The sequence below is a fragment of the Kitasatospora sp. Root107 genome (assembly GCF_001424875.1).
GTDB lineage: Bacteria > Actinomycetota > Actinomycetes > Streptomycetales > Streptomycetaceae > Kitasatospora.
The window spans coordinates 609,513-697,857 of record NZ_LMCT01000012.1 but is presented as its reverse complement, the minus strand read 5'-3'; the positions used below and the strand labels follow the sequence as shown (position 1 = coordinate 697,857).

Here is an 88,345-nt window from a genome sequence, read left to right as displayed (position 1 = left end):
GGCGCTGCTCAGCGGTCAGCTGCGCTGCGAGGTCACCGTGGAGGCGGGCCGGGTGGGCAGCGCCAGCAGGCCGACCTCGGCGAGGGCGTTCTCGTAGGCACCCATCGCCTCCTGGGCGTTGCCCATCTCCTTCCAGAGGTCCCCGACGTGCCGCCACACCGTCGCGTGGTCCCGGCTGACCGGGACCTGGCTCAGCTGCCGTTCCACAGCCCGCAGGGTGGCCTCGGCGTCCCCCTGCTCCCCGTTCATGTACTGCGCGTGCGCGAGGATCACCCGGGCCTCGGCCGCCTCCCAGTGGGCTTCGTTGCGCAGCAGGCCCAAGGCGCGGCTGGCGTGCGCCAGCGCGTCCGTCGGCCGCCCGAGGCGGACCGCGAGCCGGGCCAGGCTGACCTCGTTCCGGGCCTGTTCCATGGCGCTGCCGACGTCCAGCAGAGCCTCCTGCGACTCCTCCAGCAGCTCCTTGGTCCGATCCAGGTCGGCGTCGGGCATGCTGAGCAGGAGGTAGCCGTACGAGCCCTTCAAGAGCGCCTGGTGGCGTACGTTGTCGCTCTCGGCCATCATCGCCAGCGCGCGTTCGGTGAGGGTGAGGGCCTCCCTGATCCGGCCCTGGGAGGTCGCGACCACGGCCGCGTTCCAGTAGACCGATCCCCGGGCGATCCGCGAACCCGTCTGTTCGGCGGCCGGGATGAGCCGGCTGGCGATCAGTTTGGCCTGGGTGAGGTCGCCCCGGCTCCGGTAACAGCTGATCAGGGTGGCGCCGAGCTGGATGTGGTCGTCGGTGACGCTCAGGCCGAGACCGTCCAGCGTCCGCATGGCGCGTTCGCCGATCTCCACGCTCAGCATCTGGTCGCCGGAGTCCCGGTAGCAGCGGCACAGCGCCACTGCCAGCTGTGTCCACTCCGCCGAGCCCGGCACCACGTCGGAGCTCTCGAACAGGGACGTGAGTAGTTGGATGGCGGCTTCGAGCTGGCCCAGCTTCTCGAAGGCCATGGCCTGGCCGAGCCGGGCCCGGTGGATCATCTCCTCGCTGAGGAACGGCGCGGCGGCGAGCGCCTCGCTGTACGACTGCAGCGCCTCGCCGTTGGCACCGTTCCGCATCGCCATGTCACCGAAGGCGATCTTGAGTTCCAGCTCGTGGACCCGCGCGTCGTCACGCCCTGTGCGCAGGTACTCGACGGAGCAGCCCACTCGTTCTGCCAGTGCCTTCAGCACGGCATCGGAGGGCGCCCTCTTCCCGGTCTCGATCAGGGACACGTAGCTGACCGAGATGTCGGCGGAGGCAAGGTCCTGTTGGTTCAGCCCCTTCTTCTGGCGCAGCTCACGGAGTCTCTGCCCGATCCCACCAGTACTGCTCTGCGGTTGCTCCATGTCTCTCCGGTCAACGGTTCCGTTTGACTATCTGTTTTACAGGAAGTGCCCCGGTTGGCCAAGGTGTCGTCGCGTGAGTCTTACGACATCCCCACTTGGCGATTGACAGAGTCAGTCAATTTCGATTGACTCTCACTGTCAACCACCCCACCTCCTGGAGAAGGCATCACCATGCCCAAGTCCCTGGCCCTCCTCTTCACCGGTGCAGTCCTGGCTCTGAGCGCCATGCTGGTCACCTCGTTCTCCGTCTCGGCGGCCTCGGGGGGCAACGGCGTCGAGAACGTCGTCGTCTCTCCGTCGCCGACCGTCACCCCGGGTCCGCCCGAGTGCTGCTGAGCCCGCCCAACCGCAGGAGAGGAATCAGATGCGCGTCGACCTTGTGACCAGGGAGTACCCGCCGGACGTCTACGGCGGGGCCGGCGTCCACGCGGCCGAGTTGACCCGGGCCCTGCGCCGACTGATCGATGTCCGGGTGCGTTGCTTCGGCGAGCAGCGCACGGAGGCCGGTACGAAGGCGTACCCGCTCCCGGCGGACCTCGCCGACGGCAACGCCGCCCTGGGGTTCCTCGGCGCCGGGCTGCGGATCGCAGACGACTGCGCCGACACGGACCTGGTGCACAGTCACACCTGGTACGCCAACACCGCCGGGCACGTGGCTGGACGACTGCACGGCGTCCCGCACGTGATGACCATGCACAGCCTTGAGCCGCTCCGCCCCTGGAAGGCGGAGCAGCTCGGCGGCGGGTACGCGCTCTCCAGCTGGATGGAGCGGTCCGCCGCCTCGGCCGCGGACGCGCTGATCGCGGTGTCGGGTGCGATGCGCGACGACATCCTCGAGGTCTACCCCGAGATCCCGCCGGAGCGGGTGCACGTGATCCACAACGGCATCGACACCGGCGTCTACCAGCCTGATCACGGCACGGCGGTGCTCGAGCGCTTCGGCATCGACCCGAACCGCCCGATCGTCCTCTTCGTCGGCCGGGTGACCCGCCAGAAGGGGCTGTCGCACCTGCTCCGGGCGGCCTTCGAGCTCCGTCCCGAGGCGCAGCTGGTGCTCTGCTGCGGCCGGCCTGACACCCCGGAGATCGCCGCCGAGGTGGCCGCTCTGGTGGACGAGCTGAGTCGCAGCCGCAGTGGAGTGTTCCGGATCGACGGGATGCTGGATGCGGTGAGCGTGCGTCAGCTGCTCACCCGGGCCGCCGTGTTCGTCTGTCCGTCGCTCTACGAGCCGATGGGCATCGTCAACCTGGAGGCGATGGCCTGCGGCACCGCCGTGGTGGCGACCGAGGTCGGCGGTATCCCCGAGGTCGTGGAGCACGGGCGGACCGGCCTCCTGGTCGGCTACGAGCCGCGTCCCGACGGCACCGGCGAGCCGGTGGATCCGGAGCAGCTGGCCATCGGACTCGCGCTCGCGGTCAACATGCTGCTCGACGATCCGGAGCTGGCGGCGAAGTACGGCCGGGCCGGCCGGGAGCTGGCCGAGCAGGAGTTCTCCTGGGACCAGGTGGCGCGGCGGACGGTCGACGTCTACCGGTCGCTGGCCCGGACCCCCTGAAACCCCCGTGGGTGGCCCGGCGGCGCCGGCCGCGGGCCACCCCCCGTAGCGCCTGCGGCCGACACCCCCGTAGCGCCCTCGGCCACCCACGGGATCACCGCACCGCCACCGGCTGCCGGCGCCCACTCCGCTCGGACCGGTCGAGCAGGGACAGGGCGGGGCCGGCCAGCAGTGTGGTGAGCAGCGCGGCCAGCAGCAGGCACTCGAACAGCTCCTGCCCGATGATCCCCGCCTGGTGCCCGGCAGCGAGCACCACGATCTCGGTCAGGCCCTTGGTGTTCATCAGGACGCCCAGCCGCAGGCAGTCGTGCCGTCCGAAGCCGTACCACCGACCGGCCAGGGCGCACACCAGCAGCTTCGACGCCGTCATCACGGCCAGCACGACCAGCAGTCGGCCGAGGAAGCCCGGCGCGGTGACGCTCGCGCCCAGGTCCACCTGCTGGCCGGTGCCGAGGAAGAAGCAGGGCAGCAGGGCGGCGGCCACCACGGCGAGCCCCGCGCCGCCCTGAGCCGCCGACGGCCGGTCGGGCTGCGGTCCGGCCGCGGGCAGCAGCAGGCCCAGCACCAGTCCGCCGAACAGGGCGTGCAGCCCGAGCGCCGAGGAGACCGCGGCCGCCAGGCAGATCGCGCCGAGCAGCGGGACGACCCCCCACTCCCGGGCGGGCCGGGGACGCTGCCGCTCGCGCACCGAACGGCGCCAGGCTGCCACCGCGGCCCCGCCCACCGCGAGGAGTCCCAGCACCAGGTTGCCGAGCTCGATCCGCCCGGACAGCCACAGGGCCAGTGCCAGCAGGCACCAGCAGGCCCCGTCGCCGATCGAGGCCGAGGTCAGACTCAGTCGGCCGACCGGGGTCGCGTCCAGGCGCTTGTCCTGCAGGATCCGGGCCAGTACGGGGACCGCGGTCACGCCGAAGGCGCAGGCGACGAAGACCGCGAAGGCGGCCGGTGAACCGTTCGATCCGGCGCCGTGCAGCCAGGGGACGAGCAGGAGTCCGGCGGCTGCGGGCACCAGCAGCGAGACCAGGGTGAGCGGCAGCGGGGACCGCGTCGGCGGCGTCCGAGGATCGCCGAGGTGGGGTCGGGCGAGGGTGGTTCCGATCTCGAACGCGTAGACGGCTATGCCGAGTTGGGCCAAGCCGTTGAACACGGTCAGCGCGTCGGCGCCGAACAGCCGGTGGTGCCAGTCCGGCAGCAGGCGCCCGAGCAGGGTCGGCCCCAGCGCGATCCCGGCCGCCATCTCCGCCAGCACGGGTGGCTGGCCGAGTCGGACGGCGATGCGGCCGGCCCCCCTGCTCAGTCCCAGGATGAGGGCCAGGCCCAGGAGTAGACGGGTCGTCAGATCCAAGGTGGGGGTCAAGGCAGTCCAAACCTTCCTGGCGGATTCAAGGCATGGCAAAGCAGGCGCAAGGCGCTGTGAATGACAACGAGATTTACCATTTGAAATCTAGCTAGTCACATCGCGAGGTGTCGATGCGGTCGCAGGGGTCCGCCCGTACTCTCGGAGGTCAAAATGGGGAGCGACAGCGGGGCACAGCTGCGAGGATTCGGGCATGACTACGCTCAAGCAGCAACTGCAGGAGGACCTCACCGCCGCGATCAGGTCTCGGGACGAGCTCAGCTCCTCCACCATCCGGCTCACCCTGTCCGCCGTCACGGCCGAGGAGAAGTCCGGCAAGACGGAGCGGACGCTCTCGGACGACGAGGTGCTGAAGGTGATCGCCCGGGAGGCGAAGAAGCGCCGGGAGGCGGCGGAGGCTTTCGACGCGGCCGGCCGTACCGACTCGGCCGCGCAGGAGCGGGCCGAGGGCGAGTTGCTGGCACGGTACCTGCCGAAGCAGCTCAGCGACGAGGAGCTGACCGCGATCGTGGCCGAGGCGGTGGCGGCCAGCGGGGCGACCGGTCCGCAGGGCATGGGTGCGGTGATGAAGCTGGTGAAGCCGAAGGTCGACGGCCTGGCCGAGGGGGGCAGGGTGGCCGCCGCGGTGAAGGCCGCGCTGCAGCCGTAACGGCGGACACGAGAGAGGGCCCGCCCCGGTTCGACCGGGGCGGGCCCTCTCTGCTTGCTATGGCCGGGTCAGTGCCGGCCGCCGCCGTTACCGTTGCCGCCGCCGTTGTTGCCGCCGATGATGCCGGGCGGCAGGGTGAAGTTGCCGCCGATCAGCCCGCCGTTGGCGGCCGCGCCGTCGCCGGACGGCGGGGAGGCGGAGGCGTTGGGGTCGGGCTTGGGCTGCGGGTCGGGGATGTTGACGGTCTGGAAGGTGCCCTTGGGGGCGCCGGCCAGAGCGCCCTGCATCGCCATCTGCCAGATCGGGCCGGGGCCGGTGGCGCCGTAGACCGACTCGAAGTACTTGCCGCCGATCCGGATGTCCTTCATCGAGGTGTTGACCGTCGGGCCGCCGAGCCAGACCGAGGTGGCCAGCTCGGGCGTGTAACCGGTGAACCAGGCCGCGTTCCGGAAGTCGGTGGTACCGGTCTTACCGGCGATCTGGCGGCCGTCGGACAGCTGGAGCGAGGAGCCGGTGCCCTTCTCGGTCACGCCGAGCAGCAGGCTGTTGATCCCGTCCGCAGTGGTCTCGGACATCACCTGGGTGCAGTTGGCCTGCGGCACGGGCAGCTGGGTGCCGGCCGAGTTGACCACCGACTTCACCGCGATCGGGGAGCAGTACTTGCCGCGCGCGGCGAAGGTCGCGTAGACGTTCGCCATGGTCATCGGCGAGACCTCCTGGGTGCCGAGCACCATGGAGGCGACCTCCAGTAGCGGCTCGCCGCTGGCCAGGTTCTTGATACCGAGCTTGTTGGCCATCTGCTTGACCGGGCAGAGGCCGATCGCCTGCTCCATCTGCACGAAGTAGGTGTTGACCGACTTCGCCATCGCCTCCTTGAGCTGGTACGGGCCGACCTCGCTCTTGCTCTCGTTCGCGACCGTCTCGCCCTTGATGTTCTTCTCGGTGCCGGTGCAGGTGGACATCGTCGGGTACGGGATCTTGTACTCCGAGGGGTACTCCTGCGTGAGCGGCGTGCCGGCCTCCAGTGCCGCTGCCGCCACGATCGGCTTGAAGGTCGACCCGGGGGAGAAGCCGTTGCCGCCGCCCATCGCCTTGTCGACGTTGAGGTTGAGCACCATCTGGTACTGCTTGGTGTCCAGGCCGTACGGGCGGCTCTGCGACATCGCCAGGATCTCGCCGGTGCCCGGCTTGATCATGGTGGCCGCGGCCGCGACCGAGTCGTTCGCGTAGACCTTGGTGGTCACCGCCTTGTTCGCGGCGGCCTGCTTCTCCGGGTCGATGGTCGTGTAGATCTTCAGGCCGCCCTGCGACCAGAGCCGCTGCCGGTCGGCGGTGCTCTTGCCGAAGGCCGGGTCCTGCTTGACCACGTGCCGGACGTAGTCGCAGAAGAAGCCCATCCCCGCCTGGGCGGTGATGCAGCCGTTCAGCGGCTCCTTGTACTTCAGGTTCAGCGGGGCGGCGGTCGCTTCCTTGGCCTGCGCCTCGGTGATGTGCTTGTTCTCCAGCAGCTTGCTGATCACCGTGTTGCGGCGGGTCTGGGTCGCCTGCGGGTGCAGCAGCGGGTCGTACGAGGTGGGGTTCTGCACCAGCCCGGCCAGCGTGGCGGCCTCGGCGATGCTCAGGTCCTTGGCGCTCTTGCTGAAGTAGCGGTTGGCCGCCGACTCGATCCCGTACGCCTGGTGGCCGTAGAAGGTGATGTTCAGGTAGTTGGTGAGGATCTGATCCTTGGTCAGCTCCTCCTCCAGCTTGATGGCGATCTTCAGCTCCTGGATCTTGCGACCCAGGCTCTTCTTGGTGGCCTCGCGGAAGGCCTCCTTGTCGTCGCCCGCCAGCTCGACGTTGACGTTCTTCACGTACTGCTGGGTCAGCGTGGAGGCACCCTGGGTCGCCTCGCCGGACTCGGCGTTCTTCCCGATCGCGCGGAGCACGCCCTTGAGGTCGATCGCGCCGTGCTCGTAGAACCGGGCGTCCTCGATGTCGACCTGGGCCTGCCGCATGATCGGGCCCATCTGCTCCTGGGTCAGGATGGTCCGGTCACGGTCGAAGACCTTGGCGATCAGACCGCCCTGGGCGTCGTATATGAACGAGGCCTGGGAGAGGGTCGGCGCCTTGAAGTCGGTCGGGACGTTGTCGAAGCTCTCGGCGGTGTCCTTGGCGGTCAGGCCGAGTGCGCCGATCGCGGGCAACGCCATGCCCGCGACGAGGACTCCGGCCAGCACGCTGATGCCCAGGAACTTGAGCCCGAGCCCGGCCTTGTCAAGCGGGGATCCCGCGGGTCGCTGAGGTGCCATGGAGAGAACACTACGTCGCTGATTCCCGGACATGGGGGCAGGTGTTCGCCTAGGCTTGTCACAACACTGCGACAGCTTCGCTCTGTTCATCATCGTCACTCTTGTGAGTGATGAGCTTTGCCCGAATTGACCCATCGTCGGGTGATTTGTCGCCAGCCCTACTGGGCGCACCGTGGCAGAGGGTGACGAAAGTGCCCGGAACGCCCTTGGCAAGGCCCCCGACCTGCGATCACTCCAACGAGTGAGAAGACGGATACCCATAGTCCGATTGGGCCATTTGAGATTGGGCCCGAAGGGGCTGTTGCGTGCTGTCGTTCTTCCGTAACGTCCTCAACTGGCAGCGGTGAATATGCCGTTGCCGCCGTGGGGGAGCCCCGATTCGGGAGAGGACGGCGCCGTGATGGGCTGGGTGGACGACTGGAGTGCGCAGGCAGCCTGCCGCACGAGTGATCCAGACGAGCTGTTTGTTCAGGGGGCGGCGCAGAACCGCGCCAAGGCGGTCTGCAGCGGGTGCCCGGTACGCACCGAGTGCCTCGCGGACGCACTGGACAACCGGGTGGAGTTCGGTGTCTGGGGTGGCATGACCGAGCGCGAGCGGCGGGCACTGCTGCGCCGCAGGCCGACGGTGATGTCCTGGCGCAGGCTGCTGGAGACGGCCCGCACCGAGTACGAGGAGTCGCTCGCCACGGGCGTCATCCTGACCGACTACGCACAGGCGGGCTAGCCCACACAGCCCCGTGACAGTGGCAGTGGTGGCGGTAGGAGCACGGCCGTAGGGGGTACGGCCGTCAGGTGTACGGCGCAGGCCGGCTGACCGACCGTCAGCCGTCGGCCCGGCATGCGCCCGACCGGGGGGAGCGTCAGTCCCGGCCGCCCAGCAGCGCGCCGATGGCGCGCAACCCCTCCAGGTCGTGCACGTCGCCCGGCAGGGCGGGCACCTCGACGATCGGCACGTCCGGGTAGACCGAGACGAACCGGTCCCGGGTGAGCCGCTCGCGGTCCATCACCTGCATGCGCTCGGCGTGCAGTCGGAGCAGGCCGGCGGCCAGGGTCTCGGCCGCCACCGTGGTGGCACCCGAGCCGTTCTCCTCCAGTGCCTCGGCCGCGGCCAGCGCGCGCTCGGCGGTGAGCTGGGGTGCTCCGGTGCGGTGCACCCGGTTGAGCACCAGCCCGGCCAGCGGCATCTCGTCGGCGGCCAGCCGGTCGACGAAGTACGCCGCCTCGCGCAGCGCGTCCCGCTCCGGTGCGGCCACCACCAGGAAGGCGGTGCCCGGCGCCTTGAGCAACTGGTAGGTACGGTCGGCGCGTTCGCGGAAGCCGCCGAACATCGAGTCCATCGCCGAGACGAAGGTCTGCACGTCGGTCAGCAGCTGGGCACCGAAGATCTTGCCCAGGGTGCCGGTGATCAGGCCCATGCCGACGTTCAGGAACTTCATCGCGCTCCGCCCGCCGACCTTGGCCGGGGCGGTCAGTATCCGGATCAGCCTGCCGTCCAGGAACGAACCGAGCCGGTTCGGCGCGTCCAGGAAGTCCAGCGCGGAGCGGGACGGCGGGGTGTCCACCACGATCAGGTCCCACTCGCCGGCCGCCCGCAGCTGACCGAGCTTCTCCATCGCCATGTACTCCTGGGTGCCGGCGAATCCGGCGGAGAGCGACTGGTAGAACGGGTTCTCCATGATCGCCTTGGCCCGTTCGGGCTCGGCATGGGCCAGCACGACCTCGTCGAAGGTCCGCTTCATGTCCAGCATCATGGCCTGCATCTCGCCGTCGCCGGAGACCCCCTTGACCACCCGGGGGGTGTTGTCCAGCTCGGTCAGGCCCATCGACTGGGCGAGCCTGCGGGCCGGGTCGATGGTCAGCACGACCACCTTCCGGCCGCGCTCCGCCGCCCGCAGGCCGATCGCCGCCGCCGTGGTGGTCTTGCCCACCCCGCCGGAGCCGCAGCAGACCAGGATCCGGGTCTTCGGGTCCCCGATCAGGGTGTCGATGTCGAGCTCGGTCATGCCGCCCCCTGCCGCTTCAACTCACCCGCCAGGCGGTAGAGACCGCCCAGGTCCACGCCCCCGCCGAGCAGCGGGAGTTCGTACGTCGGCCGCTTCAACTGCTGGAGTGCTGCGCGCTGTTCACGCTCCAGCTCGACCCGCTCGGAGTGCTCGCGGGCCTGGTCGAGCAGCGGGTCGAGCAGTGGCTCGACCGCGGCCCGGACGGTCGCCGCGGACTTGGACCGCCCGCCCAGTCCGGCCTCGCCGAGAGCCAGCGCGACCTCCTCGCGGTGGTCGCCGTGCACCGCGTCGACCGCGGCGGCGTCCAGCACCGGCGGCCGGACCATGTTCACCAGCACACCGCCGAGCGGCAGTTGCGCCTCGGTCAGCTCGGCGATGCCGTCCACCGTCTCCTGCACCGGCATCTCCTCCAGCAGGGTGACCAGGTGCACCGCCGTCTCCGGCGACCTGAGCACCCGCATCACCGCCTGCGCCTGCCCGTGGATCGGCCCGAACCTGGCCAGCCCGGCCACCTCGGAGTTGACGTTCAGGAACCTGGTGATCCGTCCGGTCGGCGGCGCGTCCATCACGATCGCGTCGTACGCCCGCCGCCCGTCCGGGCCCTTGCGCCGGGCCGCCTCGCAGGCCTTGCCGGTCAGCAGTACGTCCCGGACCCCGGGCGCGACGGTGGTGGCGAAGTCGACGAAGCCGACCTTCTGCAGCGCCTTCCCGGCCCGGCCCAGCTTGTAGAACATGTCCAGGTACTCGAGCAGAGCCTGCTCGGTGTCGATCGCCAGCGCGTACAGCTCACCGGCCGGGCCCCGCCCGTCCAGCCCGAGCCTGGACCGCGAGACGGTGGCGACCTTGCGCTCCTCGTACGGCAGGGCCGCCAGCCCGAACAGCTCGGCGATCCCCTGCCGGCCCTCCACCTCGATCAGCAGCGTCCGGCCCCCGTCGGCGGCCAGCGCCAGCGCCAGCGCCGCGGCGACGGTGGTCTTTCCGGTGCCGCCCTTGCCGCTGACGACGTGGAGCCGGACACCCTCCCAGTCCGGATCGCGCCGGTCCACCTGGTCCACGCTCCGTCTCCGTCCGTCTCAGCGGCGCCGCACCCGGCGGGCGCCTCCTCACGCGAGGGTAACCAGCCGTCGCCCCCGATGCCGGGAGCCCGGTGGGAACCGTGCTGATTCATGCCCGGGCTGTGTCCCGGATCACACCCCGGCCAGGCACTAGAGTCACCCTCATGACCAAGTGGGAATACGTCACCGTGCCGCTGCTCGTCCACGCCACCAAGCAGATCCTGGACTCCTGGGGCCAGGACGGCTGGGAGCTCGTCCAGGTCGTTCCGGGCCCGAACCCCGAGCAGCTGGTTGCCTACCTCAAGCGGGAGAAGAGCTGATGAGCAAGGTTGAGGAGAAGCTGGCCGCGCTGGGCCTGACCCTCCCCGAGGTGGCCGCACCGGTCGCCGCGTACGTCCCGGCGATCCGCACCGGCGAGTACGTGCTGACCGCCGGTCAGCTCCCCTTCGTCGCGGGCAAGCTGCCCAGCACCGGCAAGGTCGGCGCCGAGGTGACCGCCGAGGAGGCCAAGCAGCTCGCGCAGATCTGCGCGCTCAACGGCCTGGCCGCGATCAAGTCCGTGATCGGCGACCTGGACAAGGTCGAGCAGATCGTCAAGGTGGTCGGCTTCGTCGCCTCCGCCTCCGACTTCACCGGCCAGCCCGGTGTGATCAACGGGTGCAGCGAGCTGCTCGGCGAGGTCTTCGGCGCAGCCGGCGTGCACGCCCGCAGTGCGGTCGGTGTCGCGGTGCTGCCGCTGGACGCGCCGGTCGAGATCGAGTTCCAGGTCCGCGTCTCCGCCTGACACCTTTGCTCCGGGCTCAGCCGTCTACGGTCAGGGGCTCGGGGAACTGCGACGCCGACCTCGGAAATGGTGATCCGTGCGTACGTGGTCAGGCACTTTCGCAGTGACCCGTACGCCAGATCTCCTCGCAGTTCCCCGAGCCCCTGGACCGTAGATGCTCAAGCGCCCGCCTACATGCAGCCCCTGTCGGTGCGCGTGATCGCGGGCTAGCATCCGGTGCATGATGCCGATGCCGCCCTCCTGGCCTGCCCGGATCAGGGCACTCGCGGCGGGCGAGCTGACCCCGCCGGCCGTGAAGCCCTCCGCCACCGTGGTGCTGCTGCGGGATGCGGCCCAGGGACCGGAGACGTACCTGCTGCGCCGCCGCACCTCGATGCCGTTCGCCGCCGGGATGTACGCCTACCCGGGCGGCGGTGTCGATCCGCGGGACGCGGAGGCCGAGCTCGGCTGGGCCGGGCCGAGCCCCGCCGAGTGGGGTGAGCGGCTCGGGGTTGACGCCGCCACCGCGCAGGCCGTGGTCTGCGCCGCCGTCCGGGAGACCTTCGAGGAGGCCGGCGTGCTGCTGGCCGGTCCCGATGCCGACAGCATGGCCGACGCTGCGGACTGGTCCGCCGAGCGGGCCGCCCTGGAGGCCCACGAGCTCTCCTTCGCCGACTTCCTGCGGGCGCACGGCCTGCTGCTCCGCTCCGACCTGCTGTCGGCCTGGGCCAGGTGGGTCACGCCGGCCTTCGAGGAACGCCGGTACGACACCTGGTTCTTCGTCGCCGCAATGCCCGCCGGTCAGCGGGCCGCCGACACGGTCGGCGAGGCGGACCGGGTCGCCTGGCTGACGCCCGCCGAGGCGGTCGAGGGTCACGCGGCCGGCCGGTACGGCATGCTGCCGCCGACCGTGACGGTGCTCCGGGAGCTGCGGCCGGCCGGTACGGCGGCGCAGGCGGCCGCCCTGGCGGCGGACCGGAAGATCGAGCCGATCCTCGGTACGGCCGAGCTGGCCGGCGATCGGATCTCAGTGCGATGGTCGGGGTATGAAGAGCTGACCATCGACGGTATTTTTCCTCTCAACTGACCGCTCCGTCCAGGAAGGATCGCCCGATGACCCACAATGACGTGGTTCGCCGTGCGGCGTACCCCCAGCCCACCCTCTCCGTCCGGCCGCTGACGCTCCGTTCGCTGGCGGGGCAGTTCGACCCCGTCCCGGTGGAGCCGTACCTGCGCTCGCTGGTGCGGCCGCTGCACCCGCGCAGCCTGCACCGGATCTGCGAGGGCGGCCGGTGAGCGGTCCGCTTCCTGGTGACCCCGCCGCCGAGATCGGCGGCGGGGCCACCCCCCGGGCGTTCTGCGTCCTGGCGCCGAACCCCTCGCCGATGACGCTGGACGGCACCAACACCTGGCTGCTGTCCGAGCCCGGCTCCGAGCTCGCGGTGGTGATCGACCCGGGCCCGTTGCACGAGGGCCATCTGCGCCGGGTGATCGACATCGCCGAGCAGCAGGGCAAGCGGGTGGCACTGACCCTGCTGACGCACGGTCACCACGACCACGCCGAGGGCGCCGCCCGCTTCGCCGAGCTGACCGGGACCGAGGTCCGGGCGCTCGACCCGGCCCACCGGCTCGGTGGCGAAGGTCTGCACGGCGGCCAGGTGGTCGAGGTCGGCGGGCTGGAGATCCGGGTGGTCGGCACCCCCGGGCACACCGTCGACTCGCTGACCTTCCACCTGCCCGCCGACGGCGCGATCCTGACCGGCGACACCGTGCTCGGCCGGGGCACCACGATGGTCGCCCACCCGGACGGGACGCTCGGCGACTACCTGGACTCGCTGCGCCGTCTGCACACCATGGCCGCCGAGCAGGGCGTCCGCACGGTGCTGCCGGGCCACGGCCCGGTGCTGACCGACGCCCTCGGCGCGGTGGACTACTACCTGGCCCACCGGGCCAACCGGCTGGCCCAGGTGGAGACCGCCGTGGAGGCCGGGTACCGGACCGCCGAGCAGGTGGTCGCCAAGGTCTACGCGGACGTGGACCGCGCGCTCTGGCCCGCCGCCGAGCTCTCCGTGCTGGCGCAGCTGCGCTACCTGGAGGACCACGGCCTGATCTGACGGTCCGTACGCCCGAGGGCCCGTGAGCAGCAGCTCACGGGCCCTCGGGGGTGTTCAGGCAGTCCAGGTGGTCAGCGCGAGCGGCGGGAGAGCCGCTCGACGTCCATCAGGACCACCGCGCGGGCTTCCAGCTTCAGCCAGCCGCGGCCGGCGAAGTCGGCCAGCGCCTTGTTGACCGTCTCGCGGGAGGCGCCGACCAGCTGGGCCAGCTCCTCCTGGGTGAGGTCGTGCGCGACGTGGATGCCCTCGTCGGACTGCACGCCGAATCGGCGGGACAGGTCCAGCAGTGCCTTGGCCACCCGGCCGGGCACGTCGGAGAAGACCAGGTCGGACATCACGTCGTTGGTCCGGCGCAGCCGTCGGGCGATCGCCCGGAGCAGTGCGATCGAGACCTCGGGGCGGGCGTGCAGCCAGGGCTGCAGGTCGCCGTGGCCGAGGCCGAGCAGCTTGACCTCGGTCAGCGCGCTGGCGGTGGCGGTGCGCGGGCCCGGGTCGAAGAGGGAGAGCTCGCCGATCATCTCGCTGGGGCCGAGCACGGCGAGCATGTTCTCCCGGCCGTCCGGGGAGGCGCGGTGCAGCTTGACCTTGCCCTCGGCCACAACGTACAGCCGGTCGCCGGGGTCACCCTCGTGGAAGAGCGACTCGCCACGGGCCAGCGTCACCTCGGTCATGGAGGCACGCAGCTCGCCGGCCTGCTCGTCATCGAGAGCCGCGAACAGCGCGGCACGCCGCAGAACGTCGTCCACGTGCTTCCTCCTGCTGGTGGTGGGTGGTGCTTCCGGTCATGACTTGCCTCACCAAGGATGACGCATGTCGCTCCGATCATATGAGGAGGGGTGCGGGCGGGGAGTACGGTACGGGGCCATTTGTACTCATCAGTGCTCCCCGAACGCCGTAACGGGCAGCTCGTCACCCGTTTGCAGCACCCGTTGGGTGCTCTCGCCCTGGGTGATCGCGGGGAAGTAGGCTGACGAACACTCATGACACGGACATGACCGGCTGGGGCGGTGGCCATGAACGCACGTACCGAACGAGCGACCGAGCCGGAATGGGCGGGCGACGATCAGGAGTGGTGGGACTGGTACATGTCCCTGGCGGTCAACTCCCCTGTGCAGAGCGCTGGTCCCACCGAGGCGCCGAGCCGGCCGCCGGTGCGGCCCGCCACCCCGGGGGAGGTCGCGGGTGCGCTCGACCAGCCCTACCCGCTGGCGGACCGGGCGGTCGAGCGGTTCCGCCGCCGGGGCCACGTCCGGCTGCCCGAGGTGATCCCGCCCGCCGTGCTGGCCGCGCTCGCCGAGCGGACGGACCAACTGCTCGGCGACGTACACGGGTTGGCCAATCCCGGCCGCTTCCTGGCTTTGGAGCAGCTCTGGCTGACCGACCCGCTGCTGCGCAGCGTCGCGCTCTCCCGCCGCCTCGGCGACCTCGCGGCCCGCCTGCTCGGCGCCGACCGGGTACGGCTCTACCACGACAACGTGCTCTCCAAGGAGCCCGGCTGCGGTCGGACCCCCTGGCACCGGGACGCCGACCACTACCCCCTCGACTCCCCGGCCGTGTGCACCAGCTGGATCCCGCTGCACGACGTCCCGGCCGGGATGGGCCCGCTGGCCTGCCTGGACCGTACGGCCGTGCCGCCCGCGCTGGCCGCCACCCCGGCGGTCGCCGACCGGGCGTACGACGGGTTCGTGGCCGCCACCCTGCGAGCCGAGGGGGTCACTCCCGTGCCCGCGCCGTACCGGGCGGGGGAGGTCTCGTTCCATGCCGCCGACTGCTTCCACACCGCCGGGCCGAACCGCACCGACGCCCCGCGCCGGGTGCTCTCCGCCACCTACTACGCCGACGGCACCCGGGTGGTGGCCGGCCCGACCGCGATGAGCGGCCGCTGGACCGACTTCCTCCCCGGCGTCGCGCCTGGCGGCCCGGCCGCATCGCCACTCAACCCGGTGGTCGGCATCCTGGGCTGACCCGGACAGCGTCGCTGCTCCGCCCCGGGGGAATCTGGCAGTTCCTCCCGGGACGGCGACCCTTCGCCCCCGTGGGCCCGGGTCAGTCGCAGATCAGGTGCGCGACTCGGACCGCGATCCGAGCGCCGAAGGCCCGCCCCCCACAGCCTGCTGGGGGATGGTCCTGGTGGCCAGCCGGGCCCGGCGGATCGACTCGGCCATCGTCTCCGCCTCGTCCTCGAACAGCCGGTGCAGGTAGCGGAGCGAGATCGCCCCGGGCAGGTGGCCGCGGTCCGACTCCTGGTACTCGTCGGCGTGTTCTCGCCCAGGTCCACCGCCACCGAGTGGGCGGGGAAGTCGTCCCGTTCGGTGCAGCGGATCCTGGTCCGCACCTGGGCCTGACGCACCATCGAGTCCCAGAACTCGTACCGCTCGGCGGCCGGCAGACCCAGCGTCGTGAACTCGGTTCTGATCAAATCCGCCCCCGGACCTTCCGCCGACCTGTCAGTGGCTATTCCCGCCGGTCGCCAATCGCTTCGCCAGGCCCGCCGGGATCCGAGCGGGACTCAGGTCGCTCCGGTGACCCGGTCGTCGGCGCCCCGGGCTGGGCGGCGATCCACGCCAGGGCCTCGCGGTAGGCGCGGTCCAGCGGGCCGAGCAGCGGACCCTCGGCCGGGATGACGGCGTCCGCGCCGAGGTGTTCGACCAGCCCGGTCCGGCGGAACACCGCGAGGTGGGCGGGCTGGAGACCGGCCAGTACGAGCCGGCCGCCCTCGGCGTGCAGGGTGTCGGTGTAGCGGCGCAGCGCCTTGATGATGGCGGAGGAGGGGATGTCGGGCGCGGCCCGGACCGCGAGGATCAGCACCGCGTCGCGGGCTCCGGCCACCTCGGGCAGCTGAGCGCGCAGGGTGGGGAGTTCGGCGAACAGACTGGTGCCGTCGTAGTCGAGCACGGTGACCTCGCCCGGCGACAGCCGAGCGGGGACGGGACCGGTGGACCACCGGCCCTGCTCGTCCCGGACCAGCGCCACGAACCGGGCCCGGCGGGCGGCCTGGACGCAGTAGAGCAGCAGGGAGAGCACCGCGCCGATCACGATGGCCTGCTGCAGCGGCAGTTGGGTGGTGGCCAGGAAGGTGACCACCATCGCGGCGCCGGAGAGCCTCGAGGTGCGCAGGACGAGCAGGATGTCCTGCCGCTTGCCCCAGATCAGTTCGCCGCCGACCATCAGGATCAGGCCGCCGATCACCGGCATCGGGATCCGCTCGGCGAGCGAGCCGAGCGTCAGCACCACCAGCGCGAGGAAGACCCCGGAGACGACCCCGGCCCAGCGGGTCCTGGCCCCGGCGGCGGCGGCGACGCCGGTCCGGGACAGCGACCCGCCGGAGGGCAGGGCCTGGAACAGGCCGCCGCCCAGGTTGGCGACGCCCTGGGACACGAAGTCGCCGTTGACGCTGGAGCGGCTGCCGTCGGGGTTGGGCATCGAGGGCGCGATGCCCGCCGCCTGGGCGAGCCCGACCAGCGCCACCGACAGTGCGCCGCCGAGCAGATGGGGCATCGCACCCCAGGACGGCGCGGTGAAGGAGGGAAGCGCGGCGGGGATGGCGGCGATGTCCTTGACCAGCTCCACGTCGGTGCCGAGCACCACAACCAGCAGGCTGACCGCGACCATGGCGATCAGCAGCGCCACCGCCTCCAGCCGCCGTACGGTGCGGGCCAGCGCCCAGACCACGACGGTGGCCACCGAGACCAGGGTGGCGGCGAGTTGCCAGTCCCCGATGTGGACGAGCCAGTCGACGAGCTGGGTGAGCTTGTTCTCGCCGCGCGGCTTGTACCCGGTGGCGTCCTTGAGCACGCCGGTGATGATCTGCAGCGCGATGCCGGTGGAGAAACCGACCATCACGGCGTTCGAGACGAAGGCGAGCACCACACCGAGCCGGAGCAGCCCGAGCAGCAGCATCAGCCCGCCGACCAGGACGGTCAGCGCGGCCACGTTGCCGACGTCGTGCGGGTCGAGACCGGCGTCGGCCAGCACGCTCTGCCCGGTGAGCGCGATGGCGCTGGTGAGGGTGGTGACCATCAGGACGGTCGGCGCGGTGAGCGAGCCGAGGATCGGCGGCACCACGCCCGCGTACAGGCCGGAGACCGGGTTGAAGCCCGCGATCGCGGCGTACGCCATGCCCTCCGGGATGGAGAACAGGCCGGTCACCATGCCGGAGGCCAGGTCGGCCGGTTTCGGCCGGCCCAGGCGGGCGGCCAGGGCCCGGGCCCGCAGTGCCGGCGTGCGCGGACCGGGACGGCTCACCAGAGGCCGGTGATCGCGTCGCCGAGGTACTTGGCACCGAGTACGGCGAGCACGGTCGTCATGATCGCGCCGTTGTGGACCGACATCCAGGCCTTCCACTCACCCAGCACGTGGGTCGCGCGGTCGCCGCCGAGCAGGTAGACGCCGAGCGGCAGCAGTGTGCACAGCGAACCGATCAGCACCATCACCACGGCGGCGACGGTCTTGCCGCCCGCACCCGCCGAGCTGGTGGCGATCGACACCGCGCCGCCGAGCGCCAGCACCAGGTTCTTCGGGTTGGCGACCACCAGGACGACCGCCAGCCCGGCCGACTTGGCGGCGGTGAAGCGGTCCACGGCCTGCATCCACTTCGGCGGGGCGGACACGTGCCCCTCGCGCGGCCGCCCGCGCCACTGCTTGACGGCCATCACGACGAACAGCGCTCCCAGGGCGAGCTTGAGCCAGTACGCCCAGGTCGGCTTCTCCCCGTCGGCGGTCAGCCCGCTGCCGAGCACCACGACGGCCGTGACCACTGCGGCCAGCGCACCCAGCCAGCCGGCCGTGAACGCGATCCCGTTGGCCCGGCCACGCGGCGTCGCCAGCATCAGGATCACCGCGATCAACGGCAGCGGACTGATCGCGATCCCCACCGCCGACGACAGCATCGAGCCGATCGCCTCACCCATGGGTCTGCCCCTCTCGGACGTCCGGGCAGGCCGCCTCGGCATACGCCCTGTCCACACCCTTGCGGCAGGCGGCGGGACGTGCGACCCCGGCCCGCCGAACGGGTGAGCGACCCGGTCGGTCTGAGGGTGGGTCAGCCGGCCGCGGAGCTCAGGGAGCCGTGGTGCAGCAGAGTCCGCGCCCGCTCGATCCGACGCAACGTCAGGTAGGCGTGCGGCGAGGCGCCGTACGCCAGCCGGAACTGTCGGCTGAGCTGCCCGGCCGCCATGTCCGCGCTGCGGGCGAGCGCCTCGACGTCCAGCGGTTGCGCGTACTCCCGGTCGATCCGGTCACGCACGCGGCGCAGCCGCGCGAAGTCCTTCAGGCGCTGCGCCGCGATGCGTGCGCTCGCCCAGCCGGGGTGGCACATGGGGATCCCCCTCCCTCGATGATCGAACGGGTTACCGGAGCTCCTGGAACCGGACCAGGTTCCCGGCGGGGTCGCGGACGGCGCAGTCGCGGATGCCGTACGGCTGCTCGGTCGGCTCCTGCACCACCTCGGCGTCGCCCGCCCGGAGCTTCTCGAAGACGCCGTCGAGGTCCGGGGTGGCCAGCAGGATCCAGCCGTAGGTGCCCTTGGCCATCATCTCGACGATGGTCCGGCGCTCGTCCTCGGTCACCCCGGGGTCGGCGGCCGGCGGTGCCAGCAGGATGGACGTGCCGGGCTGGCCGACCGGGCCGACCGTGATCCAGCGCATCTTGCCCTGCCCGACATCGCTGCGGACCTCGAAGCCGAGCACGTCGCGGTAGAAGGCCACCGACGCGTCCGGGTCGTCGTGCGGGAGGAAGGTGGTGTGAATGGTGATGTCCATGGATCTCACGCTAACGGCGGTCCGGTCGGCGCCGCTTCTCGATTCCTGATCGCTTCGGGTCCCCTGACGGCCCGTCGGCTGCGACCTCGCCTTACGGCGTCAGCGCCACTCGAGGACGACGTCGCCGTAGCCGAGTGCGGTGGCGGCGTCCTGGGTGGCGATCTGCTGGGGTTGGGCCCCGGGGGTGAGGGCGGTGACGTACGGCTGCTCGACCTTGCCCTGGACGGAGCGGAAGAGCAGGTGCTTGCCGTCCGGTGAGACGGCGAGGGGAAGGTTCTTGCGGTCGGTCACCGGGAGCAGGTCGGGGCCGGCGCCGTCCGTGGTCTCACTCGAGTCCGCAGGGCGCAGCCGGTCGACGTCGACGGTCCAGAAGTTGTTGAGGTGCTTGGCGTCCGGGCTGGTCCGGTTGTGCGCGCAGAGCAGGGTGTGGTTGTCGACCCAGCCGGACGGCTCGCATTCGAAGTCGGGGAGGCGGAGGAGGCCCGCGGTCGTCGGCGGACCGCTCGCGGTGACGGGGGTGACGCTGCGGCCCTGCCCGGAGACGAAGTCGGCGACCCGCTTGCCGTCGGGGCTGAAGCGCGGGCCCGGGCCGAGCAGGCCGCGCAGTGGCGAACCGCCGAGCAGCAGGATGTTGTCGAGGCTGGTGGGCGGCTCGCCGGCCCACTGTTCGGTGATCTGGTGGGTGCCGGAGGTAGCGCGGCTGGCGATGTGCTGCCGGCGGGCGGCGTCGAGGTGGGTGAACCAGACGCTTTCGCCGTCGGGGGCGAACAGGGCGTCCTGTTCCTTCGGGGTGGTGGTGAAGCCGTCGCCGTCCCCGGTGAGGTCGGTGAACTTGCCGGCGAGGTCGACGTATCCGACGTGGCGCGCGCCGGTCCGGTCGTCGGCGGTGACCACCGCGAGCTTGGTGAAGTCGCGGTCGAAGAGCTGCCGGACCCGAGGGCCGAACGCCGCGTCGGAGGTGGCGGTTCCGCCGGCCGGCTCCTCGTGCGGGAGGTTCTCCGCGCACAGTGAGTAGAGGGCGCTCAGCTCCTCCCGGTCCCGCTTGTCGATCACTACCTGCGCGGGCAGGGTGAACTCCACCGAGGCCACCTTGTTCCAGGTGGACGGGTCGAAGCCCCGGACCCACACCGTGGCGGGCCGGGAGGCGGGTACGGTGCAGCCGGCGCTGATCACCAGGTCCTTGCCCCTGAACGTCGAGCCGCCGGTGCTCGCGCTGCCGGCCGCCGTACCGCCACCCGGCTGCGGCGCGGTCCCGGCCGTTCCCGCTGTCCCCGAGCTGCCGGCGCAGCCGGCCAGCAGCGCCAGCGCGAACGCCGTCGCGACGGCCGGTGCCCGATGCTTGAACCTCATGACTGTCCCCCGTCCCGATGCTTCATCAGAAGTCGGAATAATAAGACAGATTGACGGTGAGTCTGGCCGCCGACCGGATGCGAGAAGGCCACCGTGAGCCGTTCTACCGCTTGAGGTGGGCCAGTACCGCGAGGACCCGGCGGTTGTCGTCAGCGGACGCCTCGATCCGTAGCTTGGCGAAGATGCTCGCGGTGTGCTTGGCGACCGCGCTCTCGCTGATGTGCAGGCTGTTCATGATGGCCGCGTTCGACCTGCCCTCCGCCATCAGTTTCAGCACCTCGTGCTCGCGTGCGGTCAGCTCCGCGGTGTTGCCCCTGGCGTCGCTGCGGGCCAGCAGTTTGGCGATGACCTGGGGGTCCATGACCGTGCCGCCGGCGGCGACGGTGCGCACCGCGTCGATGAACTGGGCGGTGTGGGTGACCCGGTCCTTCAGCAGGTAGCCGATCGCGCCCTGGCCCCCGGCCAGCAGCTCGTGGGCGTACAGCTGGTCGACGTACTGGGAGAGGATCAGGACGGGCAGGCCGGGGCGGATGCGGCGGGCCTGAAGGGCGGCCTGCAGGCCTTCGTCGGTGAAGGTCGGCGGCAGGCGGATGTCGACCACGGCGACGTCCGGCTGCTCCTCGTGCAGCGCGCGCAGCAGGGCCGGGCCGTTGTCCACGGCCGCGACCACGTCGAAGCCGTGTTCCCGCAGGGTCCGGGTCAGCCCGTCCCGGAGCAGGAAGAGGTCTTCGGCGAGGACGACGCGCACGGTATCTCCAAGGTCACGATGGTCGGTCCGCCCTGCGGGCTGTGCAGGGCGAGGGTTCCGTCGAAGCTACTCAGCCTGCGACGGATTCCGGCCAGTCCGCTCCCCCGGGAGGCGTCCGCGCCGCCGTGGCCGTCGTCGGCGACCGTGATCCGCAGGGTGCCGTCCGTGTGGTCCAGGCGGACGCGTACGTCGTGGGCGCCGGAGTGCTTGGCCGCGTTGGCGAGCAGCTCGCCGACCGCGAAGTAGGCGGCCGATTCGACGGCGGCCGGGAGCCGTCCGGGCAGCCGGGCCTCGACGTGGACGTCCAGGAAGCTGTCCAGCGCCAGCGACCGGACGGCATCGCCGAGACCACGGTCGGCGAGGACGGGCGGGAGGATTCCGTGGACCAGGTCCCGCAGGTCCTGGAGCGCCCGGTCCGAGAGGGCCCGCACCTCGGCCAGCAGCTCCCGGACGGCCGGCAGCTCGTGGCCGGTCCGCAACGGCAGGGTGGCCGCCTCCTGGACACCGGTGTCAGGTCGACCGGTGTCCAGGAGACGGGCTGCCCGGTCCACCGTCATGCCCAGGGCGACCAGCCGGGCTTGCGCGCCGTCGTGCAGGTCCCGTTCAATCCGGCGGAGCTCGGCCGCCTGCACATCGAGCGCGTCCGCGCGGGTCTCGGCGAGGTACTCGATCCGGCGGACCAACTCGGTACTGCGCGGAGCGGACAGCGCACGCCGGCTCCAGCGCGCGTGCAGCCGCAGCGCTACGGGGGACAGTCGCAGCCCCGCCACGACGAACGCGACGCCCAGCACGAGGGCGGCCAGCACGGTGGCGGTCGAGTGGACCGGGACGAAGGCGTACCAGTTGCCGTCACCGAGCAGTCGCCAGACGAACGGCTGCACCAGCACGCCGAACACCCCGTACTCGACCAACGCCAGCGGCACGACCACCAGCACGCCCCCCGTACACGGCTCCAACAACGCCCAGCGGAGATCACGCCAGAAACCGTCGTCGCCGAGCAGGCCGACCGCCCGCCTGCGGCCGCTCCCCGGCCCTTCCCCGGCGAGCGGTTCGGGCGGGCTGATCGGCATACCCGTCCAGCGGACCGTCCAGGACCGGTGGCGGTCGGAGAACCGCCGCAGGGCCGTCGCAGTGGGTGGCAACAGGCGAAATCCCACGCCGAGCGGCAGGAGGAGCAGCGCGCAGACCACGAGTCCGCCGACAGCGCCCGCCGCGATGGCGGCCAGCGACAGCAGCTGACACCGCCCGAGGGCGACCCAGCCGCCGACTCCTGTCTTCACGTCAGCGCCCCCGGTGCCCCGCCGTCAGGGCGTACTCCGCCGACGTCCGTGCCGCGGGCAGGGTACGGAGCACCCACGGCACCGCCGCCAGCAGGCAGGCAGCACCGAACAGCACCATGGGCACCACCGCGCCGGATTCCTTGTCCATGAAGAGCAGCATGCCCAGGTTGATCAAGGTGTGAAAACCACCCGCGAGCAGCAGCCGGTTCGCTCGTACGCCTTCCAGGCCCAGACCGAGGACCACCGACATCGCCACGGTGGCCAGCAGGAAGCCGACCGTGTACGCCGGGGCCTGCGCGAAGACCTGTACGTGCCATGCCCCCCACACCAGCCCCACCAGCACCGAGGCGCTGACTGGGCCGAACCGGGTCCGCACCAGCGGCTGGAGCAAGCAGCGCCAGCCGATCTCCTCACTGCACGCGCCCACCAGTTGCGCCAACACGATCAGCACGAAAGGCTCCCGCAGTGCGCGCGGATCGGTCATCCCGGCGGAGCCACCGACCAGCGCGTACGTCCCCGCGCTGAGCGCGACGATCAGCAGCGCCGTGAACAGCAACCGCACCGCCCGGCCCCGCGTCGGGCCACCCTCCGAACCGTCCGCCGGACCGCGTCCCGAACGACCGGGCAGGCTACCGGCGAGCCGGGTCCTGATCCGGGACGGCCACAGCAGCGCCACCACCGCCACCCCGGCAGCCGGCCCGAACTGCGTCAGCTGGACCACCTCCGACGGTATCCCCGTCGCGGGCTGCACCGCCCCCAGTGCCCCCGCCGCCACGAACGCGACGGCCAGGAACACCCCCGTCTCCACCTTCCACCGCCGCATGTTCCGGCCTCCCCGCCGCTCGATCCATACCTGCCGCCATCGACTCTGCCGGTCGACGAACTCACAACCACTGCGCCCAGCTGCCCACATGGGGTGTATTCAGGTACACCCCACCCTCGGGATGACGGAATCACCAGCGCCGCCGACGGCCAGGACCCGGTGTTGCCGGCTCAGTCGGCCGACCTGAGGCTGAATCAGACGACGCGACCGGCGGTAGTGACCGGGCCCGCAGGTTCGGGTCTGTGGCGGGAGTCGGGTCTCGGTCAGACCTGCTCGAAGTGGAACGCCTTGATGAAGCAGTCGCGGGGCTGGGTGATGGCGAAGTGCACGCAGTCGACGAGTGACTGTGCGGTGAGAGTGGAGCCCGCGTCGCGGGGTGCGGCCTCCCACTCCTCGGTGAGTGGGTGGGTGTTGTCGAAGTCGGGCGGGTAGAGGGAAATCACTCGGACGCCTTGCGGGCGGAGGCGCTTGGAGAGGATCTCGGTGAATCCTGCCTGGGCATGCTTGGCCGCGTAGAAGGCGTCGTGGGCGTTGGAGCGATGGTGGCCGGGGGAGCCGCAGGTGGAGACCATGGTGACCACGTCCGGCTTCTCCGAGGCGAGCAGGAGCGGGAGGAACTGCTTGACCGTCAGAACAGTGCCGGTCGCGCCGGACGCGATGGTGTCGATCACGTCCGCGTCGGAGGCGGAGAGCAGGTCCGCTCCTTCGAGCCAGCGGGAGCCGTTGTTGACGAGCACGTCGATATGGTCGGTCTGCTGGGCAACCTGGTCGGCGAAGGTACGGATCGACGCGGGGTCGGTCAGGTCGCAGGCGAAGGCGTGGACTCGTTGGTGGCCCCGGCCCCGTATCTCCTCCCCGACGCGCTCGGCGGCGGCGAGCGTGCGTGCGGAGAGAAAGACTTCGGCTCCGAGATCGGCGAACCGGATGGCAAGAGTCCGGCCGAAGTCCCGACCGGCGGCGGTGATGACGACGCGGTGGTCGTCGAACCTCATCTTGCGCTCCCCCGTTGAGTATTGGCCGGTGTCCCACGTGGGGCGGCTGACATCGGCAGCATAGGTGCCCTTGGTTCTGAAGATCACCGACTGGAGACCTAGGCCAAAAGTCGTTGGCCGGGCACAAGCCGTAGGCGGCCCTGCCTGGTGGAGAGACAGGGAACAAGGTCTGGAAGGCGGAGGTCGATCCGTACGCGCATCCGGAGCTGGACTTCGAGCCGCCGTTCGAGTTGGCGGCGGCCACGGTGCAACCTCGGTGGCGAGGTGCCGGGCCGGCCGGAGGACTTGGTCGCGCCGCCGGCACCGGGCGCTGCTCTTCCCTACGGACGGGCTCGTGCGCATGCCGCTGCCCGAACTCGGCGCGGGCGACGACGAGGAGGTGATCTTGCTCGGCGCGGTCCGTACAGCCGCCTTCGAGTCCGTTGCCAACTCGGACTACGACCAGGCCCACGAGGCATGGGCCGCACGGACCGGCCGGTCGAGCATGGAGGTCCTCGGCCAACTCGGCGGATCACCCTCTTGGCTCCAGAACGACGAAACGCCGTCCTGCCCGTCCTGTGCCCGGGCGATGCCAATCATCGCCCAACTGGAGGAAGGCCCCGACCACACCACAGCGATGAACTTCGGCGGCTGCGGCAGCGCCTGTGTCTTCGCATGTGAGCCCTGCGAGCAGGCCGCGTTCCTGTGGCAGTGCTGACATATTCGGCCACCTTCTTACTTCTCCGGAGCGACCATGACCGACACCCTGCTCAACCATCTTGGCCAGGGTCTCCACGCGGATCTCGTCGTGAGTATCGACCTGAGCGATGACGAGGACGTACCGCCCGCCGCCGCGACCAGGTGGTTCGAGGACACTGTGCACACGCTCGGCCGACTTTCCCGCGCCGACCGGGAATGGCCTGCAGGTCGAACTCCCGGGCTTCCATCTCCGCGAAGTTCGCCGAGCGGCACCAGCCAGGCGGCGTGCAGCAGCCTTCTCTGGGCGGCACGCCATACCGCCAGCTCCCCTCGCAGCTCGTCACCGATGACCTTGAGGTTGAACGGCGGATTGGCGAGGTGGACCGGTCGATTTGAGAGTCGAGCCGCGGCCTCCGCGTTCCCCGGTGGCGTTGAGGCAGCACTGCCCAAGCAAACCCGAACATCGAGGCTTACGGTTCGGCGTAGCCTGCGTGCATGGCAGAGAGCAAGGTCGAGCCGCCCGTGAAGGGGCGCAAGCCGGAGTCGCACCTGGGCATGGTGCGGCGGGCCCGGAAGATCAACCGGGAGTTGGCGGAGGTCTACCCGTACGCGCACCCGGAGCTGGACTTCGAGAACCCGTTCGAGCTGCTGGTGGCCACCGTGCTGTCGGCGCAGACCACCGATCTGAGGGTGAATCAGACCACCCCGGCGCTGTTCGCGAAGTACCCGACGCCGGAGGACATGGCAGCGGCGGTGCCGGAGGAGCTGGAGGAGATCATCCGGCCGACCGGGTTCTTCCGCGCCAAGGCGAGGTCGCTGATCGGGCTGTCGATCGCGCTCCGGGACAACTTCGGTGGTGAGGTGCCCGGCCGCCTGGTGGATCTGGTCACGCTGCCCGGGGTCGGACGGAAGACCGCGAACGTGGTGCTCGGCAACGTGTTCGGCGTGCCGGGGATCACCGTGGACACCCACTTCGGGCGGCTGGCCCGGCGGTTCGGGTGGACCACGGACGAGGACCCGGTCAAGGTCGAGGCGACGGTGGCGGAGATCTTCCCGAAGTCCGAGTGGACGATGCTCTCGCACCGGGTGGTGTTCCACGGCCGCCGGATCTGCCACGCCCGCCGCCCGGCCTGCGGGGCCTGCCCGATCGCCGCGCTCTGCCCGTCCTACGGAGTCGGCGAAACCGACCCCGAGAAGGCCGCGAAGCTGCTGAAGTACGAGAAGGGTGGCCAGCCGGGCCAACGGCTCAAGCCGCCGGCCGACTACCCGGGCGAGCCCGCGCCACCGGCCGGGACGGTGACGGTGGAGGTGTCCGGGTGACGGGGCTGGCGGAACTGATCGAGCGGGACGGGCTGCCGCGGTGGCTGCTGCCGGTACGGGAGGCGGCCGAGACCGTCCGGCCCGAGCAGCTCAGCAGGTTCCTGCCGCCGGCCCAGGGGGGCCGGGCCTCGGCCGTGCTGGTGCTGTTCGGTGACGGTCCCTCAGGTCCTGACCTGCTGCTGATCGAGCGGGCCAGGGCGCTGCGCTCGCACGCCGGCCAGCCGTCCTTCCCGGGCGGTGCGCTGGACCCGGTGGACGGCGACCCGGCGAGTGTCGGCCCGGTGGCCGCCGCGCTGCGCGAGGCGGAGGAGGAGACCGGCCTCGACCCGGCCGGGGTGCAGGTGTTCGCGGTCCTGCCCGCGCTGTACATCCCGGTCAGCGACTTCGTGGTGACCCCCGTGCTGGGTTGGTGGCGCCGGGAGACCCCGGTCGCGCCGGTCGATCCGGCCGAGACGGGTGCGGTGTTCCGGGTGCCACTGACCGAGCTGACCGACCCGGCCAACCGGGCCCGGCTGCGGCACCCGTCCGGCCATGTCGGCCCGGCCTTCGAGGTGGCGGGCCGGCTGGTCTGGGGCTTCACGGCGGGTGTGATCGACCGGGTGCTGCACTACAGCGGCCTGGAACGGGAGTGGGACAGCTCCCGGACGGTCAGCCTGTAGCGGCCGACGTGCGGGAGTTGCACGGCGTCACCGGGTGTACCGCCGTTCGGGCGTCGGCCCATGGGAGGGTAGCCGGGTGAATGTCCTGGATCTGCTGCTGATCGTCGCCGCGCTGGGTTTTGCCGTGACCGGCTACCGGCAGGGCTTCGTGGTCGGCGTGCTGTCGGTGCTCGGGTTCCTGAGCGGCGGTCTGATCGCCGTCCAGCTGCTCCCGCTGCTGCTGCGCCACCTCGACCCCGGCACGGTGGCCTCGGTGGTCGCGGTCGTGGTGGTGATCGTCTTCGCCGCGATCGGCCAGGCGGTGACCACTCACTTCGGCTGGAAGCTGCGCGGCCACATCGGCCGGCGCCCGGCCAGGACGCTGGACGCGGTCGGCGGCTCGGTGGTCAACGTGATCTCGATGCTGCTGGTCGCCTGGCTGATCGGCTCCGCGCTGGCGGGCACCTCGCTGCCGACCGTCTCCAAGCAGGTCCGGACCTCCGAGGTGCTCGGCGGGGTGCAGTCCGCGCTGCCGGCGGACGCGCCGAACTGGTTCTCCGACTTCACCAAGGCGCTGGCCAGGAACGGCTTCCCACAGGTCTTCAACCCCTTCGAGCGGGAGTCGATCACCGAGGTGGAGCCGCCCGACCCGGCGCTGGCCGCCAGCCCGGTGGTGGCGAAGGCCCGGCAGAGCCTGGTCAAGGTGGTCGGCACCGCCACCGCCTGCGGCAAGACCCTGGAGGGCACCGGCTTCGTGTTCGCCCCGCACCGGGTGATGACCAACGCCCACGTGGTCGGCGGCGTGGACGAGCCGACCGTGCAGATCGGCGGCACCGGCCAGCTCTACGACGCCACCGTGGTCCGCTACGACTGGCAGCGCGACATCGCGGTGCTGGATGTGCCGAAGCTGAACGCCCCGGCGCTGAGCTTCGCCGACGAGGCGAAGACCAACGACAGCGCGATCGTCGCGGGCTTCCCGGAGAACGGCGCGTTCAACGTCCAGCCCGCCCGCATCCGGGGCCGGATCCAGGCCAACGGCCCGGACATCTACCACCGCGGCCAGGTGGTCAGGGACGTCTACTCGGTGCGCTCGCTGGTCCGGCAGGGCAACAGCGGCGGCCCGCTGCTCACCCCGGACGGCCGGGTGTACGGGGTGGTCTTCGCCAAGTCGCTGGACAGCTCGGACACCGGCTACGTGCTGACCGCCGCCGAGGTGCGCGGCGAGGCGCAGGCCGGCGCGGGCGCCACCACCAGGGTCGACACCGAGGGCTGCGCGCTCTGATCCTCCGCCCCGTCCGCCGCCGACTGGTAGCGTCGCCCCGGGCTCACCCGTTCGGCTCAACAGCCGTGCGGCACAACGGGTCCGACGGCAGGTCAGACGCAGTACGGGGCATTGGAGGACGGCCGGTCATGATGGGTCACTCGCACGCGGTCAGCGGAGCGATGCTGTACGCGGGCACCGCGCCGTTCCTGGCGCCGATGCTGTTCGACGTCCACCTGGCGCCCGCCGACGTCATGATGGGCACCATCCTGGCGGCCGGTGCGGCACTGCTGCCCGACCTGGACCACCACGACGGGACGATCGCCAACTTCCTCGGCCCGATCTCCAAGGCGCTCTGCCGCTTCGTCGCCTGGGCCTCCGGCGGGCACCGGAAGGCCACCCACTCGCTGCTGTTCGTCGCGCTGATGGGTGGCGGCACCTGGGCGGGCGTCAGCTTCCTGGGCCGCAACTTCACCCTGGCGATGACGTTCTTCCTGCTCGCGCTGGCGATCCGGGCACTGCGGCTGCACCCGCCGGGCGACGGGCCGACGATGTGGATCACCATCATCGGCCTCTCGGTGCTCGGCACCGCCGGGATGAACAACTGGATGCCCAACGCGCCCGGCTGGCTGCCGTACGCGGTCGCGCTGGGCACCCTGGCGCACCTGCTGGGCGACTGCCTGACCAAGAAGGGCGCGCCACTGCTCTGGCCGCACAAGGAGCGTTACGAGGTGGTGCTGATCAAGCGCACCGGCAACTCGGTGGAGACCAAGGTGCTGGTGCCGATCATGTCGGTGGCGACCTTCGTGCTGCTCTGGTTCACGGCGGTCTCGCCGACCGTGCTCACCTGACGGCGGTTCTGACGTCGGCTCACTCCTCGCGACGGAGGCGCGCCCCCACCCAGCGGGCGCGCCGCTGGAGGATGCGCGGGATGCCCATCGGATGCGCCTCTGTCTCGCGCTGGCGGCCGATCCGGCCGTAGGTCTCGTACTCGTGTGGTTCGGGGTGCTGCTGCTGCGAGCTGCTGGTGCGGCGTCGTCGGCGCGTGACAGCTTCGCGGTCGGGCATCCAGGTCATACCGGATGGATGCCCGCCCATCGGGCGGCGTAACCGCGACCGGATGACCCGACTGTCCTATGCACTTGTCATATGAACATGCGTCAAGTCCGGCGACCCGGGCCGCCGTCGGCCGGTCAGCTCTGGTGCTCCCTGACCCACTCGATCAGCTCCGCCGAGAACTCGGCCGGCGCCTCCTCGTGCGGGAAGTGCCCGACCCCGGGCAGCAGCCGCCAGCGGTACGGCGCCTCGACGAACTCGCCCGCGCCCAGCGCGGTGTGCGAGAGCAGCACCGGATCGGCCGCCCCCTGGATGTGCAGGGTCGGCGCGGTGATCGGCTTCTTCATCCGGCGGGCGAACTGGATGCCGTCCGGCCGCGCCATCGAGCGCAGCAGCCAGCGGTACGGCTCGATCGAGCAGTGCGCGGTGCTCGGGATCTGCACCGCCTGCCGGTACGCGTGCAGGGCCTCGGCGTCCGGCTGGTTGGGTCCGCTCCACTCGGTGAGGTAGCGGCCGACCAGGGCCGCGTCGTCCGCGACCAGGCGGCGCTCCGGCACCCAGGGGCGCTGGAAGTTCAGCACGTGGTCGAAGGCGGCCATCTGCCGACGGTCCGTCAGCAGGGCCCGGCGCAGCTGCCGGGGGTGGGCGGCGGAGACCACGGTCAGGCTGCGGATCACCGAGGGCCGCATCACGGCCGCCACCCAGGCCAGCGAACCGCCCAGGGCGTGCCCGACCAGGTGCGCCTGCCGCTCGCCGAGCGAGCGGATCACGCCGGTGATGTCCAGCGCCAGGTTGCCGGGGTCGTAGCCGCGCGGGGTGCGGTCGCTGCCGCCGACCCCGCGCAGGTCCAGCGCCACCGCCCGGAAACCGGCCTCGGCCAGCGCGGTCAGCTGGTGCCGCCAGGCCCACCAGTACTCGGGCCAGCCGTGCACCAGCAGTACCAGCGGGCCCTCACCGGCCTCGGCGATGTGGAACCGGGCGCCGTTCGCCGCCAGGTCGCGGTGGGTCCATGGTCCGGCCGAGCGGAGCTCCCACGGGGTCTCGGTGATCTCGGTCCTCGGGGTACTGGCCCGGGAGGGCATGGGCATCTGGTCCAGCGGCATACGGAGAGCGTGTCACACCCGATTGCCGAACGCGTCTCCGGCACTCGCCGGTGCTGTGAATGCTCTGTGACACCGGCGCCGTTGGCGGTCGGCGCGGTGGGGTCAGGAGCACGGGGTCAGGAGCACGGGGTCAGGAGCGCCGGGTCAGGGGCGGCGGCCCAGGCCCCGGTCGATCTCCTCCTGGGTGGCCGGCCGCGGCCGGGCGTTCTTCAGGACGTCCGCGGTCTTCTGCGCGCCCTCGATGGTGCGGTGCGGCTTCTCGATCTTCTTGAACGAGCGCAGCGCCAGCAGCCCGAGCAGCGCGGCCAGCAGCAGGTAGGCCCCGGCCACGATCAGGAACGACCAGCCGAGGGTCAGCCCGAGCGCCTGCAGCCCGTACGCGGCGGCGAAGCTCAGCATCGGCACCGCGGCCAGCGCGACCACACCGGCGACGGCGAGCGAGACGCCGCCGGAGACCCCGCGCTTGACGTCCTGTCGGATCTCCGCCTTGGCGAGTGCGATCTCGTCGTGCACCAGGGCGGACAGGTCGGCGGTGGCCGCCGCGAACAGCTGCCCTACCGAACGCTCGCCCTCGTAGGGCGCCCGGGCGTCGCTGGTCGGGTCTGCGGTTCCTGCGGGCATCAGCGGTTCTCCTTCACGAGGCCGGTTCACGAGGCCGGGCAGTTGCGGTGGCGGGTTTGTTGCCGACAGCTCTGAATCATGCCCCTAGCGGCCAGTCCGGCACCACTCCGGGGCACCCCTCGGGCGACGGCGTGTCACCTGACGGGACCTCAGGGGTGATGCCGGGTCAGTGCGCAGGCTGCTGGTAGACGTCGGGGATGCCGTCGTTGTCCGAGTCGAGGTTCTCCTCGTCCACCAGCTGCTGGTAGTGCCGGTTGCGGAGTTTGAGCAGCACGGTGGCGACCAGCGCGCAGAGCAGCGAGCCGACCAGTACGGCGGCCTTGGCCCGGTCGGCCAGCGCCGGGTCGTCCGGGAAGGCCAGTTCGCTGATCAGCAGCGAGACGGTGAAGCCGATGCCCGCCAGGGTCGAGACCGCGAACAGGTCGGCCCATCGGAGCTGCGGGTTCAGCTCGGCCCTGGTGAATCTGGCGGCCAGCCAGGTGCCACCGAAGATGCCCACCGTCTTGCCGACCAGCAGGCCGAGCACGATGCCGAGCGGCGCCGCCTGGGTGAACACCTCGCCGAGCGCCGGGCCGCTGATCGACACCCCGGCCGCGAACAGGGCGAAGACCGGCACCGCGAAGCCCGCCGACAGCGGCCGGACCTGGTGCTCGATGTGCTCACCGGGGGAGACCTTCTCGTCCCCGACCTTGTGGCAGCGCAGGATCAGGCCCATGGCGACACCGGAGACGGTGGCGTGCACCCCGCTCTCGTGCATCAGCGCCCAGATCAGGAAGGCCAGCGGCACGTACAGGTACCAGCCGTGCACCCCGTGCCGGTGCAGGAACCAGAACAGCACCAGACCGGCCACCGACAGCCCGAGCGCCCAGAACTCGATGCCCGAGCTGTAGAACACCGCGATGATCAGGATCGCGATCAGGTCGTCCACCACGGCCAGCGTGAGCAGGAACGCCCGCAGCGCGGACGGCAGGTGACTGCCCACCACGGCCAGCACACCGAGCGCGAAGGCGATGTCGGTGGCGGTCGGGATGGCCCAGCCGCCCGGGTGCCCGCCGGGGCCCGAGTTGGCCACCGCGTAGACGATCGCGGGCAGTGCCACGCCGCAGACCGCCGCCACCACCGGCAGCATCGCGGCGCTCGGGCTGCGCAGCTCACCCGCGACGAACTCGCGCTTGAGCTCGATCCCGGCCACGAAGAAGAAGATGGTCAGCAGCCCGTCCTTGGCCCAGGCGTCCAGGCTGAGGTCGAGGTGCAGCGGCGAGGACGGGCCGATGGTGTACTCGCGGACGGTGTCGTACGAGCCGGGCCAGAGGTTCGCCCAGAGGAGCGCCGCGGCGGCGGCCAGCAGGAGGAGGATGCCGCCCACGGTCTCGGTGCGCAGCGCGTCGGTGAGGTACGTCCGCTCGGGCAGCGAGAGCCGTCCGAGGAACTGACGGCGGGTCGGGGTGGGCGGTGGCGTGGCCACGACGGGAGACCTCCAGGGCGGGGAGCGGCAAACGGATACACCGGTGGTGCGGTGCCGACCAGTCTTCCCGGCGCGCCTCAGAAATCTTGTTGTGTTTTTGACAGTCTAACGGGCGGGCTCTGGGACCTTGAGGCGGTGTCCGGTTTGCCTATTTTATGAAGAGAACTGACTTCCGCTCGGGATCTCGGCGGCCGACCGGTGCGCGCCCCTTCCGTGCGCTCGCTCGGATGGCTGCCGCACGGTGCGGCCGGGCGGTGGCATTCCTATCGTCAGGGGCATATGCCGCCCGGTCCGGGCGGTTTTCTCCTGATCCCGGAGCTCCTGATGTCCAGTCAGATAACCGACGACCGTCCCGCGCCCCCGTTACCGAACCTCTCCCCGGAGCTGGCCCAGCTGCTCCGGCCCCTGTTCAGCGGGGTCTCGCCGACCGGCGGCGTCGCGGTCGCCGTCATCCGGGGCAACGAACGGACGGTGGTCTGCCGGGGGTACGCCGACCGGTCCGGCGCCCGTCCGGTGCGCGCCGACACCCGCTTCGCGCTCGGCTCGGTCACCAAGACCTTCACCGGACTGCTGCTCGCCGAGATGGTCGCCAGCGGCGAGGTCCGGTACGAGGATCCGATCGACCGCTACCTGCCCGCCGAGGTGCTGCCCGGCTACCCGCAGGACCGGCCGATCACCCTGCTGCACCTGGCCACCCACACCTCGGGCCTGCCCCGGCTGCCGGTCGGCCTGCTGCCCTCGGCGCTGCCGCGCTGGTTCACCGCCCCGTACGCCACCTTCAGCCGGCCGCACCTGCTCCGGGCGCTGCCGCGGACGCCGGTCCGGGGCATGCCGGGAGCGCAGGTCCGCTACTCCAGCCTCGGCTGCGGGCTGCTCGGGCTGGCGCTGGAGAGTGCGGCCGGGGTCCGGTACGAGGAGCTGCTGGCCAGCCGGATCTGTGGCCCGCTCGGCCTGATCGACACCTCCTGTGCACCGGACCGGGAGCCGTTGCACGGCTACCGGCGAGGCCGTCGGGTGCCGTCGTTCCGGCTGCCGGCCCTGCCGGGTGCGGCCGCGCTCAGCTCGACGGCGGACGACATGCTGCGCTACCTGCAGGCGCACCTGGCGGTGGACGCGGTGCCGATCGCGGACCGGGGCGGCGCGGCCGCCGCGCTGAAGGCGGCGCTGCGGGAGGTCCGGCTGCCCCGGGTCGAGCGGCGGCGGTCCGGCGCCCGGATCGCGCTGACCTGGAACCAGCGGACGGTGGAGGAGGGCGAGTTGGTCTTCCACGCGGGGGTGACGGGCCCGCTGCGCGGCCGTGGCGCTTCGGCCGAGGCCTCGGGGGGCCGGGACGGCGGGGCGGCCTCGGCGGTGTTCGCCGGGTTCAACCCGGTGGCCCAGGTGGGTCTGGTCGCGATGGCCAGCACACTGCCGGGGCTGCGGCGCCGGTTCACCCAGACCGCGTACGCGACGCTGCGCCGCTTGGCGGGCTGAGCGGGGGCCGGCCAGGAACAGCACTGCGGCGGGGGGCGGCCGCCCGGCAGCTGGGACTGGATCAGGTTCATCACCGAGGCGTCGGCCAGGGTGGTGGTGTCGCCGACCTCGCGGCCCTCGGCGATGTCGCGCAGCAGGCGGCGCATGATCTTGCCGGAGCGGGTCTTCGGCAGCTCGCTGACCACCTTGATCTGCTTCGGCTTGGCGATCGGGCCGAGCGTCCTGCCGACGTGGTTGCGCAGTTCGGCGACCAGGTCCTCGGTCTCGGTGGCCGTGCCGCGCAGGATCACGAAGGCGACGATCGCCTGGCCGGTGGTGGCATCGGTCGCGCCGACCACCGCCGACTCGGCCACCGCGGGGTGGCCGACCAGGGCGGACTCGACCTCGGTGGTGGAGATGTTGTGGCCGGAGACCAGCATCACGTCGTCCACCCGGCCGAGCAGCCAGATGTCGCCGTCCTCGTCCTTCTTCGCGCCGTCACCGGCGAAGTACCGGCCCTGGAAGCGGGACCAGTAGGTGTCGATGTAGCGCTGGTCGTCGCCCCAGATGGTGCGCAGCATGGAGGGCCACGGCTCGGTCAGCACCAGGTAGCCGCCGGAGCCGTTCGGCACCTCGTTGGCCTCGTCGTCCACCACCGTGGCGGCGATGCCGGGCAGGGCGCGCTGGGCGGAGCCCGGCTTGGTCTCGGTGACGCCCGGCAGCGGGCTGATCATCATCGCGCCGGTCTCGGTCTGCCACCAGGTGTCGACGATCGGCGTCTTGTTGCCGCCGATGTGCTCGCGGTACCAGATCCACGCCTCGGGGTTGATCGGCTCGCCGACGCTGCCCAGCACCCGGAGGCTGGAGAGGTCGAACTTGGCGGGGATGTCGTCGCCCCACTTCATGAAGGTGCGGATCGCGGTCGGCGCCGTGTAGAGGATGGTGACGCCGTACTTCTGCACGATCTCCCAGAACCGGCCCTGGTGCGGGGTGTCCGGGGTGCCCTCGTAGATCACCTGGGTGGCGCCGTTGGCGAGCGGCCCGTAGACGATGTACGAGTGCCCGGTGACCCAGCCGATGTCGGCGGTGCACCAGTAGACGTCGGTCTCCGGCTTGAGGTCGAACACCGCGTGGTGGGTGTAGGCGGCCTGGGTCAGGTAGCCGCCGGAGGTGTGCAGGATGCCCTTGGGCTTTCCGGTGGTGCCGGAGGTGTACAGGATGAAGAGCGGGTGCTCGGCGTCGTGTGCCTCGGGGGTGTGCTCGGTGGACTGGCGCGCGGTGATCTCGTGCCACCAGACGTCCCGGCCCTCGGTCCAGGCGACGTCCTCGCCGGTGCGGCGGATGACCAGGACCTTCTCGACGCCCTCGACCTTGGTCAGCGCCTCGTCGATGGCGGGCTTGAGCGCGGAGGGCTTGCCACGGCGGTAGCCGCCGTCGGCGGTGATCACCAGCTTGGCGTCGGCGTCCTGGATCCGGGAGGCCACGGCGTCGGCCGAGAAGCCGCCGAAGACCACCGAGTGGGTGGCGCCGATCCGGGCGCAGGCGAGGATCGCCACGACCGCCTCGGCGATCATCGGCAGGTAGACCGCGACCCGGTCGCCCTTGCGGACACCGAGCTCCAGCAGCGCGTTGGCGGCCTGCGAGACCTCGTCCTTGAGCTGCGCGTAGGTGATCGAGCGGCTGTCGCCGGGCTCACCCTCGAAGTGGATCGCCACCCGGTCGCCGTTGCCGGCCTCGACGTGGCGGTCCACGCAGTTGTACGCCACGTTGAGCTTGCCGTCGGCGAACCACTTGGCGAACGGCGGGTTCGACCAGTCCAGCGTCTCGGTGGGCTCGACCGCCCAGCTGAGGCGGCGGGCCTGCTCGGCCCAGAAGCCGAGCCGGTCCTCGGAGGCCTGCGCGTACGCGGCCGCGGTGACGTTGGCGTCGGCCGCCAGCTCCGCCGGGGGAGCGAAGCGGCGCTCCTCCTTGAGCAGGTTGGCCAGGCTCTCGTTGCTCAACGCGCACTCCTCATCGAGTCTCAGTCTGCCGGGAGATCCCGTGCGGAAGGGATTGTCCCGTGTGTCCCAGCGCACAGCTCACCAGGCGAACCGCCATGTTGACAAGAGGCACCGGAGAATTGGTGTAGACCTTTGACCGACTGGGGCGGTCTGTCCGGTGCCGAGAGTCCGTCGCGGATCTGCCGCATGCCTTGACGGACCGTCCGGGCGGTACTCCACTGACAACACGGGTGGGGCCCCGACCGGCACCGGGCCGGCCGTGACCCGCCCTGGTGGGGGGACAGCCATGTCCGGACTTCCCGCGAGCACCGACTCCCTTTCCGCGCCCCGGTCCGAACCGCAGCCCGGCGACTTCGCCGTGGTCCGGATGGGCGGCCACGGCGGCCGTCTGATCAGGATCGGCCAGTGGCTCAACGGCGACGGATTCGCCGACTACGAGCACGCCTTCGTCCACGTCGGGAACGGCGAGCTGGTCGAGGCCCAGCCCGGCGGGGCCGAACTCCGACCGCTCTCCGTCTACGACAACCGCCCCACCCTCTGGTCGACCGGGCGGATCCCGCTGACCGACGAGCAGCGCCGGGCAGTGGTCGCGGCCGCCCGGGGCTACGTCGGCACCCCGTACAGCGTGGCCGACTACTTCGCGCTGGCCGCGCACCGCTTCCACCTCCCGATCGGACCACTGCTCAGGAAGTATGTCGCCGACAGCAGGCACATGATCTGCTCCCAGCTGGTCGACCAGTGCTACTGGGATTCCGGAGTGCACCTCTTCACCGACGGCCGCTGGCCCGGCTACGTCACCCCGGCCGATCTGGCGAAGCTGCTCGGTGCCTGACGGTGGGTCAGGCCGCCAGGCGCGGGCTCTCGGTGGGGTCGGGCTCGGTCGGTCTCCGCCGTTGCTTCGAGACCGGGACGAAGCTGCGCAGCGCCGGGTCCAGCACATACGCCTGGGCGTCGGCGAAGTCGAAGTACATGCCGACCAGCCGCAGGGTGCCCGCCGCGACCCGCCGCTCCACGGCCGGGTGGGCCAGCAGTTGGTCCAACTGCTGGACCACGTTGGTGATGCAGAGCTGCTCCACCTCGCTGACCACCGGCCGGTCGGCGAACCCGGCGGGGGCCCGGCGCAGCCGGTCCAGCGAGCCCCGGCCGTTGCGCAGCCAGCGCCCGAGCGGGGTGGGCGGTCCTGGGGCCAGGTGCACGCCGTCCAGCAGGGCCTTCATCGCCCCGCAGCCGGAGTGCCCGCAGATGGTGATGGAGCGCACCTCCAGCACCTCCACCGCGTACTGCACGGCGGCCGCCACCGAGTCGTCGGCCGCGCCGGGCTCGTACGGGGCCGGGACGAGGTTGCCGACGTTGCGGACGGTGAACATGTCGCCCGGGCCGCTGCTGGTGATCATGCTGGTCACCAGCCGGGAGTCGGCACAGGTGAGGAAGAGCTGGGAGGGCGTCTGGCCCTCCCGGGCCAGCCGGGCCAGCTCGGGCCTGACCAGGTGGGCGGTGTGCTGCTGGAATCCGCGCACGCCGTCCAGCAGGCGGCCGTGCGGGTCGTCGGTGCCGGGCTCGATGCAGTGGTGGCCGCCCCAGGGCGTCCAGGCGCGGCAGCGGTGCGGGCCGGGCGAACTGCCCGCCCGGAGAGTGCCGTCCGGGTCCAGCACCTCCTCGTCGAGCTCGGTCAGCATCGAGACCCGGCCGCCCGCCGCCTGGTGGCCGGCCCGCCAGGCGTGCACCTGCTCGTAGGCCGCGTGGTCCAGGAACGAGCCGTCATGACTGACCGTCACCTGGGCGCCGGCCGGGATGCCGGCCAGCGCCCGGCTGAGCCGGGGCACCACGGCGAAGGTCAGCGGGCCGTGCGTACGCACCGTCCAGGAGCCGTCCGGCTCGGCCAGCACGTCGACATGGGCCCGGGTCAGCCGGTACAGCGCGAGCAGGGCGGCGACCCCGCCGCCGAGCAGCACCCCGAGCGGGACGTCGAGCAGCACCACGCCGAGCACGGTGGCCAGGTAGACCGGGAACTCCCGGTGCCGGTGCACCCGGCGGATGTGCGCGAAGCTGACCATCTGGATGCCGACCACCAGCACCAGGGCGGCCAGCGCGGCCAGCGGGATCCGCCGCAGACCGCCGCCGAGCGCGAGGGCGGCCACCATCACCCAGACCCCGTGCAGCACGGCGGACCACCGACTGGCCGCTCCGGCCCGGATGTTGGCGGTGCTGCGGACCGCGCCGCCGGCCACCGGCAGACCACCGAGCAGACCGGTGACCAGATTCGCGATGCCCTGGCCGCGCAGCTCGCGGTCCAGGTCGATCGGTCCTGGCGCCATCCGGCCGACCGCGACGGCGGAGAGCAGCGACTCCACGCCGGCCACCGCCGTCACCGTCAGCACGGCGGCCAGCAGCACCGGCCAGTGCGCGCCGAGCTGGGCGGGTGAGGGGAGGGCGGCGAAGTCGTGCTGCTCCCAGGTGGGCAGCTCGACCCGGGCCAGCGTGAGGCCGAGGCCGATCGAGAGCCCGGTGGCGGCCGCCACCGCGACCAGCGCGGCGGGCACCCGGGCGGCGACGGCGCCGATCCGCCCGGCCCGGCCGGGCAGCAGACCGAGCCGGGGCCAGGCGAAGAGCAGCACGATCGCGAGCCCGCCGACCGCGAGCGCGGGCAGGTGCGGTACCGAGAGCTGACCGGGCAGCGCGATCAGATTGGCCAGCGCGGCGCTCTGCGGCGATCCGCCGAGCACCACGTGCAGCTGGGCGATGGCGATGGTGATCCCGACGCCGGCCAGCATGCCGTGGACCACGGCGGGGGAGACGGCCAGTGCGGACCGGGCCACCCGGAACGTACCGAGCAGCAGTTGCAACAGCCCGGCGGCCACCGTGACCGCGCAGGTGACCTGCCAGCCGAACTGGGCGATCAGACCGGCGATGATCACGGTCAGCGCGGCGGACGGGCCGGTCACCTGGAGCGGGGTGCCGCCGAGCGCCCCGGCGACCAGGCCGCCGACGGCGGCGGCCACCAGCCCGGCGGTGAGCGGGGCGCCGGTGGCCAGCGCGATGCCGAGCGAGAACGGGACGGCGATCAGGAAGACCACCAGCGAGGCCGGCAGATCCCGGGCCAGCCGCCCGCGGAGGCCGGGCGGGGCGTGGTCGGTGGTGTCGGAGGCGATGGGTGCGGCGGAGACGTCGAGGGTCATGGTGTCCCGTCTTTCCGGGGGAACGAACGCAGTCAGGTCCGGGAGGTGCTTCGGGGGTCGGATCGGCTGTCGTGGGTCGCGACGGTGTGGCGGGGATGGTCGTGGGGTGCAGGCACAGCGGGGTCGGCTCGTCCACCCCTGGGACCATCAAGATTCGGTAAACCGAGAGTAATGAGATCTTTGCACAGCGTGAAATCGAGCGGTAGGGCGAAGGTCGGGATTCACCCCTTCGGGGGGTAGGCGAACCATCGGGGGATATGCAGAAAGCACTGGGCGACCCCGGTTGGTCTCCGGGGTCGCCCAGTGCTGCTGAGGCCGTGGCCGACTGCGGGTCAGACGCCGGCCGCGTCCAGGTGTGCGGCGCCGAGCACGAAGCCCTCGTCCACCTGGGTGGCGAGATCGACGCCGGTCTTGGCGTTGCCCCAGCTCTCCGCGTTGCGCAGGTGGAAGTGGACGGCCTGGCTGGTCCAGCGCTCCGGCTCGCGGGCTGCGAAGGCCAGCTCCGCCTGCTCCCTGAGCCGGGCCAGCACGGCCCGGTTGGCGGGCTCGAGGGTCCGCAGCTCGGGCTCGGCGCCCTGCTCCAGGCGGCGCACCCAGTCGGACTGGCCGAAGCAGGTGAGCAGGTCCTCGCCGACCTCCCGGCGGAGGAAGGCGAGGTCGTCGGGCCCGTTCACCTTGTTGCCCACCACCTGCAGGGCCACCCCGAAGTCCCGGGCGTACTCCTTGTACTGGCGGTAGACCGAGACGCCCTTCCGGGTCGGCTCGGCGACCAGGAAGGTCAGGTCGAAGCGGGTGAAGAGCCCGGAGGCGAACGAGTCCGAACCGGCGGTCATGTCGGTGACCAGGTACTCGTCCGGCCCGTCGATCAGGTGGTTCAGCAGCAGCTCGACCGCGCCGACCTTGGAGTGGTAGCAGGCCACCCCGAGGTCCTGCTCGGTGAAGGCGCCGGTGGCCAGCAGCCGGACCGATCCCTCGTCCAGCGCGACCGGCCGGGCGCAGGCGGCGTACACCGGATTCTCCTCGACGATCCGCAACAGGCGTGAACCCCGGCCGGGCGGCGTGGTCTTGATCATCTGCTCGGCGGACCCGATCAGCGGGTTGCTGCCGCGCAGGTACTCCTTGATCTCCGGCAGGTGCGCGCCGAGTGAGGGCAGCGCGGCGGCCTGACCGTCCGTCAGCCCCAGTGCCGGGCCGAGGTGTTGGTTGATGTCGGCATCGACGGCGATCACCGGGCAGCCTGCTGCGGCGAGGTGGCGGATGAACAGTGCGGACAGCGTGGTCTTCCCGCTGCCGCCCTTGCCGACGAAGGCGATCTTCATCTGAGACTCCGGCTCTCGGCCCAGCCGCTGGGCGGCTGAAGTTGTTGGTAATCGTTATCGTCACCGATAGTGCTCATGCTATCGGGGGTTTGGCCAACCGCGCGGGCGGGAAAGTCGGATTGCCTCGAACGGGTGATGGTGGGGTTGCTGTCAGGCTCTGGGGGAGGGGTTCATTACCCTCGGGTAGGTGACCACTGGAACAGACCCCCTCGCCCCGCTGGCCGAGCTCCCCGGAGTCCCCGAGGCCGTCGCGGAGGTGCGCAAGGCCGTCGACCGGCTGTACGGCCACCGGGCGATGCGCCGCCGCGCCGCCGAGGTGACCTCGGAGTCCGCCCTGCGCGGGGCCAGGGCCTCCGCCGCACTGGACGGCGCGGACTGGCCGCTGGAGGAGGTGCGCCGCCGGACCGACTTCAGCGCTGACCCGCAGGCCCGTACGGTCGGCGGTGCGCTGCGGATCTCCGCCGAGGCGGGCCAGCTGCTCAGCGTCTGGCGGCACTCGCCGATGCAGGTGCTGGCCAGGCTGCACCTGCTCGCGGTGGGCGACGGCGCGGACGACGCCGGCCGGCCGAGGAAGGCGGGCGAGTCGGCCGCCGAGCTGTTCCCGCTGGAGCTGGCGATGGCCGAGGGGGTCGGGCCTGACGGGCCGCCGCCGGTGGCCGTCATGCCGCCGCCCGCGCCGCCCGCCGACGAGGCGGCCGCCCGGCTGGACCAGCTGGCGCAGCTGCTGGCCGCCCGGGCCGACCGCGCGCCTGGCGTCGGTGCCCCGGCGCTCGTGGTGGCCTCGGTGGTGCACGGCGAGCTGCTCGCGCTGCGGCCGTTCGCCTCGCACAACGGCGTGATCGCTCGGGCCGCCCAGCGGATCGTGCTGATCGCCGAAGGGCTGGACCCGAAGGCGATCTGCCCCGCCGAGGTCGGCCTGGCCGAACTCGGCACCGCGGCCTACCAGCAGGCCCTGCAGGGCTACTTGAGCGGCACGGCGGACGGCATGGCGGCCTGGATCACGCACTGCGGGCAGGCGCTGCGGCTCGGCGTCCGGGAGAGCACGGCGGTCTGCGAGGCGATGCAGCGCGGGATGGTCTGAGGCGGCCGCCGAGAAGAGTTGCGGCAAAGGGTTGCGGCGACGCCTGATGGAGCTGGGCGCCGCCGCTGGTACAGGTACCGGGTGACCATGCATGCACCGTAATTGCCCATCAGGTGGGGATCTACTGCCCGTTCACCTGGTGCGGCGGCCCGACAGCGGGTCGGCTGCATGTGGGTGCTCAGTTATCTGTACTCGGTCCGTGGGGCCTGAAATGCGTTGTCGGTTTGACCTCTCAGGGTCCTGACCGGGTCTCGCGGGCCGTAAGTCCTTTCTACCGCGAAATCGGACAAAGGGGAACCCGAAACGCGAACTCATTCGGCGCTTGTCCGGGCACCACGGGCCCGGGGCGCTTCAGGCGATCGGCCTGCGGCGCTTCGCGGTGTACCAGAGCAGCCCGGCGGTCAGCGCCGCCGTGCCGACCGCGACCGCGAGCAGCACCGAGCGGCTGGGCGCGGAGAACTCCGGGAGCCGGCGGCGGAGTTCGACCGGCCGGTCGAAGACCAGGATCGGCCAGTCCCGGGCCTGCGCCTCCTTGCGCAGGGCCCGGTCCGGGTTCACGGCGGAGGGGTGGCCGACCGCCTCCAGCAGCGGCAGATCGGTCGAAGAGTCGCTGTACGCAAAGCAGTTGGCGAGGTCGTAGCCCTCGCTCGCGGCCAACTCCCGGATCGCCGCTGCCTTGTTCTCGGCGTAGGCGTAGTAGTCGATCTCGCCGGTGTACCGGCCGTCCTGGACCTGGAGCCGGGTGGCGATCACGTGGTCCGCGCCGAGCAGCTGCCCGATCGGCTCGACCACCTCCGAACCGGAGCTGCTGACGATCACCACATCACGGCCGGCCTGGTGGTGCTGCTCGATCAGTGACGCGGCCTCGTCGTAGATGATCGGGTCGATCAGGCCGTGCAGGGTCTCGGCGACGATCTCGCGGACCTGCTGCACGTTCCAGCCCTTGGTGAGGGCGGACAGGTACTCGCGCATCCGCTCCATCTGGTCGTGGTCCGCACCGCCGACCAGGAAGACGAACTGGGCGTAGGCGCTCTTCAGTACGGCCCGACGGTTGATCAGGCCACCCTGGTAGAACGGGCGGCTGAACGCCAGGGCGCTCGACTTGGCGATGATCGTCTTGTCGAGGTCGAAGAACGCGGCGGTCCGCGGTGCTCTGAACGGGCGAGCTGCGGCGGCTGCGGTCGCGGCTGCAGCGGCTGCGGCGGTCGGCAGCGGGTCGCGCGGGGCGCCGTTCGGCACCGAATCGCGGGCAGAGTTCTCGCCGTGGTCGGCGGTGTCGGCGTTCTCGGTGGTGTCCACGGGATCAGAGGATAGAGGGCTGGGCAAAAGACCCCGCCATATGGCGTACTCGCGGCCACGCGGGTTTGTGTTTCTGGGCCGTCGGGTACACCATGGAAGTCACGGATCGTTCGCGACCGTGCTAACCCGGTCCGGCTCCTCCCCCCCGAGTCGGACCGTGGATAGACGACCCCCGCTCTCCCCCCCGGCGGGGGTCGTCGCACGTCCGGGGCCATTTTGCGGGCCACAGGGCGATCGGGTGGGGCTCGCGGTGCGGTGTTTCCCGCGGAGGTAGGGCGGTTGGACGCTCTGCCCATCGAGACGAGATCGTCACTCTGAGTATCCAGTTCGACGGCTCGTTCGACCTTGTGGTTGATCGTCGTTTGTATCCGTCCGGGGTCTTCCGGATCTTCTCGGTGACGAAGTCGACGTCAATTCATTGGGTAATCGCCCCCCGTGCGAGTGAACAGAGTTATCCACAGCCCCGAGTTGTCCCCAGGGAATCGGGCCGGGGCTGACGGACCCTCAGCAGAGGCCGGACCGTGGTGTCCGGTCGGGCACCGTCCGACCGCACCTCGCCAGAGGGAGCAGCCGTACCGGGGGAGACAGCCATGTCGACACCGATCACCGACCGACTCACCGACCGACCGGCCGCCCGGGGGCCGCTGATCGTCACCGAGGACGAGACGCTCGCCGAGCACCTGCTGCGGCTCTGTGCCGCGGCCGGCACTGATCCCCAACTGCTCTCCGGGGCGCCACCGCCCCGAGGGCTCTGGGAGAGCGCCCCGCTGGTGCTGGTCGGCGACGACCAGTCCGAGCGCTGCGCCGGGCTGACCCGCCGGGCGGGGGTGCTGCTGCTCGGGCTCGACCTGGACGACTGCGACGTCTGGGTCCGAGCGGTCCAACTCGGCGCCGAGCACGTCATCTTCCTGCCCGACGCCCAGGCCTGGCTGCTGGACCGGATCGCGGACGCCGCCGAAGGCGTCGGCGCACCGGCCCTCACCGTCGCGGTGCTCGGCGGCCGGGGCGGCGCGGGCTCCTCCACGCTGGCCTGTGCGCTGGCCGTCACGGCGGCCAGGGCGGGCCACCGCACCATGCTGATCGACGCCGACCCGCTGGGCGGCGGCCTGGACATCCTGCTCGGCGGCGAGGAGACCGGCGGTCTGCGCTGGCCCGACCTGGCCGGCTCCCGGGGCCGGGTGAGCGGCTCCGAGCTGGCCAAGGCGCTGCCCTCGCTGCACCGGATGACCGCGCTGTCCTGGGACCGCGGCGACACTCTGGCCGTGCCGCCCGAGGCGATGCGCAGCGTGCTGGCCGCCGCCCGCCGTCGGGGTGGCCTGGTGGTGCTCGACCTGCCCAGACACCTCGACCCGGCGGCCGGCCAGGCGCTTGAACAGGCCGACACCGGGCTGCTGGTGGTGCCTGCGGAGCTGCGCGCGATGGCGGCGGCCGACCGGGTCGCGGCCGCCGCCCGGATGCGGCTCGCCGATCTGCGGGTGGTGGTCCGGGTGCCGGGCCCGGCCGGGCTGACCGGGGTGGAGGTGGCCCGGGGGCTGCGGCTGCGGCTGGCGGGCGAGCTGCCCGCCGAGCCCGGGCTTGTGGTGGACGTCGAGCGCGGCTCGCCGCCCGGCATCCGGGAGAAGGGGCCGTTGGCCCGCTTCTGCGGAGGCTTTCTGACCGAGGTCATGCCGCCGGTCCAGGCGGCCGGAGGTGGCACGTCATGACGGATCGTCAGCGCCGCCCTGGCTGGCCCGTCGGCCGCCGTCCCGCTGCCGTGCCGCACCGGCGGCCGCTGGGTGGCGGAGCCGCCGCCCCACGGCCGCCCGTCGTCGCCGCTGCCGACGAGCGGGCGGCGGCCCTGGTCGATGCCGTCCGGATCCGCCTGGCCGAGGTCGGGGCCGCACCCACCGCCGGTTCGGTGGCGGCCGCGCTGCGGGCCGCCCGTCCGCCGCTGGGCGGGGACGACGTGCTCGACGCCGTCCGGGTGCTCCGCTCCGAACTGGTCGGCGCCGGGCCGCTGGACGCCCTGCTCGGCGAGCCGGACGTGACGGACGTGCTGGTGAACGGTCCCGACCAGGTCTGGGTGGACCGGGGCGGCGGGCTGCGGCGAGTACCGGAGATCCGCTTCCCGGACGCCGAAGCGGTCCGGCGGCTGGCCCACCGGCTGGCCACCGCGGCCGGCCGCCGGCTCGACGACGCCCGCCCGTGGGTGGACGCCCGGCTGCCCGACGGCACCCGGCTGCACGCCGTGCTGCCGCCGATCGCGGCCGGCTGCACCCACATCTCGCTGCGGATCTGCCGGACCAGGCCCTTCACCATGGCCGAGTTGGTGACCGGCGGCGCCCTCCCGCCGATCGGGGCCGAGCTGCTCACCGCCGTGCTGCGGGCCCGGCTCTCGCTGCTGATCAGCGGCGGCACCGGGACGGGAAAAACCACGCTACTGGCCGCGTTGCTCGGCCTGGTCGAGCCGGACGAACGGATCGTGCTGGCCGAGGACTCGGCCGAACTCCGGCCCGACCACCCGCATGTGGTGCGCCTGCAGAGCCGCCCGCCGAACCAGGAGGGTCTGGGCGAGCTGACCCTGCGGGACCTGGTGCGGCAGGCCCTGCGGATGCGCCCGGACCGGGTGGTGGTCGGCGAGGTCCGGGGCGAGGAGGTGGTGGACCTGCTCTCCGCCCTCAACACCGGCCACGAGGGCGGCTGCGGAACGGTTCACGCCAATACCGCGGCCGATGTCCCGGCCCGGCTGGAGGCACTCGGCTCGCTGGCCGGACTCGACCGGCTCTCGCTGCACAGTCAACTGCGCGCCGCGCTGGACGTGGTGATCCACCTGGTCCGCGACCAACGGACCGGGCAACGACGGGTGGCCGAGCTGCACATGCTGGTCGGCGACGAGCGCGGGCTGGCGCTGACCGTCCCCGCCCTGGCCTTCACGGCCGAGGGCGGCTGCACACCGGGCCCGGGCTGGGAGCGGCTGCGTCGGCGCTGCGCCGAGCGGGGCGTCGTGCTGCCCGAGCCGGCGGTGGTGGCGCGATGACGGGTGGCGCGATGACGCCCGAGGTGTGGCAGTTCGGCTGGGCCCTGCTGCTGTGCGGGGCGGCGGCTGCCGCCCGCCACACGCTCAGGAACGGGACGAAGGAGCGGGGATGACGACTGATCAGATTCTGGTGATCGCGGCCGGAGTGGGCGGGCTGACCGCCGGGATCGTATTCCGCCGCTGGCGGCACTCCCGGACGGTGCGCCGGGCCGGGGCACTGCTCGGTGGTCCGGCGCGGGTCGGTCCGGTGAGTCGCTGGTCCGTGCTCGGGAGGGCCCGGCCGGTCTGGCTGGTGCCGGAACTCCTGCTGCTCCCGGCCGGGTTGCTGGCCGGGGAGCTCAGCCGATCCCCGGTGCCGCCGCTGCTGGCCGCCGTGGCGGTGCTGCCGGTGCGGCGCTGGCGCAGCCGTCGCCGTCGGGCCTGAACTCCGCAGCGGAGCCACCCAGCAGCAGGCTCTGCACACGGTGCTGGGCCGGGCGTCCCAGCTGACGGAGGGGCTCGGTGCCGAGTCCTCGGCCCGGCTGGCGGCCGGCCGCTACGGGGCGGACATCCCGGCGGCGCTGCGGTCGGTAGCCGAGCTGCCCGGCGGTCGCGGTGCGGCGGCGGTGGCGGCCTGCTGGCAGGTCACCGCCGAGAGCGGCACCGGCCTGGCCCCCGGGCTGGACCAACTCGCCGACGCACTCCGGGCGGAGCGGGCCCTCGCCGAGGAGATCGAGAGCGAACTCTCCGGGCCGAGGACCACGGTCGCGGTGCTGGCCGCGCTGCCGCTGGTCGGCCTGCTGCTCGGGGCCGCGCTCGGCGCGGAGCCCGTACGGATTCTGCTGCACACCCCGGCCGGGTTGGCCTGCCTGGCGGCCGGGGCGCTGCTGGAGGCGGCCGGGCTGGCCTGGACGGCGCGGATCGTCCGGGCGGCGGAGGACGTACCGCCGGAGCGGGGCGGCAGGGGGGCGGGCGGCTGCGGGCTCTCCAGGACGCGTGCCGGGGCACCGTCGCAGGACCGCTGGGTGGGCGCGGAGGCGTCGGCGGTACGGGCGGAGGTGGCCTGGTGAAACGGGAGTTACTGCTCGGGCTGCTGGCCGGGCCGATGCTGGGCGGAGCCGGGGCCGAGCTGCTGAGGGCCGTCCGGCGGCGGTCGGTTCGACGACGGGTCAGGCGGCGGGTCAAGCAGTGGGAAGGCCGGGCCGGGCGGCCGTTCGCCCGGTGGCGCCGACGCCGGGCCGGGCGGATCGGGCAGGCGCTGCGGGCGCGCGGGGTGACCCGGGCGGTGCTGCTCGACCGGGCCGTCCCGGTGGGTGCCGGGGCCGGAGCGGCGGTGCTGGTCGGTGGCCCGGCGGGGCTGGTGGTGGGGTTGCTGATCGGCCTGGCGGCCCGGCGGTGGCTGCCGAGGGTCCGGTCGCCGACTGCCCGCAGGGCGGCTCTGGAGCAGGAGCGGTTGACCCGCCAACTGCCGCTGGCTGCCGAGCTGCTGGCCGCCTGTCTGGGCGCCAGCTCGTCACCCGCCGCTGCCGCCGCCGCGGTGGCAGACAGCGTCGATCAGCCGATGAGCGGCCGACTGGCGGGTGTGGCCGCCGAGTTGGCGCTCGGTGCACCCCCGGAGGTCTGCTGGGACCGGCTCGGTATCGACTGCCCGCCGCTCGCCCCGCTGGCCCGCTGCCTGGTCCGGACGAGCGTCAGCGGTTCGCCACCGATGGCTCCGCTGGTCGGCCTGGCGCATGCCCAGCGGGCCGCCGCCGGCCGCGCCGCCCACGCCCGGGTCCGCCGGGCGGGGGTGCTGGCCACCGCGCCGCTGGGGGTCTGTTTCCTGCCCGCGTTCGTCCTGATCGGCGTGGTGCCGGTGGTGATGGGGCTGACCGCACTGTTCGCCGAGCGGGTCTGACCTGCGAGGCCATCGTTCTGATCCGGATTCTGACAAGGGAGTCTCTGATGACTGTTCACGTTGTGCCGGTCCAGCACCACCGGCCGGCCGGTCCGGCCCGGCGGATCCGGGTGCTGCTGCGCCGCCGGGTCGACTGGCTGACCGTCCGGGCCCGCCGGCTGGGCGGTGCCCGGGCTGATGCGGGGATGACGACGGCGGAGTACGCCGTCGGGACGGTGGCGGCCTGCGCCTTCGCCGCGTTGCTCTACAAGGTGGTGACCAGCGGGGTGGTCTCCGGTGCCCTGAGCGAGTTGCTCAATCGGGCGCTCCATGCGGTCTGACCAATCGTCAGGCCAGGGACGCCGACGGGACCGTGGGTTCGTGACGGCGGAGACGGCGGTGGCGCTCCCGGCGCTGGTGCTGCTGTCCGCGCTGCTGCTCTGGGGCGTGGTGACGGCCGCCGCCCAGATCCGCTGTGTGGACGCGGCCCGGGTGGGCGCCCGGGCCGCGGCCAGGGGAGACGGCAACGCCGGGGCGCTGGCGCAGGCCGCCGCCCCGGCCGGGGCCAGGGTGAGCGTGGCGACGGGCGGTGACACCGTCCGGGTCACGGTCGAGGCGCCGAGCTCCGCGCCGGGGCGGCTCGGCGGGGCGTTGTCGGTGCGGCTGCACGCCGAGGCGGTGGCCGCGCGGGAGGACGTGATCGGATCGACCGGCGGAGGTGGGCGATGGCCGGACTGAGGCCCTCCGGCCATCGGGGGGTGGGTGAGCGCCCCGGCATGCCACCGGACCGGGGCTCGGCGACGATCTGGCTGGTCTCGCTCGGGATGCTCGGCTGCGTGGTCTTCGCGGTCAGCCTGGCGTTCGGCGCTGCGGTGGCGGCCCGGCACCGGGCGGAGTCGGCCGCCGACCTGGCCGCACTGGCCGCCGCCGGGCACCTGATGCTGGATCAGGACGGTGGCTGCGGGCGGGCGGCCCGGATCGCCGGCGAGCACCGGGCCCGGCTGGTCAGCTGCACCGTACGGGAGGGGATCGACGCGGTGGACGTGGTGGTCGAGGTGCCGGTCACCGGTCTGCCGCTGCTGGTCGGCCCGGCCCGGGCGCGGTCCCGGGCGGGGCCGGTCTGGGCCTGGGGCGACGGCGACCCGGTGGCGGCCGGGGACTCCCGCTGGGACCTGCCGGACCTGCCGGACCTGCCGGACCGTCAGGACTCCTCGGACGACCGGACCGGGGCTCCCGCCAGCAGGATGTTCAGCAGCCGGACCGCCGCCGCCTTGTCCAGCGGATCGTTCCCGTTGCCGCACTTGGGCGACTGGACGCAGGACGGGCAGCCCCGTTCGCACTCGCAGGCGGTGATCGCATCCCGGGTGGCGGTCAGCCACTGCTCCGCGCCCCGGAAGCCCCGTTCGGCGAACCCCGCTCCGCCGGAGTGGCCGTCGTACACGAAGACCGTCGGCAGCTGGGTGTCCGGGTGCAGCGGCACCGAGACCCCGCCGATGTCCCAGCGGTCGCAGGTGGCGAACAGCGGAAGGAGACCGATGGAGGCGTGCTCCGCCGCGTGCGCCGCACCGGGCAGCTGGTCGAACGGGATGTCGGCGTCCAGGAGTTGGTCCTCCGTGACGGACCACCAGACCGCTCGGGTGCGCAGCGTCCTGGGCGGCAGGTCGAGCTTGCTCTCGCCGAGGATCTCGCCGGTGGAGATCCGCTTGCGCAGGTACCCGACCACCTGGTTGACCACCTCCACCGAGCCGAAGCTGAGCCGGGCCTCGCCCCATTCCACGGTGGTGTCGGTGGCCAGTACCGAGATGGAGGTGAGGTCCCTGGCGGCGGTGGTGTAGGGCGGCTCCGCAGGTTCGACCAGGGCCACCGAGCTCTCCAGGTCGAGGTCCTGCACCAGGTAGCTGCGGCCCTGGTGCAGGTGGACCGCGCCGGTGTGCACGGTGGTGTGGGCGGCGGCCGCGTCCACGGTGCCGAGCAGCCGGCCGGTCGAGCCCTCGACGATCTGTACCGGGCTGCCGCCGCTGCCCCGCAGGTCCACCGAGTCGACGGCGCGCTCCCGGCGGGTCCAGTACCAGGAGCCCTTGGTCCGCTGCCGGAGCAGGCCGCGCTGTTCGAGCACGGTGAGCAGCTGCCCGGCGGACGGTCCGAAGAGCGGCAGGTCGGCCTCGGTGAGTGGGAGTTCGGCGGCGGCCGCGCACAGGTGCGGGGCCAGGATGTGCGGGTTGTCCGGGTCCAGCACGGTGGCCTCGACCGGGGTGGCGAACAGCGCCTCCGGGTGGTGCACCAGGTAGGTGTCCAGCGGGTCGTCCCGGGCGATCAGCACCGCCAGCGCGCCCTGGGCCTCCCGCCCGGCCCGCCCGGCCTGCTGCCAGAGCGAGGCCCTGGTGCCGGGGTACCCGGCCATTAGGACGGCGTCCAGCCCGGAGACGTCGACCCCGAGTTCCAGCGCGGAGGTGGAGGCAAGACCGAGCAGCCGGCCGGAGTGCAGGTCGCGCTCCAGCGCCCGGCGCTCCTCGGCCAGATAGCCACCCCGGTAGGCGGCGACCCGGGCGGCCAGTGGTGTGCCGAGCTGGTCCTGGGCCTGCAGGGCGACCAGTTCGGCCGAGCGGCGGGAGCGGACGAAGACCACCGTGCGGGTACCTCGCTCGACCAGCTCGGTGAGCAGGTACCCGGCCTCGGCGGTCGCGGTCCGCCGGACGGGGGCACCCTGCTCGCCGACGTTCTCGGTGAGCGGCGGCTCCCAGAGTGCGAAGACCAGCGGCCCGCGCGGCGAGGCGTCGTCGGTCACCGCGACGGCGGGCAGTCCGGTCAGCCGCTCGGCGGTGGCCGCCGGGTCGGCGGTGGTGGCCGAGGCCAGCAGGAAGGTGGGCGAGGAGCCGTACCGCTCGCACACCCGCCGCAGCCGTCGCAGCACCTGGGCCACGTGCGAGCCGAACACCCCCCGGTAGCTGTGGCATTCGTCGATGACCACGTACTCGAGCGTCTTCAGGAACGAGGCCCAGCGTGAGTGGGCCGGCAGGATGCCCCGGTGCAGCATGTCGGGGTTGGTCAGCACGTACGAGGCGTACTGGCGGACCCACTCGCGTTCCTCCGGCGGGGTGTCCCCGTCGTAGAGGGCGGCCCTGACCCGCTTCGGGGCCAGCTCGGTGGCTCGGCGGCGCTGGTCGGCGGCCAGTGCCTTGGTCGGCGCCAGGTAGAGCGCGGTGGCGCCCCGGCCGTTGCGGGCCTCGGTGCCGTCCAGCAGTTCGCTGAGCACCGGGGCCAGGTAGCCGAGCGACTTGCCCGAGGCGGTTCCTGTGGCCAGCACCACAGTTTGGCCGGATTTGGCCAATTTCATGGCTTCAGCCTGATGTGCCCAGGGTTCTTCGATGCCCAGGGCCTGCGCGGATGCCACGATCTCCGGACGGATTCCGTCCGGCCAGGGCGCGTAGCGGGCCTGACGGGCCGCCAGATGCTCCGTATGGGTGAGGCGGTCGGCCCGCCCCCGGCTGGCGGACAGAGCGGCGAGCAGGGCCTCGGGCTGGTGGTGACGGGGCGGCATGGGGACCCAGTGTGTCACCGGCCTGGCGGAGAATCGCGCCAAGCCATCGTGCGGGCATGGTCGCAAGTGGTTGAATGAAGCCGTGACGGCCGCATGGCCGAGGGTCGCACCGCCGGGGCTCAACTGCCACGGCCGTGCCGTGCCCGGCCTGCGACCAAAGCGGTGACGGCCATCCGGCCGAGGATCGCAATGACGTAGCAAGGCAAGGTGCTGGAGGTTCCGTGGACCTGTCCCTGTCGACCCGCACTGTCGGCGACCGTACGGTCGTCGAGGTTGGCGGCGAGATCGATGTGTACACCGCCCCCAAGCTGCGCGAGCAGCTGGTCGAGCTCGTCAACGAGGGCAACTACCACCTGGTCGTCGACATGGAGGGCGTGGACTTCCTGGACTCGACCGGCCTGGGTGTCCTGGTGGGCGGCCTCAAGCGAGTTCGCGCGCATGAGGGTTCGCTGCGCCTGGTGTGCAACCAGGAGCGCATTCTGAAGATCTTCCGGATCACCGGTCTGACCAAGGTCTTCCCCATTCACACCTCGGTGGACGACGCGGTCGCCGCCACCGACTGACCAGTCGTCAACGGGCCGGTGCGGGCGACCGCTTCGGCCCTTGACGCTCTCACCTGAGCTCATCCGTTCGCGCACCGGCGGGGCCCTCGGCCCCGCCGGTGGCGAGTGGTGGGCACTGCCCCGGCGGCGCTTTCTGCCAGCCCGCGCGAGTCCGAGGCGTGATCCCGGAGGGGAAGACAATGGCAACGGTCGAACTTCGGTTCAGCGCACTTCCCGAGCATGTCCGTACGGCCAGACTCGTGGCGGTGGCGGTGGCGAGGCGCGCCGGAGTCGATGAGTCGGTGCTCGACGAGGTGCGGCTCGCCGTCGGCGAGGCGTGCTCGCGTGCGGTGAGCCTGCATCAGCGGGGCGGCCTGGACGGCGCGGTACGGGTCGGGTTGACCGATCTGGAGAAGCGTTTCCTGATCGAGGTCGAGGACGAGGCCGGTCCGGCCGGTCTGCCGCCGGTCGGCTCCGCTGCCGAGGAGATGGGTGAGGACGCCGAGGATGCGCTCGGGCTCGCGGTGATCACCGCGCTGGTCGAGGACGTCGAGGTGACCTCCGGGGCCAAGGGCGGCCTGATCCGGATGAGCTGGGGCCTCGCCCCGGATTCCCTGGAGCTCTGAGGCCCCGCCGGGGTCGATATTGACAAATTGTTGAAGCAGGCGGTTCCCTGCTCTCGGGCGCGATCGGTTTCGGTTCGAGAGAAGGACACCTTCCCCATGCGGATTCGCATCCTGTGGCCGGCCGGTCAGGCCACCGCCACCCTGCGTTCGACGCCCACCTCCGAGGCGCTCTGGGCTGCCCTGCCGGTCGATTCCAGCGCCAGTACCTGGGGCGAGGAGGTCTACTTCGGCACCCCGGTCTCGGTGGCCCGCGAGGACGACGCCCAACAGGTGGTCGAGCCCGGCACGGTGGCGTTCTGGACCGACGGCGACAGCCTTGCGCTCCCGTACGGTCCGACGCCGATCTCGCGTGCTGACGAGTGCCGGCTGGCCAGCCCCTGCAACCTGCTCGGTGCGCTGGACGGCGATCCCGGGGTGCTGCGTACCGTCCGGGCCGGGGATCCGATCCGGGTGGAGCGGGCCTGAGCCCTTCGGGGGGCCGTGCGGGGCCGTGTAGGTTCGCAGCGTGAAGCCTGATGTGAAGCTCGAAAAGCGGCTGTGGGCCGCCCCCGTGCTCGGTCTGCTGCTGGCAGCGGGCGCTGTCGCGTGCGGCGGTGGCGGCAGTGACACCGCCGCGCTCGACTCCTGGGCCAAGAAGGTCTGTGACTCCGCGCAGAGCCCGATAGCGCAGTCGCAGACCGCGCTCGCCGACAGCGACAAGGTGGTGCCCGGGGAGCAGCCGGCCGAGCTGCAGCAGCGGCTGGCGGCCGACCTGGGGGTGCTGGCCGCCACCAACCAGCAGCTCGCCGAGGCGATCTCCAAGGCCGGTGAGCTGAAGACCGACGGTGGGGCGGCGGTCCAGCAGGGCGCCGCCGACGAGTTGAAGAAGGCGGCTCAGGGCTACCTGGAGGCACAGCAGAAGCTCACCGCGCTGCCCAACACCGAGCAGGCGAAGTTCGCGGATGCCCTGCGCAGCGTCGGTGACCAGGTGCAGCGCCTCGCGCAGCAGTCCACCGCGGGGCTGAACAAGTTGCAGAGCGGCGAGCTCGGCATCGCCATCGCCAAGCAGCCCGGCTGCAAGCCCGCCCCGAAGACCTCGCCGAGCGCGTCCGCATCCACGACCGCGTCCACGCCCGCCGACCCGAGCGCTCCCGCCGCTGCGAGCGCCGCGCCGTCCACGGCTCCGACGCCGACGCCGACGCCGAGCGCCAGCGGCTGAACCGATCCGGTCACCGCGCGACAATGGGCGGGTGACCAACAGCCCTGTCCTTGACCACGCCCGTCTCGCCGAGCTGCGCGAGGCGCTGCTCGCCGCCTCGTACACCGCCGACGGCTGCCTCGACCTGCTCGGGTCCACCGGGTACGCCGCGCTGGCCCGGAGCGAGGCGGTGCCCGCGCTGCGGGCGACCACCGGCGGCACCCCGCTGGAGACGCTGGTGCGACTGTTCCTGCTCCAGCAGCCGGTGCCGTACGCCGCCGCGGCGGCCGCGCTGCCGGTCGAGCACTGTCTGACGGACCGTTGGCTGGTCCGCGACGGTGACGGCGACGGTGACGGCGACGGTCTGGTGCGGGCCACCGTGGACGTCCGCCCGTACGCCAACGAGGTGGCCGGGCTGCCCAGCGCGGATGCCTGGGTGGTGTCCGACCTCGGCTGTGCGGTCGGCGGCGCGGGTGGCATCGGCGCCGGGGAGGCCGCGCACGGGGTGGCCAGGAAGGACCTGGTGCTCGGCGTGGGCGGCGCCTCCACCACGCTGGCCAGCCTGGCCGTGCGGCGGCCGGCCCGCCGGGTGCTGGACCTCGGTTCGGGCTCGGGTGTGCAGGCGCTGCACGCCGCGCGGCACGGCCGCCAGGTCATCGCGACGGACCTCAACCCGCGCGCGCTGCGCTTCACCGCGCTGACCCTGGCGCTGTCCGGCTTCGCGGACTTCGAGACGGCCGAGGGCAGTCTCTTCGAGCCGGTCGGGGAGCAGAAGTTCGACCTGATCGTGTCCAACCCGCCGTTCGTCATCTCGCCCGGCAGCCGCTTCGTCTACCGGGACGGCGGGATGGCCGGCGACGAGCTCTGCCGCAGCATCGTCCGGGGCGCCGCCGCGCACCTGGAGCCGGGCGGCTACTGCCACCTGCTCGCCAACTGGCAGCACGTCAAGGGTGAGGACTGGCAGGACCGGCTGGCCGGCTGGGTGGCCGGGACCGGGCTGGACGCCTGGGTGGTCCAGCGCGAGGTCCAGGACGTGGCCCAGTACGCCGAGTTGTGGCTGCGCGACGGCGGCGACCACCGGGGCCCAGGGCCGGACTACCAGGCCAGGTACGGCGAGTGGCTGGACGCCTTCGAGGCCGCCGAGGTGGAGGGCATCGGCTTCGGCTGGATCACCCTGCGGGCGGGCGGTTCGGCCGAGCCGACGGTCCGGATCGAGGAGTGGCCGCACACCGTCGAGCAGCCGCTCGGCCCGCACATCGAAAGCTGGTTCGCCCGGCAGGACTTCCTACGGACGCACGACGACGCGGCGCTGCTGGCGACCCGTTACCAGCTCGCCGACGACGTGGTGCAGGAGCAGATCGGCGCGCCCGGCGCGGAGGACCCGGAGCATGTGATCCTCCGTCACAACCGGGGCATGCGGCGGGCCACCAAGGTGGACACCGTGGGCGCCGGTTTCGTCGGGGTCTGCGACGGCACCCTGCCGGCCGGCGAGATCGTCGACGCGATCGCCCAACTGCTCGGCGAGGACCGGGTGGTGCTGCGGGACCGGGTGCCCGAGTCGCTGCGGATGCTGACCGAGCAGGGCTTCATCGAGCCCGTCGGGTAGTCGGCGGGGCAGCCCGCCGGGGCACCTGGTTCATCTGCCGGTTGCCCGCCGTACGCCGGACGGCAGCCGCGGGTTGGCCGCCGCCTGCCACGCTCCCTGTCCACAGGCTGTGGACAGGGAATGGGCGGGGGAGCGATGGAGACGCCGACGGCGGTGGCCGCAGGGGTGGTACTCACGTGCTTCGGCAGCGCCCTGCTGCTCTGGTGCGCCGTCGAACTGCGCCTTCGCCACCACCTGCGCCGCCACGGCGTGCCCGCCACCGCACGGGTGATCGCCGACCGCGATCCGTACGGCGAGCCCTACGGCGACACCTTCGGCGAGCTGGACAGTGCGCCGCTGCTGGCCTTCCCGACCGACGACGGCGGCTCGGTGCTGGCCCGGCCGCGCGGACACACCCCGCTGCGCCGGCCGTCCTGGCTGCGGCCGGGCGTGACCGTACCAGTCGCATACGACGCACAGCGGCCGACCCGCGTGGTGCTGGCCATGCCCGACGCCGCCTCGGCGGTGCCCGGTGACGTGTTCTGGGCCCTGCTCGGCACCAGCGCGCTGGCCGGTGGGCTGAGCCTGCTCGGCACCGTCCTGGCTGGTTAGACGCCGGTTCGGCCGACGGGCTCAGGACGACCGGAATCCGACCCCGAGACACCCCGTAACCCCATCCGCGCGGCAGGAACACGCATCATCGGGTTACCGTTCGAGTGGCGTCGGTCGGCCTTGCCAGTGAAAAAGTGCGATCCGTTCGTTTGACAAGGGTGGCCAGGGTACGGTCACACTCCGCTGGTGGGGCCGTCGCACAGTGGCAGCCTCGGACGAGGACCACGAGTAGTAGACGAGGGTCGGGGGCGGGTCGAACGCCACCGGTCTTCGGCCGCGCCGCCACCAGACATAACGACCGGGAGAGAAGAGCGAAGGTGTCCCCGAGCAGCGAGACCGCGCACGGCATGCGACTCGTCATTGTCGAGTCGCCGGCCAAGGCGAAGACGATCAAGGGCTACCTTGGCCCCGGCTACATCGTCGAGGCCAGCGTCGGGCACATCCGCGACCTGCCCGGCACGGCCGCCGAGGTCCCCGACCAGTACACCGGCGAGGTCCGGCGGCTCGGCGTGGACGTCGACCACGACTTCGCCCCGATCTACGTGGTGAACGCGGACAAGAAGTCCCAGGTCTCCAAGCTCAAGGCTCTGCTCAAGGAGTCCGACGAGCTCTTCCTCGCCACCGATGAGGACCGCGAGGGCGAGGCCATCGCGTGGCACCTGCAGGAAGTGCTCAAGCCCAAGGTGCCGGTCAAGCGGATGGTCTTCCACGAGATCACCAAGGCCGCCATCCAGGAGGCCGTCGCCAACCCGCGCGAGCTGAACCAGCGCCTGGTCGACGCCCAGGAGACCCGCCGCATCCTCGACCGCCTGTACGGCTACGAGGTCTCGCCGGTGCTGTGGAAGAAGGTCATGCCGAAGCTCTCGGCGGGCCGGGTGCAGTCCGTCGCGACCCGCCTGGTGGTCGAGCGCGAGCGTGAGCGGATCGCCTTCCGCAGCGCCTCGTACTGGGACCTGACCGCCACCTTCGGCACCGGCCGGACGGCCGCCGACGCCGCGAACCCGGAGAGCTTCGGCGCCCGGCTGTCCACGGTGGACGGCAAGCGGATCGCCAGCGGCCGGGACTTCGGCTCGGACGGTCAGATCAAGGGCGCCAACACCCTGCACCTGGACGAGACGGCCGCCCGCGCGCTGGCCGCCGGTCTGGAGCAGACCGCGTTCAGCGTCCGCAGCGTCGAGTCCAAGCCGTACCGCCGCTCGCCGTACGCGCCGTTCCGCACCACCACGCTCCAGCAGGAGGCCAGCCGCAAGCTGGGCTTCGGTGCGAAGCGGACCATGCAGGTGGCCCAGAAGCTGTACGAGAACGGCTTCATCACCTATATGCGTACCGACTCCACCACGCTGTCGGAGACCGCGATCACCGCCGCCCGGGCCCAGGTCACCCAGCTCTATGGGGCCGACTACCTGCCGGACGCGCCGCGCACCTACGCCAGCAAGGTCAAGAACGCCCAGGAGGCGCACGAGGCGATCCGCCCCTCCGGCGACCGCTTCCGCACCCCGGCCGAGACCGGGCTGAGCAGTGACGAGTTCCGGCTCTACGAGCTGATCTGGATGCGCACCGTCGCCTCCCAGATGAAGGACGCGGTCGGCCAGTCGGTGACGGTCAAGGTCGGCGGCCGGGCCACCACCGGTCAGGACGTGGAGTTCTCCGCCTCCGGCAAGATCATCACCTTCCACGGCTTCCTGAAGGCCTACGTCGAGGGCGCCGACGACCCGAACGCCGAGCTGGACGACCGCGAGCGCCGGCTGCCCCAGGTCACGGAGGGCGCCCCGCTGGCCGCCGAGCAGCTCAACCCCGAGGGCCACTCGACCAAGCCGCCGGCCCGCTACACCGAGGCCTCGCTGGTCAAGGAGCTGGAGGACCGGGAGATCGGCCGGCCGTCGACGTACGCGTCGATCATCGACACGATCATCAACCGGAAGTACGTCTTCAAGAAGGGCACGGCGCTCGTCCCGTCCTTCCTGTCGTTCGCCGTGGTGAACCTGCTGGAGAAGCACTTCGGCCGACTGGTCGACTACGACTTCACCGCCCGGATGGAGGACGACCTCGACCGGATCGCCGCCGGTGAGGCGCAGTCCGTGCCGTGGCTCAAGCGGTTCTACTTCGGTGGCGTCGAGGGCGCGGCCGAGGGCGGCGCGGCCGAGGCCGGGAACGGCGACGGCGACCACCTCGGCGGCCTCAAGGAACTGGTCACCGACCTCGGCGCGATCGACGCCCGGGAGATCAGCTCCTTCCCGCTGAACGACGAGATCACCCTGCGGGTCGGCCGGTACGGCCCGTACGTGGAGCGGGCGTCCAAGATCGAGGGCGAGCCCGGCCAGCGCGCCGACGTGCCGGACGAGATGCCGCCGGACGAACTGACCGTCGAGCTGGCCGAGGAGCTGCTGGCCAAGCCCAGCGGTGACTTCGAGCTCGGCCAGGACCCGGAGTCCGGCAACATGCTGGTCGCCAAGGACGGCCGCTACGGCCCGTACGTGACCGAGATCCTGCCCGAGGGCACCCCGAAGACCGGCAAGAACGCGGTCAAGCCGCGTACCGCCTCGCTGCTCAAGACGATGACCCTGGACACTGTCACGCTGGCGGACGCGCTGCGGCTGCTCTCGCTGCCCCGGGTGGTCGGCACCGACGCCGAGGGCGTGGAGATCACCGCGCAGAACGGCCGGTACGGCCCGTACCTCAAGAAGGGCACCGACTCGCGGTCGCTGACCGACGAGGAGCAGATGTTCACGGTCACCCTCGAGGAGGCCCTGGCCATCTACGCCCAGCCCAAGCTGCGGGGGCGGGCCGCGGCCGCGCCGCCGCTCAAGGAGCTCGGCAACGACCCGGTCAGCGAGCGTCCGGTAGTGGTCAAGGACGGTCGGTTCGGACCGTACGTGACCGATGGCGAGACCAATGCGACGCTCCGCAAGGACGACGAGGTCGAGACCATCACGCCCGAGCGCGGCTACGAGCTGCTGGCCGAGAAGCGGGCCCGCGGACCGGTGAAGAAGAAGGCCGTGGCGAAGAAGGCCCCGGCCAAGAAGGCCGCACCCGCCAAGACGGCGGCGGCCAAGAAGACCGCAGCCAAGAAGACCACCACGGCCAAGAAGGCGACCACGGTGAAGAAGACCGCCGCCAAGAAGGTCGCGGCGAAGAAGACGGCGGCTCCGGACGAGAGCTGACCCCGGTCTGATCCGAGGGCCCGTGCCACGGCACGGGCCCTCGGTGTGTCACAACCCAGTCATGACCGGGCATCCGGAGGGCCTTCCCCCCTTTGGCCGCAGGCGTCGACCGCTACGCTGACGGTATGACGAGCGAGGAGCAGCCCACCCTGACCAGTGCCGCCGAACTGCCGGAGGTACGTCCGGCCGGGACACCCGGCGAGCGGGCCAGGGCGCTGCTGCGGCTGCGCCCCTACCGGCGGCTCTGGGTCACCCAGCTCGTCGGGGGTGCCGGGGACCGGCTCGGTCTGCTGGTGCTGATCGGTCTGACCTGGGTCGCGGCGCTGGTCGGCGGCCAGCTCGGCCACGGTTACCGGAGCCAGGCGCTGGCGGTTGCCGCCGTGCTGGCGGCCCGGCTGCTGGCCACCCTGATCTTCGGTGCGGCGCTGCTCGGACCGGTGCACAGTCTGTTCGGCGGGCGACTGGACCGGCGCTGGACGATGCTCGGTGCCGACGTCTTCCGTGCGGTTCTGATCGCCCTGGCGCCCTGGTGGCTCAGCTGGTCGGCCGGTTCGGCGACCTGGCTGCTGCTCGGCACCGCCTTCCTGACCGGTGCGGCCGAGCGGGTCTGGTCGGTGGCCAAGGACGCGGCTGTCCCCGGCCTGCTGCCCGTCGCCGACCCGTACGCCCCCCAGCGGGAGCAGCGTCCTTCGGCCTCGATGCTGGAGACCGTCCGGGCCGTCGACCAGCGCACCGGCTGGGCCACCGTGCCGCTGGCCGGGGCGCTGCTGGTCGGGCTGACCCTGCTCAACAACGTCTTCGCGGCGCTCGGTTCGGACTGGCTGAGGGTGCATCAGTTCACCGTCGCCGGTGTCGGCGCGGCGCTGCTGCTCACCGCCTCGGCGGTGCTGACCTTCCTTCAGGAGCTGCCGAGCGGCGCCTTCGCCGTCCCGCGTTCCCCGTTGCAGGGCCTGCGGGCCCCGACGGACGCCACCCCGGGCCCGGCGCTGCGCAAGGGCCGGACCGGCTCGGCCCCGTTCTTCACCTTCTCGGTCGCCGCCGCCTACGCGGCGATGGCGGGCGTCGCCGTGCTCGGCCTGCTGACCGCCGTCGACCACCGGGCAGGCCCGGCCGGTTTCGGCCTGCTGGTGCTCGCCGCCACCGGTGCCCCCGCGATCGGCGTCCGGATCACCCGGCCGCTGCTGCCCACCCTGTCCCGCCGTCGGCTGCTGGCACTCGCCCTGATCACCGAGGGTGTGGCGCTGATCCTGGCCGGTCTGGTGCTGGACTTCGTCCTGGTGCTGCTGCTCACCACGCTGGCCGGGCTGGCCGCCGGAGTGGTGATCGGCACCGGCCGCACGCTGCTCGCCCAGGAGGTCGAGGAGATCCGGCTGGCCAGGGTCACCGAGCACCTGTACGCGGTGCTGCGGGTGGTGGTCGGCGCCGCGCTGGTGCTGATGCCGGTGCTCGCTGCCGGGTACGGCGAGATCGCCTTCGGTGAGGTCACGACGGGCAGCTTCACCTTCATCCACGACGGCGCCGCGCTGGCGATCGGCACGGCCGGGCTGCTCACCCTGGTGCTGGCCGCCGTGGTGCTGCTGAAGACCGACGACCAGCGGGGCGACGTCCCGTTCGGCCGGGAGCTGATCCGTTCGCTCCGGGGTACCGACGCCGTGGCGCCGCACCGGATGAGCGGCACCGGCTTCTTCATCGCCCTGGAAGGCGGCGACGGCGCCGGCAAGTCGACCCAGGCGACCGCGCTGGCCGAGTGGATCCGCAGCAAGGGCCACGAGGTGGTGGTCACCCGCGAGCCCGGCGGCAGCCCGATCGGGCAGCGGCTGCGCGCGCTGGTGCTGGACGTCGGCAACACCGGGCTCTCGCACCGGGCCGAGGCGCTGATCTACGCGGCCGACCGGGCCGAGCACGTCGAGAACGTGATCCGCCCCGCGCTGGAGCGCGGCGCGGTGGTGATCACCGACCGGTACATGGACTCCTCGATCGCCTACCAGGGCGCCGGCCGCGACCTGGCCGCCACCGAGGTGGCCCGGATCTCGCGCTGGGCCACCGGTGGTCTGGTCCCCGATCTGACAGTGGTTCTGGACGTCGCGCCGGAGGCGGCGCGCGAGCGCTTCACCGAGGCGCTCGACCGGCTGGAGTCCGAGCCGACCGAGTTCCACGCCCGGGTACGCGCCGGGTTCCTGGCGCTGGCCGCGGCCGACCCCGCGCGCTACCTGGTGGTGGACGGCAGTCAGGCCGCCGCCGCCGTCACCACCGCCGTCCGGCACCGGCTCGACCGTGAGCTGCCGCTCTCCTCCCAGGAGAAGGCAGCGCAGCTCGAGCAGGACCGGCTGGCCCGCGAGGAGGCCGCCCGGCGTGCCGCCGAGGCGGCCCGGCTGAAGGCGGAGGCCGAGGAGGCCGAGCGCAAGCGGCTGGAACTGCTCGAGGAGCTCCGCGCCGAGCAGGCCGAGAAGGACCGGCTGGCGCGCGAGGAGGCCGAGCGCGTCGCTGCGGAGGTCGCGGCCAAGGCCGCCGAGGAGGCCAGGGTGCTGGCCGAGGCCGAGGCGGCGCGGCGGGCCGAGCAGGAGGCCGTCCGGGCTGCCGAGGAGGCGAAGCGGCTCAAGACCGAGCAGGCCGAGCGGGAGCGGCTGGCCGCCGAGGCGGCGGCCCAGGAGGAGCTGCAGCGGCAGCGCGAGCTCCAGCGGGCCGAGCAGCGGCGCCGGGCGGAGGAGGCGTTGCAGCGGGCGGAGGCGGCGCGGGTGGCGGCTGCGGCTGCGGCCGCTGCTGCTGTGGCCGTGGGGGAGAGCACGACGACGGTGGAGCTGTCCCAGGTCGTTGCGGACGACCGGACCCGGGAGATCCGGAAGCCGGCTCCGGCGGACGAGACGGCGGTCATGCCCAAGGTGCCGGCGGCGGACGAGACCGCGGTGATGCCCAAGGTGCCGGCGGCGGACGAGACGGCGGTCATGCCGAAGGTCGAGCCGAAGGCCGTCCCCGTGGAGGACCGGGTGCCGCCGGGGCTGTTCCGGGACGAGGTGCCGGCCGAGACGCCGGAGCCGCCGGCCGAGGCCACTCGGGAGATGCCGGTGGCCGAGCCGCGACCGCGTCCGTCCTGGGCGGAGGAGACGCCGATGGACGACCTGCCGAGTCTGACGGACACTCTGCTGGGCTCCCGCGAGGAGTGGGCACAGTGGCAGACGGACGAGCCGGGCCCGGACGAGAAGCCGCGCAAGCGCCGCAGCTAGGCGTCTCGGCACACGCTTCGGAAGGCAGGGGCTCGGGGAACTGCGAGGAGGTCTGGCGCCGGGGTCACATGCGAAAGTGCCTGACCACTTACGCACGGATCACCTTGCATGAGGTCGGCGTCGCAGTTCCCCGAGCCCCTGGCCGTCGATGGTCGATCGCCTGCCCAAAGGGTGTCCGCTCGGGAGGTTAGGCTCGGGCCGGGACGAGTGGTGGGAGTGCGGCGTGAGTGTGTGGGACGACCTGGTCGGCCAGGATCGGGTGGTCGAGCAGCTGACGGCAGCCGCCGGGGCGGCCCGCGCGACGGTGCTGGCGGGCCGGACGGCAGGCGCCCCGGCGGGTAATGCTTCGCTGATGACGCACGCCTGGCTGTTCACCGGCCCCCCGGGGGCGGGCCAGATCACCGCCGCGCGGGCGTTCGCGGCGGCGCTCCAGTGCACCAGCCCGGACCTCGAGCTGGGCGGCGTCCCGGGCTGCGGGTTCTGCGACGGCTGCCACACGGTGCTCGCGGGCAGCCACGCCGACGTGAAGTACGTCCGGACCGACGGGCTGTCGATCGGCGTCGGCGACATGCGTGAGCTGGTGCTGCGGGCCGCCAGCTACCCGACCGGCGGCCGCTGGTCGGTGATCCTGGTGGACGCCGCGCACCGCCTCACCGAGGCGGCGGCGAACGCGCTGCTCAAGGGCGTGGAGGAGCCGTCCCCGCGTACGGTCTGGCTGCTCTGCGCCCCGTCCGTGCAGGACGTGCTGCCCACCATCCGCTCGCGGTGCCGCCTGCTGGTGCTCCGGACGCCCGCTGCCGAGGCGGTGGCGGACATGCTGGTCCGCCGGGACGGAGTGGAGCCGGAGACCGCCATGCTGGCCGCGCTGGCCGGGCAGGGCGATGTGGACCGGGCGCGGCGGCTGGCGGTGGACGACCAGGCCAGGGCCCGGCGGCTGGACGTCCTGCGGATTCCCCTGGAGGTGGCCGACATCGGGGGCTGCCTGGCGGCCGCCCAGCGGCTGGTGGACACCGCGAAGGCCGATGCCGAGGCGCTGGCCGAGACCCAGGACACCAAGGAGACCGGCGATCTGCGGGCCGCGTACGGCGCGACCGAGGGCAGCCGGGCGCCGCGTGGGATGGCCGGAGCGGTCAAGGATCTGGAGAAGCGGCAGAAGAGCCGGGCCACCCGGACACGGCGGGAGACCCTCGGCGTCGCGCTGCTCGATCTGCTCGGCTTCTACCGGGACGTGCTGGCGCTCCAGTTCGGCGCGGGCGGTGCGCTGTCCAACGAGGACCAGCGCCAGGCGCTCGGCCGGGTCGCGGGCCAGAGCACGGCGGAGAACACGCTGCGCCGGATCGAGGCCGTGCTGGCCTGCCGCCGTGCGCTGGATCGGAACGTCGATCCGCTGCTGGCGGTCGAGGCGATGACGGTGGCGCTCCGCGCGGGCTGAGCCGTCTGCTGGGCCGTCGGCCGGGCCGGCTCGGGTGGCGGCGGTTGACGCTCTGTCAGCTCCTCCGTTCGAGTGAATCCCGCACCCCTTCCGGGAGCCGCGCGGCCGTCCGCCGTTCCGTCTTGCACGCTGTGGACCGAGTACGCCGTGGTCTGCGGCCCCGAAGGCCGGGCCGTTCGTGTTCGGTTCCCCGAGGTGGTGCGCCCCATGCCCCGTCCGCTCCTCGTCGTTCCGCTGGTGCTGGCCCTGGCCGTCGGATTCTGGCTGACCCGGGCCGCGTTGGTCCGTTGGCGCGACCTGAAGTCCGCGCAGACGTACGAACTGGTCGCCGAGCAGCGCCCGTTGCTGCTCCGTGCGGGTGGCGCGGTACTGTGCGGCATGTGTGTGACCGCGCTCACCGTGGCGGTCGCGCTGGACGGCCGTGGAGTGCACCCGGCCCGGGCCGCCGTTGTCGTGGCGGCCGCCGGTGGCCTCGGCCTCGCCCGAACTGCCGCCGGTGGTCACCCAGTTCGACGTGATCGGCAAGCCCGCCGGGGGTGAGCTGCTGGAGGGCGCGGTGGCCGGTCCTGACGGTCGGCCGCGCACCGTACGGGTCTGGCTGCCCGAGCGGTACCGGACCGATCCGCAGGCCAGGTTCCCGGTGGTGGTGCTGCACGCGGGCACCGCCCGGCGGACCGCCGACACCGAGGTGCCTGACGTGTTCGAGGGCATCGCCTCGGCGGTGAAGCTGGGCCGGGCCCGGCCGTTCGTGGTGGTCGCCCCCGAGGCGCCGACCGGCACCGAGCACCCGTGCGAGCTGGTCGCCGCCGCCCCGCAGGCGATCACCGACGACCAGGCGCTGCGGACGGCGGTGGCCGCCGCGTTCCGTACCCTCCCGGCGGGACCGGGCAGTTGGGGTGTGCTGGGCATCGACGGCGGCGCGGCCTGCGCGGCCGCCGCCGGGCTGGCCCGGCCGGACCTGTACGGGGCGGCCGCCGCCGTCTCCGGCCGGTACGACGCCACCGCGCTGGCGGGCACCGGCGCCGAGGCCCCCGAGGGGACCGCCGCCAAGCTGCTGCTGGCGGCCGCGAAGAACGACGCGGCCGGGCTGGACGCGGCCCGCAAGCTGCAGACCGCCCTGCAGGGCGGCCGGGGCCGGGCCGCCAAGGCGAACGTCCGGATCTCCGACGTGGTGCAGGACTTCGCGCCCGACCGGGAGCGGCTGCGGCTGGTCCGGGTGGCGGCCCAGTACCTGGCGGAGAGCCTGACCCGTACGGGCTGAGGCCCCGGCCCGCACCGGTCGGGCCTGGCCGGACCGCTACGCTCGATGCACCCTGGTACCGAGCGCAGAGAGAAGCACCCATGCGAGCTGTCCGGCCGTCCCGCCTCGTGCCCGCCGTCCTGGCCGCTGCCCTGCTGCTCGGGGCCTGTACCTCCGGTGGGTCGACGCCCGGTCAGACCGTCTCCTCCGCGCCGTCCTCGGACCACGCTCCGGCTGCCGGGGTCACCCCGTTGGAGCCGCTGCCCGCCGAGATCCCGGCCGCGCTGGCGTCCTACTACGCGCAGAAGCTCGTCTGGCAGTCCTGCGACGGCGAGTTCGAGTGCACCACCTTCAAGGTGCCGCTGGACTACGCGGCCCCGGCCGGTGGCGACCTGGTGCTGACCGCGGCCCGCAAGCGCGCCACCGGCGGCAAGGCCCGGCTGGGCTCGCTGCTGCTCAACCCGGGCGGCCCCGGCGGTTCGGCCGTCGAGTACGTCGAGGGCGTGGCCAAGGGCTACGACCCGGAGGTCAGGGGGGCGTACGACCTGGTCGGTCTCGACCCGCGCGGGGTCGGCCGGAGCTCGCCGGTGACCTGCCTCACCGGGGACCGGATGGACGCGTACACCGCCGCCGACATCACTCCTGACGACCAGTCGGAGATCGACGCCCTGGTGGCGGCGGACCAGGAGTTCGCGGCGGGCTGCCGGCAGCGGGCCGGTGCCTTCCTCGGCCACGTCAGCACCGTCGAGTCGGCTCGCGACCTGGACGTGCTGCGGGCCCTGCTCGGGGACCAGAAGCTCAGCTACCTCGGCAAGTCCTACGGCACCTTCCTCGGCGCCACCTACGCGGGCCTGTTCCCGTCCCGGGTCGGCCGGATGGTGCTGGACGGCGCGATGGACCCGTCCCTGGACGCCCGCGCGGGCAACAAGACCCAGGCCGGCGGCTTCGACGTGGCCTGGGCCGCCTTCGCCAAGGACTGCGCCAAGCGCGACGACTGCCCGCTCGGCAGCGACGCGCAGCAGATCGACCAGCAGCTCGACGCCCTCTTCAAGCGGATCGACGGCGGCGCACTGCCCGCCGAGTCGGGCCGGAAGCTGACGGAGGCCCAGGCCACCACGGGGGTGATCCACGCGATGTACGCGGAGTTCCTCTGGCCGCAGCTGCGCACCGCGCTGACCACCGCCAAGGCGGGCGACGGCACGGCGCTGCTCAAGCTCTCCGACCAGTACTACGACCGGGGTGCGGACGGCAGCTACCCCAACCTGATGTACGCCAACATGGCCGTCAACTGCCTCGACCTGCCCGCCCCGTTCGCCTCTCCGGCGGAGGCCGCGGCGGCGGTGCCCGAGTTCGAGCAGGCGTCCAGGCACTTCGGCCGGGACATGGCCTGGATGGCGCTCGCCTGCGGCTACTGGCCGGTCAAGCCGACCGGATCCGCGCACACCATCCGCGCGGCCGGCGCCGCCCCGATCGTGGTGGTCGGAACCACCCGCGACCCGGCCACCCCGTACGCCTGGGCCCAGTCGCTGGCGGGCCAGCTGGAGTCCGGCCGCCTGCTCAGCTACGACGGCGACGGCCACACCGCGTACGGCCGCCACAACACCTGCATCGACGGCGCGGTCACCCGCTACCTGCTCGGCGGCGACGCCCCGGCTGCCGGGACCCGCTGCGCGAAATAACGACAGTACGATCTTCGGCCCGGTAGGTACGATGTCCGCCCCAGCTCATCCGGCCTCGCCCGCCGCCTGCCGAAGGAATGCTTCGTGCTCGGAGTCAACGACCTGGCGACGTACGTCCTCGGCGCCCTGGTCATCGTCCTGCTGCCCGGACCCAACTCGCTCTACGTCCTGTCCGTCGCCGCCCGCAAGGGCATCCGCACCGGCTACTCGGCCGCCGCGGGCGTCTTCGTCGGCGACTTCACCCTGATAAGCCTGACCGCCCTCGGGGCCTCCTCGCTGCTGAAGGCCAACCCGGCGGTCTTCGCCGTGGTGAAGTTCGGCGGCGCGGCCTACCTGCTCTGGATCGGCTTCGGCATGCTCCGGGCTGCCCGCCAGCTCTGGCGCGAACGGCACGCTGCCTCGAACGAGGCCGCCGAGGCTCCGGCCGCCATCGAGCGGCCGTTCCGCCGCGCGCTGGTGATCAGCCTGCTCAACCCCAAGGCCATTCTGTTCCTGCTGTCCTTTTTCACCCAGTTCGTGGATCCGACGTACGGTCAGCCGGTGCTCTCCTTCGCCCTGCTCGGCGGCATCCTGCAGACCTTCAGCGTGCTGTACCTCTCCCTGCTGATCTTCGCGGGCACCACCCTGGCCACCGCCTTCCGCCGCCGCAAGCGCCTCTCGGCGGGCCTGACCAGCGGCGTCGCCGTCCTGTTCGCCGGCTTCGCCGCCAAGCTGGCCGTCTCCTCCGCCTGAAAGCCGGGTGCGGAGCACCGGTGCGCACCGTGTAGACTAGCTCGCGTTGCCGACGGCGTGATCATCTCGCCGGAGACAGCGGTGCCGCCTTAGCTCAGTTGGCCAGAGCAACGCACTCGTAATGCGTAGGTCTCGGGTTCGAATCCCGAAGGCGGCTCTAAAGGCCCAGGACTCACTCGCCGTGACCTGGGCCTTTTGCTTGCCCTTTGCGTTTCAGGTGAGGGTCTGACTCCCCGCGAAGGGTCCAAGATCGCTCCCGGTGGACGCTCGGTGGACAATCGTGCAGTGAGCGTGCACGACGGTGGACGGTGCGGCGGGCGTCCAACGGATGCCTGTGGCGGCGGTGCTGTGAGAACCGCACACCTCGCCTGATCGACTCCAGTGGGAAATACTCCCGGACGCTGGAGCGGTGGATCGAGCAGGCCCGCGCCGCGGTTGTGGCCGATCGGCCGAGGGCACCCGCTTGAGCCCCGTCGTGCGCGGCCGGCGCGTCCGGAGCCGGTCAGGGAGGGGCCGTATGCCGGGCGCACGCTGACCCTGCGAGTGACGCGGACGTCGGCGCCGACATGGGCGGTGCGGGAGGCTCAGGAGCGCGGGGAGCGGATGATCGGGCCAGATCTGGTCGTGGAGGGGCGGTGGTCCCATGGCGAGGAGCCACCCTCGCTTCCACTGCTACGCGGAGCCAGCCCTGGCGAGACCGCCCCCCCAAGTGCAGGCCCTGGTCAAGGAATTGGAAGGGCGCTACCCAGGCGCCAAAGTCAGGGCGACCGTCACGGCGCAGGCGATGGGGCAACCCGGCGACCAAGGCTGAGGGATCTGTTGGTCGACACCGTGAGTCGACTGTGGTCAGTAGGCGGCCGTGACGGTTGCCGGACTCCTTGTGTGTGGCGGGCGTCAGGGCACCCATGGCCAGTTTGGGCTTCCGTGCCGCCGGAAGAAGAGGAAGGAACGGTCCGCGAGGAAGAGCTTCCGGCTCGGCTTGTTGTAGGTGAGTACTCAGCATGAACCGGCGGCTGGGCTTCGTCGAGGCTGACGTACCCGTCCGGGATGACGGATCGGGCCTGGCCGCGATTCCCGGTCGGGCCGCCGGATGACCTTGCGCGTGACCTTGACGCACTACCCGGGCTGACCCATAGTGATGGCCATCGAGCCGCCTTGATCTAACGCCTGACCTCGCTGACTGAATTGTTAACGCTAACATTCGGTCCCGCTTCCACCGTCCCCGCACCCCCGATGGGCTGGGCTCCACGGAACGGGCAGCAATCTCCTGCACCGGGACGCAACGTCCGCGACCACCCGCGGGACCCGTTGCATCCCGCGGGCCGGAGCGCCCCCGCCCAGCACTGTGTCGGTGCATGCCGTGACTGCCGAGGACGGCCGCCCGCCCCCACTCACCCTGGAGCGCAAATGACCGCAACAACCGGCCCCGGCCCCCACCCGTCGCGCCGACTGTTCCTCGGTATGGCCGCCACCGTCCCGCTGGCCCTGAGCGGCACGCTGGCCCTGGGCGCGCGGCCCGCCTACGCTGCCGACGCGGCCTACGTCATGGGCTACTTCACCGAGTCCGCGACCATGCTGGAGGCCGACTACGGCCTGCACCTGGCCGTCAGCACCGACGGCCTGCGCTGGATGCCGCTCAACCAGAACAACCCCGTGGTGACCCCGACCGCGGGTGCGGGCGGCCTGCGTGATCCGTTCATCATGCGCAAGCAGGACGGCACCTTCGTCATCCTCGCCACCGACCTCAAGGGCACCGACTGGGGCTACAACAGTCAGTACATCCACGTCTGGGACTCCGCGGACCTGCGCACCCTCACCGGCTACCGCCGACTGAAGCTGCACGACATGGTCACCCACAGCTGGGCACCCGAGACGTTCTGGGACGCCGGCCGCGGCGAGTACGGGATCATCTACTCGTCGGTCAATGCCAGCGGCCACAACGTGCTCATGGTGAACTACACCACCAACTTCCAGACGGTGACGTCCCCGCAGGTCTTCTTCGACCCTGGCTACGACATCATCGACGGCAACCTCACCGTGGGTGTGAACGGCGTCAACTACCTCTACCACAGGGGGAGGGACCAGGCCCTCGTGGGCGCGCGGTCGACCACCCTGCAGCCGGGCAGCTTCACGCCCTTCAGCACGCCGGCCGCCCACGGCGGCACCGAGGCGCCGACCCTGGTGAAGTCCCTGACCTCCGGATCCTGGTACCTGTGGGGCGACACCTACACGCCGAACGGTGTCTTCTACGCCTGGCAGAGCAACGACCTCGCCGCCGGCACCTGGACCGCGCTCGACCAGCGCGACTACACCCAGCCGCTCAACTCCAAGCACTGCACCATCGCGACGATCACCACGACCGAGTACAACAACCTCGTGGCAAAGTGGGGCAGCCCCGCCTGGAACCGGCTGAAGTCCTACAACTACCCCGACCGTTACGTCCGTCATGCCAACTCCGTCGGCCGGATCGATGTCTACCCGTTCGACCCGTACACCGACTCGCAGTGGAAGCTCGTGCCCGGCCTGGCCGACAGCGCGGGCGTGTCCTTCCAGTCGGTCAACTTCCCGACCCGCTACCTGCGGCACTCCAACTACGAACTGCGGCTGGAAGAGAACGACGGCACCGCGATCTTCGCCGCGGACGCCACGTTCCACAGGACCGCCGGACTGGCCGACTCCGCCTGGTCGTCGTTCCGTTCGCACAACTTCCCGACGCACTACATCCGGCACACCGGCTTCGTCCTGCGCATCGACCCGATCTCCACCACCACGGAGAAGGCCGACGCCACCTTCCACGTCGGCTACTGACGGGGGCCGGCTCGGGCCGTTGGCTTCACGGCCGTTGGGAAACGCCGGCCTGGTCCCTTCGGGGTGAACCCGAAGGGACCAGGCGGTGTCCGTGCCGCACGTCGCGCAGGCAGCGAAGATCCTGCACCACCGCACCGACCTCAGAACAGGCAAAGTCACTCGCCGGGTCGTCTGCACCCTCACCGACCTGACGGTCCGCCAGGCATCGCCGCAACGGATCGGCCGCCTGGCCCGGTCGCAATGGGTGATCGAAAACCGGGTCCATTACGTCCGGGACACCGTGTCCGCCGAGGACGCCTCGAAGATCCGTACCGGCCACGGTCCGGAGAACATGGCCACACCGCGAAACCTGCCGGTCAACACCCTTCGCACCGAGGGCCACACCGGCATCGCAGCCGGCCTCCGCGAAATGTCCTACGCACCCTTCAGCCGCCCGCTGGGCCTACTGGGCCTGCCCTGCCCTGCACGGCCCGGGTGTCCGAGTGACCCAGGGTCTCGGAGGCGACCTTGATGTCGATGCCGGCCGCGAGCATGAGCGTGGCGGCGACGTGGCGAAGGTCGTGCAGGCGGATGGGCGGCAGCCCAGCGGCCTACATCGAATCGATGTGAACATCGCTTCGATGTTACGCTCGTAGGTATCCGCCCAAACGTCTCTGGAGAGGCACAGCAAGATGCCATCGCAGTCCACCGAGTCAGTGATGAACCGTTTTGTCGAGTTCATCAACACGGGCAACGAGGATCTCGCCCGTGAGGTCATTTCTCCGGACGCGGTGTTCCACGCGCCCAGCCATCCGGAACCACTGCGGGGGCCCGAGGGGTACTTGGAAGTCATCGGGATGATGCGCAGCGCCTTCCCCGACGTCGAGTGGACGCTGGAGGAGACGGTCACCGAAGGCGACACCGTGGCCGCGCGGTTCACCATGCGGGGAACCCACGACGGTGAATTCTTCGGGATCCCGGCGAGCGGCAACAAGATCTCGGTGCAGGCCATGAACTTCTACTACCTGGCCGACGGCCGGATCGTCGGCGAACGGGGCCAGCCCGATCTCCTCGGGGTGATGCAGCAGATCGGTGCCCTACCGGCGCCGTGAACCACGTAGCGGCGGGTGAGCCTTCTGCCGCGCGGGATTGCAGCTGCCCGGAAGGGCCGTACGCGGGTAGAGGGCGAAGGGCCGCACCGGAGCGCGGGCGGCCGGCGCGGGTTCACCGCAGAGGCCGGCCTTCTTCTTGATCCGGGTGCGCTTGCAGGGAAGCGACAACCCCGCAAAACACGACTGAACCGGCGATTCAGGGCCGTCCCAACGGGAGGATGGCCCGGACCTGCGGGGATGTGCTCGCCGCCATCATCTGCCAACGGCCGGCGCGGGAGCGGTAAGGCTCCCGCGCGAGCCGTAGGTGCACCGCCCCCGTGCTCGGTGGAGGAGTTCAGGCCTACGGGGCTTCTCTGGTGGTGCCGGCGCACAGTGCCCAGATGACGAAGACGTCGAGGGCGATCAGGACGATGGCCCAGAAGGGGTAGTAGGGCAGCCACAGGAAGTTCGCCACCATGCTCAGCCCGGCGAGGGCGACACCGATGATGCGTGCCCACAGGGCTCCGCTGAAGAGGGCGATGCCCGCCAGCACGATGAGGATGCCCAGGATGAGGTGGATCCAGCCCCAGCCGGTGGTGTTCATCCGGAAGGCGTAGTCGCGGGTGACGACGAGCAGATCGTCCTTCGCGATGGCGGCGATCCCCTCGAAGATCGCCATGGCACCGCCGAAGATCATCAGAACGGCGGCGAAAGTGGTCCAGCCGGTGACAAACGGCCGTCGGGAAGTCTGGGCAGGTGCTCCACTGGCGTTGCTGGCCATGTTCGGGCTCCTTCTGAGACAAGGTCCCGCCGGAGCGCAGACCTTTGGAGGGAAGGCCTTCTACCTCCAGGCTGACACCGTGAGCGGCGGGCAGCATGCCGGGACCGTGCCGCGCCCTGAGCACTGCTGTCGGCCGGTGGCCCGAAGGCACGGGAAGCCACGGTGCCGAACACGATCGAGGATCACGCCGGTGGCTCCTCGGTTCACGGCCGGGGACAGCGCACACAGGCCGATGTCGGCGAGCAGGCGGAAGGCGAACAGCGGGTCCTGATGGAAGGTCCGTTCCGGCCCCGTGCGCTAGGGCAAGCCGCCGGACCGGGGTTCGGCCGACCGGCGGCGTGCAGATCACCGTGGCGGGCGAGGTGAACCGACGGTTGTGGGGCAGTGCCGCTGACCCACCCTCAGCCGTGGCGGGGCTCCCAGCGGAAGAGGCGGCGGCCCAGGACGGCTGCGCCGGCGGTCCAGGCGGCGATCACCAGCAGGGCCGGGGCTGCGTGCTGCCAGGTGTGCAGGAGGTCGAGGGTGGGGAGCGGGGCGCTGTCCCAGGACTCCGGGCCGAAGCCGCGGCCGAACCAGGCGGTGCGCAGGGTCTCCACCACGGGGGCGAGCGGGAGGTTGTGGGCGGGGGCCTGTAGCCAGTGCGGCATGGAGCTGAGGGGGGCGACCACGCCGCTGCCGAACATGCAGATCAGCAGGACCGGGGTGGCGATCATCGGTGCAGCCTCCGCGCTGGGGGTGAGGCCGGAGAGGGCCACCGCCAGGACGGCGAAGAGCAGGAAGCCGCCGGTCAGGGCCAGCAGGAGGAGCAGCGGGTCGGCGGGCAGCGGGGCGTCGAACCAGACCACCGACAGTCCGCCGAGGACCAGCACCTGGAGCAGGACCACGGCGCCGGCCGCGCCGAACTGCCCGGCGAAGATCGCCGTCGGCGGGACCTCGGTGCCGCGCAGGCGCTTGAGCACCAGGTCGTCCCGTCGTGCCACCACGCCGTTCAGCAGGTTGATGAACGAGGTCACCAGCGCGAAGCCGATGAACCCGACCGTGCTGTAGGCCGCCGCGTTCACCCCGGCGATCTGCTGGTCGCGCAGCGGGGCCGCGACCACCAGGTTGAGCAGGACCGGCAGCAGGAAGCCGATGAAGGTCGAGCGCCGGTTGCGCCAGAACACCCGCCAGGAGAGCAGGAACTGGCCGCGCGCGTAGGCGGGCCAGGCCAGGTGCTGGCGGGATGCGGTGGTGGTCGCGGTGGTCATCGGGTCTCCGCCTTTTCGTGGGCCAGTTCCAGGAAGACGTCTTCGAGGGAGGCGTTGCGGGCCTCGATGCCGTCCAGCTCGACGTCCAGCTCCGCCGCCCAGGTGTGCAGGGCGGCCAGTGCGGGAGCCGTCCGGGCCACGGTGTAGAGCACCGTGCCGTCGGTGACGGTCGGCAACTCACCCAGGACTGGGGGGAGTTGGGAGGAGTTGAGGCCGGCCGGGAGGGGGAAGGTGATCCGGGTGCCGTGCCCGGACAGCACCTCCTCGACCGTCCCGACGGCGGCCAGCTGCCCCCGGTCCATGATGGCCACCCGGTCGGCCAACTGCTGGGCCTCCTCCAGGTAGTGGGTGGTGAGCAGGACGGTCGTGCCGGCCGCCCGGAGTTCGGTGACGAGTCGCCAGGTGGCCCGCCGGGCCTCCGGGTCCATGCCGGTGGTCGGCTCGTCCAGGAACAGCAGTTCCGGGGTGTTCAGCACGGCCAGCGCGAGGTCCAGCCGGCGCCGCTCGCCGCCGGAGAGCTGGGCCACCCTGGTGCCCGCCCGTTCGGTGAGGCCGACCCGGTCGAGTACCTGGGCGGCAGGCTGGGCGCCGGAGATGAAGGACCGCCAGGAGTCGACGGTCTCCCGGACGGTGAGCTCCTTGAAGAAGCCGCCCTCCTGGAGCATCACGCCGGTCCGTCGCCGGACCAGGGCGCCCTGGGTGTACGGGTCCAGGCCCAGCACCCGGACAGTGCCCGAGCTCGGCGGTGAGTACCCCTCCAGGACCTCCAGGGTGGTGGTCTTGCCGGCGCCGTTGGTGCCCAGCAGGGCGAACAGTTCGCCTCGCGCGACCGAGAAGGAAATGCCGCGGACGGCTTCGTAATCGCCGTAGCTGCGCCGCAGGTCGCGCACCTCTACGGCCGGTTCCCCGGGAATTCCCGGGTCAGTGATGGGTGTCATGCAATACAGGGTGAACCGGGGTGCCCGTATAAGGCAAGTGGCACTATCAGTGCAGGTCAGGGCATGTTCAAAATGTCATGGGTGAATGTATGGCATTTTGCAGAGGTGGGTTCCTGACATCCCCTACTGACGCACTTCCGGGTGTCGGGTGCATAGTTTCCTCATCGCCGAAAACGAGCCGGAGAAAAAGCCGGAAAGCGAAATCGGCGCCGATGGTGACCAGCCCCGCCGGGGCCGGCGCCACACCCCGAAGGGAGCCCACCATGGCTGACAACAACATCGCCGCGAACGACCAGTTCGACATCGAGATCGAGGAGCTGGACAGCGTCAACGCCGGCGTCTCCGTCAGCTCGCTGGCCTGCGCCGCCTGCCCGGTCTCGAGCTTCAGCTCGGTGTCCAACTCCGTCGCCGAGGTCTCGGCCGAGTAATTCGGGTCCTGTGCCGCGGTGAGCCCGCCCTCGGGTGGGGTCACCGCGGCACCCTGCTTCCACCCTCCCGCCCTCAGACGGGCCACCGACCAGCAGTGAAGGAGAGCCGGGCCATGGAGAACCTCCGGCAGGAGCTGACGCGGTTCATCCAGCAGCCCGCCGCCCAGCAGGACCCGCCCGCGCTCTACCGCCGCCTGCTGGCCGAGGCGCCGGTGCTGGACCTCGGCCGGGTCCATGTCGTCTCCGGCTACCAGGAGATCATCACCGTCCTGATGCACCCGGGGACGGCCGTCGACCCGACCACCGTCGGTCTGCCCAGGGCCGGTTCCACCGCCCTGGCCCGGATCGTCAACCGGATGCTCCCGATGCGCGACGGCGCCGACCACACCCGGCTCAAGCGGCTCGCCACCACCGCCTTCAGCGCCCGTCGCCTGGAGCAGATGCGTCACCGGATCGAGAGCACGACGGCCCGGATGCTCGAACCGCTGCTCGCGGCAGGGGAGTTCGACGTGGTCGCCGACCTCGCCGTGCCGCTGCCGGTGGCCGTCTCCTGCGCGATCCTGGACATCCCCGACTCCGAACAGAAGCGCGTCACCGGCTGGGCCGGTCTGGTGGCACGCTCGCTCCTCGACGACTTCGGCAGCCAGGACGACCCGGCCGGTCCGGCTCGGATCGCCGAACTGGACGCCGAGTTCGAGGAGTTCCGCAGCTACGTCGAGGAACTGTGCGCCGCCCGCGCCGCCGATCCGGGGGACGACCTGATCAGCCGGCTCACCGTCGCGCGGGCCGAGGGCCGCCTGGACGGCGAGGACCTGCTCGCCTTCGTGGTCATGCTGCTCGCCAACGGGCTGGAGACACTGACCTCCGGACTGGCCCTGGCCGTCTGGCAGTTGCTCCGTACCCCGGACCTCGCCGAACTGATCCGAAGCCGGCCCGACCGGGCCGAAGCGGTCTTCGACGAGGCCCAGCGCCTGGGCAGTCCGGTGCGCGCCAGCGCGCGCGCCCTCACCCACGAGATCACCCTCGGCGACACCGTCGTCCCGGCCGGCCGGGTCGCACTGCTGCTGTACGCGGCGGCCAACCGGGACCCACGTCGCTTCGCCGATCCGGACGTCTTCGACCCGGGCCGAGCGGAGACGCGTCACCTCGCCTTCGGCCACGGCCCGCACCACTGCCTGGGGGCACCGCTCTCGTTGATGGCGGGTGCTGCGGTGCTGCGCGGCCTGGCCGAGGCGGGGCGGACGCGTGACTTGAGTACGCCGCTCACCGAGCAGACCGTGCCGTGGAGCACGCAGTTCGTCTTCGGCGGGATGCGTGAACTGCCGCTGCGGTGCCCGCAGCAGGCAGTGGCGGCTCTGGCAGGGGCGGGGCGGCCATGAGCGCTACAGCAACCAGCAAGCGGACCTCGGAGAGTGGGGAGAACGTGACCGTCGCGACCAGGCCCAACGGCCCGGACACCGAGCAGCCGACCGTGGGCACGAAGGGAGCCACCGCCGTCGCGGCGGCCCGGGCTGCCGCAGTCCTGGAACCCGGGCTGGACCGCCCGGTCGGACTGGTCGGTGCCCGGCTCCGGGCCGCCACCGCCGCGCTGCTGCTCGCGGTCGGTGCGGGCGGCGGCTGGGCGGTGTTCGGCGCCCTGCCGCACACGCTCGCGCTGCCGGCGGTGCTCGCCCACGGCGCGGCCCCGGAGACCGTACGGGCCGACCAGGCGGGTGCGCTGCTGGCCTACCAGGTCGGCACCGGCGCACTGGTGACGCAGGGTCAGGTCGTAGCACTGCTCCGGACGCCGGCGGGCGAGGAGCTCGTTGTCCGGGCGCCGTCCGGCGGCACGGTCACCGCGCTGCTCGCCACACCCGGCAGCACGCTCGCGCCCGGGGCGGCCGTCGTCGCCCTGGATGTCGCCCGACTGCCGGAGACCGTACGGATCTTTGCCACCTCGCTGAAGGACGCGGGCCAGCTCACGCTGGGCCGGACGGTGCTGGTGCCGGTGCCCGGGTTGGGGACGGTCGAGGCCACGATCACTGCGGCGGACGCCCTGCCGGTCCGGGCCGACTCGCTGGACGGGACGTTCACCGTGCCGGTGCCCGGCCTGCCCGCCGGGGCGGCCCCGGTCTGGACGGCATACGCCAGAATTCCGGCCGCCGCGGGACAGTTGCGCGGCCCGTTGCCGCTGACGGTCTCCGTCGACCTGGGTGCCCGGCATCCGTACCAGGCCGTGTTCGGATCGGGGGCCGGGCGATGAGCCTCGACGTCCGCGAGACGGCGGCTGCGGTGGAGCCGGTGGCGCCGGTGGTGAAGGACGAGCGGCCGAAGCCGTCCGCCGGACGCAAGGCGCGCCGCTACCTGCGGACGCCGGTGGTGCCGCAGATGGAGGAACAGGACTGCGGCGCTGCCTGCCTGGCCGTGGTGCTGGGTGCGTTCGGCCGCCGGGTGACGCTCCAGGAGGCCTCCCGGTCCTGTGGGGTGAGCCGGGACGGGGTCAGTGCGGCTGCGGTCGCCAGGGCGGCCGGCCGGTACGGGCTGCTCGCCCGGGGCCGTCGAGTGGTCCGGACGGAGGACCGGCTGCTCGGTCTCGAGGGCGTGCAGGTTCCGTCGATGGTCCTGGTCACCGGCCCGCACTTCGCGATCTTCGAGGGCGTCAAGCGGGGCCGGGTGCACGTCAACGACCCGTCGCTGGGCTCGTACTCGGCGACACCGGCCGAGTTCTGGGACTCGTTCTCCGGGATCGCGGTCGGGTTCGAACCCGGACCGGACTTCGAGAGCGGCGGTCAACGCTTCCCGCTGCTGCGGGCGCTGACGGCGCGGATGCGCGCGTTCGCCGGGCCGCTGCTGCTGGCGGTGCTGCTGGCCGTGACACTGGCGGTGCCGGGGGTCGCGGCGGCATTCCTGCTGCGGGCCTATCTCCGGTCGGTGGTGATCGACGGTACGGCGGCCTGGGCGATGCCGCTGGCGCTCGCGGCCGGTGCGGTGGCCGGGACGGTACTGCTCGGTACCTGGCTCCAACAGGCCCTGGTCAACCGGGTGTTGGAGGCGATGGCGGCCCGCGCCTCGGCCGGATTCCTGTGGCGGCTGATGCGGCTGCCCGGATCGTTCTTCCACCGCCGCCAGTTGGGCGGTCTGGTGACCCGGGTGCAGATGAACGACGGCCTGGCGATGCTGCTCTCGCACCGGGTAGCTGCTGCCGCCGCCTCCGCTGCGGCGGCCGCCGTCCACCTGACCGCGCTGGTCTGGCTGGAGCCCCGGCTGGCGGCGGTGCCGGTCGTGGTGGCGGTGCTGGACGTACTGGCGCTGCGGGTCGCGGACCGGCGGCGCGGCGGGCTGGTGCACCGGCTGCACGCGGAGCAGTACAAGCGGGACGGGGTCGCGTTCGCCGGTGTGTCAGCGATCGAGACGCTGAAGGCGGAGGGGGCGGAGGACTCGTTCTTCCGGTCCTGGGCCGGCTGGCAGGCCCGTGCCATGGACACCGGCCAGCGGGTCACCACCGCGGTCATCGTGCCGCTCTCCCTGCCGGGCGCGCTCAACTCGGCGGCCACCGCCACCGTGGTGGTGGCCGGCACCTCGATGCTGCTCGGCGGTTCGCTCTCGGTCGGGACGCTGCTCGCCTTCCTGCTGCTGCTGAACGGCTTCCTCTCGCCCATCGGCCAGCTGGTGGGCGCTGCTTCGGAGTTCACCATCGCCCGGGCGCAGAACGCGCTGCTGGAGGATGTCGAGAGCACCGAGCCCGACCCGTACCTGACGCCGATCCTGGACGCTCCGGCCGACGACGCCGAGCCCGCTCCGCGCCTCAGCGGCGAACTGGAGCTGCGCGACGTCGAGTTCGGCTACGACCCGAACCGGCCGCCCACGCTGGCCGGGATCTCGCTGCACATCCGCCCGGGGGAGTGGGTGGCCGTGATCGGCGGCAGCGGCAGCGGCAAGTCGACGGTGGCCAGGCTCGCGGCCGGGGTGCTGAGCCCCTGGTCCGGCCAGGTGCTGCTGGACGGCCGGCCCCGGGAGGACTGGCACCGTGCGGTGGTGACCAGTCAGGTCGCCTACGTGGAGCAGCAGTTGCGGCTCTTCGAGGGGACCGTCCGGGAGAACCTGACGCTCTGGAACCCGGCCGCCGACGAGGACGCCCTGCGGCGCGCGCTGGACGACGCCGAGGTGGCCGAACTCGTGGCGCGGCGCGGCGGACTGGACAGCGGACGGATCGAGGAGGACGCCCGCAACCTCTCCGGTGGTGAGCGCCAGCGCCTCGAGCTGGCCAGGGCGCTCGCTCTCGACCCGGCCCTGCTGGTGCTGGACGAGGCCACCTCCGCGCTGGACGCGCACACCGAGGCGGCGGTCAACGAGCACCTGCGGCGCCGGGGCACCACCTGCCTGGTGCTGGCCCACCGGCTGAGCACCATTCAGGCCGCCGACCGGGTGGTCGTGCTGGCCGGCGGCCGGATCGTCCAGCAGGGCACCCCCGCCGAACTCGCCGCCGTCCCTGGCCCTTACCGGACCTTGCTCGCGGAGAAGACCCAGAAGACCCCGACCCGGAAGACCCCGACCCAGAAGGAGGAGAAGTCATGACCACCACGGCCACCGCCGAGGCCAACCGCGCCGCGCTCGCCGCCGCCGTCGGCGTGCTGCACGCCGGCCGTGGCGGACGGCAGCCGCACCGGGTGGCGGCCACCAGCCCGGCCGGGCAGGCGCACGCCGTGCTGGTCGCGCTGGGCGCGGTCCCCGAGACCGGTATCAATGCCGAACTCCCGGCCGCCGTACGCGACTCCCGTGACCCGCTGACCGTACTGCTGCGGTCGGCCGGGGTGCGGTACCGACCGGTGACGCTGCCGGCCGGGGCGGACGGGCACGGCGATCCGGCCGGGACGGCCGGGCCGATGGTGGGGTTCGCGGCGGACGACGGCCGGCCGGTCGCGCTGGTGCCGCGCCCGGCGGGCGGCCACCGTCCGTACGACCCGGCGGGCCGGGGTGAGGTCGCCCTGCAGGCCAGAGCTCTGCTGCTCTACCTGCCGCTGCCCGAGGGCGACTTGGGGCCGGCGGATCTGGCCCGGTTCGTGCTGCGGGTGCCGGGAGCGCGGCGCGATCTGGGCCGGCTGACCGCAGCCGGTCTGGGGGCGGCGCTGCTCGGGCTGCTGGTGCCGTTGAGCGCCGGTGTACTGATGCCGCAACTGCTGGCGGCCGATCAGCACCCGGTGCGCTGGCTGACCCTGCTGCTGGGGTCGGCGGTGCTGGCGGCCTGGCTGCTGGTGATCGTCCGGAACACCGCTGCCGTCCGGCTGACCGGTCGGGTGCAGAGTGCGTTGGAACCGGCTGTCTGGGACCGTCTGCTCGGTCACGACGCCCGGTTCTTCCGCGACTACACCACGGGTGACCTGGTGCATCGGGCCAACGCGGTCGCCCAGGCCCGGGCCGCGCTGTCCGAGGTGCTGGTCAGCGCGGTGCTGGGGGCGGTGTTCGCCACCTCGGGACTCACCGTTCTGCTGCTGGTGGACGTCTGGCTCGGCGGGCTGCTGCTGCTCGCCGTGTTGGTGGTGACCGGGCTGCTGCTGTTGCTCGGTCGCCGCCGCCAGCGCCACGAGAGCGCGGTGTTCGAGCTGCACGGACAGCTGAACGGCGTGCTGTACGGGCTGCTGCTCGGGATCGACAAGATCCAGACGGCGGGCCGGGAGATCCAGGCGTTCGCCCGCTGGGCGGTGCCGTTCGCCGCCCAGAAGCGGGCCGACGCGGCCGCTCAGCGGGCCGACGCCGCGGCCGGCGCCCTCACCGCAGGACTTCAACCGCTGCTGCTGGCGGTCCTGTTGGCGGGAGCGGTGTTCGACGGTGCGACGCCGTCGGGGCACCTGATGGCGGCCGGTGTGGCGGCCGGTCAGGTCGCGGCGGCGCTCGGTCAGGTCACCCATGCCGCGGCCAGTGCGTACGGCATCGCGCCGGTGCTCGACCGGATCCGCCCGATCCTGGCCGAGGTCCACCCGGTGGACGGGAACCGGCAGTTGACCGATCCGGGTGAACTGCTCGGTTCGGTCTCGCTGGACCGGGTGACGTTCCGCTACCCGGGGACGGCGGCGCCCGCGCTGGAAGCGGTGTCGCTGCACGCCGCGCCCGGCGAACTGGTGGCGGTGGTCGGCCCGTCCGGCGCCGGGAAGTCCACCCTGGTACGCCTGCTGCTCGGTTTCGAAACGCCCGAGTCCGGCACCGTCCGCTACGACGGACAGGATCTGGCGGGGCTGGACGCCCGGCTGGTCCGGCGCCGGCTCGGCGTGGTGCTCCAGCACGGTCGCATGCTGCGCGGCTCGCTGCTGGAGAACCTGGCCGGCAGCGATCCCGACGTGACCGAGGACCAGATCTGGGAGGCCGCCGAACTCGCCGGTATCGCCGACGAGTTGCGCAGTCTGCCGCTCGGCCTCGGCACCCGGGTCGGGGAGGACGCCCAGGGCTTCTCCGGGGGTCAGGTGCAGCGCCTGCTGCTGGCGCGCGCCCTGGTCCGACGGCCCACCGTCCTGCTGCTGGACGAGGCCACCTCCGCGCTGGACAACGCGACCCAGCTGCGGGTCGCCGAAGCCGTCGCGGGCCTGGACCGCACCCGGGTGGTGATCGCCCACCGCCTCAGCACCATCCGCACCGCCGACCGAATCCATGTGCTCTCCGGCGGCCGACTGACGGCCTCCGGCACCTACGACGAACTACTCGGCCACGACCCGCTGTTCACCCGACTCGCCCGACTCCAGGAGATGTGAGATGCCGCTCGACCTGCAGACCTGGCTCCGCCCCGTCGACGGTGCCTCCACCCCGCACACCGACGACCGCGCCGCCGACCCTACGGACACTGCCGCCGGGGTGCTGCTCCCCGGTCTGGACCGGGGCGACGACCGGCTGCGCGCCGTGGTGACCGCCGCCGCCTCGTTCGCCGACCGGGCCGAGGCCCGTCCGGACGGCAGCGCGGTCTTCGCCCCGGACCCGGACGAGGACCGCCGTGGCCGCACCGCCGCGGTGGACACCTGGCTGCGCCGGGCGGCCGGTGAGCACGGCGGCGCCGGTGCGCTGCTGGACCACCTGGCCGAGACCGGCCGTCCGCTCGGCGACGGGCTGCGCGGCGTGGTGCTGGCCGATCCCGCGGTCCTGCCCGACTGGGCCCTGGCGCTGGCCGTGTTCCTGCGGACGCTGCCGGCCGCGCCGAGCGCCGAGACCAGCGCCCCCGGCGCACTCGGTGCCGCTTTCGTCGCCGCCGCAGGCGAGTTGCTGCCGTACGGGACGGGTGGCATCCTCGGCGTCCCGGTCAGCGACCGGGCCCGCGCCGACCTGGCCGGCACGCTGACCGGCCGGCTGGTCGAGGCCTGCAACCTGGCGTTCTGCCACGAGTTGCAGACCCTCACCGGCCGCCCGCGCGCCACCGACTGGGACGCCGCCGGCGGCCTGGACACCTCGCAGGAGGGCTGGCTGGCCCGGCTGGAGCGGCTGCCCGCGCTGGCGTACCTGGTCGGTACGGTCTGCCGGCAGTGGCAGCACGTACAGACCGAGCTGTTCGCCCGGCTCGCGGCGGACCGCGCGCTGCTGGTCGAGCAGATGTGGGAGGGCGAGGACCCGGGCCCGCTGGATTCGGTGCGCGGCGAGGCGGGCGACCGGCACGCGGGCGGCCGTTCGGTGTCGCTGCTGTACTTCGCGAGCGGCCGGGCGGTGGTCTACAAGCCCAAGGACATGCGGCACGCGACCGCCTACCTGGACCTGTCGCGCCGGCTCAACGAGGAGCTGTCGCTGGATCTGCCGGTGCGTACCGTGCTGATCCGCAGCGACCGGGGCGACGACGGCCACGCCGCCTCACTGGCCGCGCACTGCGAGAACGACTACGGCTGGGAGGAGCTGGTCCCGCACCGCCCCTGCGCCGACGCCGGCGGCTTCGCCCGGTTCTACCGGCGGCTCGGTATGACGATCCGTCTGGTGCAGCTGCTGGAGGGCCGTGACCTGTGGGCCGACAACCTGCTCGCGGACGGCGAGCACCCCGCGCTGATCGACCTGGAGTGCCTGCTCTACCCGCGCGTGCAGACGCCGCCGACGATCAGTGCCGAGCAGCACGGGCTGCTGGACGATCTGGAGTCCACCGTGGTGCGGACGGCGATGGCCTTCCAGCCCTGGACCCCGGCGAAGGCGAGCACCGCGCTGGACATCGGCTGCCTGTCCCGGATCGGCAGCCTGGAGATCACCCCCGGGGTGCCCGCGCTGCCGCTGCCGCCGTACCGTCCGGTCCACCTCGACGAGACCGGCGAGACGGTCACCGCCGACCCGTGGGAGTACTCCGAGGAGCTCACCGAGGGCTACCGCGAGATGCACCGGACGCTGCACCGGCTGCGCGACGAACTTGCCTCGCCGGAAGGCCCGTTGGCGTCCTTCCGGGGCATCTGGGTGCGCTACATCTGGCGGCACACCTGGGACGGCTACAAGATCATCCGAGCCTCCACCAGTCCGCTCGCCCTGGACAGCGGCGCCACCCGCGAGACGGTGATCGCCGGTGCGCTGCAGGGCGCCATCACGGCGCTGGCCGGTGACCCCGGCCGCGGCGACCTGCTGGAGGTGGTGCTCGCCGAGCTGGACTCCTTCCGCCAGCTCGACATCCCCTTCTTCCGCTCACTGACCTCCTCCACCTCCGCCTTCACGGCGGACGGCCAGGAGATCCCGGGCCACTTCCGCAGCACCGGCTGGCAGCGCCTGCAGGACCGGGTCGCCGAACTCGACAGCTTCGACCTGGACGCCCATCTCGCGGTCCTGACCGGCTGCGTGGACGCCGCCCGGGGTGGCGCCGAGCTGCCCGTCCCCGCCGTCCCGCGCAGCGTACGGTCCCGGATCCCCGGCAACGGCGAACTGCTCGACCGTGCGGTGGAGATCGGCGACCGGATCCTGGCGGACCGGCGCGGCAACGGCTGGCTCGGCCAGAGCTGGTACCCCGGCAGCGGTCTGCGCCAGGTCGAGGTGCTCGGCCTGGACCTGGCCAGCGGCACCCCGGGGCTGGCCGTCCTGTTCGCCGAACTCTGGGCAGCCACCGGCGAACCGCGCTTCCACCGCGCCGCCCACCGCACCCTGACCGCCGCCGCCCGGCTGATCGACCCGGCCGCCCCGCGGGCCTTCGCCTTCGCCGCCGACAGCCGGCTGGCGGGCGGCTCACCCGTCCCCGGCGGGTTCGCCGGACCCGGTGCGCTGATCCACGCGCTGGCCCGGGTCGGCACCCTGCTCGGCGAGCCCGAACTGATCGCCTCGGCCCAGGGGTTGGTGCCAGGTACGGTTGCGGTCGCCACCCCGGCACCCGCCCGCCCGGGCCGGCCGCCCCGTACACCCAACCCGGACGTGCCGCTCGGCAGCGCCGGCCTGCTGCTCAACCTGCTCCGGCTGCGCCGGGTCACCGGCCCCGGGCACGCCCCGACCGACGACGGCATCCGGGCCCTGGCCGCCGCCGCCCTGGAGCAGCTCTCCGCCGAGCCCGATGCCGACGGCGAGGTCGACCACGGCTTCCTGGACCTGGTGCCCACCGGTACGGACTCGATCGCGGCCGCCCTGGCCCGTGTCGTGGCCGAGGCGCCCGCGCTGCTCGCCGCCCCGGACGCGGTCCGCGAACGGCTGCGCGGCCACCGCTTCGCCACCGCCACCCGGGCCGGCCGGCTGGCCTGCCTGGACACCGCCGTCGCGCTCGGCGCCGGCATCGTCGACCCGGCCGAACTGGCCGCGCTCACCCCGCCGGTGAGTGAGCGTCAGATCACCGGCCGGAGCACCCGCGACCTGGTGGCCACCGCCGGCGAGGCGCTCACCGCCGCCGAGGCGGGGCTGCTGCACACCGTCCCTGATCCGCTGGACTCGCTGCTGCCGGGCCCGTTCTACGACGGCCGGGAGGCCGCCGCCCTGCTGGTCGGCGAGCTGATCGTGCGGCACGACACCACCGGCAGCTGGTACCCCGACCGGGCCGCCGACGACCGGATCAACCTCGGCGCACTGGACGGCTCGGCAGCCGTCGGCCTGCTGCTGCTGCGCCTGCTCGACCCCGCCACCGCCCCGCTCGCCACCCTGCGCTGACCGCGACCGAGACCAGAGGTACCAGCCATGCCCAACACACCCGCGATCGGCTTCAAGCCTCACTACACCCCGTACGTCGTGCCCGGCGAGGCCGTCTACCTGGTCTCCGAGCGTGGGGTCTCGGTGGTCGACGGCGGGCTCGCCCAGGCCCTCGCGCCGCTGCTGGACGGCACTCGCACCGCCGAGCAGATCAGTGAGGCGCTGAGCGGCACCGTGCCCGCCGACAAGGTGCGCACGGCCGTCGACCGGCTCCGTGACCGGGGCTATCTCGCCACCACGGGCCAGGCCGAGGACCCGGCCGGGGCCGCCTACTTCGAGATGGCCGGCCTGGACGGCGCCGCCGCGAGCAGTGCGCTGTGCACTGCCCGGGCCCGGGTCGAGGTCTACGGCGACCTGGACCCGCAGCCCTTCCTGGCCGCCCTCGCCGCCGCCGGTGTGACGGCGGACCCGGCGGCCGAGTTCACCATCGCGCTGACCGACGACTACCTGCACCCCGGCCTGGCCGCGCGCGACCGGGAGGCCCGGGAGAGCGGGCGGCCCTGGCTGCTGGCCCGTCCGGTCGGTTCGATCGTCTGGGTCGGCCCGGTCTTCGTGCCGGGACCGGCCGAGGACGCCGGGACCACCGGCTGCTGGGAGTGCCTGGCCCACCGGCTGTCCGCCAACCGTCAGTCGCTCAGCTACCTCCAGCACCGGCTCGGCCAGGACGGTCCGATCTCCACCGCCGGCGCCCACCTGGCACCTTCGCTCGGCACCGGCGTCCAGCTCACCGCGCTGGAGGCCGCCAAGTGGCTGGCCGGAGTGCGCCCGGCCGAGCCGGTCGTGCTCACCCTGGACACCGTGCTGCTGGAGACCGAACGGCACCGCCTGATCCGCCGCCCGCAGTGCCCGGCCTGCGGTGACGAGCAGCTCATGACGGAACGTCAGCTGAGCCCGGTCCGGTTCGAGAGCCGCCCCAAGGCGTACACCGCCGACGGTGGCCACCGCTCCGCCTCCCCGGAGGACATGCTGGAGCAGTACAAGCCCCAACTCTCCCCGGTCACCGGCGTGGTGACCTCCCTGGTGCCGGCCGGCCGGACCCCCACCGGGCTGCGGGTGTACGTCTCCGGGCAGAACCTCTCCCGGCGCAGCGGCGACCTGCGCCAGCTCCGTACGGGGCTGCGCTCGGTCAGCTGCGGCAAGGGGCGCACCGACGTGCAGGCCAGGGCCAGCGCGCTCGGTGAGGCGATGGAGCGCTACTCCGGCGTCTTCCAGGGGGACGAGGCCCGCCGCACCGCCAGCTTCACCGAACTGGGCGACGCCGCGATCCACCCCGCCGACTCGCTGCTCTACAGCGAGCGCCAGTTCGCCGAACGGGGCCGTTGGAACAACCAGCCCTCGATGTTCAACACCATCCCCGAGCGGTTCCGCGAGGACGACCGGATCGAGTGGTCACCGGCCTGGTCGCTGACCGAGCAGCGCACCCGCTGGCTGCCCACCATGGCGCTGTACTACGGCTACCGGCACCGCGACGGCTTCTTCGCGGCCGGCGACTCCAACGGCTGCGCGGCCGGCACTTCCTTCGAGGACGCCACCCTGCAGGGCTTCCTGGAGCTGGTCGAGCGGGACGCCGTCGCGCTCTGGTGGTACAACCGGGTCCAGCGGCCGGCCATCGACCTGGATGCCTTCGGGGACCCGTACATCGACCAACTCCGGGACATCTACCGGGGATTGAACCGGGAGATCTGGGCGCTCGACCTCACCTCGGACTTCGGCATCCCGGTGGTCGGCGCGTTCTCCCGCCGGACCGACAAGCCCGCCGAGGACGTGCTGATCGCCTTCGGGGCGCATCTCGACCCGCACATCGCGCTCACCCGGGCGCTGACCGAGATGAACCAGTTCCTCGGCCCGGTCGCGGGCAACGCCGACGGCGAGGTCGACTACGCGGGCGCCGACCGCGAGCAGAAGGAGTGGTGGACCACCGCGACCGTGGCCAACCAGCCCTACCTGCTGCCCGACCCGGCCGCCCCCGCGGCGGGCCCGTCCCGCTGGACCAAGCTGGCCGGCGACGACCTGGCCGAGGACCTGGCACTGGTCCAACGCCTGGTCGAGGAGCGCGGGATGGAGTTCCTGGTGCTCGACCAGACCCGTCCGGACATCGGCCTGCCGGTGGCCAAGGTGATCGTCCCCGGGATGCGGCACTTCTGGGCCAGGTTCGGGCCCGGCCGGCTGTACGACGTGCCGGTGGCGCTGGGCTGGCTCGAGACGCCCACCCCGGAGGAGGAGCTCAACCCGATCCCGATCTTCATCTGACGAAGCGCCGGGCCGCCACTGAGAGGTGGCAGCCCGGAAAGAGGTACCCGATGACCGTGACCGAACAGCTGCCCCCCGACCTCACCGCCGAGGGCGGGACGCCGCGCACGCTGCTGCGGCTGCGCCCGGAGGTGGAGGTCACCGCGCAGGGTGACGACCTGGAGCTCAGCCACCCCTGGGGCCGGCAGCGCGTGCACGCGCTCGGCGCCGAAACCGTCCAGCGGCTCGCCGCACTCACCCGGACCCATCTCGACGTCGACGAAATCGCCGACGGCGGCAGGCTGTTCCACCTGCTGAGCCGGTTCCCCTACCTGGTCACCACGACCATCGCCGACCCGCTCGGCGAGCCGCTGGCGACCGCCGTACCGATCGCGCGGGCGGCCGGTCTGCCCGGTCTGGTCCGCCCGCCCGCCTCCGTGGTGCTGTCCCGGTTCGCGTACCTGCGCCGGCTGCCGGAGGAGCACGCCGGGGCCTGCGTGCTGGAGTCCCCGATGGCGCCGTTCCGGCTGACGCTGCACCAGCCGGCGGCGGGGGCGTTCGTCGCGGCGGTGACCGCCAACCGCTCGGTGGCCGAGGCGGCGATGCTGGCGGGCATCAGCGTCTCGGCCGGGCAGGCGCTGGCCGGGTTGCTGGCGGGGGCCGGATTCCTGGACGACGGCGCGACCGGCGAGCCGCCGCTCTGGGACTTCCACGACCTGCTGTTCCACGCCCGCAGCCGCCCGGGCCGGCACGACTACCCGAGCGGCGGCGTCTTCGCCCACACCGACATCGCCCAACTGCCCGCGATCCCGGGCGTGGGGCCCAGGGAGGACGGCAGCGGGATCGACCTGCCGGTGCCGGACTGGGACGAGGTGCTGGCCCGCGACCCCGCACTGAGCGAGGTGCTGGAGGGCCGGCGCTCGGTCCGGTCGTACGCCGAAACCCCGGTCACCCTGGCGCAGTTGGGCGAGCTGCTCTACCGGGTGGCCCGGGTCCGCCGGATCATCCCGGGCGATCCGTCCGACCCGCACGGCTACGACATCGTGGACCGGCCCTACCCGGCCGGCGGCTCGACCGGTGAACTGGAGGTCTACCTCTCGGTGGTGCGCTGCGACGGCCTGGTGCCCGGGGTGTACCGCTACGACGCGGCGGCCCACCGGCTGCGGCCCAGGCCGTTCGCCGGGGCCGCCGACGAGGCGGCGTTCCGCGAGCTGATGACGGCGGCCTGGCGGGCCACCGGCTGCGCGGTGGACCCGCAGGTGTTGCTGACCGTCACCTCCCGGTTCGGGCGGCTGTCCTGGAAGTACAGCCAGATCGCGTACGCGCTGACGCTCAAGCACGTCGGCGTGGTCTACCAGACGCTGTACCTGGTGGCGACGGCGATGGGGCTGGCGCCGTGCGGCCTCGGTTCGGGCGACACCGACGCGGCGGCGCGGGCGCTCGGCCTGGACTGGACGGCGGAGTCCTCGGTCGGCGAGTTCCTGATCGGCAGCCGACCGGCGGACGTGCCGCGCACCGCGCACGGGTTCAACGACATCGTGACGTCCTCACGAGCGAGTTGACCCATTGGGCACACGGTTCGGAAGTCAGGGGCTCGGGGAACTGCGACGCCGACCTCGTACAAGGTGATCCGTACGTAGATCGTCAGGCACTTTCGCAGTGACCCCGGCGCCAGATCTCATCGCAGTTCCCCGAGCCCCTGGACCGTAGACGGCTGAGCGCCCGCCTACCGTAGGTGCCCGGACATGCCGATGCCCCGCCGTGGAGTGGCGGGGCAT

The 88,345-nt window shown here is 72.3% G+C and carries 74 protein-coding genes, 1 tRNA gene and 5 pseudogenes; 51 read left to right on the top strand and 29 right to left on the bottom strand.

Annotated elements, in window-relative coordinates; translation table 11 throughout:
* Window positions 1-15: 15 nt before the first annotated feature.
* Window positions 16-1,368: a helix-turn-helix domain-containing protein gene (locus ASC99_RS14930; RefSeq protein WP_057232076.1), complete on the bottom strand. Its 1,353-nt coding sequence runs from the start codon at window positions 1,366-1,368 to the stop codon at window positions 16-18.
* A gap of 171 nt (window positions 1,369-1,539) precedes the next feature.
* On the opposite strand from ASC99_RS14930, the gene ASC99_RS38545 reads away from it, so the two are divergent.
* Complete coding sequence (locus tag ASC99_RS38545; protein ID WP_157531529.1) at window positions 1,540-1,704, top strand: hypothetical protein; 165 nt, start codon at window positions 1,540-1,542, stop codon at window positions 1,702-1,704.
* Window positions 1,705-1,732: 28 nt separating this feature from the next.
* On the top strand, window positions 1,733-2,923 hold the full coding sequence (gene glgA / locus ASC99_RS14925) for a glycogen synthase (protein WP_057232075.1): 1,191 nt from the start codon (window positions 1,733-1,735) through the stop codon (window positions 2,921-2,923).
* A 94-nt stretch (window positions 2,924-3,017) separates the two neighbouring features.
* Here the strand turns inward: glgA and ASC99_RS14920 are convergent, their stop codons facing one another.
* Complete coding sequence (locus ASC99_RS14920; protein WP_057232073.1) at window positions 3,018-4,280, bottom strand: cation:proton antiporter; 1,263 nt, start codon at window positions 4,278-4,280, stop codon at window positions 3,018-3,020.
* Between the two features lie 193 nt (window positions 4,281-4,473).
* On the opposite strand from ASC99_RS14920, the gene ASC99_RS14915 reads away from it, so the two are divergent.
* Window positions 4,474-4,929, top strand: a complete 456-nt coding sequence (locus tag ASC99_RS14915; RefSeq protein ID WP_057232071.1) for a GatB/YqeY domain-containing protein — start codon at window positions 4,474-4,476, stop codon at window positions 4,927-4,929.
* 68 nt (window positions 4,930-4,997) lie between these two features.
* Here the strand turns inward: ASC99_RS14915 and ASC99_RS14910 are convergent, their stop codons facing one another.
* A complete protein-coding gene (locus ASC99_RS14910; protein WP_057232069.1) occupies window positions 4,998-7,220 on the bottom strand; it encodes a transglycosylase domain-containing protein in 2,223 nt (740 codons plus the stop codon).
* A 400-nt stretch (window positions 7,221-7,620) separates the two neighbouring features.
* On the opposite strand from ASC99_RS14910, the gene ASC99_RS14905 reads away from it, so the two are divergent.
* Window positions 7,621-7,944, top strand: a complete 324-nt coding sequence (locus tag ASC99_RS14905) for a WhiB family transcriptional regulator (protein ID WP_033333275.1) — start codon at window positions 7,621-7,623, stop codon at window positions 7,942-7,944.
* A gap of 136 nt (window positions 7,945-8,080) precedes the next feature.
* Here ASC99_RS14905 and ASC99_RS14900 read toward each other — a convergent pair whose 3' ends face one another.
* Both ASC99_RS14900 and ASC99_RS14895 read right to left on the bottom strand, forming a co-directional pair.
* Entirely contained in the window at window positions 8,081-9,223 is a 1,143-nt protein-coding gene (locus ASC99_RS14900; protein WP_057232068.1) for an ArsA family ATPase, read from the bottom strand.
* Window positions 9,220-10,278: an ArsA-related P-loop ATPase gene (locus ASC99_RS14895; protein WP_057232066.1), complete on the bottom strand. Its 1,059-nt coding sequence runs from the start codon at window positions 10,276-10,278 to the stop codon at window positions 9,220-9,222. The genes ASC99_RS14900 and ASC99_RS14895 overlap by 4 nt, the downstream gene beginning before the upstream one ends.
* Before the next feature lie 164 nt (window positions 10,279-10,442).
* On the opposite strand from ASC99_RS14895, the gene ASC99_RS38540 reads away from it, so the two are divergent.
* From ASC99_RS38540 to ASC99_RS14875, 5 genes are all read left to right on the top strand, one after another.
* Window positions 10,443-10,598 (top strand): DUF4177 domain-containing protein, encoded by a 156-nt coding sequence (locus tag ASC99_RS38540; RefSeq protein WP_157531528.1) that lies wholly within the window; start codon window positions 10,443-10,445, stop codon window positions 10,596-10,598.
* On the top strand, window positions 10,598-11,062 hold the full coding sequence (locus ASC99_RS14890) for a RidA family protein (protein ID WP_057232065.1): 465 nt from the start codon (window positions 10,598-10,600) through the stop codon (window positions 11,060-11,062). Before ASC99_RS38540 ends, ASC99_RS14890 begins: the two co-directional genes overlap by 1 nt.
* 220 nt (window positions 11,063-11,282) lie before the next feature.
* Complete coding sequence (locus ASC99_RS14885; RefSeq protein ID WP_082598321.1) at window positions 11,283-12,128, top strand: NUDIX domain-containing protein; 846 nt, start codon at window positions 11,283-11,285, stop codon at window positions 12,126-12,128.
* A gap of 26 nt (window positions 12,129-12,154) precedes the next feature.
* Entirely contained in the window at window positions 12,155-12,337 is a 183-nt protein-coding gene (locus tag ASC99_RS14880; RefSeq protein ID WP_057232063.1) for a hypothetical protein, read from the top strand.
* Window positions 12,334-13,155, top strand: coding sequence for an MBL fold metallo-hydrolase (locus ASC99_RS14875; RefSeq protein WP_235502505.1), 822 nt, complete (start codon window positions 12,334-12,336; stop codon window positions 13,153-13,155). The genes ASC99_RS14880 and ASC99_RS14875 overlap by 4 nt, the downstream gene beginning before the upstream one ends.
* A gap of 71 nt (window positions 13,156-13,226) precedes the next feature.
* Here the strand turns inward: ASC99_RS14875 and ASC99_RS14870 are convergent, their stop codons facing one another.
* Window positions 13,227-13,901, bottom strand: coding sequence for a Crp/Fnr family transcriptional regulator (locus ASC99_RS14870; protein WP_030392646.1), 675 nt, complete (start codon window positions 13,899-13,901; stop codon window positions 13,227-13,229).
* Between the two features lie 267 nt (window positions 13,902-14,168).
* Here ASC99_RS14870 and ASC99_RS14865 point away from each other — a divergent pair, with 267 nt between their 5' ends.
* Entirely contained in the window at window positions 14,169-15,119 is a 951-nt protein-coding gene (locus tag ASC99_RS14865; RefSeq protein ID WP_057232060.1) for a phytanoyl-CoA dioxygenase family protein, read from the top strand.
* 490 nt (window positions 15,120-15,609) lie between these two features.
* On the opposite strand, the gene ASC99_RS14860 is transcribed toward ASC99_RS14865, so the two are convergent.
* The 9 genes and pseudogenes from ASC99_RS14860 to ASC99_RS14820 all read right to left on the bottom strand — a co-directional run bounded on the left by ASC99_RS14860 (window position 15,610) and on the right by ASC99_RS14820 (window position 24,107).
* Window positions 15,610-17,400 (bottom strand): SulP family inorganic anion transporter, encoded by a 1,791-nt coding sequence (locus ASC99_RS14860; protein WP_235502504.1) that lies wholly within the window; start codon window positions 17,398-17,400, stop codon window positions 15,610-15,612.
* Window positions 17,397-18,065, bottom strand: coding sequence for a GAP family protein (locus ASC99_RS14855; RefSeq protein ID WP_057232059.1), 669 nt, complete (start codon window positions 18,063-18,065; stop codon window positions 17,397-17,399). The genes ASC99_RS14860 and ASC99_RS14855 overlap by 4 nt, the downstream gene beginning before the upstream one ends.
* A gap of 146 nt (window positions 18,066-18,211) precedes the next feature.
* Window positions 18,212-18,472: pseudogene (locus ASC99_RS14850) on the bottom strand (helix-turn-helix domain-containing protein); the annotation flags it as partial.
* A 31-nt stretch (window positions 18,473-18,503) separates the two neighbouring features.
* The gene (locus ASC99_RS14845; RefSeq protein ID WP_057232058.1) at window positions 18,504-18,914 is read right to left on the bottom strand and encodes a VOC family protein; all 411 of its coding nucleotides are present in this window, start codon (window positions 18,912-18,914) and stop codon (window positions 18,504-18,506) included.
* A gap of 99 nt (window positions 18,915-19,013) precedes the next feature.
* Complete coding sequence (locus ASC99_RS14840) at window positions 19,014-20,264, bottom strand: hypothetical protein (protein WP_057232057.1); 1,251 nt, start codon at window positions 20,262-20,264, stop codon at window positions 19,014-19,016.
* Window positions 20,265-20,367: 103 nt separating this feature from the next.
* Complete coding sequence (locus ASC99_RS14835; RefSeq protein ID WP_057232056.1) at window positions 20,368-21,012, bottom strand: response regulator transcription factor; 645 nt, start codon at window positions 21,010-21,012, stop codon at window positions 20,368-20,370.
* Window positions 20,964-22,292 (bottom strand): sensor histidine kinase, encoded by a 1,329-nt coding sequence (locus ASC99_RS14830; RefSeq protein ID WP_235502503.1) that lies wholly within the window; start codon window positions 22,290-22,292, stop codon window positions 20,964-20,966. The genes ASC99_RS14835 and ASC99_RS14830 overlap by 49 nt, the downstream gene beginning before the upstream one ends.
* Window position 22,293: 1 nt before the next feature.
* On the bottom strand, window positions 22,294-23,115 hold the full coding sequence (locus tag ASC99_RS14825; protein WP_057232055.1) for a CPBP family intramembrane glutamic endopeptidase: 822 nt from the start codon (window positions 23,113-23,115) through the stop codon (window positions 22,294-22,296).
* Window positions 23,116-23,378: 263 nt separating this feature from the next.
* Window positions 23,379-24,107, bottom strand: a complete 729-nt coding sequence (locus tag ASC99_RS14820; protein ID WP_057232054.1) for an SDR family oxidoreductase — start codon at window positions 24,105-24,107, stop codon at window positions 23,379-23,381.
* A 334-nt stretch (window positions 24,108-24,441) separates the two neighbouring features.
* On the opposite strand from ASC99_RS14820, the gene ASC99_RS39715 reads away from it, so the two are divergent.
* The 5 genes from ASC99_RS39715 (at window position 24,442) to ASC99_RS14790 (ending at window position 28,855) form a co-directional block, all read left to right on the top strand.
* On the top strand, window positions 24,442-24,804 hold the full coding sequence (locus ASC99_RS39715; protein WP_200948332.1) for a hypothetical protein: 363 nt from the start codon (window positions 24,442-24,444) through the stop codon (window positions 24,802-24,804).
* Between the two features lie 476 nt (window positions 24,805-25,280).
* The gene (gene nth, locus ASC99_RS14805; protein ID WP_057232050.1) at window positions 25,281-26,105 is read left to right on the top strand and encodes an endonuclease III; all 825 of its coding nucleotides are present in this window, start codon (window positions 25,281-25,283) and stop codon (window positions 26,103-26,105) included.
* Window positions 26,102-26,764, top strand: a complete 663-nt coding sequence (locus ASC99_RS14800; RefSeq protein ID WP_057232048.1) for a CoA pyrophosphatase — start codon at window positions 26,102-26,104, stop codon at window positions 26,762-26,764. Before nth ends, ASC99_RS14800 begins: the two co-directional genes overlap by 4 nt.
* Window positions 26,765-26,840: 76 nt before the next feature.
* Window positions 26,841-28,025 carry a MarP family serine protease gene (locus tag ASC99_RS14795; protein ID WP_057232046.1) on the top strand — a complete coding sequence of 395 codons (1,185 nt, stop codon included), beginning with the start codon at window positions 26,841-26,843 and terminating at the stop codon, window positions 28,023-28,025.
* A gap of 128 nt (window positions 28,026-28,153) precedes the next feature.
* Window positions 28,154-28,855: a metal-dependent hydrolase gene (locus tag ASC99_RS14790; RefSeq protein WP_057232044.1), complete on the top strand. Its 702-nt coding sequence runs from the start codon at window positions 28,154-28,156 to the stop codon at window positions 28,853-28,855.
* Window positions 28,856-28,874: 19 nt separating this feature from the next.
* Here the strand turns inward: ASC99_RS14790 and ASC99_RS14785 are convergent, their stop codons facing one another.
* The 4 genes from ASC99_RS14785 to nhaA form a co-directional block, all read right to left on the bottom strand.
* Window positions 28,875-29,081: a hypothetical protein gene (locus tag ASC99_RS14785; RefSeq protein WP_057232042.1), complete on the bottom strand. Its 207-nt coding sequence runs from the start codon at window positions 29,079-29,081 to the stop codon at window positions 28,875-28,877.
* Window positions 29,082-29,197: 116 nt separating this feature from the next.
* Window positions 29,198-30,142 (bottom strand): alpha/beta fold hydrolase, encoded by a 945-nt coding sequence (locus ASC99_RS14780; RefSeq protein WP_157531550.1) that lies wholly within the window; start codon window positions 30,140-30,142, stop codon window positions 29,198-29,200.
* 165 nt (window positions 30,143-30,307) lie between these two features.
* Window positions 30,308-30,784 carry a phage holin family protein gene (locus ASC99_RS14775; protein WP_057232040.1) on the bottom strand — a complete coding sequence of 159 codons (477 nt, stop codon included), beginning with the start codon at window positions 30,782-30,784 and terminating at the stop codon, window positions 30,308-30,310.
* Window positions 30,785-30,950: 166 nt separating this feature from the next.
* The gene (nhaA, locus tag ASC99_RS14770; RefSeq protein WP_057232038.1) at window positions 30,951-32,249 is read right to left on the bottom strand and encodes a Na+/H+ antiporter NhaA; all 1,299 of its coding nucleotides are present in this window, start codon (window positions 32,247-32,249) and stop codon (window positions 30,951-30,953) included.
* 324 nt (window positions 32,250-32,573) lie between these two features.
* Between nhaA and ASC99_RS37175 the strand changes: the two genes are divergently transcribed.
* Window positions 32,574-33,722, top strand: coding sequence for a serine hydrolase (locus tag ASC99_RS37175; protein WP_057240926.1), 1,149 nt, complete (start codon window positions 32,574-32,576; stop codon window positions 33,720-33,722).
* Window positions 33,723-33,766: 44 nt separating this feature from the next.
* On the opposite strand, the pseudogene acs reads toward ASC99_RS37175, so the two are convergent.
* Window positions 33,767-35,725 (bottom strand): annotated as a pseudogene (gene acs / locus ASC99_RS14760) (acetate--CoA ligase); the annotation flags it as partial.
* Between the two features lie 262 nt (window positions 35,726-35,987).
* On the opposite strand from acs, the gene ASC99_RS14755 reads away from it, so the two are divergent.
* Window positions 35,988-36,533, top strand: a complete 546-nt coding sequence (locus ASC99_RS14755) for a hypothetical protein (protein ID WP_057232034.1) — start codon at window positions 35,988-35,990, stop codon at window positions 36,531-36,533.
* Between the two features lie 7 nt (window positions 36,534-36,540).
* On the opposite strand, the gene ASC99_RS14750 is transcribed toward ASC99_RS14755, so the two are convergent.
* Window positions 36,541-38,877: a SulP family inorganic anion transporter gene (locus ASC99_RS14750; protein ID WP_082598319.1), complete on the bottom strand. Its 2,337-nt coding sequence runs from the start codon at window positions 38,875-38,877 to the stop codon at window positions 36,541-36,543.
* A 332-nt stretch (window positions 38,878-39,209) separates the two neighbouring features.
* The gene (locus tag ASC99_RS14745; RefSeq protein WP_057232032.1) at window positions 39,210-40,196 is read right to left on the bottom strand and encodes an ATP-binding protein; all 987 of its coding nucleotides are present in this window, start codon (window positions 40,194-40,196) and stop codon (window positions 39,210-39,212) included.
* Window positions 40,197-40,383: 187 nt separating this feature from the next.
* Here ASC99_RS14745 and ASC99_RS14740 point away from each other — a divergent pair, with 187 nt between their 5' ends.
* Window positions 40,384-41,277, top strand: a complete 894-nt coding sequence (locus tag ASC99_RS14740; RefSeq protein WP_057232030.1) for a hypothetical protein — start codon at window positions 40,384-40,386, stop codon at window positions 41,275-41,277.
* Between the two features lie 351 nt (window positions 41,278-41,628).
* On the opposite strand, the gene ASC99_RS14735 is transcribed toward ASC99_RS14740, so the two are convergent.
* Entirely contained in the window at window positions 41,629-42,489 is an 861-nt protein-coding gene (locus ASC99_RS14735) for an HAD family phosphatase (RefSeq protein WP_063857090.1), read from the bottom strand.
* A 677-nt stretch (window positions 42,490-43,166) separates the two neighbouring features.
* On the opposite strand from ASC99_RS14735, the gene ssd reads away from it, so the two are divergent.
* From ssd to ASC99_RS40475, 8 genes and pseudogenes are all read left to right on the top strand, one after another.
* Window positions 43,167-44,279, top strand: coding sequence for a septum site-determining protein Ssd (ssd, locus tag ASC99_RS14730; protein ID WP_057232028.1), 1,113 nt, complete (start codon window positions 43,167-43,169; stop codon window positions 44,277-44,279).
* Window positions 44,276-45,592: a TadA family conjugal transfer-associated ATPase gene (locus ASC99_RS14725; RefSeq protein WP_082598318.1), complete on the top strand. Its 1,317-nt coding sequence runs from the start codon at window positions 44,276-44,278 to the stop codon at window positions 45,590-45,592. The genes ssd and ASC99_RS14725 overlap by 4 nt, the downstream gene beginning before the upstream one ends.
* A gap of 109 nt (window positions 45,593-45,701) precedes the next feature.
* Window positions 45,702-46,016: a hypothetical protein gene (locus ASC99_RS40485; RefSeq protein ID WP_057232026.1), complete on the top strand. Its 315-nt coding sequence runs from the start codon at window positions 45,702-45,704 to the stop codon at window positions 46,014-46,016.
* Between the two features lie 40 nt (window positions 46,017-46,056).
* Window positions 46,057-46,641, top strand: a complete 585-nt coding sequence (locus tag ASC99_RS37170) for a type II secretion system F family protein (RefSeq protein WP_057232024.1) — start codon at window positions 46,057-46,059, stop codon at window positions 46,639-46,641.
* Window positions 46,638-47,468, top strand: coding sequence for a type II secretion system F family protein (locus ASC99_RS14710; protein ID WP_057232022.1), 831 nt, complete (start codon window positions 46,638-46,640; stop codon window positions 47,466-47,468). Before ASC99_RS37170 ends, ASC99_RS14710 begins: the two co-directional genes overlap by 4 nt.
* Window positions 47,469-47,515: 47 nt before the next feature.
* Complete coding sequence (locus ASC99_RS14705) at window positions 47,516-47,788, top strand: DUF4244 domain-containing protein (RefSeq protein WP_063857082.1); 273 nt, start codon at window positions 47,516-47,518, stop codon at window positions 47,786-47,788.
* Between the two features lie 40 nt (window positions 47,789-47,828).
* Entirely contained in the window at window positions 47,829-48,185 is a 357-nt protein-coding gene (locus tag ASC99_RS14700) for a TadE family type IV pilus minor pilin (protein ID WP_369824195.1), read from the top strand.
* Window positions 48,173-48,505 (top strand): annotated as a pseudogene (locus tag ASC99_RS40475) (Rv3654c family TadE-like protein); the annotation flags it as partial. The gene ASC99_RS14700 and the pseudogene ASC99_RS40475, both read left to right, overlap by 13 nt.
* A 143-nt stretch (window positions 48,506-48,648) precedes the next feature.
* Here ASC99_RS40475 and ASC99_RS14695 read toward each other — a convergent pair.
* Window positions 48,649-50,985, bottom strand: coding sequence for a DEAD/DEAH box helicase (locus ASC99_RS14695; protein ID WP_082598317.1), 2,337 nt, complete (start codon window positions 50,983-50,985; stop codon window positions 48,649-48,651).
* Between the two features lie 221 nt (window positions 50,986-51,206).
* On the opposite strand from ASC99_RS14695, the gene bldG reads away from it, so the two are divergent.
* The 16 genes from bldG (at window position 51,207) to ASC99_RS40470 (ending at window position 70,311) form a co-directional block, all read left to right on the top strand.
* A complete protein-coding gene (bldG, locus tag ASC99_RS14690) occupies window positions 51,207-51,548 on the top strand; it encodes an anti-sigma factor antagonist BldG (RefSeq protein WP_057232018.1) in 342 nt (113 codons plus the stop codon).
* A 179-nt stretch (window positions 51,549-51,727) separates the two neighbouring features.
* Window positions 51,728-52,153, top strand: coding sequence for an ATP-binding protein (locus ASC99_RS14685; protein WP_057232016.1), 426 nt, complete (start codon window positions 51,728-51,730; stop codon window positions 52,151-52,153).
* A gap of 96 nt (window positions 52,154-52,249) precedes the next feature.
* Complete coding sequence (locus ASC99_RS14680; RefSeq protein ID WP_057232014.1) at window positions 52,250-52,618, top strand: cyclophilin-like fold protein; 369 nt, start codon at window positions 52,250-52,252, stop codon at window positions 52,616-52,618.
* 40 nt (window positions 52,619-52,658) lie between these two features.
* On the top strand, window positions 52,659-53,351 hold the full coding sequence (locus tag ASC99_RS14675) for a hypothetical protein (protein WP_157531526.1): 693 nt from the start codon (window positions 52,659-52,661) through the stop codon (window positions 53,349-53,351).
* A gap of 31 nt (window positions 53,352-53,382) precedes the next feature.
* Window positions 53,383-54,936, top strand: a complete 1,554-nt coding sequence (locus tag ASC99_RS14670; RefSeq protein WP_057232010.1) for a class I SAM-dependent methyltransferase — start codon at window positions 53,383-53,385, stop codon at window positions 54,934-54,936.
* Between the two features lie 135 nt (window positions 54,937-55,071).
* Window positions 55,072-55,527, top strand: a complete 456-nt coding sequence (locus tag ASC99_RS14665) for a DUF3592 domain-containing protein (protein WP_057232009.1) — start codon at window positions 55,072-55,074, stop codon at window positions 55,525-55,527.
* A 317-nt stretch (window positions 55,528-55,844) separates the two neighbouring features.
* On the top strand, window positions 55,845-58,688 hold the full coding sequence (gene topA, locus ASC99_RS14660; RefSeq protein WP_057232007.1) for a type I DNA topoisomerase: 2,844 nt from the start codon (window positions 55,845-55,847) through the stop codon (window positions 58,686-58,688).
* A 125-nt stretch (window positions 58,689-58,813) separates the two neighbouring features.
* Window positions 58,814-61,909, top strand: a complete 3,096-nt coding sequence (gene tmk, locus ASC99_RS14655; protein ID WP_082598340.1) for a dTMP kinase — start codon at window positions 58,814-58,816, stop codon at window positions 61,907-61,909.
* A gap of 223 nt (window positions 61,910-62,132) precedes the next feature.
* Window positions 62,133-63,341: a DNA polymerase III subunit delta' gene (locus ASC99_RS14650; RefSeq protein ID WP_057232005.1), complete on the top strand. Its 1,209-nt coding sequence runs from the start codon at window positions 62,133-62,135 to the stop codon at window positions 63,339-63,341.
* Between the two features lie 207 nt (window positions 63,342-63,548).
* Entirely contained in the window at window positions 63,549-63,881 is a 333-nt protein-coding gene (locus ASC99_RS39395) for a hypothetical protein (RefSeq protein WP_057232003.1), read from the top strand.
* Window positions 63,808-64,602, top strand: coding sequence for an alpha/beta hydrolase-fold protein (locus ASC99_RS14640; protein ID WP_162257879.1), 795 nt, complete (start codon window positions 63,808-63,810; stop codon window positions 64,600-64,602). The genes ASC99_RS39395 and ASC99_RS14640 overlap by 74 nt, the downstream gene beginning before the upstream one ends.
* An 80-nt stretch (window positions 64,603-64,682) precedes the next feature.
* A complete protein-coding gene (locus ASC99_RS14635) occupies window positions 64,683-66,260 on the top strand; it encodes an alpha/beta hydrolase (RefSeq protein ID WP_057232000.1) in 1,578 nt (525 codons plus the stop codon).
* Window positions 66,261-66,344: 84 nt separating this feature from the next.
* On the top strand, window positions 66,345-66,992 hold the full coding sequence (gene leuE, locus ASC99_RS14630; protein WP_057231998.1) for a leucine efflux protein LeuE: 648 nt from the start codon (window positions 66,345-66,347) through the stop codon (window positions 66,990-66,992).
* Window positions 66,993-67,075: 83 nt separating this feature from the next.
* Window positions 67,076-67,149, top strand: a tRNA-Thr gene (locus ASC99_RS14625).
* 1,250 nt (window positions 67,150-68,399) lie between these two features.
* Window positions 68,400-69,800, top strand: coding sequence for a glycoside hydrolase family 43 protein (locus tag ASC99_RS14620; protein ID WP_057231996.1), 1,401 nt, complete (start codon window positions 68,400-68,402; stop codon window positions 69,798-69,800).
* A gap of 85 nt (window positions 69,801-69,885) precedes the next feature.
* The gene (locus ASC99_RS40470; protein ID WP_235502520.1) at window positions 69,886-70,311 is read left to right on the top strand and encodes a hypothetical protein; all 426 of its coding nucleotides are present in this window, start codon (window positions 69,886-69,888) and stop codon (window positions 70,309-70,311) included.
* On the opposite strand, the pseudogene ASC99_RS37160 reads toward ASC99_RS40470, so the two are convergent.
* Window positions 70,271-70,390: pseudogene (locus tag ASC99_RS37160) on the bottom strand (tyrosine-type recombinase/integrase); the annotation flags it as partial. The gene ASC99_RS40470 and the pseudogene ASC99_RS37160 overlap by 41 nt on opposite strands.
* A 108-nt stretch (window positions 70,391-70,498) precedes the next feature.
* Here ASC99_RS37160 and ASC99_RS14615 point away from each other — a divergent pair.
* Window positions 70,499-70,891, top strand: coding sequence for an ester cyclase (locus ASC99_RS14615; protein ID WP_235502501.1), 393 nt, complete (start codon window positions 70,499-70,501; stop codon window positions 70,889-70,891).
* Window positions 70,892-71,231: 340 nt separating this feature from the next.
* On the opposite strand, the gene ASC99_RS14610 is transcribed toward ASC99_RS14615, so the two are convergent.
* The 4 genes and pseudogenes from ASC99_RS14610 to ASC99_RS14600 all read right to left on the bottom strand — a co-directional run bounded on the left by ASC99_RS14610 (window position 71,232) and on the right by ASC99_RS14600 (window position 73,836).
* Window positions 71,232-71,651: a hypothetical protein gene (locus tag ASC99_RS14610; protein ID WP_057231992.1), complete on the bottom strand. Its 420-nt coding sequence runs from the start codon at window positions 71,649-71,651 to the stop codon at window positions 71,232-71,234.
* Between the two features lie 60 nt (window positions 71,652-71,711).
* Window positions 71,712-71,933: pseudogene (locus ASC99_RS40465) on the bottom strand (DUF2254 family protein); the annotation flags it as partial.
* Window positions 71,934-72,052: 119 nt separating this feature from the next.
* Window positions 72,053-72,898, bottom strand: a complete 846-nt coding sequence (locus tag ASC99_RS14605) for an ABC transporter permease (protein ID WP_057231990.1) — start codon at window positions 72,896-72,898, stop codon at window positions 72,053-72,055.
* The gene (locus ASC99_RS14600) at window positions 72,895-73,836 is read right to left on the bottom strand and encodes an ABC transporter ATP-binding protein (protein ID WP_057231988.1); all 942 of its coding nucleotides are present in this window, start codon (window positions 73,834-73,836) and stop codon (window positions 72,895-72,897) included. The genes ASC99_RS14605 and ASC99_RS14600 overlap by 4 nt, the downstream gene beginning before the upstream one ends.
* 263 nt (window positions 73,837-74,099) lie before the next feature.
* Between ASC99_RS14600 and ASC99_RS39385 the strand changes: the two genes are divergently transcribed.
* The 8 genes from ASC99_RS39385 to ASC99_RS14565 all read left to right on the top strand — a co-directional run bounded on the left by ASC99_RS39385 (window position 74,100) and on the right by ASC99_RS14565 (window position 88,129).
* Window positions 74,100-74,264, top strand: coding sequence for a hypothetical protein (locus ASC99_RS39385; RefSeq protein ID WP_162257878.1), 165 nt, complete (start codon window positions 74,100-74,102; stop codon window positions 74,262-74,264).
* Between the two features lie 113 nt (window positions 74,265-74,377).
* The gene (locus ASC99_RS14595) at window positions 74,378-75,643 is read left to right on the top strand and encodes a cytochrome P450 (RefSeq protein WP_057231986.1); all 1,266 of its coding nucleotides are present in this window, start codon (window positions 74,378-74,380) and stop codon (window positions 75,641-75,643) included.
* Window positions 75,640-76,506: a hypothetical protein gene (locus ASC99_RS14590; RefSeq protein ID WP_157531523.1), complete on the top strand. Its 867-nt coding sequence runs from the start codon at window positions 75,640-75,642 to the stop codon at window positions 76,504-76,506. Before ASC99_RS14595 ends, ASC99_RS14590 begins: the two co-directional genes overlap by 4 nt.
* A complete protein-coding gene (locus tag ASC99_RS14585) occupies window positions 76,503-78,818 on the top strand; it encodes an ATP-binding cassette domain-containing protein (protein ID WP_057231983.1) in 2,316 nt (771 codons plus the stop codon). Before ASC99_RS14590 ends, ASC99_RS14585 begins: the two co-directional genes overlap by 4 nt.
* A complete protein-coding gene (locus ASC99_RS14580; RefSeq protein WP_057231981.1) occupies window positions 78,815-80,983 on the top strand; it encodes an ATP-binding cassette domain-containing protein in 2,169 nt (722 codons plus the stop codon). Before ASC99_RS14585 ends, ASC99_RS14580 begins: the two co-directional genes overlap by 4 nt.
* Before the next feature lies 1 nt (window position 80,984).
* Window positions 80,985-84,299 (top strand): DUF4135 domain-containing protein, encoded by a 3,315-nt coding sequence (locus tag ASC99_RS14575; protein WP_057231979.1) that lies wholly within the window; start codon window positions 80,985-80,987, stop codon window positions 84,297-84,299.
* Window positions 84,300-84,326: 27 nt separating this feature from the next.
* The gene (locus tag ASC99_RS14570) at window positions 84,327-86,588 is read left to right on the top strand and encodes a TOMM precursor leader peptide-binding protein (protein WP_057231977.1); all 2,262 of its coding nucleotides are present in this window, start codon (window positions 84,327-84,329) and stop codon (window positions 86,586-86,588) included.
* Window positions 86,589-86,638: 50 nt separating this feature from the next.
* Window positions 86,639-88,129 carry a SagB family peptide dehydrogenase gene (locus ASC99_RS14565; protein ID WP_057231975.1) on the top strand — a complete coding sequence of 497 codons (1,491 nt, stop codon included), beginning with the start codon at window positions 86,639-86,641 and terminating at the stop codon, window positions 88,127-88,129.
* Window positions 88,130-88,345: the final 216 nt, after the last annotated feature.

Excerpts from the sequence above, each read along its gene's own strand:
- ASC99_RS14930 (WP_057232076.1), bottom strand. The coding sequence starts at position 1,368 with ATGGAGCAACCGCAGAGCAGTACTGGTGGGATCGGGCAGAGACTCCGT.
- ASC99_RS38545 (WP_157531529.1), top strand. The coding sequence starts at position 1,540 with ATGCCCAAGTCCCTGGCCCTCCTCTTCACCGGTGCAGTCCTGGCTCTG.
- glgA (WP_057232075.1), top strand. The coding sequence starts at position 1,733 with ATGCGCGTCGACCTTGTGACCAGGGAGTACCCGCCGGACGTCTACGGC.
- ASC99_RS14915 (WP_057232071.1), top strand. The coding sequence starts at position 4,474 with ATGACTACGCTCAAGCAGCAACTGCAGGAGGACCTCACCGCCGCGATC.
- ASC99_RS14910 (WP_057232069.1), bottom strand. The coding sequence starts at position 7,220 with ATGGCACCTCAGCGACCCGCGGGATCCCCGCTTGACAAGGCCGGGCTC.
- ASC99_RS14905 (WP_033333275.1), top strand. The coding sequence starts at position 7,621 with ATGGGCTGGGTGGACGACTGGAGTGCGCAGGCAGCCTGCCGCACGAGT.
- ASC99_RS14900 (WP_057232068.1), bottom strand. The coding sequence starts at position 9,223 with ATGACCGAGCTCGACATCGACACCCTGATCGGGGACCCGAAGACCCGG.
- ASC99_RS38540 (WP_157531528.1), top strand. The coding sequence starts at position 10,443 with ATGACCAAGTGGGAATACGTCACCGTGCCGCTGCTCGTCCACGCCACC.
- ASC99_RS14890 (WP_057232065.1), top strand. The coding sequence starts at position 10,598 with ATGAGCAAGGTTGAGGAGAAGCTGGCCGCGCTGGGCCTGACCCTCCCC.
- ASC99_RS14885 (WP_082598321.1), top strand. The coding sequence starts at position 11,283 with ATGATGCCGATGCCGCCCTCCTGGCCTGCCCGGATCAGGGCACTCGCG.
- ASC99_RS14880 (WP_057232063.1), top strand. The coding sequence starts at position 12,155 with ATGACCCACAATGACGTGGTTCGCCGTGCGGCGTACCCCCAGCCCACC.
- ASC99_RS14865 (WP_057232060.1), top strand. The coding sequence starts at position 14,169 with ATGAACGCACGTACCGAACGAGCGACCGAGCCGGAATGGGCGGGCGAC.
- ASC99_RS14855 (WP_057232059.1), bottom strand. The coding sequence starts at position 18,065 with ATGGGTGAGGCGATCGGCTCGATGCTGTCGTCGGCGGTGGGGATCGCG.
- ASC99_RS14845 (WP_057232058.1), bottom strand. The coding sequence starts at position 18,914 with ATGGACATCACCATTCACACCACCTTCCTCCCGCACGACGACCCGGAC.
- ASC99_RS14840 (WP_057232057.1), bottom strand. The coding sequence starts at position 20,264 with ATGAGGTTCAAGCATCGGGCACCGGCCGTCGCGACGGCGTTCGCGCTG.
- ASC99_RS14825 (WP_057232055.1), bottom strand. The coding sequence starts at position 23,115 with ATGCGGCGGTGGAAGGTGGAGACGGGGGTGTTCCTGGCCGTCGCGTTC.
- ASC99_RS14820 (WP_057232054.1), bottom strand. The coding sequence starts at position 24,107 with ATGAGGTTCGACGACCACCGCGTCGTCATCACCGCCGCCGGTCGGGAC.
- nth (WP_057232050.1), top strand. The coding sequence starts at position 25,281 with ATGGCAGAGAGCAAGGTCGAGCCGCCCGTGAAGGGGCGCAAGCCGGAG.
- ASC99_RS14790 (WP_057232044.1), top strand. The coding sequence starts at position 28,154 with ATGATGGGTCACTCGCACGCGGTCAGCGGAGCGATGCTGTACGCGGGC.
- ASC99_RS14785 (WP_057232042.1), bottom strand. The coding sequence starts at position 29,081 with ATGACCTGGATGCCCGACCGCGAAGCTGTCACGCGCCGACGACGCCGC.
- ASC99_RS14780 (WP_157531550.1), bottom strand. The coding sequence starts at position 30,142 with ATGCCCTCCCGGGCCAGTACCCCGAGGACCGAGATCACCGAGACCCCG.
- ASC99_RS14775 (WP_057232040.1), bottom strand. The coding sequence starts at position 30,784 with ATGCCCGCAGGAACCGCAGACCCGACCAGCGACGCCCGGGCGCCCTAC.
- ASC99_RS37175 (WP_057240926.1), top strand. The coding sequence starts at position 32,574 with ATGTCCAGTCAGATAACCGACGACCGTCCCGCGCCCCCGTTACCGAAC.
- ASC99_RS14755 (WP_057232034.1), top strand. The coding sequence starts at position 35,988 with ATGTCCGGACTTCCCGCGAGCACCGACTCCCTTTCCGCGCCCCGGTCC.
- ASC99_RS14750 (WP_082598319.1), bottom strand. The coding sequence starts at position 38,877 with ATGACCCTCGACGTCTCCGCCGCACCCATCGCCTCCGACACCACCGAC.
- ASC99_RS14745 (WP_057232032.1), bottom strand. The coding sequence starts at position 40,196 with ATGAAGATCGCCTTCGTCGGCAAGGGCGGCAGCGGGAAGACCACGCTG.
- ssd (WP_057232028.1), top strand. The coding sequence starts at position 43,167 with ATGTCGACACCGATCACCGACCGACTCACCGACCGACCGGCCGCCCGG.
- ASC99_RS14725 (WP_082598318.1), top strand. The coding sequence starts at position 44,276 with ATGACGGATCGTCAGCGCCGCCCTGGCTGGCCCGTCGGCCGCCGTCCC.
- ASC99_RS40485 (WP_057232026.1), top strand. The coding sequence starts at position 45,702 with ATGACGACTGATCAGATTCTGGTGATCGCGGCCGGAGTGGGCGGGCTG.
- ASC99_RS14705 (WP_063857082.1), top strand. The coding sequence starts at position 47,516 with ATGACTGTTCACGTTGTGCCGGTCCAGCACCACCGGCCGGCCGGTCCG.
- ASC99_RS14695 (WP_082598317.1), bottom strand. The coding sequence starts at position 50,985 with ATGCCGCCCCGTCACCACCAGCCCGAGGCCCTGCTCGCCGCTCTGTCC.
- ASC99_RS14685 (WP_057232016.1), top strand. The coding sequence starts at position 51,728 with ATGGCAACGGTCGAACTTCGGTTCAGCGCACTTCCCGAGCATGTCCGT.
- ASC99_RS14680 (WP_057232014.1), top strand. The coding sequence starts at position 52,250 with ATGCGGATTCGCATCCTGTGGCCGGCCGGTCAGGCCACCGCCACCCTG.
- ASC99_RS14665 (WP_057232009.1), top strand. The coding sequence starts at position 55,072 with ATGGAGACGCCGACGGCGGTGGCCGCAGGGGTGGTACTCACGTGCTTC.
- tmk (WP_082598340.1), top strand. The coding sequence starts at position 58,814 with ATGACGAGCGAGGAGCAGCCCACCCTGACCAGTGCCGCCGAACTGCCG.
- ASC99_RS39395 (WP_057232003.1), top strand. The coding sequence starts at position 63,549 with ATGCCCCGTCCGCTCCTCGTCGTTCCGCTGGTGCTGGCCCTGGCCGTC.
- ASC99_RS14635 (WP_057232000.1), top strand. The coding sequence starts at position 64,683 with ATGCGAGCTGTCCGGCCGTCCCGCCTCGTGCCCGCCGTCCTGGCCGCT.
- ASC99_RS14620 (WP_057231996.1), top strand. The coding sequence starts at position 68,400 with ATGACCGCAACAACCGGCCCCGGCCCCCACCCGTCGCGCCGACTGTTC.
- ASC99_RS14615 (WP_235502501.1), top strand. The coding sequence starts at position 70,499 with ATGAACCGTTTTGTCGAGTTCATCAACACGGGCAACGAGGATCTCGCC.
- ASC99_RS14610 (WP_057231992.1), bottom strand. The coding sequence starts at position 71,651 with ATGGCCAGCAACGCCAGTGGAGCACCTGCCCAGACTTCCCGACGGCCG.
- ASC99_RS14605 (WP_057231990.1), bottom strand. The coding sequence starts at position 72,898 with ATGACCACCGCGACCACCACCGCATCCCGCCAGCACCTGGCCTGGCCC.
- ASC99_RS14600 (WP_057231988.1), bottom strand. The coding sequence starts at position 73,836 with ATGACACCCATCACTGACCCGGGAATTCCCGGGGAACCGGCCGTAGAG.
- ASC99_RS39385 (WP_162257878.1), top strand. The coding sequence starts at position 74,100 with ATGGCTGACAACAACATCGCCGCGAACGACCAGTTCGACATCGAGATC.
- ASC99_RS14595 (WP_057231986.1), top strand. The coding sequence starts at position 74,378 with ATGGAGAACCTCCGGCAGGAGCTGACGCGGTTCATCCAGCAGCCCGCC.
- ASC99_RS14590 (WP_157531523.1), top strand. The coding sequence starts at position 75,640 with ATGAGCGCTACAGCAACCAGCAAGCGGACCTCGGAGAGTGGGGAGAAC.
- ASC99_RS14585 (WP_057231983.1), top strand. The coding sequence starts at position 76,503 with ATGAGCCTCGACGTCCGCGAGACGGCGGCTGCGGTGGAGCCGGTGGCG.
- ASC99_RS14580 (WP_057231981.1), top strand. The coding sequence starts at position 78,815 with ATGACCACCACGGCCACCGCCGAGGCCAACCGCGCCGCGCTCGCCGCC.
- ASC99_RS14575 (WP_057231979.1), top strand. The coding sequence starts at position 80,985 with ATGCCGCTCGACCTGCAGACCTGGCTCCGCCCCGTCGACGGTGCCTCC.
- ASC99_RS14570 (WP_057231977.1), top strand. The coding sequence starts at position 84,327 with ATGCCCAACACACCCGCGATCGGCTTCAAGCCTCACTACACCCCGTAC.
- ASC99_RS14565 (WP_057231975.1), top strand. The coding sequence starts at position 86,639 with ATGACCGTGACCGAACAGCTGCCCCCCGACCTCACCGCCGAGGGCGGG.